The sequence below is a fragment of the Streptomyces sp. sk2.1 genome (assembly GCF_008120935.1).
Classification (GTDB): Bacteria; Actinomycetota; Actinomycetes; order Streptomycetales; family Streptomycetaceae; genus Streptomyces.
Map to the genome: position 1 here is coordinate 1 of NZ_RDBO01000015.1, position 103890 is coordinate 103890.

A 103890-nucleotide genomic window follows, 5' to 3' on the forward strand; every position below is an offset into this window, starting at 1 on the left:
ACCTCGCGGGAACATCGCCCCGGAAGACGTAGTCGCCGTTCTCCATCTTCGGGTCGGCGACCTCCACGAAGGGCTTCGCCTCCAGGTCCGACCACTTCAGCGGCTTCGTCGGGTCGTAGGAGTCCTTCGTGATGTACAGCGCGAAGGAACCCTTGTGCGGGGCGGTTCCCTTGTAGTGGAAGGTGTGGCCGCCCGCGGACATCTTCGTCGACGGCCAGTCCGCCCGGGGCAGATCCAGGCCCCGGTACTTCTCGTTGGCCGCGCTGCACAGCTTGCCGTCCGGAATGATCTGCTTCGACTTACCGGCCGCGTTCGCGATGTTGACCGCGTTCCAGTCGTAGAAGGCCTGCTTCCCGCTCGCCGCGACAGCCGCCTTGCACGCCGCCGACTGCGGCGACTCCACGCCCTCCGCGTAACAGGCGGAGACCCGGCTCACCGGATCCGTCATCGACCCGTGCGCCGCCGCGGGGGCACTCGACAGCGCGGCCAGAACCAGCGATGCGGCACCTGCGGCGGTGCACGCGGCGGCCTTGTGACGAATGGTCATGGGATGAGCTCCTCACCAACGTTGATGTCCGGGGGCAGGGCGGCGAGGTGGCCTTTCGACACGCTTTCCCCCGCGGCCCGGCGATCAGCAACCTAACCCCGAAAGCCGCGCCGACCGCCCTTCCGGAAATCCGGTGGGACGTTCTTATGGATGCCTTAAGGAACACCTCAGGCTGTGCTCACACAAACCCCGGACCGGCCCGGTCCGATCATGCCGTCGACGGGCCGCGCAGTGCTCCTTCCCGCCTTCTTCCCGCGTTCTCGCCCTTGTTGGGCACGGCCGGTAACGATTGTGACTCGCTACCCTTATCCCATCCCTATGACCGGCAATCGGCATGAATCACATACCTAGGATTCCCGTGTACTCGGGTGGCGCGTCAGCTCCGCTCGATTCGGCACGTCTGCCGCAGGCTCCTTTTTCCGTGTGCAACAACCGACGACACGGAGCAGCCTGCCTTCGAGGGGAATTCAATGTTTTCTGTCTTCAGACGCGGCACCGCCCGCCTGGCCGCCGTCTCCCTGGCCACGGGTCTGGTCGCGACGGGGGCGATAGCCCTCGCCGGCCCCGCCGCGGCCGACCAGGGCGACCGGGGCGCGGGTGGCGCCACGGCGAAGCTCGGCGGCCTGACCGACTCCGGCCCGGTCGACATCAAGGAGGCGAACGGGAGCCGGTGGTCCGTCGGACGCGCGGGCCTGTTCGAGATGCGGACCGAGCAGGGCGGCACGCTCTCGACCTACTGCATCGACCTGCGCACCGGGGCGCGGCAGGACTTCCGTTACAAGGAGGTCGGCTGGGACCAGTCCTCCCTGCACGACAACGGCGACGCCGGGAAGATCCTGTGGGTCCTGAAGAACTCCTACCCCGAGGTCGCGGTGAAGGACCTGGCCGAGAAGGTCGGGGCCAAGAACCTCGACCGGAATGACGCCGCCGCGGCGACGCAGGCAGCGATCTGGCACTTCTCGGACAAGGTGACGGCCACCCCGGCCGACGCCGATGCCAAGCTGCTGACCGACTACCTGCTCGACAAGGCGCAGAGCCTCCAGGAGCCGAAGGAGTCCCTCGCCCTCTCCCCCTCGTCCGTCGCGGGCAAGTCCGGTGACCGCGTCGGTCCGGTCACCGTCGCCACGAGCGCGTCGACCGTCACCCTCGCGCTCGCCCCCGGTGCCCCGGCCGGCATCCGGATCGTCGACACGAACGGCACGCCCGTCAAGGCGGCGAAGAACGGCGACCAGGTCTTCCTGGACGTCCCCGCCGGCACCCCCGACGGTTCGGCGGAGCTGACCGCCCGGGCCACCACCGGGGTTCCGCTCGGCCGCGCCTTCGTCAGCACCGACGGCCCCAGCCAGACGCTCATCCTGGCCGGGTCCAGCGATGCCGCCGTCACCGCCGGGGCGTCCGCGTCCTGGGCCAAGAAGGGCGCCGTCCCCGCCGTCACCATCGCCAACAACTGTGTGAAGGGCGGCGTCGACGTCACCGCCACCAACGAGGGCGACGAGGCGTGGACCTTCGACCTCAAGGGCGCTCAGCACACCGTCGCCCCCGGTGGGACCAAGACCGTGACCGTCCCGGTCGCCGAGGACGCGGCGTACGACTTCACCGTCACCGGTCCGAACGGCTTCGAGAAGTCCTTCCGGGGCGTCCTCGACTGCAGGACGGCCGCCCCCGGGACCAAGCCGTCGCAGGCCCCCTCCGCCATGCCCACCCACGCGGCGCCCGATGACAAGGACACCGACGTCTCCGCCGCCTCTCCCACCGACGAGGGCGACCTCGCCGAGACCGGCGGTTCCAGTGCCACCCCGATGATCGCCGGCATCGCCGCCGTACTCGTCGTGCTCGGCGGTGGCGCCGTGTTCTTCCTCCGCCGGAAGAAGGCCACCGGCCGGTGAACCACTCGCACGGTTGACGGCCGCCCCCGAGCGGCGACCCGACACACCGTCCGTACGGCCCCGGAGCACCTCGCCCGGGGCCGTACGCATGCCCGCACACATGGTGCGCGCAGTGTCCGTACGCATGGTGTGCACAGTGCCTGCACACCGGTCGCCCACATTTTGCGCGACCGTCACCTCTGCCCGTCTTCCCTCGTGCGGAGTCCTCTTGAATACTCCCGTTGCCCCTCTTCGTGGACGAACATCACCGAGGCAACAGGAGGACCCCCACTCATGACCGGGATCGATCGGCGTCGCTTCCTCCAGATCGCCGGAGCCGCCACGGGGTTCGCCGCCCTCTCCGGCTCCATCGACCGTGCCGCCGCCATCCCCGCGGCGCGCCGCAGCGGAACCGTCCAGGACATCGAGCACATCGTCGTCCTCATGCAGGAGAACCGCTCCTTCGACCACTACTTCGGGTCGATGAAGGGCGTCCGGGGCTTCGGCGACCCCCGCCCGGTGACGCTCCCCAGTGGCAAACCGGTCTGGCACCAGACGAGCTTCGGCAAGGAGACCCTGCCGTACCGCCCCGATGCCGAGAACCTGGGCATGCAGTTCATCGCGGGTCTCGACCACGACTGGGCCGGCGGCCACAGCGCGTTCAACAACGGCAAGTACGACAACTGGATACCGGCCAAGGGCACCGGCACCATGGCGTACCTGACGCGCGAGGACATCCCGTTCCACTACGCCCTCGCCGACCGGTTCACCGTCTGCGACGACTACCACTGCTCGTTCATCGGCGCGACCGATCCGAACCGCTACTACATGCTCTCCGGCCATGTCGGCAACGACGGCACCGGCGGCGGCCCGGTCCTCGGCAACCAGGAGGCGGGCTACGGCTGGACGACGTACGCCGAACGGCTGGAGAAGGCGGGCGTCTCCTGGAAGGTGTACCAGGACATCGGCGACGGCCTCGACGCGGCCGGCGGCTGGGGCTGGATCAACGACGCGTACCGCGGCAACTACGGCGACAACTCCCTGCTGTACTTCAACAACTACCGCAACGCCAAGCCCGGCGACCCCCTGTACGAGAAGGCCCGCACCGGCACGAACGCCAAGGCGGGAGACGGGTACTTCGACATCCTCGAGGCCGACGTCAGGGCCGGGAAGCTGCCGCAGATCTCCTGGATCGCCGCTCCCGAGGCTTTCTCCGAGCACCCCAACTGGCCGGCGAACTACGGGGCCTGGTACATCTCGCACGTGCTCGACGCGCTCACCTCGAACCCCGACGTGTGGAGCAGGACCGCCCTGTTCATCACCTATGACGAGAACGACGGCTACTTCGACCACGTCGTGCCGCCCTACCCGCCGGCCTCGGCGAACCAGGGCCTGTCCACCGTCGACACCGCACTCGACCACTACAAGGGCAGCATCGGGTACGCCGCCGGTCCCTACGGGCTCGGGCAGCGCGTACCGATGATCGTCGTCTCGCCGTGGTCCACCGGCGGGTACGTCTGCTCGGAGACCTTCGACCACACCTCGATCCTGCGCTTCATGGAGAAGCGGTTCGGGGTGGCGGAGACCAACATCTCGCCGTGGCGGCGCGCCATCTGCGGCGACCTGACGTCCGCCTTCGACTTCTCCCTCCGGGTCACGGACCCGGCGGACCTGCCGGACACCGCGGGCTACGCCCCGCCGGACCGCGACCGCCACAACAGCTACGTCCCGAAGCCGCCCGCCCAGGGCGCCCTGCCCCGGCAGGAGGCCGGGGCGCGGCCGAGCCGCCCGCTCGCGTACGAGCCCTACGTCGACGGGGCCGCGGACCTCTCGACCGGCAAGTACCGGCTGACGTTCGGCGCGGGGGACCGGGCGGGGGCCGCCTTCCAGGTGCGCTCGCAGAAGCGCACGGACGGCCCGTGGACGTACACGGCGGCGGCCGGCAAGCCGGTCTCCGACAGCTGGAACTCGGTCTACTCCGGCGGTGGTTACGACCTCACGGTGCACGGCCCGAACGGTTTCCTGCGTACCTTCCGGGGCAACAACAAGGCCGCCGAGCCGGAGGTGACGGCACGTCATGACGGTGCCACCGGCGGTCTGCGGTTCGTCCTGACGAACCCGTCGGCCGCCGACGCGCACCTCACCGTGACCAACGCCTACGGTGGCAAGCCCCTGAACCTCACGGTCCGCGCCGGTGCCACCGTCGAGCAGAGCGTCGACCTGCGCGCCACCAAACGCTGGTACGACCTGACGGTCGTCGTCGAGGGCAACGCCGGATACCTGCGGCGGCTGGCCGGGCACGTGGAGAACGGGCAGGCCGGCACGAGCGACCCGGGCATCGCGACCGTGTGAGGCCCGCGCCCCGGGGAGCCGCGGTCCGATCCGCCGCATGTCACGGGCCCGACCCGGCTCTCCGGCTCGGGCCCGTGAGTACCTGTTCCCGATCCCCGGTTCTGAACAGCTTCGGGCCCTGGGCCGGCGGGGTGTCCAAGGACGCCGGGGAGGCAGGGGAACGGGTGTGTGAGGGCTGCGGTCGGCGCACCCCGAGATCAGCATCGTCCGGGCCGCGATCACGCTCATGACCAACCGGGGCGGACCTGCGCGAGAATGAGCCCGACATGGACCGGATCCGTGCCGACCTCATCGCCGTGACCGGCATCGCGGCGCTCACCGACTTTGCCGATACGATGCCGTATCACCTGCTGTTCACGTTGCCGCGAGGGGTCGCACGGGCGCACCGAGGGGATCAATATGGCGACGATCACGGTGGACGTGGCAGTTCCCGACGCGCTGCGGCCGGTCGTGGATGTGGCAGCGTTGCCGACGGCCCTCGGCGACGCGGGGCCGGTGTGGCTGGTGCTGTCCGAGGACGGACGGCTGGCGCGGTGGACGCCGACGACCGGCGAGGTGCAGGACGTGGCCCGGTATCGGGAGGAGAGGCCGGCGTCCGAGTACGGTGGCGGCGTTCGACTGCGGCTTCATGTGTCTCGATGTGGCCGTTGGGCGGCGGTGGTCCAGGACCGCGGTCGGTACGGCACCGTCGTAGATCTCACCACCGGTTCGCCGGTGTTGGAGTTGGACGGCGGGGATTACTGCTGTGAAACCGTCCCGTTCGCGTTGGCGTTCGCCGAACACGGTGGCCGGCCGGTTGTCGTCCATCGCACTGACTGGAACCGGTTGGATGTCACCGATCTCGCGTCCGGCGAGGTGCTTACGGCGCGGGACAGCCCGGATGGAGATGAGGAAGACGCGGAGCACGACCTCGATTACTTCCACGGCGCGCTGTCGCTGAGTCCTGACGGGACTCGTGTCCACGACGGCGGTTGGGTGTGGCAGCCGTGGGGGATGCCGGCGGTGTGGAGCCTGACCGCCTGGCTGCACGACAACCCGTACGAGTCCGAGGACGGGCCCAGCCGTGCGGTGTATCCCGAGGTCTCGGAGTGGAACTGGCCGGTGGTGTGGATCGACGACGGGCGGATCGCGGTGTACGACCGGGACGATGCCGGCAGTGGTACCGTCCACGTCCTCGACCCCACCTCGATCGAACCGCGCTCGCCGGGCGTCCGGTGGATCAAGGCGGTCGCGACGTTCCCCTGGCCGGTCGGCGATTTCGGCTTTTTCACCGACGGAGAGCATCTACTGATCGCCGACGAGGCCGGTCTGCAGGGCGTCGACATCACCAGCGGACAGCAGGTGTTCGCGATCGACGGGTTCCGCCCGGCGCGTCAGGATCGGCATACCGGAACGCTGATCCAGGTCGGCAGCGCCAATGCCCGGTTGTGGACGCCGCCGGAGTGGACTGCGCGCGCCGGCTGAGCTGCCGTTTCCCGCAGGGTGCCGGGCGGGGGAACATCCGCGAGTCCGCACCGGAAGGGCTCGACACCGCCTCTCGCAGGGGCGAGCACGGCGGCCGGCCGCCGGTCATCACCGACGACATGCCGCACACCGTGCTGCGACGCCGCGCGAACGGCGGCCGTCGTCGGCACTCGGCCGGATCGGCACCGTCTCCTCACTGGGGAATGCCTTCTCAGCGCCTCGCGGCCAGGCGCCGGATCAGGGCGACGTCCACGTCCAGCAGGCTGTGGACCACGGTCCGGTGCGGGGCCGGCCGGACGGGAGCGAGGGAGGGAACGGCGAGGACCGTGCACCGGGCGGCCTCCGCGGAGGCGATGCCCGTCGGGCTGTCCTCGACGGCCACGCAGGCGGTCGGCGAGGCGCCCAGGGTGGTCAGGGCCGCCCGGTAGGGGTCGGGGAAGGGCTTGGTGCGGGGGGTTTCGCCGGCGGCGACGGTCGTGGTGAAGCGGTGGCGCCCCAGGGCGGCGAGGACGGTGTCCACGACGGGGCGGGGCGAGGCCGAGACCAGGGCCGTGGGTACGTCTGCCGCGTCCAGCGCCGCCAGGAGGTCCATGGCTCCCGGCAGGGGGACCACGTCACCTCGTACGAGGTGGATGAAGCGGCGTTCCAGGGACCCGGCCAGCCGGAGCGGCTCGGCCCGGCCGGCCGTGCGGGAGGCGAGGTGGGCAGCGGTGTCCTCGGTCGCGCGGCCGATGACGTGCGGGAGGTCCGCCTCCGTGAGGGTGAGGCCGAGGTCCAGGCACTCCTCCTCGACCGCCTGTCTCCAGAGGCGCTCGGTGTCGACGAGTGTGCCGTCCATGTCGAAGAGGACGGCCTGGAGTTCTGCGGGCACGAGGTCCCCCCTGGTGGATGGTGGCGGTGTCGTGTGCGTCATCGGTCCCCCCGGAGGCCGATCCGCAGGGTGCGGATCTCGAAGGGCCGGAGCGCGAGGTGGAGCGACCTGTCCTCCTCCGCTCCCGGCCGGATGGGGTCCGCCCCGGCCAGGGGGCGTTCGAGGAGGTCCGTGGCGGTCGCGGTACGCCACGGGGCGGAGAGCGTCAGCGTGGTGCGGGCGCGTACGCCATGGGCCTCGTAGAGGCGCACGACGATGTCGCCGGAACGGTCGTCGGCGAGCTTGACGGCCTCGATGACGACACCGTCGTCGCCGGTGGTGACCAGGGGCGGCACCTCCCGCTCGCCGCCGGTGACCGAGCGCTCCGGCAGGTTGAAGGCGTAGCCCTCGCGCACCGCGTCGGCGATGTCCGCGCCGAGGACCAGGCCGTGGCGCAGGCGGTGTGTTCCCCGGTCGGCGTCCGGGTCGGGGAAGCGGGGGGCGCGCAGCAGGGAGAGGCGTACGGTCGTGGTCGTGCCGCCGTCCGGCCGTACGTCACGGGTGACGTCGTGTCCGTAGGTGGAGTCGTTGACCAGCGCCGCGCCCCGGTCCCGTTCGCCGACGTGGAGGAAGCGGTGGGCGCAGATCTCGAACCTCGCCGCGTCCCAGCTGGTGTTGGTGTGGGTCGGTCGCCGGACGTGGCCGAAGGGGATCTCGGCGGTCGAGTGGTCGGCCCGGACGTCCAGGGGGAAGGCCGCCTTCAGGAGGTGCTCCCGCTCGTGCCAGTCGATGTCGGTGTCGATGTCCAGGCGCCGCGCGCCCTCCCGCAGGGACAACAGCTGCCGGATCCGTGACGAGCCGAAGGTGCGCACGACCTCGACGCCCTCGGCCAGAGCGGTCACGGAGTCGGCGTCGTCCAGGTCGCGCACCGTGTTGCGGTAGAACGCGTCGATGTCCCAGGCGTCGTACTCGTTGGGGAAGTCCTGGTGGAGCTGGAGCAGGTTGGCCGCCTCGCCGGGGGCGACGGCCTCACGGCCGTCCGCCAGGTCGATCGCGGAGACGACCAGGCCCCGGGCGTCGATCCCGATCCGTACGAGGCCGTTGTCGAGGACGAAGCCGTCACCGGACGGCACCGGCCCGACGGTCGGTTCGGTGGCCGTGGTGCGGACGGCCGCGCCGAGGGCGGGGACGTCGCCGCGGGTGTGCGGGGCGGCGTTGAACACGACGGTCAGATCGCCGTCGCCCGCCAGCGCGCGCTGCGCCGAGGCGACGATCTCACGCAGTTCGGCAAGGACCTCGGTGTAGGTCCGCTCGGCCTCGCGGTGCACCCAGGCGATGGAGGAGCCGGGCAGGATGTCGTGGAACTGGTGCAGCAGTACGGTCTTCCAGATCCGGTCGAGCTCCTCGTACGGATAGCGGAAGTCCGTACGGACGGCCGCCGTGGCCGACCAGAGTTCGGCCTCGCGCAGCAGGTGCTCGCTGCGCCGGTTGCCCTGCTTGGTCCGCAGCTGGCTGGTGAGCGTGCCGCGATGGAACTCCAGGTAGAGCTCGCCGAGCCACACCGGGGCGTCGGGGTACTCGGCCTCGGCGCGCGCGAAGAAGTCCGCGGGTCGCTCGACGACCACCCGGGGCGAGCCGTCCAGGTCGCCCAGACGCGCCGCGCGGGCCAGCATCTCGCGGGTGGGGCCTCCGCCGCCGTCGCCGTACCCGAAGGGCAGGAGCGAGCTGTTGGCTGCTCCCTTGTCCTGGAAATTGCTCACCGCGTGGGCGAGTTCGGCTCCGGTGAGCTCGGCGTTGTAGGTGTCGACGGGCGGGAAGTGGCTGAAGATCCGGGTGCCGTCGATGCCCTCCCAGCGGAAGGTGTGGTGGGGGAACTTGTTGGTGGTGTTCCAGGAGATCTTCTGGGTGAGGAACCAGCGCACGCCTGCCAGTTTCATCAGCTGCGGCATGGCCGCGTTGTAGCCGAAGGTGTCGGGCAGCCACATCTCCTCGGTCTCGACGCCGAACTCGTCGAGGTAGAAGCGCTTGCCGTGGATCAGCTGGCGGGCGAACGCCTCGCCTCCGGTGATGTTGGTGTCGGGCTCCACCCAGAGGCTGCCGACCGGCAGGAACTGGCCGGTCCTCGCCTTCTCCTGGACCCGGGCGTAGACCTCGGGACGCCGGTCCTTGAGCCAGGCCAGTTGCTGGGCCTGGGACATGGCGAAGCGGAAGTCCGGGTGGTCGTCCATGAGTTGGGTGACGTTGGAGAGTGTCCGGGCGACCTTGCGGACGGTCTCGCGCAGCGGCCACAGCCAGGCGGTGTCGATGTGGGCGTGTCCGACGGCGGAGACACGGTGGGCGCTGGGTGCGGCCGGGACCGCCAGGGCGGGGCGCAGCACCTCGCGGGCGGCGGGCGCGCAGCCGGAGACGTCCTGGAGGTCGATGGCGTCCAGGGACCGCTCGATCGTCCGCAGGAGCTGCCAGCGGCGGGGGTCCGATTCGGGGAGCGCGTGCATCAGCTCGCCGAGGACGTCCAGGTCCTGGGCGAGTTCCCAGACCTGGGTGTCGAAAACGGCGAGGTCCGCGCGGAGCAGTCGGTACAGGGGGTCACCGGTGTGGCCGCTTCCGGTGATCCAGGCAGGCTGGTTCCCGAGCGGGGTCGGCTCGTGGCTGTCGCAGAGGGCCGGGTTGGCGGCGGCCTCGACGCAGTGGGTGAACTCCTCGCCGCCCCGGGCCGGGTCGGCGACCGGGATCCAGTTGTTACGGGGGTTGAGCGCCTTCAGTACGGTGCCGTCGGGCCGGTACACCAGTCCCTCGGTGGAGAAGCCGGCGCCGGTGACGTCGAAGCCGAGGTCGAGGACGGCTTCGACGCGTTGTCCGGCCCACTCCTCGGGAATCCGGCCGCTGATCCTGAACCAGCTCGTCGACCAGGCCGGTCCCCAGCGGTGCCCGACCCGGACCGGCCGGTACGGCGCCGCCAGGCCGGCGGCGACCGGCACCGGTTCGCCGGGGGCGTCCCACACCTCCACCCGGAGCGGGACCGTCCGGGCGTGCACGGCGGGCCGGATGCGTTCCTTGAGCACCCGCTTCAGGCGTTGCTCGACGAGGCGTTGTCTGCTGTGCACGGGGCGCTCCGGGGCGGGTGTCGGTACGGGCGGTGGTGTCGGTACGGGGAGGTGGTGTCGGCCGCCCGGGAATGCCGGGCTTCCCGGGCGGGTGTCGGTCCTGGGCGGATGTCAGTCCTGGTCGGGTCCCAGGCCGGGCCGGTCCCGCAGTTCGACGGTGCGGGTGGTGGTGGCGTGGAGTTCGAGGACGGTGATCTCGTTGCGGCCGGGGCGCAGGACCGGCGCGGGTACGTACAGGGTGGTCTGGGGGCCCCGGGACCAGTACCGGCCGAGCGGGAAGCCGTTGATCCAGGCATGGCCCTTGGTCCAGCCGTCCAGCGCGAGGTAGCCGTCGGCGGGCCGGCCGAGCTCGAAGGAACCGCGGTGGAAGGCCGGGCCGACGAGGGGTCCGGCGGGGGCGACGGCGAGGTCGTCGAGGCGGTCGAGCGGAAGCGGGCTGCTGCTCCAGCCGGCGGGTTCCTCGTCGTTGACGGTGACCCGGCCGAGCAGGCCCTTGCGGTCGTGGATGCCGGGTCCGTAGTTGACCCGGCCCTGGTTCTCCACCAGGACCGCGAGCCGGGCGCCGCTCCTGGGTGCGACGAACGCGAGGGCGTGCTCGTGGTTCTCCCGTTCCAGTACGCCGACGGGCTGCCCGTCGACGAAGACCTGGGCCCGGTCGCGGACCTCGTCCACCCGCAGCACGGCCGGTCCGGCGGTCGGCAGCTCCGTCTCGTACAGCACGAAGCCGAAGGACTGGCCGAGTTCCTCCATGGTCTGCGGGCGGTCGGCGAGGACCGGCCGCCCGAACAGGTGGGTCCGGTCGAACAGGGCGGCGGACGCGTCGAGTTCGACGACGGTCGGGGCAAGCTTCGGGCCGGGTGCCGGGATCGGCTCGTCCGGGACGGGTGCGTACCGGGCGATGGTCTCGCGGAACGCCTCGTACTTGGGGGTCGGGTCGCCGGCCTCGTCGAGGAGTGCGTCGTAGTCGTAGGAGGTGGCGGTGGGGCGGTAGGTTCCCTTGTCGTTGGCCCCGTTGGTGAGGCCGAAGTTGGTGCCGCCGTGGAACATGTAGATGTTGACGGAGGCGCCGGTGGCGAGCAGGCGGTCCAGGTCGGCCGCCGCGTCCGCGGCGTCGCGGGTGGTGTGGATTCCGCCCCAGCGGTCGAACCAGCCGATCCAGAATTCGGAGCACATCCGCGGCCCGGCCGGCTGGAGCCGGCGCAGCCGGTCGAGGCCCTCCTCGACGCGGCTGCCGAAGTTCACGGTGCGCAGTACGCCGTCCAGGCCGCCGCGGGCGAGGTCGGCCGGCTGGTCGCAGGTGAAGAGCGGGACGTCGACTCCGTGGGCGCGCAGCAGGCCGGCGAGGTCCGCGAGGTAGCCGGTGTCGTTGCCGTAGGCCCCGTACTCGTTCTCCAGTTGTACCGCGATGACCGGCCCGTCGGCGCTGGACAGGTACGGCTTCAGTGGGGGAAGGAGCGCGGCGAGATAGCCGTCGACGGCTTCCAGGAAGCGCGGGTCGCGGCTGCGCAGTTCGATGCCGTCCTGGGCGAGCAGCCACGGGGGCAGGCCGCCGCCCTCCCATTCGGCGCAGATGTAGGGGCCCGGGCGGAGGAGGACGTGCAGGTCCTCCGCGGCGGCGAGGTCGAGGAAGCGGGGCAGGTCGAGACCTCCGTCCAGCCGGAATTCACCGGGCCGGGGGGCGTGGAGGTTCCAGGGGACGTAGGTCTCGACCGTGTTGAGTCCCAGCAGGCGTGCCTTCCGGAGCCGGTCGGCCCATTGTTCCGGGTGGACACGGAAGTAGTGCAGTCCGCCCGAGATGATGCGGAACGGCCGGTCGTCGAGGCGGAATCCGTCCTCGGCGATCTCCAGTCGGGGCATGCCAAGTGCTCCTAGGTGTGGATGGGGAAGTGATCAGACGAGCGGGCGGCAGAGCAGGGAGTCGGGGACTCCGCCGTGGTTCCACTTCCAGGTGAAGGCGACGCCGGCGAGGTACTCGTCGTCGGCGCACTGGCCCTTGTAGTGGCCGGGTGCCCAGTCGCTGGCGTTCGAGCCGCCGGTGGCGGGCCGGTTGTCGCCGCGGTCGAACCAGAGCACGCGGCCGGAGGTGGGCAGGGAGGCTGCCGCGGGGGCGCAGAGGAGGGCGGCCATCGCGTTGCTCCGCACGCTGTAGCCGACGGCGAAGGTGCGGTCGGGGCACTGGAGCTTGTTGTAGCCGCTCGCCCAGTCTCCCCCGGTGACGTACCGTTCGTCGGTGACGACGGTCCAGTCCCCGCTTCCCTTCGCCGGTTGACCGGCGTCGGTGCACAGGCCGCGGCTGTCGCTGCGGCCGAGGCCGACCAGGCGCTGGGTGTCGGGGCAGTTGCCCTTGCGGTTTCCGGGCGACCATTCGGGCTTCGCCAGCATGGTGGTGGAGACGTTGTAGTCGGAGTGGTCCAGGTTGAGCATGTTCCAGCGCGGGGCCGGGGCGATCCTGCCGGTCCTGCCGGGGGTGTTGACGAGCTTGTTCCAGTCGGTGACGCGCCAGTCGCCGGCGTCCATGACACCGAGCCGGGTGCCGTCCGCGCTGTAGTTGACCATGGCCCAGTTGTCCTGCGGTGTGCCGTTCGCGTCGGTCCAGCCGACCAGGGGCCAGATGGCGAAGTCGGTGTCGTTCTTCACCAGGATGTCGGTGAAGTTGGCGAACCAGGCGCGTTCCGCGGCGTCGGTGTCGCCGCGGCCGGCGGCGCCGAACTCACTGATCCACACGGGTGCGGTGAAGTGCTGGCCGGACCGGGTGACGAACAGGGCCTGGTCGTCGATGACCTGGGCGAGCTGTGCGGGGGTGAGTTCCTCGTAACGCGGGTCGTGCGTCTCGCCCGTGCCGGTGGCACCGGTGTGGTTCGGGCCGGTGTAGCCGTAGAAGTGGGCCGCGTAGACGAGTTTGTCGGAGCGGATCAGGGTGTTGGACAGGGTGGCGACCGGGGTGAGTGTCGGGCGGCCGTGGGGGGTCAGGTCGGTCGGTATGCCCTGCCAGTTGATGCCCTCCATGATGACGAGCATGTCCGGGTTGGCCTGCAGGATCTCGTTGCCCGCTTCTTCCAGGGCCTTGTTGAGGTCGTGGTCGTCGCCCCAGCCCCAGTTGGCGTCGTTCCAGGTGTCGCGGCGGACCTCGTTGCGCAGGTCGGCCCCGACGACCCGCTTGTCGGCCCGGTAGCGCTTCGTCAGGAACACCCAGTCGTCGATCCACTGCCGGGTCGACTGGCCGCTGTTCCAGCGCTCGTTGCCGTCCAGGCCGCAGCAGAAGCGGTAGCTGGTGGTGTGGTTGTTGAGGATGACGGCGAAGCCGTCCGCGGTCAGGGCTGCGACGACGGCGTCGAGCACCTGCAACGGGGTCTTGCCCTTGAGCTGCGGGTTGGCGGTGACGGCCGAGTCCGGGACGGTGCTCGTGTCGTGGATGAGCGCGTTGGCGAACGGCAGCCGGATGCTGTTCAGGCCCAGGGCGTGGAAGTCGGCCAGGATCTGGGACATCGGCTTCCGGTCCAGTCCGAGCGGGATGTTGTTCGACATCTGCCTCGCCTGGTGGTTGGCGACGTCGCCGACGTCGCCGCTGCCCTGCCAGGTGCCCTGGGCGCCGGCCCAGTTCCCGGACTTGAGCTTGAAGCGGTCGCCGTCGGCGTCGACGACGTACCGGTCCCGGGTGGACAGCGGGGCGGTCCACGAGTCGGCGAGCTGCGCGCCGGTGAGGGCCGGGGGCGGTGATGCCGTCCCCGGGTCCGCCGCGCTGGCGGTGGGGACGAGGGTGCAGAGGAGGAGCGCGGACGACGTGGCGAGGGCCGCGGTCGCGCGTCGGAGCAGGGTGATGCGAGGGGTCACGGGAAGCTCCTTGCGGGAAGGTGACGTGTGCCTGCCTTGTGCGTGGTGCGGGACAGTGCGGTGGGTCAGCCCTTGAGGCCGCTGGTGGCGATGCCTTCGACGATGTACCGCTGGGCGACGAGGAACATGACCACCAGGGGTGTGATGGTGACGACGGCGCCGGCGAACAGGCCGGGGAGGTTGATGGTCTGGGAGGTGAGGAAGGTGGACAGCGCGATCTGCGCGGTCCAGGCGGACGGGTCCTGGCCGATGACCAGTGGCCACAGGAAGGCGTTCCAGCTGTCGATGAAGGACAGCGCCCCGAGCGAGGCCAGCATCGCTCCGGAACTCGGCAGCGCGATCCGGCGGTACAGGCCGAGCCAGCCGAGTCCGTCGAGCCGTCCGGCGTCCTCGGTCTCGCTCGGGAACTGCAGGTAGAAGTTGCGGAACAGCAGGATCGCGAACGGGTTGAACAGGCCGGGCACGATGATGCCCCACAGCGTGTTGACGCCCCCCATGGAGCCGACGACGACGAAGGTCGGTACGAAGGTGACCGAGCCGGGGATCATCAGCGTGGCCACGATCAGGGCGAGCAGCACACCGCGTCCGGGGACCGGGATCCTCGCGAGGGCGTAACCGGCGGCCGAGGCGAGGAGCGTGGAGACCGGTGCGGTGACGGCGGCGATCAGCAGGGAGTTCCCGAGGGCCGGGCCCATGGAGACGGCCGGGTCGTCGAACAGGGCGGTGAAGTTCTCGAAGTGCATCGTCGAGGGCCACCATGTCCACTCCGGCGCCGTCAGGCCCTGGGAGTCCATGAGGGAGTTGCGGAGCATCAGGTAGAAGGGCGCCAGGAAGGCCGCGGTGAGGAGGCCGACGAGGAGGCCGCGGGCGAGGGTGCGAGCGGCTCGGAACAGTCCGGGCAAGGTGGTGGTCATGCGTTTCTCACTCCCCGCTCCTGCCGAATCCGGTGAGCCGCCCCTGGAGCAGGGTCACCCCGACGATGAGGGCGGTCAGCAGGAAGGCTCCGGCGGAGCCGAGACCGTAGTTCTGGCTCCCCATGGCGGTGTTGTAGAGGTGGACCAGCGGGGTCTGTACGGGGGCGGCGCCGGTGCCGGAGAGTCCGCTGTTGAACAGGTTGTAGAACTCGTCGAAGGCCTGGAAGGCGGCGATGAACAGCAGCAGCAGTACGGCGACGGCGGTGTTGCGCAGCATGGGCAGGGTGATCCCGGTCAGCAGTCGTCGGCCCGCGGCGCCGTCGAGTGCGGCGGCCTCGTAGAGCTCCTTGGGGATGGCCTGGAGTCCGGCGAGGAAGAGCACCATGTAGAAGCCGACCTGGAGCCACAGGCGCAGTGTGACGAGGACGATCCAGTACAGCGGTGGTGAGGTGGACTGGATCCAGGCAGCCGGCTCCGCGCCGAACCAGCCCCCGATCATGTTGGCGATGCCGGTCGGCAGGCCGTTGAACAGGCACATCTTCCACAACAGTGAGGCTGCGACGTACGAGACGGCCGCCGGTATGAGGAAGGTGGTGCGGAACAGGGCCCGGCCGCGCCGGACGCGGTGCACCAGCAGGGCGAGTCCGAAGGACACGGCGAAGGTGACGGGCACGATGAAGGCGGTGAACAGCAGGATCTGGAGCAGTGAGTCGCGGAAGGCCTGGTCGGCCAGGAGTGTTCGGTAGTTGTCGAGCCCGACCCAGTTGCCGAGGGAGATGGTGCCGCGCGCGTCGCTGAGGCTGAGCAGGAAGCTCCAGCCGATCGCGACGTACTTGAAGACGCCGAGTCCGATCAGTGTCGGCGCGGTGAGCAGTATGAACGCGATCCAGCCGGACCGGCCGACGCGGGGCCGGGCGACACGGGGCCGGGCGGCGCCCCGCCGTGGGACTTCGGCGGGGCGCCCGGCGTGCTCGGGCGCGGGTGGGATGTCGGTCGCCGGATTCATCGGCCGAGCTGCTTGTCGATCTCGCCCTGGGCCTTCTTCACCGCGCCGGCGAGCAGGGCGGCCGGGTCGCCCTGGCCGCCGACGATCTTCGCCGCGGCCGCGCTGAACACACTGCTGACCGCCGTGTCCCAGGTGCCCGGGTTGCTCTTCCCGTACTTCGCGGCCAGTTCCACGGTCTCCTTGGCGGGGCCGGTGGACAGCTTCTTCGCGGTCGCCGCGGCGGACTTGCGGGGCGGGACGTGGAGTCCGTAGCTCTCGGCGAAGTCCTTCTGGAGATCGGACTGCTGGATCCACAGCCACTGGACGAACTTCTTCGCCGCGGCCACGTTCCGGCCCTTGGCGTTGACGCAACCGGTCCAGCCGCCGACCCGCACGACGGGGGTGCCGCCGGACTTGAAGGCGGGCCACGGCAGGACGCCGAAGTCGTCGCCGAGCGCGGACTGGACGGCCGGCATCGCCCACAGGCCGCACCACTGCATCGGCACGACCCCCTGGGCGAAGGCGGAGGGGTCCCACCAGTCGGTGGTGAAGCCGAGCAGCAACGACTTGTCGTCGTGCAGGCGCTTCAGGGCGGTGATCGCCTCCAGCGCCCGGTCCGATCCGAACGCCACCTTGCCGTCGGGGGTCACGAGGTCGCCGCCGTTGGACCAGACGGCGTTGCTCGGGGAGTCGCCGATGCCGTCGTTGCCCATGAAGAGGCCCTTGTTCTTCTTCGTGGTCAGTTCCTTCGCCGCGGCGGCGAGTGCGTCGAAGGTGGTGGGCGGGGTGATCCCGGCCTTGGACAGGACGCTCTTGCGGTAGTAGAGCATGATGACGTCGTCGATCATCTTGACGCCGTAGGGCTTGCCCTCGACGGTGACCGAGTCGAGGGCGTTGGTGTTGAAGTCGCTCCTGGCGCTGCCGTAGACGTCGTCGAGGGCGGCGATCTGGCCGCCGCGGGCGAACCGCTCGCTGAAGTCGCCCGTCTCGAAGACGTCGGGGGCCGCGTCGGTCAGGAGGGTGGCGTTGAGCTTGCCCGCGTAGTCGCCGGGGACCCAGGTCACCTTCACGGCGATATCGGGGTTTGCCCTGGTGAACGCCTTGGCGTAGCGGAGCACCGCCTGTTGGGTTCCGGCCTCGCCGTAGGCGTGGTACCAGACGTTGAGGGTGGTGCCGGCGCCGGAGGAGGAGCCGCTGGTGGGGTCGGTGCTGCAGGCGGTCGTGAGGACCGTTCCTGCGGCGACGAGCAGCGATCCGGTGAGGAATCCCCGTCGGCTAAGCTCGGATGTGCGTATGCTCATGTCGCGTGTCCTTCTGCGAGGGTGTGTGCGGGGCAGATGTGTTCCCTGGCCGACGCCCTCGTCATTGCTTGCAGGCGGAGGAGGGCGGCGGTCGGGGAGTCGTGTGCGGCGGCTGCGCGGGGCGGCGAGCCGCCCCGTCGGTCAGCCGGCGCCGATTGCGGAGGTGGCCGCGGGCTGGGGGAAGAGTGCCTGGATGGCCACGGCGGCTCCCCCGCGGGCCCACTCCTCCCAGGGCAGCGGGCGCAGCGACAGCGGGCACCGGGACGCCGCTCCGAAGGCGTGTGTGCTGTAGGCCTCCTGGATGTGGCGGCTGAACAGATCGTATGCGTCGACTCCTTCGCCGCTGACGACGACCCGCTCCGGACCCACGAGGTTGACCAGTGCGGCGATGCCGACGCCGATGGCCCGTCCGGCCCTGGCGAAGGCGTCCCGGGCTTCGGGGTGGCCCTCGCGGGCCATCTCGACGACCTCGTGGAACGTGAGGCGCGGATTCGCGGCGGCCCGGCGGACCGCGGCGAGGATGGCGTCGGTCGAGCCGATCGCCTCGACGCAGCCGCGCGCACCGCAGCGGCAGCGCGGTCCGGCCGGGTCGACACAGATGTGTCCGACCTCGCCCGCGACGCCGTGGGCCCCGCGCAGCAGATGCCCGTTGACGACGAGGGCGGAACCGATGCCCGATCCGATGGTGACCAGGGCGAAGTAGCCGGTTCCGATGCCTTCGCCGAACCAGTGCTCCGCGACGGTCAGGGCCCTGACGTCGTTCTCGACGGTGACCCTCAGGCCGGTGGCGGCGGCGAGCAGTTCGGCCAGTGGCACGTCCTTCCAGCCGAGAAGACCGGAGTGGCGAAGCCGCCCGCTGTCGCGGTCCACGTCGCCGTTCACCGCGACACCGAGGTGGCGCGTGCGGTCCCGGAACGCGGGCTCGACGTCGAGGAGTTCGTCGACGAGCTCCGCGACCAGGACGGCGACGTCCTCCGGCGCGCAGGTGCCGAGGGGCCGGACCGCCGTGGCCCGGATGCCGGCCCGCAGGTCGCAGACGGCGCCGAAGAGCTCGTCGGAACTGATCTTCAGTCCGATGAAGTACTCCCGGTCGGGAGCGACCGAGAGCGGGTAGACCGGCCGGCCCGCACCGGGTGCGGTGCGCTCCGGCGGCAGTTCGTACAGGTAGCCGTCGTCGATGAGAGGTCGGGCCGCCTTGGTGACGGCCGTCGATGAGAGCCCCGTTCGCCGGGCCAGTTCCACTCTGCTGAGCGGCCCTTCCGCAAGGAGCAGCGCGAGGACCGCGGTCTCGGCGGGAGCACTGACCAGAGGCTGGGAGTGATGTCGAAACACGGAGGCAATGTAGAGCAAATAAATAACTTCTTCCAGTATTGATTTAGGAGTTGGGGCTGCCCTACGCTCGGGCCGCTTCCTCGCCCGTCTCCGGCAAAGGATCGCGACGTGGCCGTTCCCGGCCACATCTCCTTGGATGCAGCCCTGTTCCTCTCCGCACGTCATGGGGATCCGTCCGTGCTCACCACGCTTCCACCCGTCACCTTCGTTCCCGACCTCGGCCTCGCGGTCCTGCGCACACCGAACAGCGTGTACGCGCTGCGCGTCGCCCCCGACGGCAGTCCCCGGCACGTGTACTGGGGCCGGCCACTCGGCACCGACGTCCTGGCCGGACTGCCGGAGGCCGCCTCCCCCGCCGCGAGCAGCTTCGAGGCCGATGCCGCCGCCGATGAACTCGCGCCGCAGACCGGGGCGCGCTTCGGGCCGGCCGGCCTACAGGTCCGCTTCGCCGACGGCACCCGCGGTGTCCAGTGGCGCTTCGTCGGCCACACCGCCGACGGCGGCGAACTGCGGCTGCGCCTGGAGGACCGCCGTCGCCCCCTGCGGGCGGAACTGTGCTACCGCGTCCGGCCCGGCACCGACGTCATCGAGCGCTGGACGGAGCTGACCCACCTGGCGGTCGGGGACGGTCCGATCGCTGTCGACCGGCTCGACTCGGCCTCCTGGACCGCTCCCCCGCTGGCCGACTACCGGCTCAGCCATCTGGTGGGCGGCTGGAACAGCGAGTTCCAGCTCCAGCGCGACCGACTGCCCGTGGCCGAGACCGTGTTGACGAGCCGTCGGGGGCTGACCGGTCACCACACGAACCCCTGGCTGGCCGTCGACGACGGCACCGCGGGCGAGGAGCGGGGCGAGGTGTGGAGCACCGCGCTCGCCTGGAGCGGGAGCTGGCGCGTCACGGTCCACCGCGATCCGGTCGGACGCACCACCTGGACCGGCGGCTTCGGGCACGAGGGCATCGGCTGGACCCTGCGGCCCGGCGAGAGCCTTCGGACACCGGTGTACGCGGGCCTCTACACCCCGCACGGGTTCGGCGGGGCCAGTCGCGCCTGGCAGGCCCATGTGCGTCGGCACGTGCTGCCGGAGCCGGAGCGGGACCGGCCGGTCCTCTACAACTCGTGGGAGGCCACCGGCTTCGACGTCGACGAGCCCGGCCAGATCCGCCTCGCGCACCTGGCCGCCGGGCTCGGCGCGGAGCTCTTCGTCCTGGACGACGGCTGGTTCGGCACCCGCCGCGACGACCGGTCCGGGCTCGGCGACTGGACGCCTCGGCCCGAGGCGTTCCCCCGCGGACTGCGCCCGCTCGCCGACGAGGTGCACCGCCTCGGCATGGGGTTCGGACTCTGGGTGGAACCGGAAATGGTGAACCAGGACAGCGAGTTGTACCGCGCCCATCCGGACTGGGTCATCCATTCCCCTCACCTCGACGCCACCGAGCTCCGCAACCAGCTGGTGCTGAACTTCGCCCGGCCCGAGGTCGAGGCATGGGCTTACGAAACCCTCGGCCGCCTGGTCCGTGAGCACGACGTCGACTGGCTCAAGTGGGATGCCAACCGGCCCTTCACCGAGGCCGGTTGGGATGGTCACCCCGACCCGGACCGCCTGTGGATCGGTCACACCCGCGCCGTCCACCGGATCATGGACCGGCTCCGCGCCGACCATCCCGGGCTGCGCATCGAGGCGTGCGCGGGCGGTGGCGGCCGCGTCGACCTCGGCATGCTCGCCCGTACCGACCAGGCCTGGACCTCGGACAACACCGATCCGGTCGACCGGATCGGCATCCAGCACGGCTTCTCCCAGCTCTTCCCCGCCCAGACCATGGCCGCGTGGGTCACCGACAGCCCCAACACCACCACCGGCCGGCGCACCCCGCTGCGCTTCCGCTTCCACGTCGCCATGGCCGGGGCACTGGGGATCGGCGGGGACCTGACGTCCTGGTCCGAGGAGGAACTCGCGGAGGCCGCCGAACTCGTCGCCCACTACAAGCGGGTCCGCCCGCTCGTGCAGCGGGGCGTCCAGCACCGCGTCGTCGTGCCCGGCCCGATGGCCGCCGTCCACTACGCGGCCCCCGACGACAGCGAGCACGTGCTCCTCGTCTGGCGCCCCACCACCCGCTTCGGTCACCGCCCCGCCCCGGTCCGGCTGCCCGCGCTCGACCCCGGGGCGCGCTATCTGGACCCGGACCTGAAGCAGGAGTACAGCGGGGCCGTCCTGGTCGCCCGGGGCATCGACCCGCGCCTCCCGGACGGCGACCACGCCAGCAGTCTGATACGCCTGCGCCGTGTCGGGCCCTGAGTGCCCGCCGAGCGGCCTCCGCGCCCCGGGCCCGGGCCCGGCCTCCGCCGGGCTTGCCTTCCCCCTCCCGCCCACAACACCTCTGGACCCTCCATGGACACCTCCTGCGTACTGGTGATCGGCATCGACGGCGTACGCCTCGATCTGCTCCCCGAGCTCGACACTCCCCACCTGGACGGGATCGCCCGCGCGGGCTTCCTCGCTCCCGTCGAGGTGGACGCCGACACCCCGACGATGTCCGGCCCGTGCTGGACCACCATCGTCACCGGCGTCGGGGTCGCCAAGCACGGGGTGTGGGCCAATCGTCTGGACGGCAACCGCCTCGACGTCTTCCCCGACTTCACGACCCGCCTCGCGGCCGACTGCGGGCGGCGGACCTTCGCCGTCGGTGGCTGGGCGCCGCTCTTCCTCGCCCGGGAGGGCGGTCCGCTCTTCGTCGCCCCCACCCGGCTCGGCCACGTCGCTCCGCGCGCGGACACGCCCGAGGCATGGGAGGAGGTGGACGACCGGGTGGGTGTCGAGGCGGAACACATCCTGGGCCTGGACGAGGAACTCCACGCCGGCTTCGTCTATCTGGGCGCCGTCGACGAGACCGCCCACTTCCTCGGGTGCGGGGAGGAGTACCGCCGCTCGATCGAGGCGGCGGACCGGCGCCTCGGCCGGCTCGTCGCCGCCGTGCGACAGCGCCCGCGGCACGAGCGGTGGACGATCATCGTGGTGACGGATCACGGCCACCGCGACGAAGGAGGTCACGGTGGCCGCAGCCCACTGGAGCGCACGGCCTGGATCGCCGCGTGCGGCCCCGGTCTGTCCCCGGGCAGGACTCCGTCGGCCCTCCACCACGCCGATGTCGCCGCCCACGTCTACACCGCCCTGGGCATCACGCCCGACCCCCACTGGACGCTGGACGGCAACCCGTTCGCCTTCACCGGATGATCCGGTGAAGGGCTTCGGCGCATGCCGGCGTCCCTTCGCGTGAGGGGGCCCGGACGCGGGAGGGGCCTGTCCGGAGGGCCGGTCCGGCAGGCCGTTCCGGATGCTTCGGCACGGCGCACGGGCGTGATCGCGCGGTGTCGCCTCAGCGGCGGGTCACGGCGGGGAGGGTGCGCAAAGCTCGGGACAGTGCCCAGTACAGGGCCGCCGAGCCGAGGACACCGACGGGAACGGCGAGGTTGAGGCCGCCCATCGCACCGGAGACCGGACCGGCCCAGAAGCTGGAGCTCGCGCACACGGCGGCAGAGGCGGCGCCGAGGCACACGGCGAGCACACCGGCCCAGTTGACCCCTCCGCGGTACCAGAACGGGCCGGTGCGGCTCTGGTCGTGCAGGGCGTGCCCGTCGTAGCGGTTCCGCCGCAGGGCGACATCGGTGGCGTAGACGGCCACGACGGGTCCGGTGACGACCACGACCAGTTCCATCATGGCCTTGACCGAGGAGAGGAAGTCGAACACCAGGATCGCGAACAGCGTCATGACCGTACCCACGACACCGACGACGAGCACGGCGGGCACCCGCGGGAGGCGCACCCCGATCGACTGCATCGACAGGCCGGCGCTGTAGGCCGTCATGCCGTTGTTCGCGATGGTGTTCACGACCACCGCGGCGACGAAGGTGGGCACGAACCAGACGGGCATGATGCTCTCCAGCGCGGCCTGCGGATCGCTCATGTCGAGTGTCGTGGCCGCGAGCGCCCCGACCGTTGTGAACACGACGCTCGGCAGGAAGGCCCCGGACGCGGTCCACAGTGCGACGGCCCGCCCGCCGGTGTCCTTCGGGAGGTAGCGCGTCAGGTCCGGGCTGTTGCCGTACGACAACGGGGTCGAGGCGACGATGGTGAAGCCCGCGACCAGCACGACGAGGTGCTCGTACCCGGTCGGCGGCTCCGCGGGCGCGTAGGACCAGTTCACATGGCCGAGCGTCCACACCGACACGGCGAGGAACACGAGGGTGAGCAGGATCGTCAGGGTCATGTACAGGCGCACGATGGTGCCGTGGCCGTAGATCGCGATGAGGACGGTGAGACCGGCGATCAGGCAGATGACCGCGGCGTCGAGCACGGGTGTGTCGGGCAGGCCGAGCTGGCCCGCCATGCCGAGGGCGGCCACGGAGGCCGCCGACCAGTTGAGTGCCAGGTAGAGCGCGGCGAGCAGCCATCCCGTGATCGCGACGACCACCCTGTTGCCGATCACGCCGTACATGGCCCGGGAGATCACCGAGCTCGACGTTCCGGTGACGGGGCCGCTGACGGCCATGAAACCGGTCAGGAGCCAGAGCAGGTTGCCCGCGACGATGACGCCGATCGCCTCGGCCAACGACAGTCCCAGCAGGATGAGCGTGCCCCCGACCACGAAGCTGAGGTAACTCACGTTCGGCGCGGCCCAGATCGCGAAGAGCTCGCGTGGCGACCCGTGCCGTTCGTCGTCGGGCACGCGGTCGATGCCCCGGGTCTCGATGCCACCGGTGCGATCGGGCTCAGCGGCCTGGACGGTCACGACGACGACTGCGGGAGGACGCTTCATGGGTGTTGGTTCCTTCGAGCAGGACGAAAAGGCGAGAGATCCTCGACGCTGCGGTGACCGACGACGCGCAGCCGGGACGACCGGGCTTATTGGTGCTGGCACCAATACCCTGTTGGTGCCGTATCCAATAGCGTGATCCCCATGACGTCAACCCCCCGGAGTCCCCGGGCGCGCAAGACCCCCGCGGAGCGGCGGGCGGAGATCCTCCGGACCGCCGCCCGCCTCGCCCTGGAGCGAGGACTGGAGCGGGTGACCATGCAGCTCGTGGCCGAGGAACTCGGCGTGCGACCGGGGCTGATCAGCCACTACTTCGCCTCGGCCGATCTCCTCCTGTGCGAGGCGTTCGCCCGCGCGGCCACCCGCGAACGCGAGGCGCTCCTGCCGGACGGCGAGGCCGGCCTGCCTCCGGGACAGCGGCTGAGCCGGTTCCTGCGCCGCATCGGCGACGAGGACTTCGCCGACCTCGGCAGGCTCTGGCTGAACGCCCGTCATCTCGCGCGCTACCGCCCGAACCTCCGGCGCGTCGTCGGCGAGCAGGAGGCGGTCATGCGCGATGTGCTGACCTCGGTGATCGAGGAGGGCGTCCGCACCGGCGATTTCACCACCGACGACCCGCTGGGGGCGTGCGTGGTCATCCTGGTGGCGATCGACGGGCTCGATTCGTACGCGAACGAGGACGGATCGTTCGCCCACCCTGTGCTCGACACCCTCGTGGCCGCGACGGCCGAGCGTGAACTCGGCCTTCCCACCGGGAGTCTGCGCGGCGACGACTGACACCGGAGGGGCGGATTCACCGGCGTCGTTAGCCCAGCCTGATCCGATGATTAAGGCAGCCGTAAGAATGCTCCGGGCGGCGTCCGAGCCGCCTTTCCGGGGTGTGCGACGGGGTTAGGTTGTTGCCGTCAGAGCCTGCCGGTCACGTCACCGTTGTGTTGTCCACACCCGTGTCCGCCGGCGCACGAAGGCGTGTCCACAACGGGTGCCGGGCACACGGACCCGGGGAGGAGTATCTGTCGTGAACAGCAGGTCATTCCAAGGCGGCGCCCGCCTCGCCGCCGTGCTCGACGCCCTTCCCGACGGCATCGTGCTCATCGACCGGGACGGGACCGTCGTCGGTGCGAACGACGCCGCCCACGACATGTTCGGAGCGCCCGGAACCCCGCTCGTCGGACACGGGCTGCCCGGTCTGTTGCCGGAGCACGGATCGCGCACGGCCCCGGGAACACCGCACGACACCGACGGCCGCACCGCACGGCGGGGGCGCGACACCCCGCTCCGGATGACGGCCCGCCGGCTGGACGGCGGCGAGTTCCCCGCCGAGGTGGTCACCACGGTCCTCGGGGGCGGACACGAGCCGCACGGTCCCGGCCGGAGCCGCTCCGACGACGGGGCGCTGCTGCTCGTGGTCCGCGATCTCACCGACGCGCACGACGCGGAAGCCGCTCTGGTCCGTTCCCAGCGGCGGACCGAGGTGATCCTCCGTGCGGCGACCGAGGGGCTGATCGGCACCGACACCGAAGGGCGGGTGGTCCTCGTCAATCCGGCGGCCGCGCGCATCCTCGGCTTCCGCGCGAGCGACCTCGACGGCAGGGAGCTGCATCCGCTGGTGCTGCATTCGAGGGCGAACGGTGAGCCGAACCCGTACACGGAGACGCCCCTGGCCGCCACGCTCGTCTCCGGGCTCAAGTGCCGGGCCCACGACCAGGTGTTGTGGACGAAGGACGGTGACCGGGTGTCCGCCGATGTGACCACCGTTCCGGTGTGGGACGGCGATCGGCTCGTGGGCACCATCATGGCGTTCACCGACCGCGGCCCGGTCGAGAAGCTGATCGGTGAGCACGCCGTCGAGATGGCACGGCAGAACGAGAAGTACGACGTCCTCGCCGAGCGGCATCAGCGGCTGGAGTCCGCGTTCGCGGCGCTGCGGGAACAACTGCGCCGGGAACGGGCCGGGAGCGCGGGCGACCAGGCCCTTGCGGGGAGCGCCGGTGCCGGGGTGCCGGCGGGAAGCGTCGGTGACATGGCCCCGGCCCGGAACGCCGCGGTTTCCGGCGCGGTCGTCGGGGCCGGTGCCGAGAAGGCCGTCGGACTCGTCGGCCCCGTCCCGGCCCGGTTCGCCGTCCACGCACCACCGGCCGGTGTCGGGGCCGACGGCGACCGCGGCGCCGCGGCACTCGTCCACCGCCCCGCCTCCGTGCCCGCGCGGGAGGATGCCCCGTCCCGGATCTCCCCGGTGGCGGGCTCGTGGATCATCGGGGCGGCGGTGCGTGCCCGTCGCGAGCAGAGGGCCTCGGAGCAGCAGTCACGTGCCGTACTCCCCGGGCGGCCTCCCGGGAACGCCCTCCTGCGGGCCGCCCCGGTCGACGGGGCGGTTCCGCGGGTCCCGCAGGGCTGCGCGTCCGGGTCCGGCCCAGGTCCCGGACCCGGACGCGCAGTTCGCCCTGCGGCTGCGCGATCTGCTCAACTCCCGTGCGGGTGCCGCGGAGATCCTGGCAGCCGCGGCCCTCCTCGAACCCGACCACCCCGGCCTCGCCGACATCCTCCGCACCTGCGGCGCGGGAAGAACCGACGAGGCCGTGAACCTCGTCCGCCGGCTCGGCGCCGGACACGACGCCGGTGCCCGCCGCACGGGCCCTTGAAGGAGCGCTGCCGACGATCGATGAGCCGGATCACCGGCAGCCCTCAGGGCTCTCCCGCCCCGTCGCACCGGGGACAGCCCTTAGCCTCGGATCATTTGCAGCTTGCCGAGCTCGGCTGAGGGCGCGTCTGGACCGTTCCAGCCGATCCAGCGGGTTCCACTGATGTCGGCGACGAGCGCGGAGTCGACGCTCCAGAAGCTGTGGCTGGGTTCTTCGAAGACGTACCAGCCGTCCAGCCAGAGCGGGATCGACTGGTCGGGCAGGGCCGCCGGCTCGCTGGTGGTGGCGAGGTTGCGGCATCCGAAGACCGTTTCTTGGAGCACGAAGCTCGTGAGGAACTGTTCGAGAGATGGCGTCAGCGGGGTGTACTCGCCTTCCGAGTCGTCATCCCACATCCAGTGGGCGTTGCTCAGCACGACGGGTGCCGCTGGACCGGCGGCTGTAACACGACATGTCCAGCTGTCCTGGTTCTCGCTGAGGAACTCGACCGTTCCATCGTGAAGGCTCAGGGCCTCGGCGCGTACAAGCACATCTTGTTGTTGGAAGATCCCGGGCGAGTCCGGCAAGTGTTCCTCCGGATTCGGGCCGGGCCGACGTCCGGCAAGGCGATACAGGCGTCGGAGCGGCGCTGGGAGGAACTCGGGCAGTTCCGTCTCGGCCAGGCCATGGCTCGGCTGACATGGGCCGTGCCACGCAGTGATGAAGTCCTCAAGCCACTCGACCGAACCATCCGATGCTCGCATGACACCACGATAGACAAATCCGAACGGGGGTGAGACGCGTGAACGGGGCGACGGCGGTCAGCGAGCGCGGGCAGTCTCACAGCCAGGTGGTGATTGCTGCTGACTGATCATTTCAGAATGAGGTTCGGGGTCGTCGCAAGCAGATGATGCTGCAGGCGAGTTGGAGGAGCCCGAGGTGGAGGTCTGCTCGTGTCTCGTAGCGGGTCCGGAAGCGTTTGAGCTGGTGGAGCCGGGCGAAGGTGCGCTCGACGACCCATCTGGTCCTGCCCGGGCCGGATCCGTGGGCGGTGCCCTTGTGGGCGATCTTCGGTGTGATGCCGGGGGCCCGCAGGAGGCGGCGGTACTTGTCGTAGTCGTAGCCGCGGTCGGCGAACAGCCGGCCCGGCCGGTGCCTCGGCCGCCCGCGGTCGACCGGCGAAGGTCCGGTGTGAACCCCCTTTGAGGGCCCGGATGTGAGAGCCGTCGACTGCCGCGTCGTCCATGTCCAGCAGGCCCGCGACCCGCAGCTCGGCCAGCAGTACCTCGTGCAATTGCGGCCGGCCACCGGCCTCGGTCCAGTCCCGCAGTCGGCGCCAGGCCGTCACACCGCTGCAGCCGACCTGACCGGCCGGAACGTCCCGCCGACTCACGCTCTCGCACAGCACGTGGACGTTGCCCCGCAACGCAGCCCGTTCATCCGCCGGCAACCGTCCGGGATACCGATGCCGCCGAGGCGGACGAGCAGGCAACAGCGGGGCCACACGTTCCCACAGGTCATCAGGCACAAGATCAGCAGACACCCAACAGATCCTGCCGACACAGCACTGGACTTCCACGACCCACAACAAACTTCATTCTGAAACAATCAGCAACAGGATCTCGACCGTCTGCTGCTGCTCGCGGTTTTCCCGCCGCAGCCGCTTGAGTTCCTCGCGCTCGGCACTGCTCAGCTCACCGCTCCGCCCCTCGCCCCGGTCCGCTTTCGCCTTGTGGTACCAGCCATGCGGAGACTCCGATCTGATGCCGAGCTCCCGGGCCACCGCGGTGACCGACTTGCCCGAGGAGTTGACGAGCGCGATCGCGTCCCGCTTGAAATCCTCGGTGTACCGCTTCGTGTACTTGCCTCCCACCTGGTGCTACTTCCTCTGGAACCTCATGTCCCAGCCTCCAGGTGTCCACGATCAAGGGGAAGCTTCACATGCCCAGGAGGCTCCCGATCAGACAGTCGAGGCCCATCCGCTCGGGTTGTCAGAAGGGCGTCAATACTCGTCTCCGCAGCAGGGCGGACGCTCGACGGTCGCCTAGATTTCGTATGCCGCTCAAGGTGGCGAATGCCGACGACATCGCCGAGCGCCGGGATCCTTCCCTCCCCGCTCTCGGCGTCGCCGGTGGTGGAACGCGGCGACGTCTCCCCGCACTGCGTTCGCGTACGTCCCTGCCGGTGTTGGAATTCCACACCGGCAGGGACTCGCAGCTCCCCATCGATCGGTCCGTCTCCTCAGAAGGTCTTCCTCGATGCATCCTGCCGCACCTCACCAGAGCCCGCCCCCATCAGCGGTCGGGTGGAGATCTTCACCTTCATCGAGACCTTCTGAAACCACAGACGACTGCGGAAGCATCCGGCCTGGGGATACCGATACCTTGCCCCGCTGGAGATCCGACAACGACATGAGTAAGAACACGCCCTCGCAGGGTAAGCGACGAGTGTCCAGCATCACGGGGAAGGCTCAGCCACCGCGTCATCCTCATGGCCGGGCTCCGGCGCCGCTACCCATGACGGAACATCACCGACGTACAGAGGCACGCCCCCGCTTCGCGAAAATCTTGCCAGGGCCAGAGAAGTCCGTACGCCGAAACGCCCGTTCGTGGTCGTCGTTGCGGACCGTGGTGCGGATCCTCTTCCCGCGCCGGGCGCCCTCGAGGACCGGATCGCGCATCAGTCGGGCGACGGTGCAGCGGGTCACCGGCCTGCCTTCGTGATGCCGTTGCCGCCAGGCTTTTCGTACCCGTAGACGCTGAAGTCGTCCGCGTGGATGCGGCTGATCTGCGCCTCGGGTCCGGTGCTTTGGCCTGTCAGGGCGCTGGGGGCGCGGTTCTCGACGGTGTATCAGGTGTTTGTCGCGGTCTTCGGGCCGTGGCTGGTCAGGACCCGGCAGACCGGCTCGACTCCGAACACCCGGCGGTGTGCGTCGCCGAACGCCACGAGCGTTTCGACGACCGGTCGAGCTCGGCCGCGAAGAAAGCCGGTGCCGCCTTGAGGATCTGGTTCGCCCGTCGCGGTCCGGCGTTCTCGGCACGCAATCGCTTGATCTCCGCGGCCTCCTCGGACGTGACCCCGGGCCGTTGGGCGGCGTCCACCTCGGCCCTGCGGACCCAGGTCCGCATCGCCTTGGCCACGCCGGTCCCCAGTACGGCCGCGACCGCCTTCATCGCGGCTCACCCGGTCGGACAGTTCGGGCCGATCTCCGTGACCATGCGCACCGCACGCCCACGAAGCCCAGCAGGACGGGGAGACGGACGCGCCATGACTCGATCCGCTCAAGGAATCGAGCCTCCATCAGACCCGGAGCGGTTCAGTCCGCAGACAGGTTCATGAGCTGCTCCATCTTGCGTTGGGCTACCAGGTCGAGGCTCTGATCGAGGTCATCGCCGTAGGTACGCAAGGCCACTTCGAGGTGAGCGGCCATGGCGTCCCTCGCGGCCTTCGGGTCGCGAGCCGTGATCGCGTCGAGGATCTCCCGGTGGTACGGCACGCCCTCGCGGGAGACCGAAGGATCGCCCAGGCTGCGGAGCATGAGCTCGAAGGTGAGCGTGGCGATCGAGCCGAACATGGCCTCGATCACCGGGTTGCGCGACGCCGCAGCGACCGCGGCATGGAAAGCGACGTCGGCTCTGGCCCGGGAGACCAGGTCGCGAGCCTCGTCGAAGCGCAGCAGCATCTCCTCGATGAGGTGCAGGTCCTCGGGGGTCGCGTGCTGGGCGGCGAGCGCGGCGGTCTCGCGCTCGAGCATCATCCGGGCGCTGATCACGTCACGCGAGGTCGGCTTGCGTTGCCGGTACAGCGCGTCGAGCGGGCGGACCGCGTCGGTGATCCGCACGTCGCGGACGAAGCTGCCCCGCCCCGGGACGACCTCGATGATGCCCTGCTGCTCCAGCCCTCGGAGCACCTCCCTGATCATCGGGCGGCTCACACCGAACCGCTGGGAGAGCACCCGTTCCGACTCCAGCTTCGATCCGGCCGGGTGTTGTCCGGACAGAAGTTCCAGCTCGAGCCGCCTGGCCACGGCCTCCTTGGTCGGGGGGCGTCTGTCGCGCGCGGAGGCGTCTTCGCTTTCCATCATTCCTGCCACGCTACCTTCAAGATCGAAGGGCCGATGCCCTTCGGTAAAATCGATCATTCCTGGTTGAACAACGAACAGCCACCGTCGGCCAGCAGCGTTGTACCGGTGATGTAGTCGGAGTCCGGCGAACACAGGAAGGCCGCCGCCTTGGCCACCTGCTGCGCGGTCTGCGGTGCCCTGAGAGGGATGGCCGTGCTCGCCCGCGCGGCGTAGGCCGGCTCGTTCTCGAGCTGCCACTTGGCCAGGCCCGCGGCCACGATCCCGGGTGCGAGAGCGTTGACCAGGACGCCGTGCGACGCCAGCTCCTTGGCCATCGAACGGGCCAGCATCGCCACCCCCGCCTTGGACGCGCTGTAGGCCGCGATCTCCGGCCAGGGAACCGTGCCCACCCAGGACCCGGTCAAGACGATGCGGCCCCCGCCGCCCTGGGCGACCATGCGCCGGGCGGCGGCCTGGGCAGTGTGGAAAGTGCCAGTGAGGTTGATGCCCAGGTGGCGATCCCACTGCTCGGCGGTGATCTCCAGGAAGGGGGCGGATTCGACGGTGCCTGCGTTGGCGATCGCGATATCCAGCCTGCCGAGTCGTTCCAGTGCCGCGTCCAGAGCCGGCCGATCCCGTACGTCGGCTCGCACGTAGCTCACCTCGCCGTACGCGGAGGCCGTGGCGATCCACTCCTGTGCCTCGTCCGGGGACTTGACGTCGAGCAGCGTGACTTGGGCGCCCCGGCGGGTCAGCTCGGCGGCCACGGCGGCGCCGATGTCGCCGGCACCACCTGTGACCAGTGCGTTTCTTCCTTCCAGGTCCAGCATGGAGACCTCCTCAAATCTGGTTAGGCCGGTAAGACCAGCAACACCATACCCGCACGACCCCACTGTCGGGGACCGAGAGGCCGTTGCCGATTCGAGATGTGCGGAAGGGTTGACGAACGGCCCTTCGAGGCGGAAATCTCACTTGGCATTACTGGTCTTACCAGTCAAGCCAAATCGGGGGCTCGGAAGGAGAGAGCATGCCACTGTTCGAGGCCGTAGGCGTACGCAAACGCTTCGGCGGGGTCGAGGCCCTTCGCGGCGTCGACTTCAGCGTCGAACCCGGCGAGGTGGTCGGCCTCATGGGCGACAACGGCGCCGGCAAGTCGACGCTGATGAAGGTGATCTGCGGTGCGTACCGGCCCGACGAAGGCGAGATCCGGATGGCCGGCCGCCCACAGGTCTTCCGCAGCCCCCGTGACGCCGCGGCCTGCGGCATCGCGGTCGTCTACCAGAACCTCGGCCTGATCGACCAGCGCAGCGTCGCCGCCAACGTGTTCCTCGGGCAGGAGCCGCGCAGGTTCGGCCTGGTCGACACCCGCAGGATGCGGGCCGAGGCGCGAGAGGTTCTCACCACCCTGCGCATCCGTATCCCGTCCGTACGGATGCCCGTGGCCGGGCTGTCCGGTGGGCAGCGCCAGTGCATCGCCATCGCCAGAGCCGTGCACCAGGGCGGCGAGCTCGTACTGCTGGACGAGCCGACCGCGGCGCTCGGCCCCGAGCAGCAGCAGAACGTGCTCGCGCTCATCCGCGACCTGCGGGAACGGGGCAAGGCCGTGGTCGTCGTCTCGCACAACGTCGACCACGTCCTTGAGGTCGCCGACCGGGTCGTGGTGATGCGCGGCGGTCTGGTGTCGGGCATGCGCGACGTCGCGGCCACCACGGCGGCCGAGGTCGTCGGACTCATCCTCGGCAACGCGCCGGCGGCCGCGCACGACGGCGCCCCTCACATCTCCGGAGAACTCGCATGACCATCCAGCAACAGATCGCCGTCGCCTACCGGGTGGACGATTCAGGTGGAAGCCTGGCAAAGAGGTTGCTCGGCGCCAGGGAGTTCGGCGTGCTGGCCGCGACCGTGGTGATCTTCCTGGTCTGCGCCGTGGGAGCCGACGGCTTTCTCGCCGCCGACAACCTGCTGTCCGTCGCCCAGCAGATCGCCATCCTCGGCATCGTCGCCACCGGCATGACCTTCCTGATCGTCGTCGGCGAGATCGACCTGTCGGTGGGTTCGCTGCACGGACTCCTCGCGGTGGAGCTGGCCTGGCTGGTGACGAAGGTCGGTGTGCCCATCGGGACCGCGGCCCCGCTGGCCATCCTCTCCGGCGTGCTGATCGGTGTGATCAACGGCCTGATCACCACCCGGTTCAAGATTCCCTCGTTCGTGGTCACGCTGGCCGCGTTGGCGGCACTGCGCGGCGCCGCACTGCTGCTGTCCGACGGCGTACCGATCCGTGGCTCGCGCAACGAGACGTTCACCGACCTGTTCGCGGGCAGCCCGCTGCCCAATCTCGCCGCGCAGACGCTGTGGATGGTCGCCGTGGTCGCCATCGGAGCCTTCGCCATGGCCAGGACCAAGTTCGGCTACGACGTCTACAGCGTGGGCGGCAACCAGTCCGCCGCGGCCGGCGCGGGTATCGCCAGTGACCGGGTCAAGATCATGTGCTTCGCCCTCACCGGAGGGCTGACCGGCCTGGCCTCGGTCATCCTGGTCGGCTGGCTGGGCAGCGCCAACCCCCTCACCGGCAACGGCTTCGAGCTCAGCGTCATCGCCGCAGTCGTCGTGGGCGGCGCCGGTCTGGCCGGCGGCACGGGCAGCGTCCTCGGCACCTTCCTCGGCGCGGTGATCACCGGTGTGATCACCAATGCGCTCGTCCTCTTCGGCGTGGACGGCAACTGGCAGCAGGTCGCCACCGGCCTGCTGATCCTGGGGGCGGTCATGCTCAACCAGCTCGTCGCCAGGCGTTCGGCACACGGCCTGAACGCCTGACCCCCACTCAAACAGGAGAGAACATGGCAACGAACAGCTCGATGTCGCGCAGAAGCCTGCTGCGCGGCGGCTCCCTGGCCTCCGCCGGCCTCCTGCTCGCCGCGTGCAGCAGCGAGAAGGAACCGTCCGCCGCCTCCTCCTCCAGAGGCCGCGCCGCCGACGGCCCGCAGAAGGGCAAGAAGGTGATCTTCGTCGTGCACGACAAGAACCCCTTCTTCGCCCCGGTGCAGCGCGGCTTCGAGGACTTCGGCGCGACCATGGGATGGGACACCCAGTTCATCGGCCCGCCCGCGCCGGACACCCAGAAGACCGTCGAACTCCAGGCCAGCGCGCTGAGCGCCAAGCCCGACGGTGTGATCTTCACCCGGATCGACGAGACCTCCTTCGACGCCAACATCAAGCGGGCGACCTCCTCCGGGGTGAAGGTGATCCTGTCCAACGTGGCCAGCGACGGCTACGAGAAGCTCGGCGTCGGCTTCGTCGGCCAGAACTTCGTCAACGCGGGTGACGCCTGTGGTCGCGAGATCGCCAAGTGCGCCAAGAAGCGCACCGGTAAATCCGACGGCGTCATCGTGTGCGGCAACTTCGCGCCCGGCAGCACCGCCCTCGAACAGCGCATCCAGGGGATCAAGCAGGGGGTCGAGGCGCACAACAAGGAGAACGGCACCTCCTTCACCACCGAGGTCCTCATCACCAGCACCGACGAATCCAAGGCCGTCGCCGCCATCGACGCCAAGTACGCCTCGAAGAAGGACAAGATCGTCGGCTGGGCGATGGCGGCCTTCGACCACCAGTACGTGGCCACCTGGGCGAAGAGCAAGAACCTCGTCGGCAAGTTCGCCGTCGGAGGCTTCGACCTGATCCAGCCGGTCCTGGACGGGATCAAGGACAAGGCGATCGATTTCTCCCTGGGACAGAACCCGTACGCGCAGGGCTGGATCGCCGCGGCCCTGCTCGCCGAGGAGTTCGACCCCGGCTACCCGGCCAGGACGTACGACACCGGCGCGGAGGTCGTCAACGCCGCCAATGTCGACGCGGTCGCCACGCGTGAGGCCCGTTTCGCCTGACCCGTACGACCGCGCGCTCCCTGTCCCCTGTCCCCGCAGTTCAGCAACTTTCGGAAGATCTGGATGAAGATCACTGCTCTTGAGACAATCCGTCCGGCCATTCAGCCCAACCTGCTGTTCGTCCGTCTGCACACCGATTCCGGGCCGGTCGGCCTGGGCGAGGCGTTCTTCGGCGCCCGTACGGTGGAGGCCTACCTGCACGAAAGCGTCGCTCCTGTCCTGGTCGGGATGACCGATCCCACGCCGGAGCGGGCCGCGCGAGCGCTGGCCACCTACGTCGGATTCCAGGGGGCGGGGGCCGAGACCCGCGGCAACGGTGCGATCGACATCGCCCTGTGGGATCTGCTGGGGCATGCCTCGGGCCTGCCGCTGGTCGACCTCCTCGGCGGAGCCGTACATGACGGGATCGGCATCTACAACACGTGCGCCGGACCCGGTTACGTCGGCACGTCCACCCGGCAGGAGTCCGGCAACTGGGGGGTGAGCACCGCCGAGCGCTACGAGGACCTCCACGCCTTCCTCAACGAACCCGCGCGGCTGGCCCGTGAGCTGTGGGACGAGGGCATCCGGGGCATGAAGATCTGGCCCTTCGACACCGCCGCCGAGCGGACCGGCGGCACCGACATCTCCCGGGCCGAGCTGGACCGGGCTCTCTCGACGGTCGCCGCGGTCCGCGACGAGGTCGGCCTGGACATGAAACTGATGATCGAGCTGCACGGCCTGTGGAACAGGCCCGCCGCCGAAAAGATCATCTCGGCACTCGCACCGTACCGGCCGTACTGGGTGGAGGACCCGCTGCGCTCCGACGCGGCCGACGCGTTCGGCAAACTGGCCAAGGTCGACGGCGTGCCGATCGCCACGGGAGAGACCTGCGTGGGACGACGCGGCTTCAAGCCGCTGCTCGACTCCGGCGGCGTCGACATCCTGACCCTGGATGTCCAGTGGACCGGCGGACTCACCGAAGCGCGCAAGGTCGCCTCGCTGGCCGACGCCTACGGCGTGCCCGTCGCCCCGCACGACTGCACCGGCCCGGCCACCCTGGCCAGCTGCGTGCACTTTGCGTGCAGCCAGCCGAACGGGCTCATCCAGGAGACGGTCAGGGCGTTCCTGCGTACCTGGTACGACGAGCTGGTCACCGGCCTGCCGGAGATCCAGGACGGTCAGGTGCGGCCGGGCCGGGCTCCCGGGCACGGGGTCACCCTGCGCGACGGGGTCGCCGAACGGGACGACGTGGAAAGGCGGGTGTCCCGGCTGTGAGAGCGGCCCGCTGGCACGCGCGCCGGGACGTGCGCGTGGAGGAGGTGCCCGATCCCGTTCCGGCAGCCGGGGAGGTACTGATCCGCGTCGAGCTGTGCGGAATCTGCGGCACCGACGTGGAGGAGTACCGGGAGGGACCGCTCGCCATCGACGTGGAGAGGCCCCACCCGCTGACCGGCACCAAGGCACCGTTGGCGCTCGGACACGAAGTGGTCGGCGTCATCGCCGGGCACGGCCCGGGAACCGACGCGAGCCGACTGCCCGTCGGCACCCGGGTCATCCCCGACGTCGTGCTCGGCTGCGGCACGTGCTGGTGGTGCCGCAGGCACCAGGAGGGGGTCTGCGCGCGGCAGGCGGTACGCGGCCTCAACCTCGACGGAGGGCTGGCCGAGTACATGGTCGCCGACGCGGCCACCTGTGTCCCCGTTCCCGACCACGTCCCGCCGCGGATGGCGGTGCTCGCCGAGCCCGCCGCCGTCGCGGTACGCGCGCTGCGCAAGGCCGGTGACGTGACCGGCGGCACCTCGCTGGTACTCGGCGCGGGCGCCATCGGGCTGCTGCTGACCCGGGTGGCGGTGGCCGCCGGGATCCAGGTAGTGACGAGCGAGACCGCCGATTTCCGCCGGGAGGCGGCTCGCCGAGCCGGAGCCGTGGCGGTCCGGCCGGAGGAGACGGCCGCCACGCTCGACCGTCTGACCGAGGGCAGGGGGGCGGACGTGGTGTTCGAGTGCACGGGCCTGCCCTCCCTGCTGCCGGAAGCGATCCGGCACTGCCGGGCCCTGGGCACCGTGGTGATCGTCGGGTTCTCCGGCCGGGACGCCGCGGTGCCGCTCGCCGACGTGGTGCTCAAGGAGAAGCACCTGGTCGGTACGGCGGCACACTTGTGGGACGAGGATGTCACCGCCGGAGTACGGCTGCTCGCGTCCGGGGTGATCGACCCGACCCTCGTACCGGTGCGCGTGGCGTCGCTGGACGAGGTGCCCGCGCTGCTCGCCGTACCCGATCAGGGTGTTGTGAAGGTCGCGATCGATCCGCGCGGCCAGGAGGAGGTCTGATGATCGGCGAACTCGACGGCGAACTCGTGCTGCGGAGCAACGCGGACGTGGGGGAGGGGCCGGCCTGGGACGCGGCCCGGCAAAGGCTCGTCTGGGTGGACGTCACCGGGTGCGCGGTCCACACGTTCGACCCCGTCGGCGGCGTGGACCGGGCCGTGGACGTGGGCACGCACGTCGGCGCCGCGGTGCCCGCGGGCGACGACGGCCTGATCCTCGCGGTACGCGACGGGTTGGCGATGCTGTCGCCCGACGGCGACGTCCGCATGGTCGCCGAGGTGGAGGCCGACCTTCCGGGCAACCGGATGAACGACGCCAAGTGCGACCCGTCCGGGCGGCTCTGGGCAGGCACCATGCCGTACGAGGCCGAACCCGGCGCCGCCGCCCTCTACCGCTACGACGGCAGGAGCGTCGCTCGCGTCCTGACCGGGGTCACGCTGTCCAACGGTCTGGGGTGGAGCCCCGACGGGACCGTGATGTATCACATCGACAGCGGAGCCCAGCGGGTCGACGCCTACGACTTCGACCCCGCGACGGGCGAGCCGCGTTCGCATCGTGTGGTCGTGACCATCGACCCCGCCGAGGGGATGCCGGACGGCATGACGGTCGACGACGACGGCTGCCTGTGGGTGGCGTTGTGGGGCGGCGGAACGGTCCGCCGCTACACCCCCGACGGCGTCCTGGACCGGATCGTCCGCCTCCCCGTCACCCAGGTGACCAGCTGCGCCTTCGGCGGCCCCGGCGGTGACGTGCTGTACGTGACCTCCGCCGCCTACCGGCTCACCCCCGGCGAGCTGACCGCCCAGCCGCTGGCCGGGTCGATCTTCGCGGTCGAACCCGGAACCACCGGCCGTCCCGCCACCCCATTCCAAGGAGCTGACCGATGACACATATCCTGCGCTACGCGAGAGACGGCGAGATCCGGGCGGGGGTGCGGGCGGACGACGGTCTGATCCATCCGCTGCCGCTGCCGCTGGCCGAGCTGTTGCGCCTGAACCTGGACGACCTGCGTGAACTCGTCGAGCAGGCCCTGACCGAACCCTCGGACGGCCCGGCCGAGCCGCTCGCGCCGGTCGAGGGCCGGATGGAGGTGTGGGCCGCCGGCGTCACCTACCGTCGTTCCCGCCAGGCGCGGATGGCCGAGAGCTCCGCCGCCGCGGATGTCTACGAGCGGGTGTACGACGCGCCGCGGCCCGAGCTGTTCTTCAAGTCCGTCGCCTGGCGGGTGGTCGGCGACGGAGGCACGGTCGCGGTGCGGGCCGACTCCACAATCGACGTGCCCGAGCCCGAGCTGGCCCTGGTGCTCAACACGCACGGCAAGATCGTCGGGTACACGATCTGCGACGACATGAGCTCACGCACCATCGAGGGCGAGAACCCGCTGTACCTTCCCCAGGCCAAGATCTATCTCGGTGGTTGCGCGGTCGGCCCGGCAATCCGTCCGGTGTGGGAAGTCGCAGACCCCTACGCGCTGCCGATCCGCATGACGATCCGTCGCGACGGCGTCGTCGCCTGGTCCGGTGAGACTGACACCGGGCAGCTGAACCGGCGACTCGACGACCTGGCCGGATACCTGTTCGCCGCCGACGTCTTCCCGGACGGCGCCGTGTTGGCGACCGGAACCTGCCTGGTACCGGACCTTCCCTTCACGCTCGCCGGAGGAGACGTGGTGGAGATCGAGATCGGCGAGATCGGAACCCTGACCAACAGCGTGGTCCGCGGCCTGGCGCCCATGCTGGAGTCCCTGGAAGGACCGCTGCGATGAGTGCTGCGACGAACCACGCCACCCCGGACGTCGTTTCCGTCGACCCCCGCACCGGCGAGGCCGTCGAGGTGGTCGCCGCCGAGTCCACGCCGACCGAGGTGGCGGCGCGTTGCGCGGCCGCCGAGTCGGCCGTATCGGCGCTGGCCGCCTTGGGCGTCGCGGGCAGGGCGGCGCTGCTGCGCGACATGGCCGCCGAGTTGGAGAAGGACGGTGGGACGATCCTCGCACTCGCCGACCGGGAGAGTGCGTTGGGCCTGCCCCGGCTCACCGGGGAACTCGCCCGCACCTGTGCCCAGCTCAGGTTCCTCGCCGACGTTGTCACCGAGGGAAGTCACCTCGGGGTCGTGATCGACCACCCCGACCCGGCGGCCGTACCACCGCGCCCGGACCTGCGGCGGATGATGGTCCCACGCGGCCCGGTCGCCGTTTTCGGGGCCAGCAACTTCCCGCTCGCCTTCAGCGTTCCGGGAGGCGACACCGCCTCCGCGCTGGCGGCCGGCTGCCCCGTCGTGGTGAAGGCGCATCCGGCCCACCCGGCGACCTCGCTGGCGACGTACGGCGCGCTGCGCAGGGCCGCCGTCCGCGCCGGGGTTCCGGACGCAATGAGCCTGGTGCACGGGCAGGCCGCCGGAGTGGCCCTGGTCACCGACCCGTACGTCACGGCCGTCGCCTTCACCGGCTCGGTGCGCGGTGGGCGAGCGCTGTCCGACCTGGCCGCCGCCCGCCCCGAGCCCATTCCGTTCTTCGGGGAGCTCGGCAGCGTCAACCCACTGGTCGTCACCCCGGCCGGGGCTGCAGAACGCGGTGCGTCGATCGCCGAAGGGCTGCTGGGCTCCTTCACCCTGGGGATGGGCCAGTTCTGCACCAAACCGGGACTCGCCTTCGTGCCGGCGGGCGAGCACGGGACGGCGCTGCAGAAGGCGCTCGCCGCATGCGCCGCCGACGCGCCGGCCGGCACGATGCTCACCAGGAGCATCCTGGCAGCCTACGCCGAAGGCGTACGGGAGCTCGCCGCGCAGCCGGGCGTCCAGGTACTGGCCGGAGCCGAGAAGACACACGACCTCGACGGCAGGGCGACGCCCACCGTGCTGAGTGTGCCTGGCGCGATGTTCGGCGAGGCGCTGACCGAGGAGTGCTTCGGCCCGGTGACCGTGCTGGTGGAGTACGCCACGGAGGAGGAGCTCCTCGCCCTGCTCGGCCGCCTCCCCGGCAGCCTCACCGTGACGTTGCAGACGGGAGAGGGGGAGGAGGAACTCCCGCGCCGTGTGATCGACGTCGTATCCCGGCGCACCGGGCGGGTGGTGTGCAATGGTTATCCGACCGGGGTCGCGGTGAGCTGGGCGATGAACCATTCGGGACCGTACCCGGCGGCCACCGACTCCGCGCACACCTCGGTCGGCGCCTGCGCCGTCCAGCGGTTCCTGCGCCCGATCGCCTACCAGGACACCCCGCAACGACTGCTCCCGCCCGAGCTGCGCGACGACAACCCGCTCGGTGTTCCCCGCCGTGTGGATGGAGTCCTCGCCGCGAAGAGGACAGGCGCCGCCGATCACAGCACGGAGTTCGGCCCCGATGGATTCCGGCAGGCATGATCCGCACAACGGGCACGGACACCTCGGCGGTGACGATCCAGGTCCAGCGTTCGCCGGACTCGGGGTGCGGAGTTTCGGGCGGGTCCGGCCGAGGTTCTGCTTCATCAGCCGGAAGGTGTGCTCCGGGTCGAAGCGCCCCAGGAACGCCTGCCAGCGCACATCGACGTCCTCGCTGTCCATGGCGGTGACCGACGACCACAGCCGGACTGGTGTGGGATCTCCGCCACCGGGGAGGCGGTCGCCCTGGAGGCGGATCAGCGTGCCCTCGATGATGGGGAGTTCACCGGTGTGGTCGGTCCGGGGGAGCGGGTGGTCGGACTCGGGTGGATGTGGTCCCAAGCCATCGCGCGGGCGGTGCCGTACCGGTCGGTGATCTGGACGGTGGCCGCGTCCGGCTCGCCCGGGTCTCCTGCTCGGCGAAGCGGAACTCCTTGCCGTGCTTGGGCGGGCGCCCGCCCTGCGGCAGGGAGATCCAGGGCACCGGGACCGGTTTGCACATCACCCGGTCCGTGCGCATCCGTCCGAGGACCTCGACCGGCAGACCGTCCAGGAATTGGCATCAGGACGTGCGGCCCGATTCGAGAGCGGCGACGAACGAGTACGGCCGGCCGGGAATGAACTGGTCCGGGGTCCGTCCGCTGCGGCCGTAGACGTGGCAGAACGAACGCTCCGCGCTGGTCGGAGGCGTCGGGACGGAGCCAGTCGCTGACATCGACCGCGAGGACCAGGCGTCCGTCGGCGGCCTGCGGCATAGGCAGGCCCGCCGGCACCACATCCACGCTCCCGCGGCTCAGGGCGTCGTACAGCGAGCCGTGCCCGCGCCGGTGCCCAGCCACCGGCGTCAGGTCCACCGGCGTCCTCACCGGCCCGTCCGCACACAGCAACGCGTCGGCGAGCTCGAACAGCTCGTCCCTCCCCGGGGGCAGGCCGACACGCTGTCTCGCCTTCGCCGAGTTCTCGGAAACGATGCCGCCGGGTGTGCGTGATCAGTCTCCTTGAGACCAGGCGGCCCTCGGCAGCGACAGGTAGATGCCGAAGTCGACGAGCCCGGTTGCGGCGCGGATGTCCGCGTGCAGCGCATCCACGCGCTCTTGGCGGTTGGCTTCCCTGCTGGTGGACCACTTCGACTTGATCTCAATCACCACCGTCAGGCCGCTACGGTCCAGCGGGCTCAGCGGCCGGAAGCGGATCTCGACATCCCCGGGCCGCAGCTCGCCGTCGTACGGCTCCTCGGGGCACTCCACAGCCAGGGACACCAGGTGCGGCAGCACCGAGCCGAGTTCACGCAGCTGGGGCTCGGGCACCATGGGCGCATAGGTCACTTCGACAAGCGGCATCCTCGACACCCTAGACGGAGACCAGGCAAAACTGACAGACGGAGAAGACCCTGATCACCCAACAAAGGCCGAAAGGTTGAAGAACCTCCCAATGGCGATGTCAAGCAGTAGTTGAGACGTTTGGCAGGGCTCGACAGCACGCTCCGTCGCGGATCATTGCCCACAGAGCATTGGCTCTGCGATGGGCAAGGGAAAGCAGAGCCTGTTTGTTCCCTCTCCCTTCGTTCCGCTTGCGCCAGTAGCAGCTGTGCGATGCGGGGTACGACCTCAGGCCGGCCATCGAGGAGAGGCAGAAGGCCCGAAGCGGCCCGCGGTGGTAGCGGCGGGGCCCGCGCATATTGCCGCTGACGCGGCCGGAGTCACGAGGAACGGGGGCAAGGCCGGCGAAGGAGGTCAGGCGGTCGGGGGTGCCAGAGGCTGCCATGCCTCCGCCGGTGGCGGCAACGAACTCGGCGCCCAGCAGAGCCCCCATGCCGGGCAGACCGCGGATCACTCCAGCACGTGGGTGCTCGTGAAACCGGGCCTCGATGAGTGCGTCGAGCTCGGCGATTTCCGCGTCGAGCGCCATCACCCATTTCGCCAGGCGAGCCACCATCGCCGCTGCCGGCTTCTTGCCGGGCAGCGCGATGTGCTGCGAATGTGCTGCCCCGACAACGGTCTTTGCGAGAGCGCCCGCGTTTTTGACCTTGCGGTTCTTCAGCCAGGTCCCGATCCGGCTCGCACCGCTGCGGCGGATCGCGGCCGGTGTCCGGTAGCCGGCCAGCAGGACGACCGGGCCTTTCTCGATCAAGTTCAGTGCCCGTTCCAACGCCGGGAAGATCTCGATGAGTTGAGCTCGGAGCCGATTGATCTGCCGGGTGCGATCATTGACCAGGTCAGTGCGACGGGCGGTGAGAATGCGCAGGTCGACGGCTATCTCGTCGCTGGGCCGCAGCAGACCGAGATCCTTGCACATGCGGGCCTGGTCGGCGATGACGAAGGCGTCCTTCTCGTTCGTTTTGCCCTGGCCCCGATACGCGGTCGACGCCTGGTGCACGACCAGGCCAGTGATATAGACCATCGGCTGGTCGTGGCCAAGTAGCAGGCCGATCAGCAACGCGGCGCCACCATGGTTGATGCCCACCGCCCACAGCGTCTCGCCGGAGAGCGCCAGCACATCTGAAATCAGCTCCAGCAGAGCCGTCTCATCATTGAGGACTCGGCGTGAAAGCAGACGCTCGCCCTGGGCATCCAGCACCACGCAATGATGGTGTTCCTTGCCGATGTCCACTCCGGCCCGGATCCGGGGCATGGTCACCTCCGCCGGCTCGTCGTCCAACACAGTCCCGCGGACGACCTCGCCGACGTTGTCCTACGAAGCGATCAAGTCGTGTATCCCAATTAACGGTCGAGTCGTCGCGGGGCTCCGGGCGGCCAAGTTCTTTGAGCCGTTCAACGGCGACAAGATCACAGCCATACCCAGAACCCCCGGGCCCGCCGATCTTACGAATGACCAGCTCAGCCCCACGCCTGGAAGGCAGGACAAGCTCAGAAGATCGATCAGGTGGCTGAAACACCTCATCCCAACCATATGATCCGAACACCCGAAAGCCCCTGGAACCTTGCCGTCCACCGACCCAACTGCCAAGCACCTGAAGCAAATTCATTCTGAAATGATCAGCAGGCGACTATCGGATGAGCCAACGAGGGACAACCGCACGATGAAACAACTTACAACTGAGGCCCAGGGCACGCCTCTGCTGGAACTGAACGATGTTGCGCGGACGTACGGCGACCGCGTCGTGCTCGACGGCGTGAGTCTTCGCCTGCACCGGGGCGAATGCGTCTCCCTGGTCGGGGAGAACGGATCCGGGAAGAGCACTCTGCTGCGTATTGCCGCAGGACGCGACACCCCCACCGAGGGATCCGTGCTGTTCGACGGACACCCCATCGACGAGGACTCACCCGAGGTTCGCGGGCGCGTGGCGTCCGCCATGGATACGGGTGCCTTCTACCCGGACCTGACCGTACGCGAGCACCTGCAGTTGGTGGCGCTCTCCCACGGCATGGGGAACGCCGCCGAGGCCGCGGTGGAGCGGGTGCTCACGGCACACCGCCTCGAAGCCCGGGCGAGCCAGGTGCCGTCCGCGCTTTCCTCCGGGCAGACCCAGGCACTGCTGCTGGCGACCGCCTTCGTCAGGCCGCACGACCTGCTCATACTGGATGAGCCGGAACAGCGCCTCGACTCCAGCGCCCGCCGGCAGTTGGCGGAGTTGATCGCCGCCCACCGCGACAGTGGAACGGCGGTCCTGATGGCCACCCACCACCAGGTACTGAACGATGTGGCCGACCACATCGTGGAGCTCGGATCCGGAACCATGACCGAGGTGGACTGCGAGTCGGGCCGATGAGCCGGCCGAGCAGGGCGGCGCCACCGCGACTCGACGCCGTCCCCGCCGCGACGGCCGAGGACTCGGCGCACGAGGCGCTGCGGTTCCTGCACAAGACCCGTTCATCCTCGCGCGAGGAGCAGCGCCGCAGTTTCTGGTTCGTCCTCTACATGATCGTCCTGGTCGGTGGCTTCTGGGTCGTACCGGCCCTGATCGGCTGGTCACAAAAGGTGCAGGCGGACGGTTCCGCGGCCCGGATGTCGGATCTCACCTCAGAGGTGTCGCTGTTCCTGGTGCCCACGGCCCTGTTTCTCGTGCTGCTTCTTTCGGCCCGTGGGGCGATGTGGCGGGGACCGGTGGTCTTGGACGGGCCCACCGTCGATCTGCTGCTGCCCTCAAGGGTCAGTCGCCGCGCCCTGCTGCTGCCCGGGCTGCGGGCCTCTGCCGTCCTGTGGTCCGTTATCGGCGCGGCCGCCGGCGCCCTCGCCGGCTTCCTGCTGCAGGACGTCTCGGCCCGCCCGTGGGCCCTGTTGGCTGCCGCGGGAGCGGTATCAGGCACCTGTGTCGCTCTCGTGTCGTGCGCAGTGGGCGCACTGGTGGAACGGCATGCCGTAGTCCTGGCACGACGAGCCCGCGCCCTCTTCGCAGCCGGCTGGGCCGTGGCCGTGGCTGCGGCCGTCGCCACCGTCTTCTCCTGGCGCGGGTGGGAGATCCACTGGTTCGCGCAGGTGCTGCTGTGGTCCGGCCCGTGGGGGTGGTCCGCCCAGCCCCTGCTGTGGGCGTTGGGAGCCGTTGGTCCGCAAGCGGCCGTCGGATCGGCGCTGTCCTTGTGCGCCGCGGTACTCGGTCTGCTGCTGAGTGTGCGGGAGCTTCCCAGGATTCCGCAGTCCGCACTGCGGCTCCGGGCTACCGTTGCAACGCGGGTGGGAGCCTCGGTACTCATGCTCGACCTGCGGCAGGCCAGGTCGGGAGTACCTGCCCTGCGGGCACGGCGTTCCGTACCGCTGATGAGGCTGCCCCTTCCCCGGCACGCGAGTCTGCTGGTCCCGTGGCGCGATCTCAGCTGCCTGCTGCGCCATCCCTCCAGGCTCGGCTGGGCACTTGTGTGGCTTGTGCTCGCGCTCGGCGGAGCTTCCAGTGCTTCCTCCCTCGTGGCGACGTCGCAACTGCTGACCGTTCTCGGTTCCCTCGTGGCGCTCTACTTGGCAGCCGCTCAGCTGACTGAGCCGGCGCGCCTGGAGAGCGACGATGTCCGCCGCTCGACCAACCTGAGGTGGAGCTTTCGCGCACTGGCACTTCTGCACGCCGTCGTTCCGCTGGCGGTGCTGCTGGTCGGTGCAGCCGCGGGAGCGGCCGTGTGTGTCCTGGCCGGAGCTCCGGTCGGCCTGATGGCGTCTGTGACCGCGTGCGTGCCCGCGCTCGTCACGGCCGCGTTGGTGAGCTCGTACCGCGGGGTCATGCCGATGCATCTGCTCATGGGGGTGGACACACCGATGGGCAACACCGGCCCGTGGCAGGCTGCCTTCTGGTACGGACGCGGTCCGCTCGTGGCGATCTGCTTGCTGCTACCGGTCTGTCTCGCGGTGGCGCGCGGGCAGTCCTGGAGCTTTCCTCAGCTGCTGTGGCAGGTCTTGGTGGCCGTTTTCGGCGCGTGGTGGGCGCGGCGTACGGCGCATCGGCTGATGACGAAGTAGTGCCGTGCGAAGACCACTTCGTCCTCACGGCGCTGGGATCAACCGCCGAAGGGGCCGCTCGTCATGGCCCGGTGCCCTCCACCGGATACGGCATGCGGCTCCGCCGGTCCGGATCGATGGACAGCCGTCCGCCCGCCGGAGGGCGGGCCCGCCGGGCGCAGTCGCGGCGCTCTCGGATCCGGCAGCCGAGCCCGATCGGAGTGGCGGCGAGTCGGCCCTCGGCGGCCTCGGAGGAGGACTTCGTACCGATCCCGAAGACCTCCGCGATCCGCTGCAGCGTGGTCGCGGTTTGCCGCGCACGGGTGGGCCTCTTCACGCCTTCGCCGTGGCCGTGTCGCAGGGCGGGGCCGGGACGCCTGCGGCGTCCCGGCCCACTGGGTTCTTCGGTCAGGAGGCGGGCAGCTCGCTGCGGACGGTGCGGGCCGCGGCGACCAGATTCTCCAGGGAGGCACGGGTCTCGGGCCAGCCGCGGGTCTTCAGGCCGCAGTCGGGGTTGACCCAGAGGCGTTCGGCGGGGATCGCCCTCAGGCCGGTGCGCAGGAGTCCGGCAGCCTCCTCCATGCTCGGGACACGGGGGGAGTGGATGTCGTAGACACCGGGGCCGGCCTCGCGGGGGTAGCCGTGGGAGGCGAGTTCGCGGGCGACCTGCATGTGGGAGCGGGCGGCCTCCAGGCTGATGACGTCGGCGTCGAGGTCGTCGATGGCCCGGACGATGTCGCCGAACTCGGCGTAGCACATGTGGGTGTGGATCTGGGTGTCCGGTCGTACTCCTGCGGTGGTGAGACGGAACGCTTCGGTCGCCCACGTCAGGTACGCCGCACGGTCGGCGGCGCGCAGCGGCAGGGTCTCGCGCAGCGCGGGCTCGTCCACCTGGATCACCGGGGTGCCCGCGGTCTCCAGGTCGCCGACTTCGTCACGCAGTGCGAGGGCGACCTGGCGTGCGGTGTCGCCGAGCGGTTGGTCGTCGCGGACGAAGGACCAGGCGAGCATCGTGACGGGCCCGGTGAGCATGCCCTTGACCGGGCGGTCGCTCAGCGACTGGGCGTAGGACGTCCAGCGCACGGTCATCGGTTCCGGGCGGGAGATGTCCCCGGCGAGGACCGGCGGGCGGACGTAGCGGGTGCCGTAGGACTGGACCCAGCCGTGCCGGGTGGCGAGGTAGCCGGTGAGCTGCTCGGCGAAGTACTGCACCATGTCGTTGCGTTCGGGCTCGCCGTGCACCAGGACGTCGATGCCGGTTTTCTCCTGGAAGGAGACGACCTCCTGGATCTCCGCCTCGATGCGTTCCTCGTAGCCGACGGTGTCGATGCGTCCGGCACGCAGGTCGGCGCGGGCGGTGCGCAGTTCGCCGGTCTGCGGGAAGGAGCCGATGGTCGTCGTGGGCAGCAGTGGCAGGCCGAGGCGGGCACGCTGGGCTGCGGCCCGTTCGGCGTAGGGCTGGGAGCGGCGGGCGTCGGCGTCCGTCACGGCCTCGGCGCGGGCGCGTACGGCCGGGTCACGGGTGATCGGAGAGCCGGAGCGGGAGGCGAGGTCGGCGCGGTTGGCGGCGAGCTCGCCCATGATGGAGGCGGTGCCCTGGGTGAGGCCCTTGGCGAGGGTGACGATCTCGGCGGTCTTCTGCCGGGCGAAAGCGAGCCAGCGCAGGATCTGCGGGTCGATGTCCCGCTCGGCCGCGGCGTCCAGCGGCACGTGGAGCAGGGAGCAGGAGGCGGCGACGTCGACGCGGTCGGCGAGCCCGAGGAGGGTGCCCAGGGCGGACAGGGACTTCTGCAGGTCGTTGATCCAGACGTTGCGGCCGTTGACGACACCGGCGACCAGGCGCTTGCCGGGCAGCCCGCCGGAGGCGGCGAGTGCGTCGAGGTTGGCCGCGGCGGCCTCGGCGAAGTCCAGGGCCAAGCCCTCGACCGGGGCCTTGGCAAGCACGGGCAGGGCGTCGCCGAGACGGTCGAAGTAGGAGGCGATCAGCAGCTTGGGCCGGTCGGCGAGGGCACCGAGGGTGCGGTAGGCGCGCTCGGCGGCGTTCAGTTCGGCCGGTGTGCGGTCCTGCACGAGGGCGGGCTCGTCGACCTGGACCCACTCCGCGCCGGCCGCGCGCAGGTCGGCGAGGACCTCGGCGTACACGGGCAGCAACCGGTCCAGGAGGGTGAGGGGCTCGAAGTCGGCGGGCACGCCGGGGGCGGGCTTGGCGAGCAGGAGATAGGTGACCGGGCCGACGAGGACCGGCCGGGCGGTCAGACCGAGGGCGAGGGCCTCCTTGAGCTCCGCGACCTGCTTGGCCGAGTTCGCACCGAAGACGGTGCCGGGGCCCAGTTCGGGGACCAGGTAGTGGTAGTTGGTGTCGAACCACTTGGTCATCTCCAGCGGTGCCACGTCCTGGGTGCCGCGGGCCATGGCGAAGTAGCCGTCCAGCGCGTCGGCGTCGACGGAGGCGCGGTGCCGTTCGGGGATCGCGCCCACCATGGCGGTGGTGTCCAGAACGTGGTCGTAGTACGAGAAGTCACCGGTCGGCACCTCGTCGATGCCGGCTTCGGCGAGCTGCCGCCAGTTGGAACGGCGCAGTTCGGTGGCGATGGCATGGAGGGCGTCGGCGGCGACGCGGCCCTTCCAGTAGCCCTCGATCGCCTTCTTGAGTTCCCGGTCGGGGCCCTGGCGGGGGTAGCCGTACACGGTGGCCCGTGCTGCGGGGGCTGCGGACTGGTTGGTCACGGAGATCTCCTTCGCGAGACGAATCCCTGAGATCCCGGAGACGGGACAAGGACGCGAAGGGGTGACGAACCGGACGGGAACGACCCCACGCGGCAAGGCACGGTCGTCCGTCCGGATGCACGCCGACCCGCCCTCGAGGTCACCGGGATATCCGCGCGCGGAACGATCCGCACGCGGGCAGTCGGCAGGTCTTCGGACTTGCGGGCACGTCCTCATGGCATGAGGACACCTACTGGCCGTCGCTTCCCAGGCCCTGTTCGTCGGACCCAGTGCGTATGACGGCGGTCGTTCCCGCTCACCGCTGCGGGGCAGTCCCGGATTTTCACCGGGTTCCCTCTTACGACGTCCCGCCTGGCGGACGGGACGAACCAGCTGCTCCGGCCAGCCTAAGGGGTGGCGCCACGAAAGGGAGAGAACCATCCAGTATCCGGAAAGTGACGCAGCCCACGTCGGTAGCACGACGCCGAAGGGGCGGCGAGTGCCGTACCCGCGCTTCTTGCACGGTGCCCATGCGGGGCCCCGGCTCCGGTGTCCGTCGAGGCAGGACAGGGCGAAGGCGACGCACACGGGGGAGCAGGGCCTGCCGGGCGGATCGGCCCTGCTCCCGGAAGGGGTCAGGTGCCCAGGCGCAGGGCGATCGTGTCGCCCACGGCGATGGTGCCGTCGCGGGCGGCCGTGGTGAACGGGGCGCCGTCGACGCTCGCCTTCCAGGTGTTGGAGCCGCTGTTGGCCCTGCCGTTGAGCGCGGGACCCGGCCGATGCCGGAGGACGGGGTGACGCCCGTGACACAGCCGGACGGGGTGGCCGACCCGACCGCCGAGTCCAGCACCGCGCCGAGTGCGGTCGTGCTGCCGGTCGCGGTGAGAGTGATGGAGCACACCTTCAGGTTGCCGGTGCCGTCGTCCACGGTCAGTGCGAACTTGCTCGCGGTGCCGATGGCCGGCGACGGCTGGGCGACCCACCGCGGCGCACCGGCGGTCACGGGCGTGGGCGGCGCGGAGGTGAAGCCGCCGCCGGCCACCGCCCGCAGGCCGTCGATGGAGGCGTACGCCTGCGGTGCGGTGTCGGTGGGCAGGTACTTGAAGCCGCCGCCCGGATTGAACTGCCGGCCGATCAGGAAGTCGACCGGGGTCTTGCCCTTGGACGTGAGGAAGTCGCCGGTCCGGGCGTTGATGCCGCAGGCGTTGAGGCCGGCCGCGGCCCAGCCGTTGGAGTCGGTGTTGACGCCGAACATGGCGTCGAAGGCATCTGTGTTGGTGATGAGCTCGTTCCTGAGGAACGTCTTGGCCTGCGTGATGTCGGGATCGGTGGCAGGGATGCCGGAGACGCACAGGGCGGCCATGGCCGCGCCGGTCATGTCGATGTCGCCGACCGCGGCCCGGCTCGCGCTGCTCGCCGAATCGACCGAGCGCGACCCGCGCGACTTCGGCGGTCGGGACCTGATCGCCGCCCTCGCCGGGGACGTGTGCCCGGCCGCCGCCCCTGGCGAGGGCTGCACCGCGAAGGGCGACATCCGCAACATCACGTACGCCGACGAGCAGGCCCGCGCCGTGCCGGCGCTGCTGCGCGCCGGCGAGACCCGGACACCGCATCGGTCGACCGGCTGACCCAGGTGCAGCGCAAGGACGGCGGCATCACCAGCATTCTCATCCAGCCCGGTGAGCGCTGCGACGGCGACGCGGGGACCACGGGCCTGATCGCGCTGGTTCTGCACCGGGCGGGCAGGGCGCCGTCGTCACCAAGGCCCGCGGCTACCTGGTCAGGACGCAGCTCGACAACGGTTCGTTCCCCGGCCCCACCGCGCACCGCTCCCGGCCATGACCGGCCCGCGCTGCTCACCGCCCGCAGGACGACCGTCGCCCACCACGGGGTGCCGGCCGTCCGCGAGGTGGACCTCACCCTGCACGAAGGCGAGGTGACCGCGCTGATGGGGCGCAACGGCTCCGGCAAGTCCTCCTTGCTGTGGGCCCTGCAGGGCACGGGGCCACGCAGTACCGGCACGGTCACCGTCCGGGACAGCACTGGTGGAACGGACCCGCACACCGTCTCCCCGGCACACGCCCGCCGGCTCGTCGGACTGGTGCCGCAGACCCCCGCCGACCTCCTCCACCCGGAGAGCGTGAGGCAGGAACTCGACCAGGCGGACACCGAATCCGCGACAGGACGGAGCGCCCGTGCCCTCCCGGACCGCCTTGCTCCCGGTATCGACGACGCCACCCATCCCCGTGACCTGTCCGAGGGGCAGAAACTCGCCCCGGTCCTCACCACCCGGCTCACCGCCGCCCCGAAGGCCCTGCTGCTCGACGAACCGACCCGCGGTCTCGACTACCGTGCCAAGAGCCGACTCATCGACATCATCGGCGCGTTGGCAGGCGAAGGGTGTGCGGTGGTCGTCTCCACCCACGATGTCGAGTTCGCCGCGCGCCGCCGACCGGGTCGTCGTCGTGGCCGAGGGCGACATCGTTGCCGACGGCCCCACCGCCGACGTCGTCGTGGCCTCCCCGGTCTTCGCGCCCCAGACGGCGAAGATCCTGGCACCGCTGCTGTTCCTCACCGTCGACCAGGTCACCGCCGCGCTCCACGACCGGCAGGAGGAACGGCCATGACACCGCCGGGCGGACAGAACGCGTCCGCCATCCGCCTCACCCCCCCCGGGCCGGCCTGGTTGTCGCGATGGCGGCCTTCCTCGGCGCCGTCGCGTTCTTCCGGCCGTTCGTCGTGGCCCAGGGAACCTTCGGCTCGAACCACGCACCGCCTCTGATCTTCGGTGTGCTCCTCGTCCTGGTGCTCTGCGTCGTCCTGTCCGAGATCGCCGAGGGCGGCATCGACTCCAGGGCACTGGCCATGCTCGGCGTGCTGTCCGCCGTCAACGCGGCCCTGCGCCCGCTCGGCGCGGGCACCGCAGGCACCGAGACCGTCTTCTTCGTTCTCGTACTGGCCGGCCGGGTCCACGGCCCCGGCTTCACCCTGGGCTGCACCTCCCTGTTCACCTCCGCACTCATCACCGGCGGCGTGGGGCCCTGGATGCCGTACCAGATGTTCGGCTGTGCCTTCGTGGGCATGCTCGCCGGATTCCTGCCGCGCGCGACCGGGCGGCGCGAAGTGCTGCTCCTCGCGGTCTACGGATCACTGTCCGGCTACCTCTTCGGTTTCCTCCTCAACCTCTCCTTCTGGCCCTTCTCCCTCGATCCCGACAGCTCGATCGCCCATCCGCCCGGCCTGCCGTTCACCGAGCAGTGGCACCGCTGCATCGCCTTCGACCTGGCCACCTCGCTCGGCTGGGACACCGGCCGCGCCGTCACCAACTTCGTGTGCGTCCTGCTCGCCGGCCCGGCCGTACTCACCACCTTCCGGCGGGCGGCGCGCAAGGCACGCTTCCGGGCCCCGGTGCGGTTCGTACGACCCGCTTCACTGCCTCCGGAGCGCTGAGTCCATGCGGTCCGTGCGGGTGCCGGAACGCCCCGGCAGGAGGCACGGGAAGAACGGGATGCCGACGACCGGAACGGCACGGCTCGGGCAACGCCCTGGGCCGCCGTGCCGAACGGAACCATGCGGCCCGTGACTGTCGGGTGGCTGGGGGCGCGCCATTGGCGGAACATGAGAGGTATATGGGTGCGCGGCGTTCGTGGGATCATCTTCTGGAGCCGTCATCAGGCAGTGGTCTGGTGGCGATCCCGTTCGTGCTGATCGCGACGATCACCGTGCTGGACATCTACACCGGGCACGATGTCCAGCTGGGCCCGCTGCTGGTCATCGCGCCCGCTCTGACCGCCTCCCTTGCCGGGACACGGCTGACCGCTCTTGCCGGGGCATTGGCAGTGGCGGCCCAAGTGTTCATCGCTGTCTCCCTCGGCGGACTGACCACGCCCAACCGAATGGCGCAGATCATCGCGCTGACCGTGCTCTCCGCCCTGGTGGTCCTCATGCGGTTCGTGCGGGAGCGGCGCGACCGGGCGCTGAGCCTGGCACGCTCTGTGGCCGAGACGGCTCAGCGGGTGCTGCTTCGGCCTCCGCCACGCCGGATCGGACCGTTGCGGGTGGCATGGCTGTACATGTCCGCGCAGGACGAGGCCGAGATCGGCGGTGATCTGTTTGCGTTCGCCCGCGGCGAGCATGCCGCGACCCGGGTGGTCATCGGGGATGTCCGGGGCAACGGGCTGGCCGCCATCGGTGAGGCCTCGCTGGTACTGGGGGCATTCCGTGAGGGGGCTCATCGGTACGCGACCCTCCCCGGGCTGGTGACCGCCCTTGAGGACAGCGTCTCCCGGAACCTGGAGGACGTGGCGGACACCGAACGCGACCCCGGCGAGCACTTCATCACCTGCCTCGTCCTGGAGATCCCCGACAACGCCCCGAAGACCGCCGAGATGATCAACTGCGGGCATCCGCCGCCGCTGCTGGTGCATGACCAGCAGGTCGCGGTCCTGCATGCCCGACAGCCACTGCCTCCGCTGGGCGTGTGCGAGCGACCGATCGAGGACGACCACACAGACCTCTTCGCCTTCGCATGCGGTGACATGCTCGTTCTTTACACCGACGGAGTCATCGAAGCCCGCTCGCCGTCCGGAGCGTTCTACCCGCTCGCCGAACGAATCGCCTCCTTTCCCGCCAACAGTCCCGACAGCCTGCTGCACCACATCCACCGCGATCTGCTCACCCACGTCGGCGGCCACCCCGCCGACGACGCAGCCCTCCTCGTCATCGAACGCACCCCGTCGCATCGGCCGCACCTCACTCCCCATCCCATTGGTCACCATCGGCGCCAGTCCAATGGACAGCCCCCGCCCCCAGGCCGCTGAACCCGAGAACCGGGCGACCCCGGTGCGCTGGGCATGCCGCTGCGGATGCTTCGGCGCGGGCACGGCCCGGACAACTCCGGAACGAAAGCCGAGGAGCGGTCGCCGGTGAAGACAACCGCTCGCCCGGCAGGCGGGTCCAGGCGGAACAGGCGGGCCACGGCCTTCCCGGCGAACGCCATCACCACGAGGAACACCGCGCGGAACAGGACGACGACGGTGACATCGCCCGGGCTGTCGCCGGTCCGGGGACCCGGGAGGCGACCACGACCAGCAGCGTGGCGGCCATCAGCGGCACCATTGCGGTGGTCGTGGCGTCGGAGACACGCCGGCCTGCCGGGCGGCGCGCGGCCCACGCCTGCAGGGCCCGCGCGAGGGCCGCGGGGTGACGATCAGTACGGCGAACGCCTCGGCGAAGGGGCCGACCTGGACGATGCCGGCAAGCTCCGGGCCAATGAACAGGTGGAGGAACCCCGGGAGCGGCAGCATCTGGGCCCCGGCAGGACTGGGGCGGCGGCCAGAAGACGGCGGCCGGTGCCACCGGCCGGTCCGGAGAAGACGATCACGTAGTCCACGCACGGGCACAGCGGTACCAGCAGGACACCGAGCCGCGCCACCTGGTCGGAGGGCAGGAACGAGAACATCGCGGCGACGGTCAGCGGCATGACCACGAAGTTCACCACCATCGCGGTCGACAGGAAGCGGCCGTCGCGCAGGGACCGGACCAGTTCGGCGGCCGGGACCCGGAGGAAGGCAACGAACAACGGCGCACCTGCTCCGCCGAGGCGAGGGCCGGGACCGCGACGGCGAGCTCGGCGCCGGCCCGGAAGGACAGGCGGATACCGTCGGGGATCTCCTCGCGCTGCTCGGCCTTGCCGATCAGGGCCCGCCACTGCTCGGTGCGCTCGTCCATCTCGGTGTCGCCCGGCGTGCGGGCCACCGGGGCATCCCGCCACGACTCCATGACCCGGTCGAGGCGAGTCGGCGACGGCATCATCGGCACGGGCCCGGTTGCCGGAGCGCCAGTCGTGGCACAGCCGCAGCCCGGACCACATGCCCCTGCGGCCGCCGGGCCCGACAGCTCGGCGTGGACAGCGGCCAAGTGGGCGGAGAAAGCCCGCAGCCCGGAGATCCGGCCGTCGGTCTCCATGGTCCGGTCGGTAACCAGCGGCAGCATCCGCGCCCGCACGGACGCGCACACCCCTTCCTCGCGGACGTCAAGCAGCTCGCGGATTTCCTCCAGGGCCGAGCCCAGCATCTTCGCGGAGGAGATGAAGGCCGGACGTTCCACCGCGCCCTCGCCGTACACCCGGTACCCGGACGGCGTGCGGTCGGCGGGCAGCAGACCGGCGTCCTCGTGGAAGCGCAGCGCAGTGGCCGGAACACCGGCTCGCTCGACCGGCTGGGGGATGCGGCAGGCCGTCGCACCGCCGACGGTAAACCTTCGATCCGACCCGAAGGTCAAGTGTCACCCCCGCCCCCTGGGCATGAGGTCCCGCGCAGGAAGAGAAGCGCCGGGGCGCGCCCGCCGGGGCCTCGTCCGCAGCACCCGTTCCCTCCCCGTGGTCTTCGAGCCCACGGCCGTACGGGAGGTGCGGTGAAGCCGTCGACACAGGCCCCGGCACCGCCACCCATCGCGCCCGACTTCTACCGGGAACCGGAGCGCACGTTCGGATGGCTGCAGGAGCACAGCCCGGTCCATCCCTGGGCGTCGGCCAGAGGTAGGCCGATGTACTTGGTCTCCCGATGGGCCGACGTGCGTCAGATGTCGGCATCCCCCGCACAGTTCAGCAGCGGCCGCGGGCACGTGATCGACCAGCCCCGCGCCGTTCAGGGCATCGAGGCCGCGGTGCTGTCCCCCCTATCGCTGACCCTGCTCACTAGCGAGTTCCACGACGCGAAGCTCAGGGCGAGGGTACTTGCGGCCTGGGGTGGGGTGGCCGCAGCGGCGGGCGCGGCCGGTGACTTCGTGGGCGGACTCGTCACGCAGTACCTGAGCTGGCGCTGGACGATGCTCATCAACGTGCCGATCGCGCTTCTCGTCCTCGTGCCGGCCCGGGGCACGGTGGCCGGCCGGGTACGGGGCACGGCGTGGCGCACGCCGGACGTCGTGGGGGCTCTGGCTGTGACGGGGGGCCTGGTCGCCTGTGTCTACGGTGTCGAGCCGGGCCGCCGACCGGTGCTCGGCGCGGGGCCGGCGCTGCTCGCCTTCTTCGCGGTGTGGGAGCCCCGAGGAGCCCGTGAGCTGCTGCCGATCCCCGTGCTCCGCAACCGGTCCGTGTCCGTCGCGAACGTGGGGATGTCCCTCTTCGCGATGTGGTTCTTCCTCTCGCTCCATCTCCAGAACCAGCGCGGATTCGGCCCGCTCGAAACCGGCCTGGCCTTCCTCCCGCAGTACCTGGCCATCGTGGCGGGAGCGCAGCTGGGCCCGCCTGCTGCCGGCGTACGGAGCCAAGCGGATACTGGCGGTCGCGGCGCTGCTCCAGTCGGCCGGCTCCGCCTGGCTGTCCGCGGCGGGTTCGTACAGCCCGTTCCTCGTACACATCCTGCTGCCCGGTCTCCTCGTCACCCTGGCCCTCGGGCCGGTCGGCATCCCTCTGACCATGGCGGCGACCAGTGGGGTGGCGGCGGACCGGGCCGGCACCGCCTCCGGGCTCGTCAACACCTCACGCCATCTGGGCGGTGCCATGGGGGTCGAGGCGCTTGCCGCCGTCGCGGGGCAGCAGCCCGGGGGAGTGGACCGGATCTTCCGGACCGACGCCCTGCTGCTTGCCGCCGTCGCAGTGCTCGCGCTGCTCCTGCCCAAGCCGTCCGAGCCGGGCACCGTGCCGGAGGGGCCCCGCCACCGGCGGACCGGACCGAGAGAAAGTACTCCAGTGAACCAGCCTGATGCCCTCGCACGATTTCGGCTGACCGGACGTACGCTCTGATCACCGGGGCGGGCCGGAACATCGGTGCTGCCATCGCGTCGGGCTACGCCCAGGCCGGCGCCGACCTCCTCCTCGCCGACCATGACAAGGAAGCGGTGGAAGACGTCGCCGAGTCCATCCGCGCCTCGACCGGACGCGCCGTGGGCACCGTGCACCGCGATGTCGGCGCCGCCGACATCGTCGACCAGGTGGCCGGCGCGGCGCAGGCACACTTCGACACGGTGGACATTCTGGTGAACGGCGCGTTGGCCTTCGGGGCCACCGGTACGCACTGCGCCGATGTGTCGCCGGCGCAGTGGCAGGACGCGCTCGACATCGATGTGCTGGCCCCGGCGAGACTCTCGTCGCTGTTCGTCAACACGTTGGTGAAGGGCGGCCCGGGCACCATCATCAACCTCCTCTCGGGAGCCGGGTTCGCACCGGTTCCGCTGGCAGCGCCGTACAGCATGTCGAAGGCGTCCCTGTGGATGCTCACCCGGTGTTTCGCCAGGGACTGCGCCCCGCGCATCAGGGTCAACGGACTGTGCCCCGGCACCATTTCACCGGACGGAGTGGCGCGTACGGAGGAACGTCGCAAGGCGACCCCCATGGGCCGTGGCGGGCGTGCGGACGAGGTCGTCGGTGCGGCGATCCACCTGGCGTCGGAGGCGTCCGGCTACTCGACAGGAGACGTTGTCTATGTGAACGGAGGCTTCACCGGCCTCGCGGGCTGCAGCGACGAGATCATCGGCTCGGACCCCGTGGGCCGTCCGCGTACCGGGAGGCGTACGGCGGGATGACGACAGTCGTGCAAGAGACGATCGGGGAACGGATCGAACTGCTCAGGTGCCGACGAGGGCTCTCCCGGCAGACCCTTGCCTCGGTGGTCGGGCACAGCTCCGAATGGCTGCGGCAGGTCGAGCGCAAGGGGCGGCAGGTGGACCGGCTGTCGACTCTCCTGCGGCTCGCCGACGTCCTTCAGGTGAAGGAGGTCGCGGCCTTCATGGGGGGCGCCGTGCCGGGCCGGCGGGTCGACGAGCCGACGATCGGAGCGGCGCCGGACATACAGGCGGCGCTCCTCGGCCACCGCGCGGCGGTCCGCGCGGGTGGCCACCGGCCGAGCGACATCGACCGGTTGGCCTCCGAGGCGACAGAGGCATGGACGTGCTGGCGGCAGTCCGCGCGGCGCTGGTCCGCCGTGCGAACGAACCTGCCGGGACTGCTGGAACGGGTCTGCGGACCGCACATCGACCGTGCGGACCCCGAAGCACTCCGACTGAGCGCCGAAAACACATCGGCTGGCCGCCACCTATCTGCACAGTTCGGGGGGACCTGTCCCTGGCGCTGCTGGCGACGGACCGGGCGCTGGCCGAAGCCAGGCTGGCCTCGGCGCCACTGACCGAGGCGGCATGCCTTCAAGGCTTCGGCGATGTTCTGCTGCGTCTTCAGGCACCGACCGAGGCCTGCGAGATGTGCGTCACGGCGGCCGACGCCCTGGAGCGGTGCGACGGTTCCCCCGCTTGCGTGACCACCGCGGCTCGCGTACGGCTGTACCTCACCGCGGCCGAGGCGGCGGCGTTCGCCCGGGACCGCCACGGCGCCGAGCGGTTGCTCGACCGGGCCGCCATGCTGGTCCAGGACGCATAGGACATGACGTCGGCGCCGGATCTGGTGCCCTCGGGGACGATGGTGCCCGCCCGGCCGGTGGACGTGGCGGTCCACCGTGTCCGGGGCGAGGTCGTGCTCGGCCGTTCGGGCAAGGCGCTGCGACTGGCCGAACACGTCGACAGTGTGGACGCGTTGGACCGTGAGGGCCGGGCGCGGTGCTCGCACTGATGCCGGCGGTCCGGGCCTCGCCCGAGGAGGTCCGGTTCAACGTCTACGCGCAGCACCTTCTCAAGCAGGCGATCGGCCAGGACAGCATCACTGTTCGCCACGATCTGTACCGTCTGGCCGAACGGGCGGGACTGCTGTGACGTTGTTCGCGCAGCCGTGCCGCAGGCCGTCGCGCACCACGCTCAGTACCCGTTGTGGCACGGCCGCGCCACCGTCGTTGTGGTTCCGGGCCAGTATCAGCCCGGTGATCAGGGCCATCAAGTCGGCGACACTGATGTCGTCGCGGACGGCTCCCGCCTGCTGCGTGTTGAAGAGCAGCTTGCCGATGCCCCGCCGAAGGCGGCGCCTTGTCCGGGGCACGGCGGCAGAAGCATCGACATCCTCCCCGGCGAGGGCGTCCACCATGTCCCTGCGCACGCTGCCTTCCTCGATGGTCAGGGAGAGGAACTGGAAGAACGCTGCAGCGGGGTCGTCCGAGTCCGCCAGCTTCTCTGCCTGGTCCGCGAGTTGTTCGAGACGGCCGAGGACGATCGTTTCGAACAGCGCTTCCTTGCTCGTGAAGTGCCGGTAGATGGTGCCGGAACCCACTCCCGCGCGCCGGGCGATCTCGTCCAGGGGAATGCCGAGACCCTCCGAGGCGAACGCCTCCTGGGCGGCCTCCAGCACCCGGGCGCGGGAACGCAGCGCCGGCCCGAAACGGGGTGATGGTTCAGCTTCTCGTTCCTCGGAGTGGAGGTCTTGCATGTTTATTTCCCTGTTCATCCGTGTTCTCCGTGATGATTCTCGTTGACAAGCGGGGAGTTGGTTCCGTAAGTTCGGCCCGGATTGGATGTCCGGATTCTAGGATGTGCAGAAGGAAAACGGATCCGAGGGTCGGGAAAACAACCACGGGAACCTGAGGGGAGGGCCCTGGATTTGAACTCGTCACTGATTCCGCGGCGTCGGCCGGGAAGCGTCGGCCTTGAAGTCTCCGCACTGGGACTCGGCTGTATGGGAATGAGCCAGACTTATGGAGTTCCGGACGACAAGGAGTCGATCGCGACGATCCATCGGGCACTCGAACGAGGCTGCTTCTTCTTCGACACCGCGGAGTCTTACGGCCCCTTCGTCAATGAAGAACTTCTGGGCCGCGCGCTTCGTGGCCGCCGGGACGAGGCAGCCATCGCGACGAAGTTCGGGTGGGAGTACGAAGGAACACGGCGCGGAGATCTGAACAGCAAGCCTGAGCACATTCGCAAAGTGGTCGACGAATGCCTGGGGCGGCTGGAAACCGACCGGATCGACGTCCTCTATCAGCACCGCGTGGACCTGGAAGTCCCGATTGAGGAGGTGGCCGGCACGGTCGGCGAGCTCATCCAAGAGGGGAAGGTACTCCACTTCGGCCTGTCGGAGGCCGGTGCGGGAACGATCGCCCGCGCCCACGAGGTCTGTCCCGTGGCCCTGCTCCAGACGGAGTACTCGCTCTGGGAGCGTCACATCGAGCGGGAGATTCTGCCGGCGGTCCGGGAGCGAGGAATCGGTCTCGTGGCCTACTCGCCCCTGGGGCGTGGGTTCCTGACCGGCACGGCGCTGCCGGCGAGGGAGTATCCGGAGTCGGACTACCGCCGCTACGACCCCCGGTTCCAGGGGGACAACTTCACCGCCAACTCGGCGGCGGCATCGGTGGTGCGCGAAGTGGCCACGAAGCACGGGGCGACACCGGCCCAGATCGCCCTGGCGTGGCTGCTCCACCGAGGCGAAGACATCGTGCCCATTCCCGGGACCAAGCGCAGGGTCACGCTGGAGGAGAACCTCGCGGCCGTGGACGTGGTGCTCGACGCAGAGGACCACCAGCGGCTGGACGAGGCGCTGCCTCCGGAAGCGGTGGCGGGAACCCGCTACCCAGAAGCTGTCATGCATATGAATGGCCGCTGACGGTCGTTGAGCGAAAAAGAAAGAAGAAACGGTAAATCATGTTCCGCAGGCTGGCCATATTGATGGGAAATTCTTGTGGTTCCTTCCGCTGATGAACAATGATGCAGGTCAGATGTTCACGGGTTGGAATCCAAAGAGTTTCCCATCCATGCTCCGGAGTGGACCCGGCTGAATGTGCCCGCTGTGCAGGCCGGAACATCGAGGTTTTCTTCCGCCACTACGCCAAGTTCCTCGACGACCTGCGAGAGCAGGCGAACCGCCTCATCGAGCAGTTCATGAACGAGGGGCAGCGCGTCAGTCAAGGTGAAGCGCTTGAGGGCTGAAGAGGGGATTTGGTCCGTGACCGGTCCGGAAGTACTGGTCAGGAGGGAGTGGCTGTGGGATGAATTGGGAGTCAGCGTGCAAGCCGGGCTCGGTCGAGAGCGGCTCGGTGAAAGGCGCCTGACGGGTGAAAACCCAGCTCAGGCGCCTTTTTCCGTGCGTCTAGAAGAAGCCCAGCTTCTTCGGCGAGTACGACACGAGAAGATTCTTCGTCTGCTGGTAGTGCTCCAGCATCATCTTGTGGTTCTCCCGGCCGATCCCGGACTGCTTGTACCCGCCGAAGGCCGCGTGCGCCGGGTACGCGTGGTAGCAGTTCGTCCAGACCCGGCCCGCCTGGATGGCGCGGCCCGCCCGGTACGCGGTGTTGATGTCGCGCGTCCACACACCGGCCCCGAGACCGTACAAGGTGTCGTTCGCGGTCCCGATCGCGTCGTCGAAGTCGGAGAAGGGCGCGACCGCCACGACCGGGCCGAAGATCTCCTCCTGGAAGACCCGCATCCGGTTGTTGCCCTCGAAGACGGTGGGCTGGACGTAGTAGCCGCCCGCCAACTCCCCGTCGTACTCGATCCGCTGACCACCGGTGAGTACCTTCGCGCCTTCCTCCCGGCCGATCTCCAGGTACGAGAGGATCTTCTGCAACTGCTCGTCGGAGGCCTGCGCGCCGATCATCGTGTCCGTGTCCAGCGGGTGGCCGGCCACGATCTGCTCGGTGCGGGCGATGCCCGCCTCCAGGAACTCGTCGTACAGTCCGCGCTGGATCAGCGCGCGTGACGGGCAGGTGCAGACCTCGCCCTGGTTGAGGGCGAACATGGTGAAGCCCTCAAGGGCCTTGTCGCGGAAGTCGTCGTCCTCGTTCCACACGTCGTCGAAGAAGATGTTGGGCGACTTGCCGCCGAGTTCCAGGGTCACCGGCCTGAGGTTCTCGGAGGCGTACTGCATGATCAGCCGGCCCGTCGTCGTCTCGCCGGTGAAGGCGATCTTCGCGACGCGCGGACTGGAGGCGAGGGGCTTGCCGGCCTCCGTCCCGAAACCGTTCACGATGTTGACGACGCCCGGCGGCAGCAGGTCGGCGACCAGCTTCAGCCATACGTGGATGGAGGCGGGGGTCTGTTCGGCCGGCTTGAGGACCACCGCGTTGCCCGCCGCGAGCGCCGGGGCCAGCTTCCACGTCGCCATCAGGATCGGGAAGTTCCACGGGATGATCTGCGCGACGACGCCGAGCGGCTCGTGGAAGTGGTACGCGACCGTGTCGTCGTCGATCTCGCCGAGCGAGCCCTCCTGGGCGCGCAACGCACCGGCGAAGTAACGGAAGTGGTCGATGGCCAGCGGGATGTCGGCCGCCAGGGTCTCCCGGACCGGCTTGCCGTTGTCCCAGCTCTCGGCGACCGCGAGCTCCTCCAGATGGGCCTCCATCCGGTCGGCGATCCGGTTGAGGACGTTCGCGCGGTCGCTTGCCGACGTGGCCCCCCAGGCGGGCGCGGCGGCGTGCGCCGCGTCCAGGGCGAGTTCGACGTCCTCGGCCGTGCCGCGGGCGATCTCGGTGAAGGGGCGGCCGTTGACGGGGCTGGGGTTCTCGAAGTACTGACCGCGGGCGGGCGGCACGTACGCGCCACCGATCCAGTGGTCGTAGCGGGACTCGTACGAGACGATGGCGCCCTCGGCACCCGGCGCGGCGTAACGGGTCATCTCTGTGGCCTCCCGGATCCGGTGCCGTCCGCCGTTGGACGGCCCTCGGCGCGAGGGTAGGCAGCGGTACGTTGCAACCCCGTTGCACGCGTCGTGGAGCGGCTACCGCTGCTCGGCGTCCAGCGTCCGGACCCTGGCGAGCAGCGCCGGACGCCGGGAAGCGGGCGCGGCCGAGGCGAGTGCCCGCCAGGCCGGCAGGTCGTCCTCGCCCCAGGGGCTGTACACCCAGTCGGCCAGCAGCCCCGGATCGCCGCGCGCGATGAGCGCCGCCCGCAGCTGTTCCTGGAGCCGGTGCCGCAGCCGGACGACGGACGGGGACCGCGAGGCCGGCAGCAGCGGGCCCGGGTAGGCGCCGAGCGCCGCCGCCACCGCGCCCGACGCCAGCCTGCGGGCCACCGTGTCGAAGTCCGCGTCGACCGGGGCGGAGAGCCGGTAGGGGCGGGAGAGCAGGAGATCCGGGCCGAGCAGCCGCCGCAGCCTGGAGAGTTCGGCGCGCAACGTCACCGGGGTCACCGACTCGTCCTCGTACAGCTCGACGAGGAGTTCGTCGCCGCCGATGCCCTCGGGGCGGCGGGCCAGCGCCACCAGGATCTCGCTGTGCCGTCTGCCGAGCCGGATCCTGCGGCCTTCCGCCACCAGCAGCGCCTCGTCCCGGCCCAGCGCGCTGAGCCGCATGTTCCCGCAGGCCGGTGCGGGGGCGAGCAGCGCGAGGTGCGACTCGGCGGCGCGCGCCACCGCCTGCACGAACGCCAGGCTGTGCGGATGCGCGAGCCGGTCCCCGCCGGTGATGTCCACGGCCCCCAGGACCCGGCCCGTGTGCGGGTCGTGCAGCGGCGCCGCCGCGCAGGTCCATTGCTGCACCGGCCGCAGGAAGTGCTCGGCGGCGAAGACCTGCACCGGGCGGTCCACGGCGATGGCGGTCCCCGGCGCGTTGGTCCCGGCCGCCGTCTCGGCCCAACGGGCGCCCTCCACGAAGTTCATCCGGTCGGCGGCCCGCCGGGTCACCGCGGCCCCCTCGACCCACATCAGCCTGCCGTGCGCGTCGCACACCGCGAGCAGATGTTCCCCGTCCGTCGCGTAGGCGCCCATCAGCTCGCGGATCACCGGCATGGCGGAGGCCAGGGGGTGCCCGTCCCGGTAGGGTCCGAGGTCGTCCGGGCCCAGCTCGACCAGGGCCGCACCGTCCGGGCTGACCCTGGCCCGCGCCGAGCGCCGCCACGACTCGCCGACGACCGGTCTCACCGGCCGTTCCAGTCGGCCCGCCGTGGTGAACACCTCGTGCGCGCGGCGCAACTGGCCGATCCGCTCGCCGGGGTCGGTATCGGCCGCCAGCGCCACCCAGGGGTCCGTCAACTCACCCTCCCGTCCAGGGGCTTCGTGAACACCCCATCGTCGTCGCAGCAGGCCGCCGCGACAACTCCGACGCACGGGACGACCGGCCCGGGCGGCGCGGGCGCGTCAGCCGGCCGAGTACAGATTGACGAGACGGATGTAGCGCACCCAGTCCCAGTTCGGTCCGGGGTCGGTGTGGTCGCTGCCGGGGACCTGGGAGTGGGCGAGGATGTGGGCCCGGTCCTTCGGGATCCCGTACCGGTCGCACACCGAGGCGGTCAGCAGGGCCGACTTCTCGTACATCGCGTTGGTGAAGTACGACGGCCGGTCCACCCAGCCCTCGTGCTCGATGCCGATGCTGCGCGTGTTGTAGTCCCAGTTCCCCGCGTGCCAGGCGATGTTCTTCTCCCGGACGCACTGTGCGACGTAGCCGTCCGACGAGCGCACCACGTAGTGCGCGGAGACCTGCTTCGCCGGGTTCTGGAAGATCCCGAGCGTGTCCGAGTACGTCTCCTGGGTGACGTGGATGATCACGTACTGGACCGGATAGGACGAAGGGCGGTTCGAAGCCGTGTAGTTGGAGGTGGAGGCCGGGTTCCAGTGGGCGAGCGGGTAGTCCGTGTCGCCCGCGGCGGTGGCGGCCGTGGCACGGGCGGAGGCCGGGAGCAGGGCGGCGGCGGCCGTCGCGGCGGCGCCCTGGAGAATCCTTCTGCGGTGCATGAACACTCCTGTGTGGGGGGATGGGGAAATGCGGTCAGGGACGGGACAGCGGGGCCGCGGTCTCCCGCAGATGGCGGTGGAGTCCGCGATGGGGATCACCCGCGGGCAGCCATTCCTTGCGGATCTTCGCCACACAGGTGTAGTTGGTGTCGCACACATTGGCCAGCGGCGCCTCGCCGGCCTGGCTGACCAGTTGGTAGGCGTCGAGTTCGGACAGCCCGTAGTCCCGCGCCAGCCACTGCACGAGATCCAGCTGCGAGATGCGGAAGGCGTCCTCGAGCGGGCGCGCCGAACCGGTCGACATCAGATGGGTGTCGGACTCGATGCGCGGCCACGGCGTGGTGACGCCCTTCAGCAGTTCGACCAGCACCACCGTGTTCATGGCGCACTCCACGGCGACGCCGCAGGTCTCGCCCTCGCCCTGGCGGGCATGACCGTCCCCCAGGCTCAGCAGCGCCCCCTCGACGTTGACCCCCAGGTAACAGGTGACGCCCGCCCTCATCTCCGGCGTGTCCATGTTCCCGCCGTGCGCGTCGGGCACCAGCGCGGACCGTACCTCCAGATTGGCCGGGGCCACCCCGACCGTGCCGTGCATCGGATCCATCGGCAGCTCCACCTGGACGTCGCTGTCCCGGGCGCTGAACAGACAGGTGCGACGCGCCCGGTCCAGCTGCCACATCCACACCACCTCGGGCAGCGGGGGCTGGAGCGAGGCGGTGGTGTGGGTGGAGGTGAGCGCCCCGAAGAGGGGAACGGTCGTCGACGCGGCCCAGTCCCGGGCCGGTTCGATGGACACGAAGTGCACCGCGACGGTGTCGCCGGGCTCCGCGCCCACCACGTGGAACGGGCCGGTCTGCGGGTTGAGGAAGGGGAACTCGCAGACCTCGGAGACCAGGTCCTTCTCGGAGCGGACCCGGCCGGCGAAGCAGTCCTCCGTGTACAGGTCGAGGAAGGTCCCCGGCTCGATGCGGGCGACCGGCGCCGCCCCGCCGAAGGTCCAGGCGTACTCGCCGTCCTTGGGGCGGACGGTCAGGACACGGGGGTCACTCATCGTTGCACTGCTCCTGTCCGGGCTGCCCGGCGGGCGCCGGGTCGTCGTCGAGATGGATCCGTCCGGTCTGCGCCACCCGCTCCGGATGCCTGCGCAGCAGCACCGCCAGCACGACGATCCCGATCAGCATCCAGACGCCGACGACCGGACCGGCGTAGGAGACCGGCGCGCTGAGTCCGGAGACGAAGTCGAAGGCCGGGATGCCCGCGGCCGTCAGCAGCGCGGGCACGAACGCCGCGATGCCCAGCATCGGGAACACGAGATGGAGCACGGGGTTGAACGCGTCGCGCCGCCGGCGCAGGAAGTATCCGGCGCAGGCCAGGTTCACGACGATGTACACCCCGATGATCACCGTGACGATCACGGTGGCCAGCAGCACGAACGCCGTCACCGGGTCGTAGCCGAAGCCCAGTCCGAGCGCCGCGCCGACCGCGATCACGAACTGCACGGCCACTCCGGCGACGGGGGAGCGGCGGCGCGGGTGGAGCCTCGCGAAGGCCCGGGGGAACACCCCGATGCGGCCGAGGGCGAACGCCGTCCTGGTCGACACGTTGGCGGACGCGTTGGCGTTGGCCACCGTCGAGTTGACCACGGCGAGGAAGAGCAGCACCCAGAACAGCCCGAACGAGGCACGGGCCACCCCCTCCCAGGAGGCCGCCCCCGAACCGCCGAATCCTGCGAACCTGTCGGGCCCGAAGTACACGGACATCGCATACGTGGTGAGGACGTACACCAGGCCGATGGAGACCGCCGCGCCGAGCACCGCGCGCCGCATGGTGCGCCGGGGGTTCTTCGTCTCCTCGGCGAGCGGGGCCGCGGCCTCGAAACCGGCGAAGGCCAGCACCGTGTAGACCGATCCGGCGAAGATCCCGCTGATGCCGTCGAAGCCGTCCGCCGTGTGCGAGGTGCCGAACACCGAAAGGGTGTTGTCCGAACCGGCCTGCCCGATCAGCAGTACGGCGAAGACGACGAAGACGAGCACCTCGAAGACACCGAGCACGGTGCCGAACCGGGCGGAGGCCCGCACGCCGAAGTACCCGGCGAGCGCGATGACCGCGGCGCCCAGCAGCGACCACGGCCACCACAGGTCCGCCGGATAGGAGGACCACTCCTGGTGCAGGGTGCCCGCCGTCGTGAAACCGAGCTGGAGCAGCAGCAGCGCGGGCACCAGGGCCTCGACGAAGACATAGCCCCAGCCGACGAGGAAGCCGACGGCCGGGTGCAGCCCCTGGGCGGAGTAGGTGGCGACGGACCCGGCGGCCGGCAGATGGCGGGCCAGCTCCGCGACGCACGACGCGGTGAACAGGCATGCGACCAGGGCCACCACCACGGACAGCGGCAGACTGCCGCCCGCGAACGCGGCACCGGCCGGAATCGACGCGGCGATGGCGGCGGCGGGTGCCATCGCCGTGATGCTCTGGAAAAGGACCTCGCGCAGCCCGATGGCGTCGCGCAACAGCCCGCTGCCCGAATCCCCCGACACTCTGTGGCTCCCTCTGCCCGCTGACCGGAATGCGTTGTCCGAAGTACGGCCGAGCGTCTTGCGCGCCCTACCGTACGGGCGCGGCGAGGGCGGGGGGAAGACGGCAGGGAACGAAATCGGTTCCGCGGACGGGGAGAACGCCGGAATGTACGACGATGTTGCGACGGCGACGGCGACGGCGACGGCAACGGCGACAGCGGCGACGACGCGGCCCGGACCGGCTCTCGGGGGAGTGTGTACCGAGGGCCGGTCCGGGCCGTGTGAACTTCTCGTGTGCGCAATGGAGTTACGGCAAAAAGCGTCCTCGTCGGACCGGTCGTGCCGAACTGCCGCCGTACATGGGGGAGTCGAGGGTCAGCCGCGCAGCGGGCGCGGCAGCTTCAGCAGCGTCACCGACGTCCTGACGCCACTGTCGACCAGTCGGCCGTTCTCGTCGAACGCCTCGGCGCCGTCGGTCATCCCGAAGTCGTTGTCGTTGATGAGTGCGAGCGTGTCCCGGCCCGTCACCGCCACTCCCTCGATCTTCCCGGGCACGCCCGCGACCTTGCCCAGGTCGACCACCAGACGCTTGCGGAGCACCGGCACGCCCGACGCCGACGGGTCGGTGAGCTCCTCGTAGGACGGGGACGTCGTCGGGTCGTCCCAGGCGGAGCCCAGGATGCCGGAGCCGTGCGGCAGCGACACCCGGTGCAGCCTGGCCGCCTTGTCCGTGCGCTCCTCCACCAGCAGGTCGTCGCGGCCGATCGCCACGACCGAGGAGATCTTCAGCTCGGAGGTGTCGTCCTCGCCCGGATCCACCACGTCCACCGGGTCGAACCGGTAGGCGTACTCGGCGGTGACCGCGTGCTTCTTCGTCGAGAAGCGGAGCAGCCGCACATTGCGCGAGGACTCGCCCGCGTCCTGGTCGGGCAGCGACAGCGGGCTCTGCACCGCGAGCACCAGGTCGCCGCCCGGGAGCAGCGCCAGCCCCTCGAAACCACGGTTGACCTTGCGGTGCAGCAGCACGCCCGGCAGCGCCTCCACCACCGGGTAGTCGGCGCCCGTCAGGCCGAGCCCCTGCGGGACGTACCGGGCCAGCACCCGGCCCCGGGCCGAGACGTGCACCAGGGAGGGCCCGTACTCGTCCACGAGCCAGAAGGTGCCGTCGGCCGCGCGGACGATGCCTTCGGTGTCCAGGCCGTTCGGGTCGTACGGGAGGGGCGTCCTCGCGTCGTAGGTGTACGGCGCCTCGTCGCGGGAGCTCTGGTTCGACAGGCCGGTGACGGGGTTGCCGGAGCGGGTGGTGAGGGGGATGGCCCGCACCACCCGGAGGTGCTTCCCGCTGACGCGGACCTTGACGATCGCCGGGTCGAAGCCGGGCACGGGGAAGGTGCGCCGCTTCTTCCCGTCGATCTTGATCTGCCCGTTGGGGCCGCGGTCGGTCACCGTCCAGAACTCGCCCTTGCGGTCCGCGGGGTAGATGTCGCTGCCGATGCCGCCGAGCTTCACCCCGCGGTCGTCGGCGACCGTCCCGGGCAGCAGCCGGTTGCTGAACCCGGCCAGCGGGACGTCGCCGAGCACCGCGCTCCCGGTGACCCGCGCCGTGCGCTCCGGATGCCCGTGCCGGTCCTGCGCCCCGGTGGCCGTCCCGGCGACGCACACCGTGCCGAGCAGGGCGAGTGGCAGCCCGACGGCGAGGGAACGACGGACAACACGAGCGGACATGGGGCCTCCTGTGGCGCGGAACTGCCTGACGGCCGCCAGGTTCCGCCCTCCTCGTCAACGCATGATGACGTCCAGCTGAACGGGAGGGCAGAACGCGGCGACGGGCGGGGGCGGGAGCACACGGCCCCGCCCGCCGCCGGGCGCCGAACCGGCCGGACGAACGGGCAGGTCAGCCCTCCGGGGCGGCCGAGCCGCCGAGCGCGGCCGCCGGGTCGTCGTCCGCCGGACCCGCCGGCATCCAGCGCCCGCCCTCCTTGCGGTACGGCCACCAGCGCCCGTCCGTCCCGTACCGGAGCTGCACTCCCTCGTCCACCGCGGTCCAGCGGTTGCCAGACGACCGCAGCCGGGGCCGCTCGCCCTCCTCCCAGGCTCCGGCGAGCCGCGCCCGCGCCCGCGCCAGGGACTCCGGATCCGGGGTCCACTCCTCGTCGAGCACGGCGAGCGCGGCGGCCCCGCCGTGCTGCCAGGCACGCACCGCCGCGTCGAGTTCGGTCCTCCGCCGCCCCGATCCGGCGGCCAGCCGCGCCATGATCCGGGGCTCCGGCCGGGCCTCCGCGGCCAGCCGCACGGCGTCCTGCTCCGGCGTCAGCGCGGTGGTCGGCGGCTGTTCCCCGTGCCCGGCGCGGAGCGCTTCGGCCAGCATCCGGTGGGCGCGCGCCGCGCCGTCCGTCGCCAGCACCTCCAGGGCCGCCGGGTCGATACCGGGACGCGGCTCGGTCTCCGTGTCCAGCGACGGCGCGGCGCCGGGCTCCGCGGGCAGCGGCGGGGGAGCGGGCAACGGGGGCAGGATGTCCCGCGCCGCGAACGCCTCGTCCGCCCGCACACCCCGGACACCATCCCCGTCGGCCGCGTCCGGAGCGGGCTCCCCGTGCCCCTCGGCGCGGGCCGCGATGCGGATCTGGAGCTCGTCCAGGATCCGCCGCTCACCGCGCCCCCGCATGAGCAGCAGCACGAACGGGTCCTGGTCCAGCAGCCGCGCCACCTGGTAACACAGGGCCGCGGTGTGCGGGCAGTGGTCCCACGCCTCGCACGTGCACTCCGGATCAAGGTCGCCGATCCCCGGCAGCAGCTCGACCCCGGCCGCCGCCGCGTCCTCCACCAGGTGCGGCGGCATCTCCCGGTCCAGGAGCGCCGCGATGTGCCCGGACCGTTCGACGGCCATCGTCAGGAACCGTTCCCAGTCCGCCTCGTCGAGCTCCTGGAGCAGCACGTCGCTGCGGTACGTGGACGAGTCCCCGTCCCGGACCACCGCGGTGATCCGGCCGGGCCGCACGGTGACCGCGCCCACCCGGCCCTCGCGGGCGAACCGGCGGCCCTTCTTGAGGTGTTGGTTGTCGAGCGCGGTGTCCTCCAGCGCCTTCAGCCACGCCTGGCCCCACCAGGAACCGGCGAAGCCCCGGCCGTGCGCGGGCGGCAGCGCGGCGAAGGTGCGTTCCTGCCCCGGCGCACCGCCCTCGTCCCCGTACGCGCCGTCGTCGTACCGGTCCTCGTCGTAACCGTCGCTCATCGCGCGCCCCCTCGCAGCTCCACCAGATCGGCCAGTTCAGCATCGGTCAGTTCGGTCAGCGCGGCCTCGCCGGAGCCGAGCACCGCGTCCGCCAGCCCTTGTTTGCGGGCCAGCATGCCGGCGATCCGGTCCTCGATCGTGCCCTCGGCGATCAGCCGGTGCACCTGCACCGGCTGGGTCTGGCCGATCCGGTACGCACGGTCGGTGGCCTGCGCCTCGACCGCCGGGTTCCACCAGCGGTCGAAGTGCACGACATGGCCCGCCCGGGTGAGGTTGAGGCCGGTTCCGGCCGCCTTCAGCGACAGCAGGAAGACCGGGGCCTCGCCCGCCTGGAAACGGTTCACCATCGCCTCGCGCTCCGCGACCGGGGTGCCGCCGTGCAGGAACTGCGTACGCACCCCGCGCCCGGCCAGATGCCGTTCGAGCAGCCGGGCCATCTGCACGTACTGGGTGAACACCAGCACGCTCGCCCCCTCCGCCAGGATCGTGTCGAGCAACTCGTCGAGCAGCTCCACCTTTCCCGAGCGGTCCGTGATCCGGGGCTCCTCCTCCTTCAGGTACTGCGCCGGGTGGTTGCAGATCTGCTTCAGGGCCGTCAGCAGCTTGACGACGAGACCGCGCCGGGCGAAACCGTCGGCACCGGAGATCGCCTCCAGCGTCTCGCGCACGACCGCTTCGTACAGCCCCGTCTGTTCCGCCGTCAGCGACACCGTGCGGTCCGTCTCGGTCTTCGGCGGCAGCTCCGGAGCGATTCCCGGATCGGACTTGCGCCGCCGCAGCAGGAACGGCCGCACCAGCGCGGCGAGCCGTTCCGCGGCCGCGGGGTCACCGCCCTCCGCGGTGCGCGCGTAGCGGGTGCGAAAGGTCCCGAGCCGTCCCAGCAGACCGGGCGTCGTCCAGTCGAGGATCGCCCACAGCTCGGAGAGGTTGTTCTCCACCGGGGTGCCGGTGAGCGCCACCCGGGCCCGTGCGCCGATCGTCCGCAACTGCTTGGCGGTCGCCGAGTACGGGTTCTTCACGTGCTGCGCCTCGTCGGCGACCACCATGCCCCACCGGACCTCCGCGAGCCGTGCCGCGTCGAGCCGCATCGTGCCGTACGTGGTGAGGACGAACCCGTCGCCCTCCAGGTCGGCGAGGGTGCGCGCCCCGCCGTGGAAGCGCCGTACCGGTGTGCCCGGCGCGAACTTCTCGATCTCCCGCTGCCAGTTCCCCATGAGGGACGTCGGGCAGACCACCAGGGTCGGTCCCGCGGCCTCCTCGATTCCCTGGCGGTGCAGGTGCAGGGAGATCAGCGTGATGGTCTTGCCGAGCCCCATGTCGTCGGCGAGGCATCCGCCCAGCCCGAGCGAGGTCATGGTGTGCAGCCAGTTCAGCCCGCGCAGCTGGTAGTCGCGCAACGTCGCGGCGAGCGCGGCGGGCTGGCCGACCGGCCGCACCCCGTCCTGTTCCCCGGCCGCCTCCGGGTCGGCGACCAGCCGGCGCAGCCGCTCCAGCCAGCCGGTGGCCCGGACCTCCACCCGGCGGCCGTCGACCTCGGTGGAACCGGTCAGCACGGCCCCGAGCGCGTCGATCGGGGCGATCTTGCGGTCCTGGGTCTCGCGGGCGCGCCGCGCCTCCTCGGGGTCGATCAGCACCCACTGGTCCCGTAGCCGCACCACCGGCCTGTTGGCCTCGGCCAGGCGGTCCAGTTCGGCCCGGCTGAGTTTCTGGTCGCCCAGGGCGAACCACCAGTCGAACGCCAGCAGCGCGTCGGCCGACATGAGCGACGGCGCGTCGGAACCGGTGGGCGCGAACCCCGTGCGCTCCTCGTCGTCGACCGGGCCGATCACCGCGCGTGCGGTGAGCTTGCGGGCCAGCTCCCTGGGCCAGTGCACCTGGACCCCGGTCGCCGCGAGCGCCTGCCCGGCGGGGCCGAGGAGGTCGGCGAGTTCGTCGTCCGCGGGTTCGACGGAATCGGGCACGGCGGCGGACAGCAGCGGGGACAGCGGAGGCCAGGCGCGGGCGGCCCGGCGCAGCGCCAGCAGGGTGTCCATCCGGGCCCGCGGGCCGAGTGCCGCAGCGCCCGCGCCGCCCGACCAGACCTCGGCGGCATCGGCGACCAGAGCCGGGTCGCTGACGCTGTGGACCTGCAGGACGGCCCGGAACACGGGCCCGGCGGACCTGTCGTCGTCCTCGTCGGGCGCCGTCAGCCCGGACACCTCGACCCGGAGCGACAGCCGGACGCCCGCGTCGTGCCCGGCCGCGACATCGGTGACCCAGGCACGCCGGTCGGGGAGGCGCTGCGGCTCGTCGGCGGTGAACGCCGGGCCACCGCCCGCGAACACCGCAGCTGGGGAGCGCGGCAGACCGTCCGCCACGGCGTCGAGGAACGCCCGCAGCAGCACCTCGGGTTCGGGCAGGAGAACGGGCCCGGTGTCCCCGTCGAGCGGTACCGCGTGGGCCGTGGGAGGCATCGAGGCCGCGAGGGTGCGGATCCGTGACTGGTCGTCGGCGGTCAGCGGCCCGACCCGCCAGGCGTCGTGTTCCGTGGCGCTGAGCCCCGGCAGCAGCAGCCCCCGGGCCGCGATGTGGAGAGCGAGGAGCGCCGCCGCTCCCCAGAACGCCGCCGCGTCGGAGGCGTGCGCCGCGACCCGCGCCCGCGTCAGCACGGGCAGCGCGTCGTGGACCGGGACCATGCGCGCGGATACGGAGTGCACCCGGGCGTCGGCACCGACGACGTCCAGTTCCTCCACGGAACCGGGGGCGTCCGGCGGAGCGCTGCCGTCCGGATGCCAGAAGGCGAGACGGCCGGCACGGGCGGGATCGCCGGGCAGGAAGACCACGGAGCAGGAGGAGAGAACGGAGATCTCGGAAAGTGTTGCCGCAGGAAGTCTGTGCACAGTGACGCCGAGTTCCTCAAATTTGACTAGTGGGCAGTCGAGTCGCCGAGGGTACTTCATCGACGTCCACCAACGCGCGACGAATCACCGTGATCCGTATCACTCCCGAGATGTCCGGCCGCTCCCTCCCACGAGGCCCGGCCGTCCGGGCGCACACCGTCCAGGGGCGCAACCACCTTTCGGAGGTGGGGCAGGCCCCCCTGTGGCGCCGGGGGTTGTCCCCGGACGGTCCGGGTGCTGGCGCCATGGTCGCCGCACCGCTACGGGCCTACGTTTCTACAGGTCAGCCCAGCTTTTCAGAGACCGGAGACCTCATGTCCCAGGCCGTAGCCGCCGTCGCGGAAGGCACCCGTGACAGCAGAGGAAGCACCGCGGACGCCGACGGCGACGGGGCCGCTGCGGCCCAGGGAAGCGACTTCGCGCCCCTGCTGCGGGCGGTGAAGGGGCAAGGGCTCATGGAACGGCGCACCGGGTGGTACGCGGTGCGCATCGCCACCGATCTGATCGCCCTGGGCGCCGTCATCACCGGAATGCTCCTTCTCGGCGACACCTGGTGGACCCTGCCGCTCGCACTGCCACTGGCGCTCTTCTGGTCGCGCGTCGCGTTCGTCGGACATGACGCCGGGCACGCCCAGATAACCGGCTCCCGCAGGGCGGGGCGGGCCATCGGCCTCTTCCACGCCAACCTGCTGCTCGGCATGAACGAGGCGTGGTGGAACGACAAGCACGTACGCCACCACGCCAACCCCAACCACATCGACAAGGACCCGGACGTCGGCGTCGGTGCCCTGGTCTGGACCCAGGAACAGGCGGCCCGGCGCGAGGGCTTCGCCCGCTGGCTCACCCGAAACCAGGCCCGCCTCTTCTTTCCGATGCTGCTCCTCGAAGGCATCGCGCTGAAGATCTCCGGCTTCCAGTACCTGCGCCGGCAGCCCGCCCGGGAACGCGCGCTCTCCGCGCTGCTCCTGGTCGCCCACCTCGGCCTCTACGCGACGCTGCTGCTCACCGTGTTGTCCCCGGGGAAGGCCGTCGTCTTCGCACTCGTGCACCACGCGCTGTTCGGACTCCACCTGGGCATGGCCTTCGCACCGAACCACAAGGGCATGGAGATGCCCGACCCCGACGGCGAACGCTGGGGCCACCTCCGGCGCCAGGTCCTCACCTCGCGCAACGTACGCGGCGGCCTCCTCACCGACTGGTTCCTCGGCGGGCTCAACTACCAGATCGAACACCACCTCTTCCCGAGCATGCCCCGCCCGCACCTGCGCCTGGCGCAGCCCATGGTGCGCGCCCACTGCGAGGCGCTCGGCATGCCGTACACGGAGACCGGACTGGTCGAGTCCTACCGGCAGGCCCTGCGCCACATGCACGAGGTCGGCGAACCCCTGCGGTGAGACCCCGGTCCGGAAAGGAACGCCTCCGACGGGCCGGAACCGATCGGCGTGCGGAGGCGTTCTCACAGCAGGAGCGGCCCCGGGCCGCGAAGGAGGCGTGGACGATGTCGAACAGTGCGAAGATCGCCATCGGGGGAGTCGTCGTGGCGGTGATCCTGATGCCGTTCATCGGTTTCTGGTTGTCGTTGCTGGTCCTGATCGGCGTTCCGGCCGTCGCGTACCTGCTCCTGGACCCCTCCCAGCGACGCAGGCTCCGCAGGATCACCCGCAAGGAAATAGGGCGCTGACGCGAAGGGGCCCGCGTTGAGCGGGACAGTGACGACGGTGAGCAGGAACGAGACGTACTCGTTCACCGAACCGAACCGAACCGGGAGAGCGTCAGGCTCCTCGCCGGACTCGGGGTGGAGGGAGACGTGCACGCGGGGGTCACGGTCAAGCACCGCTCCCGGGCCGCGCAGGACCCCACCCGGCCGAATCTGCGCCAGGTCCACCTCATCCACGAGGGGCTGTTCGGCGCATTGGGGGAAGCCGGATTCGACGTCTCCCCGGGCGACCTCGGGGAGAACGTCACCACCAGGGGGATCGACCTTCTCGCCCTCCCCGTCGGGACCCTGCTGCGCCTCGGTGACGAGGCGGTCGTCGAGGTCACCGGACTGCGCAATCCCTGCCTGCAGATCGGCCACTTCCGTGACGGGCTCCTCAAGCACGTCGTGGGCCGCGACGAATCGGCCGGATCGTCCGCAAGGCGGGGATCATGGGCGTCGTCACGGCAGGCGGGGTGATCCGGCCGGGCGACCCGATCGAGGTCGAACTGCCCGCAGGCCCGCACCGGGCGCTGGAGCGCGTGCAGGGGCGAAGGGCGCGACCGGCCGGGACGCCCCTCGTCCCCGGCCCCGCGCCCCGGCCCTCCGTTCGGACGCCCGCACCCCTGCTCAGGCCGGACGCACCGCGAGCGCGTCTAGGGCCTTCAGCAGGCCGGGCAGTTCCGTGCCGCGTCCGACCGGCAGGACCTCGCCCGGCTCCTCGTCCAGCAGGATGAACGCGATGTCGTCGGTCCGGGCGACCAGGGACCAGCCGAGGCCGTCGGCGCGCAGCATCCGGGCCTCGCCCGGGGCGAAGGAGGACCGGACGCGGCCGGGCGGCGGCGGGGTGTCGAGGTAGCCACGGGCCTCCGCGAGCGCCCGCCGCACGCCGGGGTGAGCCCCCGAGGGGGGTTCACCGGCCGGTTCCTCGGCGGTGGCGCCGGCCCGGACGTCCGTACCGGCGCCGGACCCGGCATCGGCCCGGGGCTCGGATCCGGCCTCCGCGACAGCCCTGGCATCGGAACCGGCTTCGGCACCGGTGCCGGACCGGGAAACGGAACCTGCTTCCGCCCCGGCCGGGGCGCCGAAGACCGGATCGCCGTCGAGCTGCTCGCGCCAGGCGGCCCACTGGTGCGCTATCTCGTCCGCCCCCATGCGCCGCTGGGCGGGCCCCCACGAATCCGTGTCGGGCGGAGCCAACGGCGTGGGATCGGTGCCCTCGGCCTCCGGATCGGGCAACGGATCGTGCGGAGCCGCCACGCCCGGGGCCGAAACCGCCACCGGAAGGGGCCAGCCGGGCAGCGCGCAGACCACCGAACGATCGTCGGGGGAGAGGTCGTACTCCATGCCGCAGTCCCAGGCCGCGATGGCGACGGCGACCAGGGACACGTCCTCGACGACCACGGTCCACCGCGCACCACCGCCGTCCTGCCCGAGGACGAGCCCGTAGCCCTCGGCGTACGGTTCGAGGGCGAACGCGGCACACGCGGCCGGGTAGTCGTCGCCGAGGAGGCTCGGGAACTGCGCCGGTGTCAGCAGCGCCGCGGTCAGCACATACAGCGCGTCGTCATCGGCGACTGTGTCGTTCGTCCCGGCCACGGCACCCTCCTCGTCCGTCATCCCTGCCCGTCGGCGCACCCTAACCAGTCGGTAACCCACTCGTCGAGGCCCTGACAAAGGAGAAGCGGGCCGCGAAGAGGCTCCTGCGGAACGGACCGCCCCCGGTGGAACCGTGAGTGCACATGACTGGCCGGAACGTATTCGTGGCGCCCCCCGTCAGCGATAAGTTGGGCCTTCGGACCGAGGCGAGGGGGCAGCGCAGTGAAGCGGTACGACCGGCTGAAGGAGATCCAGCGCCTCGATCCGGAAAAGGACTTCCTCCGGATCTACCGGATCATGGCGACGTACGAGTTCCCCTGGGACATCGCCCGTGCTCTCGAACTCGCCCTGTACCGCACGTACGCCGTGCCGGGCATCGGCCGGCTCCTCGCGCAGACCGCCGAGATGACGGACCGCACGCAGAAGCGTTACGACGACACCGCGCTGCTCCTCGACGCCGTCATGGAGCACGGCTTCGACAGCGACCCGGGACGCACGGCCCTGCGCCGGATCAACCAGATGCACCGCAGCTACGACATCGGCAACGACGACATGCGGTACGTCCTGTGCACCTTCGTCGTCACCCCGAAGCGGTGGATCGACGACTACGGCTGGCGCCGGCTGTCCGATCACGAACTGCGGGCGTGCGCCGCCTACTACCGGACTTTGGGTGCCCACATGGGCATCAAGGACCTGCCGCAGTCGTACCAGGACTTCGAGGACACCCTCGACACCTACGAGGCCGAGCACTTCGGCTGGGACGAGGGAGGGCGCCGGGTTTCCGACGCCACGCTCGACCTGATGGCCTCCTGGTATCCCCGCCCCTTCGCCCCCGCAGCGCGGAAGGCAGCCCTGGCGCTCCTGGACGATTCGCTGCTGAGGGCGTTCCGGTACGAGCGTCCGGGGCCCGCGACCCGTGGCCTCGTCCACGGCGCCCTGCGCCTGCGGGCCCGGGCGATGCGCCTCCTGCCGCCGCGCACCGCACCGCACTACGCCCGGCAGAACCCGGAGATCAAGGGATACCCGAACGGCTACGAGCTCTCCGCACTCGGTACGTTCCCGCGCCCGGGAGTCGGCGGTTGTCCGGTGCCGCACGACCGGCGTCCCGCAGCCCCGGCGGAGTGAGTACGGCGGGACGGGACCGGCGCGCCGGTCATGGCAGCCGCACGGCCAGGGCGAGAAAGCGTTCGTCCTCGTCGGCGTAGACGTCGAGCCGCCAGCCCGAACGTGCCAGCAACGGACGGAGATTGTGCTCCGCGCGCAGGTCGCCGTCCGTGAGCCGGCGACCGTGCCGGGCCGCGAGGGCGGCCCGGCCGACGGGGTGGAAGAGCGCCAGCCGCCCGCCGGGCCGTACCACCCGCGCCAGCTCCGCCAGGTCCGGGCCGGGGTGCGAGAGGTGGGAGACCAGTCCGGCCGCGAGCACCGCGTCGAACACCTGCGATCCGAAGGGCGGGCGGGCCACATCGGCGAGGACCAGCGCCCCCTCCCGGTCGCGGCCCGCCCGTACCGCCGCCCCCAGCATGGCCGCCGTCAGATCCACGCCCACGACCGTGCCATGGGGCCCGACGGCCGCACGGAGGGCGGGAAGGGCCCGCCCCGTACCGCACCCGGCGTCGAGCACGGCGTCCCCGGGCCTCAGCCCCAGGGAACGGACGGCCTCGTCGAAGGCGGGGCCGTCATCGGCGAACCGGGCATCCCAGTCCATCGCGCGGGCCGTGAAGAATTCCTGGACATGAGTGTGGTCGTCGGCCATGAGGACATGATCGCGCAGTCGCCGGACCGCGCCCGTACCGGACCGTGCCCGGCTGTTCCTGCGCGAGGTCGTACCGAGTCGCACCGCGCGGCCGATGACGGCGGACCGGCCCTCCCGGCTTCCCGGTACCGGGTGGGAGGGCCCGTGTCCGTCGGCCGCGTTGCCTCCGGATCAGACGTTGACGCCGTAGTCGGACGCGATACCGGCCAGGCCCGAGGCGTACCCCTGACCGACCGCCCGGAACTTCCACTCCGCACCGTGCCGGTACAGCTCGCCGAAGACCATGGCGGTCTCGGTCGAGGCGTCCTCGCTGAGGTCGTAACGGGCCAGCTCGATGCCGTTCGCCCGGTTCACCACACGGATGAACGCGTTGCGGACCTGGCCGAAGCTCTGTCCACGGCTCTGCGCGTCGTGGATCGAGACCGGGAAGACGATCTTGGCCACGTCCGCCGGGACCGTCGACAGCTCCACATTGATGGACTCGTCGTCGCCCTCGCCCTCACCGGTCAGGTTGTCACCGGTGTGCTGGACCGAACCGTCCGGGCTGGTGAGGTTGTTGTAGAAGACGAAGTGCAGGTCGGAGAGGACCTTGCCCGTGCTCGAGCACAGCAGCGCGCTCGCGTCCAGGTCGTGGTCGGCCCCCGTCGTCGTCCGCACGTCCCAGCCCAGGCCGACCGTCACTGCGGTCAGGCCGGGTGCCTCCTTCGACAAGGAGACGTTGCCGCCCTTGGCCAGGGTCACACCCATGAACATCCTCCAACGATCAATTGGTCCAGCGATTCGGTGATGTGGTGAACAGCGCTTCCTTCGGCCGTCACCGGAAGGAACGACGGCGCGACGACCATGGTTCCCACAATTGCGCAAGCCCTGAAGTGAACGGCGGGGCGAGGTGACGTACGTTGGTCAACCGGCGCCCTGGACACGTGAGTCGGTACGGGGCTCCTGCGCATCGGTCTCCTTCATGGCCTTCGCCTCACTCTTCAGGATCCGCATGGATTTGCCCAGGGCCCGGGCCGCATCCGGCAGCTTCTTCGAGCCGAACAGCGCGATCATCACAATCGCCACGATCAACAGGTGCCAGGGTTCGAGGCCATTGCGCAACATGTGCGTGTCGCCCTTCCTTTCGGTGTTTCGGCCGGCGTTTCCGCCCGTCGTCCGCGGACAGTGCTTCAGGGTGACTGCGGACGGATTCGAGGATCCGTCCGGACATCAATGCTTGCTACATTGCGCAACTGTACAACCATGGGGTGACGGAGCACGTCCTACCCCGTGGAAGCCGGACGGATGGGGTGGCCGATGACGGGAAGTCGCACAGCGGGGACGCGCAGGGGAAGGGGCAGCCGCCTGCGGCGGACGGCCATGTTCGGGCTGTCGTTCCTCGTGCTGCTCGTCGCCGGTGTCGGGTGGGGCTACCTCAAGCTCGGCGGCAGCATCGCCACCTTCAGCGCGGACGGGATTTCCGACAACCGGCCGCCCGACTCGTCGAACGGGCAGAACGTCCTGGTCATCGGATCGGACTCACGTTCGGGCGACAACGTCAAACTGGGCGGTGGCACGGGGACGGTGGGGCGCTCGGACACCGCCTTCCTGCTCCATGTGTACGGCGACCGCGAGCACGCGGTCGCCGTGTCCATCCCGCGTGACGCCCTCGTGGACATCCCGGCCTGCAAGAAGCCGGGCGGCGAATGGACGGCGCCGCAGCACGACGTGATGTTCAACGGGGCGTTCTCGGTGGGGGAGACGCCCGAGGGGAACCCCGCCTGCACGCAGAACACGGTCGAGCAGCTCAGCGGCCTGCGCGTCGACCACACAGTGGTCATCGACTTCGCGGGATTCTCCGCGCTGACCTCCGCCGTCGGCGGAGTGCCGGTCTGCCTGCCCAAGGACATCTACCAGCGCGACCTGAGCCCGAAGCGGCCCACCCGGGGCGACCTGATCTTCACGAAGGGGCCGCAGTCCGTCTCCGGGCAGCGGGCGCTCGACTACGTCCGGCTCCGGCACGGCATCGGCGACGGCTCGGACATAGGGCGTATCAAGCGCCAACAGGCGTTCGTCGCCTCCCTCGTCAAGAAGATCAAGTCCCAGGGGCTGAACCCCACGACCCTGCTGCCCCTGGCCAAGTCGGCGACCGACGCGATGACCGTCGACCCCGGGCTCGGTTCGGCCGACCGGCTCCTGGCATTCGCCATGTCGATGAAGAACGTCGACCTGCACAACACCAAGTTCGTCACGGTTCCCTGGCGCTACGAGGGTGCGCGCGTCGCGATCGTCGAACCGGACGCCGACGCGCTGTGGGCCGCGCTGAAGGCCGACCGGACGGTCGACGGCAAGGACGCCAGCGGCAAGGGATCGGGCAAGGACGAAAAGAAGGACAAGGGGCCGACCGCACCCGAGGCCCCGGTTTCCGGCAAGGGCATCGACGTCGCCGTCTACAACGGCACCACGGTCACCGGACTGGCGGCCCGCGCCGCCGAACTCCTGCGCTCCCGGGACTTCACCGTCACCACCACGGCCACGGCGAGCAGGCAGGACCATGCCACGACCGTCGTCGAGTACGGACCGGGACTGCGGGACGAGGCGGAGACCACGGCGCGACTCTTCGCCGGAGCCAGGGCGACGGCCTCCGACGTCCCCGGGATTCAGGTGATCCTCGGCAGTTCCTACGCGGCCAACCCCTCGGCCGCACCGGAGGAACCGGCATCTTCCGGTGTTCCGTCCGCTGTCGCCGACGAGGCGCGGTCGGCCGACGACGACCCGTGCGCGAACCTCTCGTACGGCTGACCTGCCACCGGGTGCGGGAGCGCGGCGCCGGGTGGCGGATGAGGGAGAAGCGGCGGCGGGGGTTGGGGCGGGGTGCGACGACGGGCGTGCCGCGTCCCGGCCGATGCCGTTATCGGGTGCCCGGTTCGCGCAGGCGCACGGACCGCGCCGACATGAGACCGGCGCGTTCGGTGAGCTGGCCCACCATCAGTCGGACGACGGTCACCACATCGGGATCGTCGACCAGGTATACCTGGCGGCGGCCCTCGCGCCGTGAGCGGACCAGGCCCGCCAGTTTCAGTTTCGTCAGATGCTGACTCACCGAGGGGAGCGTGCCGCCCACCCGGTCGGCGAGGCCCGTCACATCGCTCTCGCCCTGGGACAGGGCCCACACGATGTGCAGCCGCGCGGGCGTCGCCAGCAGGCCGAAGGCCGCCGCTGCCTCCGCCAGTACCTCGGCGGGCGGATCCTCGAAACCGCCGTCGGCAGCTGTGGACACTCTTGACTCTCCCTGTCCGCGTGGCCGATTCCTCGCGCCCGAAGGGTTTCAGTGTAGGCGCCGGGCATCTGCTGAGCGCTGTCGACGAGATCCGGCCACCGTGAACGGAGGAACTCCTTGCCGCAGGGAGGGATCCGGCCGACCGCACGGACGAGTCGGCCAAACGGCCGTGATCGCTGCGACCAGGGGTTTCGAGTGCTTCGCCGTACGATTCAACCCCCTGTTCCATCCCTTCGGTACATCTGGGCGGAACCGCTTCCGGTCTCTGTGGGACGAACTCCCCCAAGAGGGCCCGGACCCAGCCACATGGCGAAGGAGTGCTTGCCCCCGAGTGACCGGTGCGCAAGGCTTACGCGCACGGGGCACGGGGAACGCATGAGCGGGGAGGAGCGGGGAAATGGCGCTTGACAGGGGACTCGACTGGCTCCTTGACGACCTCACGAGCCGGGTCGAGTACATACGGCATGCACTGGTGCTGTCGAACGACGGACTGGTGACGGGCGCGAGCACGGACCTGGCGCGCGAGGACGCGGAACACCTTGCCGCGGTCGCGTCGGGGCTCCAGAGCCTCGCCCGCGGATCGGGGCGCCATTTCCGGGCCGGGAAGCCCCGGCAGACGATGGTCGAGTTCGACGAGGCGATGCTGTTCGTGACGGCGGCCGGGGACGGCAGCTGCCTGTGCGTGCTGAGCGAGGCGGAGGTCGACGTCGGCCAGGTCGCGTACGAGATGACACTGCTGGTGAACAGGGTCGGGGAGCATCTCGGTGTTGCCGCGAGGCAGACCGGGAGCGAGGAGGACAACGAGAACTGACCCGGCCGCGAGGTTATCCACAGGCTGGGCGGGTGGTTCCTCTTCCGCGTTACGGTGGTCACGGAGAGTGATCGATCCTCACGGGGGAGAGCGTCATGACTGTTACCGAAGGCGTGCGCACGGGCACCGGCGGCGCGCGGGACATGGGCACGGACACCGGCACCGACGCCGGTACCGCGCACACGATGGCCATGGGCACGGCCGCGCGGGAACTCCTGCTGAAGCGCGGTGAGTTCGCCATCGCGGTGCATCTGGGACTGATCCGGCTGACGGTGCGACAGGGCGGCGGAAGGCCCAGGGTCGACCATGCGGAGGTCCAACGGCTCCGGTCCCAGGACGGGTTCCCGGAAGCTCTGCGGGAAAAGGCGCGCACGGTGGGGACCGCGGAAGGGGCCCAATTACTGGGCATCGGCCCCGACCGCTTCACCCGGCTCGCCCGTGCCGGATGCCTCACCCCGATCGCGCTCTACGTCAACCGGTACCGGGTGGTCGTCTGGCTCTACCTCGCGGAGGAGCTCGCCGGGTTCGCCGCCGGGCAACCCGAACTCCTGACGGGCAGGAGCCCGGCCTGGGTGCGGGACCGGTTGGCGGAAGGAGCCGACCACCGCGCGCGGAACTGGCGTTCACGCCGGGTCGAGCGGCTGCTGCACCTCGCGGAGGACCCCTGGGCACGGGCGGCGGTGGTCGCCGAGACGCTGGATCCGGTGCAGTTGGCGGAGGTGGTCGACGACCCGTACGAACGCGCCTACCTCGCCAGGATCCGGCCGGAACCGGCCTTCGCGCCGACGTCGTCGCCGTCCGCCCGGGAAACCGTGGCGCAGCTGATGCGGGCCGACGAACCGGACGAGATGTTGTGGCGGCGGGTCGGCCTGATCATGGAGCTGGACAACGCCCGGGAGGCCCGCCCGGCTCCGCGCCCGGACGCCGGATGGAGTCCTCGCCCCAGCCCCTTCCCCGCCCCGAGGCAGGAACACCGACCCGAAACCGACGCGGATTTCGAAGCCGGACCCGGCTTCGGCCCGGAGACCGATCCGGATCCCGAACGGGGTCCTGAGCCCGCCGTCGAGGCGGAGCCTGCGGCGGTCATGCCCGATCAGGCACCGATGCCGGACCCTTTTCGCAGCCTTGGCCCGGTACCGGCACCGGATCGAACACCGGTCTCGGACCTGGCCGCGCCGTCCGATCCGACCGCGGTACCCGGCACGCTCCCGGCGTCGGACACGCGCTCGATTCCGGTCCTTGGCCCGGTTGCGGTGCCGGGCCCGGCTTTGGCGTCCGGACCGGAACCGGAACCGGAGCCCGGCCCGGTCGCGGTGTCCGGTCGGCTTTCGGTGCATGGCTCGGTGCCCGGACCGGATCCGGTGTCCGGGCGCGCGACGACACCTGCTCCGGGGGCGGCTCCGGTGGGCGTGGTGGGGCCCGCGTCCGGCCTGCTCGCCAGGTTCCGCCTGCGCAGGCGCGCGTCCGGGGCCGGGCGCGGCCGGCGACCCGGCCCGGGCCGTGCGCCGCACGGCGCGTGATGGGGCGAAAGGGGATGAAATCGTTGCTCACGCAGGCAGATGGCTCGCGGCGGGTGGGAAAACAGGTCGCGGACGAAGATCGGTACGGGCATTCTGGCTGCCATGCTGATCAGGGAAGCCACCACCGAGGACTGGCCCGCCATCTGGCCGTTCTTCCACGAAATCGTCGCCGCGGGCGAGACCTTCACCTACCCTCTCGACCTCGGCGAGGAGGAGGCCGAATCCTGGTGGCTCCTCAAGTCCCCCAACCGCACGGTTGTCGCGGTCGACGACGACGGGACGATCCTCGGCACGGCCAAGATGAACAACAACCACATGGGCAACGGCTCGCACATCGGAAGCGCCAGCTACATGGTCGACCCCGAGCACTCGGGGCGGGGGGTGGGCCGGGCCCTGTGCGAGTACACCCTGGAGTGGGCCCGCGAGGCGGGGTTCCGGGCCATGCAGTTCAACGCGGTCGTGGAGACGAACACTCACGCCGTCCGGCTCTACCAGTCGCTGGGCTTCGAGATCCTGGGAACCCTGCCGGAGGGGTTCAACCACCCGGAGCGCGGGCTGGTCGGGCTGCACATCATGCACCGGCGCCTCTGAACGCACCGCCGTCTCCGACGCGACCGCAGCCCCGTCCTCCGGCCCGCCCGGGTCGGATCGGGGCGAACGGTGCGTCACACGGGTTCCGCCGCGGGCCGAGTGGTGGACACGGGCGGTACCGGGGGACCGATCTCGCACCAGACCGCCTTGCCCTCCCCGCGGGGCTCGATCCCCCAGCGGGTGGCGACGGCATCCAGGAGCAGCAGCCCCCGTCCCGACGTCGCGGTCTCGCCGGGGCTGCGACGCCTCGGCCAGGCGCTGGAGCGGTCCTGCACGGACAGCCGGACCCGGCGGACGGGCTCCGGCAGCACCTCCAGAGTGAGCACCGCCCCGCCCTCCGTGTGCAGCAGGACGTTCACCAGCAACTCGCCGGTGACCAGCTCCGCGTCGTCGGCGAGCTCGGCCATGTCCCAGTCGGTCAGGGCCTGGCGCACGATGGTACGGGCGTCGGAGAGCCCTTCCGGGTCGGCCTGGTGGATGTACTGGTGCAGCCGCGGCGCCCGCGGCGATCCGGGATCCGGGCTGCGCCGGAGCACCAGGAGGGCCACGTCGTCCCCCGAACCCCAGCGTTCCCAGAGTCGCTCCGACAGATGGTCGGCCAGTGCCTGGGCGCCCGCCGGCCCCGCGCTCACCTCATTGATCAACGTACGGACGCCCGAGTCGATGTCGGCCCCCGGCTCCTCCACCAGACCGTCGGTGTACAGGACGAGGGTCTCGCCCGGCACCAGGTCGAGCCGGGTCTCGGGGAACTCCTCGTCCCCGAAGTCGGTCGAGATGCCCAGCGGCAGACCGCCCCGTACCTGAGGGCTGCCGACCCGGCCGTCCGTGTGCCGGATCAGCGGCCCGAAATGCCCGGCGCGGACCACCCGCACGGTCCCCGACGCCAGATCGACCTGGGCGTACGTGCAGGTCGCGAAGCGGTCCGTGTCCAGCTCGGAGAGGAAGCGCGAGGCCCGCGCCAGCACCGTCGACGGCGAGTGCCCCTCGGCGGCGTACGCGCGCAGGGCGATGCGCAGCTGCCCCATGGTGGCGGCGGCATGCGTGTCATGGCCCTGCACGTCACCGACCACGATCCCGAACCGGTTCTTGGGCAGTGCGATCACGTCGTACCAGTCGCCGCCGACCTGCCGGCCGCTCCAGGCCGAGTGGTAGCGCACGGCGATCTCGCCGCCCTCGATCTCCTGGATCCGCCTCGGCAGCATCGCGGACTGGAGGCCGGTGGCGAACTCGCGCTCCTCGTCGAAGAGCTTCGCGCGCTGCAGGGACTGGGCGACGATGGCGGCCAGCCCCAGGCACAGATTGCGCTCGTCCGCGTTGAAGGTCGTTCTTTCGCGGTAGAAGAGCGCCAGGGTGCCCAGGGAGCGCGCCTGGGCCACGAGCGGCAGATAGGCGGCGGCACGGAACTCCATCCGGCCGGCATGGGGTGCCAGTACCGGGTAGCGGTGGACGAGCGCGGAGACCGAGGTCAGGAACCTGGGCCGACCACTCAGGGTCGCGTCGGCCAGCGGAAAATCACGGTCCAGGCCCGCGGACCGGACCGCGTCGATCGCCTCCGCCGAATCGCCGCTCAGCGCGATGACGTTCATCGAGGTGTTCTCGACCAGCCCGAGCGAGAGCCCGTCCGCGCCGAGCCGGGCGAGCCCGCCCGGCCCGGTGAGCGACGCGGTCACGTCGTCCACGGTCACCGCCCGCGACAAGGCACTCGTTGTGCGTTCAACGATACTGGTCTGGCGTTGCCTACGCTTCTCCAGATCCAGCACGAAGGCCGAATGGGTGACCTCGGCGGTGGCGTCCTGCACCACCCCGATGATCCGCTCCACCTGACCGTCCTCGGCGCGCAGTATTCGGGCCTGGATGTGGGTCCACTGGTCCTTGCCGTTGTCCAGCGGCACCCGGAAGTGCACGCTGTACGAACTGCGCCCGCTCTTGATCGCCTCGTCGATCGCCACTTCGAGGCGGGTCCGCTCCGACTGTTCGAGCCGCTCCATCACGGTCTCGGGCCGCGAGTCGAAGGTCTGGGGGTCCAGACCGAACACCAGCAGCCCGGCCTCGTCGATGTCGAGCGCATCGGCCCCCACGTTCCACTCGAAACTGCCCGTCCGGTTCATGGCAAGCCGCTGAGCCGTTGCGGTCTCGCCGTTGTGCGTCCGGTCGATCAGCAGGCGGGGCGGGACGGATCTGCTCGGTTGCTGGTCGTGATCGGTCATTCCTGCTCCGAGGTCGCCGGACTGGGCCGCCGGGCGGCGCGGCCCGTGCCAGGTGTCTCAATTGTCGAACCGGTTCCGGCAGGCTGCCACAGCGGATGCCCGGCGGAATCCGGCCCGGGCACCGCACCCGGCGCCTCCGGCACCCCTGCCGTCCCGGGCCGGAGCCCACCCCCGCAGAATGGCAGCGGAAGATCGTCCGCGATCTGCGGTCGATACGGCACAGGGGCTGACCGGAGCGCATTCATGAACCACGAGGATCCCGTTCTGCTGCACACCGAGGGACGCGTCCGGCACATCACGCTCAACCGTCCACGCGCCCTCAACGCGCTGAACCACGTCATGGTGGCACGCATCGACGAAGCGCTCGCCGAGGCCGAACACGACGACTCCGTCACCGCCGTCCTGATCACCGGAGCGGGCGAACGCGGCCTCTGCGCGGGCGGCGACATCCGGTCCATCTACGAGGACGCCCGCGCCGGGAACGACGCGTCGACGGGCTTCTGGCGCGACGAGTACCGGCTCAACGCCCGCATCGCCCGCTTCCCCAAGCCGTACGTCGCGATCATGGACGGCATCGTGATGGGTGGCGGCGTCGGCGTCTCGGCCCACGGGGACGTCCGCGTCGTCACCGAACGCTCACGCGTCGCCATGCCCGAGACCGGAATCGGATTCGTCCCCGACGTGGGCGGAACGCACCTCCTCGCCGCGGCACCCGGTGGACTGGGCACCCACCTGGCCCTCACCGCGGAGGCGGCCGGTCCCGGCGACGCGCTGCTGTGCGGGCTCGCCGACCACTTCGTCCCGTCGCACCACCTCACCGCACTCGTCACGGACCTCGCCGGCTGCGGCACGGCCACGGAGATCGAGAAGACGGTGCTGCGGTACGCCTCGCCCGCACCGGTCGGTGAGCTGGCCGAACACCGGGAGTGGATCGATTCCTGCTACCGGGCCGACACGGTCGAGGAGATCGTCGACCGGCTCCTCAGCAGCGGCGTCCCCGCCGCCGAACAGGCCGTCGGGACGATCCTGGCCAAGTCGCCCACCGCACTCAAGGTGACCCTCGCCGCGCTGCGCCGGGCCCGCGGGCTCGGCAACCTGGAAGCCGTGCTGGACCAGGAATACCGCACCTCGTGCACCGCCTTCACCAGGCCCGATCTGGTGGAGGGCGTGCGGGCCCAGATCATCGACAAGGACCGTTCCCCGCGGTGGAGCCCGGCGGCCCTCGCCGACGTCACCGACGCCGACGTGGCGCTCTTCTTCGCCCCGCTGGGCGACCAGGAACTCGGCCTGGCCCCCGGCCGGCAGGCGGACCCGACCGCCGGTTCCCCGACGGAGCACTGAGCCGGTACGGACCGCCCGCAGCCGGGGCGGGGCCGCCGCGACATGACGGACCCACCCCGGAGCACCTACGGATTCAGAGTTCCCCCGGGCCGTCCACCACACGGAAGGGCACGCCGAGGAGCCCGGCCGCCGCCCTGAGGTCCTTGGCGCGGTGGCCGGTGCACAGCGTCCAGTGATGGCCGACCCCCGTCGCGGACCAGGCATCCGTCCACTCGCCGGGATCGAAGCCGAAGTCGACCCGGGACGTGGTGTTGCCGATCTCCAGCAGCGGCCCCGGCACGACCTCCCCCTCGGACGCGATGAAGGTGAGGGTGCCGTCGGCCTCCTGACCGATGCCGAACGTGGTGACCGGACCGTGCTCGACATCGAACTCCACACTGACGCCCCAGCCGCGCTTGCCGTGGTAGACACCGAGCCCGCGCAGCAGCGGGTCCCCGGAACTGATCGCGAGATGGGCGGGACCGTCATGGCCCATCTCGACGACCCGGTCCCGGAAATTGAGGGCCTGGAACTCGGTGAAGGAGCCACCCGCCCCCAGGGTGTCGGCGACCAGCATGGCCAGGCTGGTGCGCAGCTCGTACTCCCCGGCCATCGGGACGCCGCGCGCGGTCAGCAGTGAAGCGCCCAGGATCATCCCGGCGCCGAGCCGCTCGTGGATCTCGCCCTCCAGACCGCGGTGGTAGTAGGCGAGGCTGTCCAGCCCGAAATCCTCCACCAGCCGGTCCAGCCCGACCGAGACCCGGGCCGCCCACGCCAGATCGCCCTCGTCGACGGAACCGTCGAGCGTGAAGACCGTACGCGCCAGCGCGACGCGTTCGGCGGCGACCGCGTCCGTCACGGCGGCGACCCGGACCCGCAGATCGTCGAACTCGAGAACTTCGACGTGCCCGCCGAATCGGGTGGAGACCAGCGTCATGTCGGTGGACACGTCGAGCATGCCGGGGTAGAGGTGGCCCATCAGACCGTGCCGTCCGTGGCGCAGCACCCCGCGCACCCGGGCGGCACGGATCCAGCGGCGGATCCTGTTCCAGGCGTTCTCGTCGCGCAGATGGCCCGATACGGACCGGAAGGGGATTCCCCCGCGCCGGAACACATTGGCGATCTCCGGCAGCGGGCACTGACCGCAGTAGGCCAGCCACGCCCCCGTGTCCGTGTTCGCGTGGTCCATCGCCTCGGTCGGCTGGAGATCGATGACCAGCACCGGAGCATGGGCGCGCTGGGCGATGGGCAGGACCATCGAGGCCGTGAGATACGTCGTCAGGAACGTCACGACGATGTCGCAGTCGGCCGCGCGCAGCTTCCCGGCCGCCCCGGCGGCCTCCTGCGGATCGGAGACGAAGCCGGCGTCGACGACCTCGCAGTCCATCTCCTCGAACCGTTCGGTCACGAAGCGCGCGGACTCCCGCAACCGTTCCAGGAGGTCCGGGAACTGCGGCCAGTACGCGCCGAGTCCGCCGGAGACCAGACCCACACGGGTAGGACGGCGCGTGACGCGGGTGAGTGCGGAGCCCGGCACAGCGGGCGGGACGTCAGCCATGGGTTTCCTTCCTCCGTCTTCCGTACCGGGTCCGGTCCGCCCCCGTGGGCGCCCGGACCGCTGTCGAGGGCGGGACACCGGGCGCTCGGACCGGCTCCAGCCGTGCGGCCGCCCGGTCCCACGCCCGTTGATCGCCCCGCGGGGTGTAGTGGCGCAATTCCTGGGTCCGGGCCACGAGCCGCCTCATGTCGTCGAGGCCCCCCACCAGCCCGTGGGCACGGGCCTGCAACAGGATGTTGCCGAGCGCGGTCGCCTCGGCGGGACCGGCAGTGACGGGGAGTCCGGTGGCGTCCGCGGTCCACTGGCACAGCAGCGCGTTGCGCGAACCCCCGCCGACGAGATGGATCCGGACCGGCTCCCGCCCCGCGAGGGCGGCGGCCAGGCGCAGCGTTCTGCGATGGGCCAGCGCCAGACTCTCCAGCACGCAGCGCACGTACCCGCCGGGACCGTCCGGCGGCGCCTGCCCGGTCCGCACGAGGTGGGCGTCGATGCGCGCCGGCATGTCGCCCGGGGCGAGGAACGCCTCGTCGTCCGGATCGATCACCGCGGCGAACGGCCGGGCCCGGGCCGCCTCCGCGAGCAGCCGGTCCAGCCCCGGGGAGACGCCCTGCCGGTCCCACGTCCGACGGCACTCCTCCAGCAGCCACAGCCCCATGACGTTGCGGAGGTAGCGGATGGTGCCGTCCACCCCGCGCTCATTGGTGAAGTTCGCCGCCCGGGACTCCTCGGTCAGGACCGGGGCCGTCAGTTCGAGCCCCGCCAACGACCACGTGCCGCAGGAGAGGTACGCGAACCCCGGCTCCGTCGCGGGCACCGCGGCGACCGCCGAAGCGGTGTCGTGCGAGGCGACGGCCGTCACCGGCGTCCCGGCGGGCAGACCAGTGTACTCGGCGACGTGAGGCAGCAGCGTCCCGGCAGGATCACCGGGCTCGCGCAGCGGCGGGAACCACGAACGGTCCAGCCCCAGCCGGCCGATCAGCGCATCGGACCAGGTCCCGGCGGACGCGTCGAACAGACCGGTCGTCGACGCGTTGGTGATCTCCGCACCCACCGATCCCGTCAACCAGTGCGTCAGCAGATCGGGGATCAGCAACACCGTCCGCGCCGCTTCCCACTGGGCGCTCGTACGGTGAGCGGCCAACTGGAACACCGTGTTGAACGGCAGCTGCTGCAACCCGCCGACGGCGTACAGTTCCCGCCCGTCGCACTCGGCCAGCACCCGGCGGGCGGCCTCGGCGTTACGGCCGTCGCGATAGTGGAACGGCAGCCCCAGCAGCGCCCCGTCGGAGTCGAGGAGGCCGTAGTCGACCGCCCAGGTGTCGATGCCGACCGAGGCGACCGGACCCGTGCGGGCGACGGCCCGCAACCCGTCCAGCATCCCCTGGTACAGGGCGAGCACGTCCCACCGCAGCCCGTCCGGCAGACGGACCGGCGTATTGGGGAAACGGTGCGCCTCGGCCGACACGAGCTCTCCGGGCCCCACCCGGCCGGTGATCACCCGGCCACTGGTCGCACCGAGGTCCACGGCGGCGAAGACCGCCCCGCTCCCTGACATCACGGACACGGCGACCTCCTTCCGGTTGGGGCGGCGGCGCGGGTCATCGCAGGAACGCCGCGGCCACACCGGCATCGACGGGAATGTGCAGCCCCGTCGTGTGCGTGAGGTCGCCGCCCGTCAGCGCGAAGACGGCGTTGGCCACGTGTTCCGGGAGCACCTCGCGCTTGAGGAGCGTGCGCCGGGCGTAGAACTCCCCGAGCTTCTCCTCCTCGATGCCGTACGTGGCCGCGCGCTGGGCGCCCCAGCCCGAGGCGAAGATTCCCGAACCGCGCACCACACCGTCGGGGTTGACACCGTTGACCCGGATCCCGTGCTCGCCCAGCTCGGCCGCCAGCAGTCGCACCTGATGGGCCTGGTCGGCCTTGGTGGCCGAGTAGGCGATGTTGTTCGGGCCCGCGAACACCGCGTTCTTCGACGTGACGTAGACGATGTCGCCGCCGAGGTCCTGGACCCGCATCATCCGGGCGGCCTCCCGCGACACCAGGAACGAGCCGCGCGCCATGATGTCGTGCTGGAGGTCCCAGTCCTGCGCGGTGGTGTCCAGCAGCGGCTTCGAGACGGAGATCCCGGCATTGTTCACGACGAGGTCCACACCGCCGAACGCGAGCGCGGCGGCCCCGAAGGCGGCGACGATCTGCTGCTCGTCGGTCACGTCGACCGTCACCGCGACGGCCGCGTCGGGCCCGCCGAGCTCCTGCACCACCGAGGCGGCGTTCTCGGCGTCGCGGTCCGCGACGACGACACACGCCCCCTCCGAGACCAGCCGGTGCGCGATGGCCCTGCCGATGCCGGACCCCGCGCCCGTGACCAGCGCCACCCGGGTTGCCAGGGGCATGGGCCCCGGCATCCGGCGCAGCTTGGCCTCCTCCAGTTCCCAGTACTCGATCCGGAACTTCTCGGATTCCTCGATCGGGGCGTACGAGGAGACGGCCTCGGCGCCACGCATGACCTGGATGGCGTTGAGGTAGAACTCCCCGGCGACCCGGGCCGTCTGCTTGTCCTTGCCGAAGGAGAACATGCCGACCCCGGGCACCAGCACGATCGCCGGGTCCGCACCGCGCATCGCCGGGGAGCCGGGGGAGGCGTGCCGCTCGTAGTAGGCGCGATACTCCTCCCGGTACTCCGCGTGCAGTTCCCGCAGCCGCGCCTCGGCCTCGTCCGGCGAGGCGTCCGCGGGCAGGTCGAGAACCAGCGGCCGGACCTTCGTACGGAGGAAATGGTCCGGGCACGAGGTGCCGAGCGCGGCGAGCCGCGGATGCCCGGTGCGGGCGAGGAAGTCCAACACCGGTTCCGCATCCGTGAAGTGACCCACCTGCGGACGGTCGGTGGAGACCAGCCCGCGGATCAACGGGGCGAGCGCCGCCGCACGCTCCCGGCGCCGCTCCTCGGCCAGCGGCTCCCGGCCCGCCCACACGGGACCGAACGGCTCGTCCCTGCCGCGCTCCTCCAGGAACGCCTCGGCGGTGCGGATCATCCAGAGGGCGTTGCGCTCGCACTCCTGGGACGTCTCGCCCCAGGCCGTGATGCCGTGCCCGCCCAGGATCACGCCGACGGCCCGCGGGTTCGCCTCCTTGACCGCGGCGATGTCCAGGCCGAGCTGGAAACCGGGCCTGCGCCAGCCCACCCAGGCCACCTTGTCGCCGAAGCACTCCGCCGTGAGCTTCTCGCCGTCGGCGGCGCACGCCAGCGCGATGCCCGAGTCCGGATGCAGATGGTCGACGTGCGCGGCCCCGACCAGGGCGTGCATCGCCGTGTCGATGGACGGAGCGGCTCCGCCCCTGCCGTGCAGGCAGTAGTCGAACGCCGCCACCATCTCGTCCTCGCGCTCCACCCCCGGATACACGTCCTCGAGCGCACGCACCCGGTCCAGGCGCAGGACGGCGAGACCCGCCTCGGTCAGGGTGCCGAGATCGCCCCCGGACCCCTTCACCCACAGCAGTTCGGTCTCGCGACCGGTGACCGGATCGATCGCGGTGGCCTTGGCCGAGGCGTTGCCGCCGGCGTAGTTGGTGTTGCGGGGATCGGAGCCGATGCGGTGGGCGCGCTCCAGCAGCGCGGCGACTTCGGGATGCGTCGCGGAGGTCATGGAATTCCTTTGCGGTCCGGAGGAGGGAGAAGCACGGAACGGGTCGGACGTACGGGGGAGGGGTCAGGCGCCCCAGCCGGCCTGCTCGCCGCCGACCCGGGCGGCGGCGATCCGCTCCTGGTTGCCGGAGGCCAGATACGCGGCGAACGGGTCCCCGGCCAGGCCGAGTTCCTCACGCACCTCGGCGAGCAGCGGACGGACGTCGGTGTTGTAGGCGTCCATCAGGACGCCGTTCGCCGCCAGCACGTCACCGGACCGCTGTGCCGCCTCCAGCGCCGTCGAGTCGACCAGCAACGCCTTGGCGGTCGCCTCCTGCACATTGGCGACCGACCGGATCACGGCCGGGATCTTTGCCTCGATGTTGTGGCACTGGTCGAGCATGAAGTTGACGTTCGTCTCGGGCCTCAGACCGCCGTTCCTGACCACCTCGTGCATGATCCGGAACAACTGGAACGGGTCGGCGGCCCCGACCATCAGGTCGTCGTCGGCATAGAACCGGGAGTTGAAGTCGAACGCGCCGAGCTTCCCGGCACGCAGCAGGAACGCCACGATGAACTCGATGTTGGTGCCCGGTGCGTGGTGCCCGGTGTCCACGACCACCTGGGCCTTCGGCCCGAGGTTCAGGCAGTGCGCGTACGCCGTGCCCCAGTCCGGCACGTCCATCGTGTAGAACGCGGGCTCGAAGAGCTTGTACTCCAGCAGCATCCGCTGGTCGTCGCCGAGGCGCTCGTAGACCTCGGCCAGCGCCTCGGCGAGCCGGTCCTGCCGGGCCACGATGTCGTCCTGCCCCGGATAGTTGGTGCCGTCGGAGAACCAGAGCTTGAGATCGGGGGACCCGGTCTCGTCCATGATGTCGACGCACTCCAGCAGGTGGTCGGTGGCCTTCCGGCGCACCGCGGGGTCGGGGTGGGTGACCGAACCGAGCTTGAAGTCGTCGTCCTGGAAGACGTTGGAGTTGATCGCGCCGATCCGCACGCCGAGACTCCCGGCGTGCCGGTTCAGCGCGGCGTAGTCCTCGACCTTGTCCCACGGGATGTGCAGGGACACCTTCGGCGCCACGCCCGTGAACGCGTGCACCTGCGCCGCGTCCTCCAGCTTCTCGAACGGATCGCGCGGAACCCCCGGTTGCGCGAACACCTTGAAACGCGTCCCGGAGTTCCCGTAGCCCCATGAGGGCGTCTCGATCACTTGGGACTTCAGGGCTTCCTTGACGGTCGACACATCGGACATGAGTACCTCGCAAGGGGTATCCGGCGACCGGGAGGCGGTCGGACCGAAGAGCATATGAATCGTTTCAGTTCGGTCGTACGGTAGGTTCTCCCATGGTTCTGGTCAATCGGCTGGTCGGGTTGTTCTTCTGTCCTGAATCAATTCACCGTGCACGCGGAAGCGTGCGCATCGGGGAGGCGCTGATCGTCCCGACGGGTGGGGCCGGCGCGGGGCGGCAGGTCGTGAGCATCCTCGGAGCAGCGCCCGGGAGTGCTCGGTCCGCCGACTCGCCCACAGCATGGTGACGCATCGGGGCGGCCGGGTGAAGAGGGCCTCGCGACGCCCGAGGACGACGGCGCCCACCGGTCGCCGGACGCGACGACAGGTCGGTGATCGCCGGGAGCGGCGTACCGGGGATGACGCGGGCGCGGTGTCGCCTGCCGGAAGGGCCGACCGGCGGGCCCGGTACGGGTTGGCGGAGGGACTGACCTACGGGCCCGGTCAGTGACCGCCGGGCATGCTCGGGCGGAGCGCACGCACCAGGTCGAAGAAACGGGACTCGTTGCCGCACAGACCCGCCCGCCGCAGTGCGCCGTCGGCCTCCGCGATCGGCGAGGCGAGCAACGGCACGTACAGAGGACCGTCGTCCGGATCCGCGAGCGCGGCCCGAGTGGCCTCCAGTAGTCGGACGTAGGCCTGGGCCGCGGCGAGTTCGGCATCGCGCATCTCAGCATCTCCCGGTCAGAGGTGTCGGACGCACCAGCATCCCCCATGGGTCCGACAACGCCCGCCGCGGCGACGCGCGGATGCCCACTAGCGGCCGTTCGGCCGCCGGGCGCCGGGCGGCGGTTCCACCTCCAGGAATCTTCGGCGGCGGGCTCCCCGGTACAGCAGTACCGTCCAGCCCAACTCCCGCAGCACCGCCGCACACCGGTTCAGCCCGTCTACCTCCGAATGGGCCGCCCCGCTGCCGGGCGGACCGAGCCATTCGACACGGACACCGCCCGGCGCCTCGCCCCGCTCCAGGCGGTACCCGGTCGCGGTACGGCTGCCCGATCCGTCGACGGCCGAGGGGGTCAGGCCCGACGCCTCCAGGGCGATGGCCACGGCCCGCACCGGTCGGTGCGTCTCCCAGGACGCGGGTACGCCCTCCGGGGCGACGTGCCCGGTGTTCGTCAGCCGGCGGATCTGCAGCATCCCCTCGAACGCCGTCCGCACCGAAGCCGCGCGCCCCGGGTCCGGTGCGGGAGCCGCCGGACCGTCCCCGGTGGCCGGTTCGAACCCGGTCTCGTGCTCGGTGCCCATCAGTGCCCCCTTCGCCCGTGCGGTACTGCCGACAGTGTGCGCCGCCCCACTGACAACGACCCGGGCACCGCGTCCCGGCCGCCGTGGCAACGGCTCGCCCTGACGGGACGGGGGACCGCGCACGCCATGTGACGCACCGTCCCGGAACCGGCCCACGACGGCCCGACGCATGCAGCCGATCATGAAATCGGTGTGCGCGGGTGACATGGCCCGATAGGCTCGAACGCCCGACAGCTCCGTACCCCAGAGGATTCACGCACTGTGCCCGACAACGTCCAAGGCCCCGGCGCCGCCCCCATCGACCGTGCCGGGCTGCGCGCCGACTGCGCGAACTGTTTCGGGCTGTGCTGCGTCGCGCTGACCCTGACCCGGTCCGCGGACTTCGCGATCGACAAGGACGCGGGGGAGCCCTGCCGCAACCTCCAGGAGGACTTCCGCTGCGGGATCCACACCCGGCTGCGGACGCAGGGCTTTCCCGGCTGCACCGTGTACGACTGCTTCGGGGCCGGTCAGAAGGTCTCCGGAGAGACCTTCGGCGGACTGGACTGGCGCTCCGCGCCGCAGACCGCCCGGCGGATGTTCCAGGTGTTCCCGGTGATGCGGCAACTCCACGAACTCCTCTGGTACCTCACGGAGGCGCTGTCCCTGGAGCCGGCGCGGTCCCTGAGGGGTGACCTCCGGCGCACCCTCGACGCCACGGAACGCCTCACCCGCCTTCCCGCGGACGATCTCGCGGGCCTCGACGTGTCCGGTCACCGCGACGAGGCGGCCCGGCTCCTGCTCCGCACCAGCGAACTCGTACGGGCGACGGCACCGCGCGGGAAGAAGCGACACCGCCGAGGCGCCGACCTGATCGGGGCCAGGCTGCGCGGCGCCGACCTGAGGGGCGCCGACCTGAGGGGCGCGTACCTGATCGCGGCGGACCTCACCGGTGCCGACCTCCGTCTGGCCGACCTGATCGGCGCCGACTTCCGGGACGCCGACCTGTCCGGTGCGGACCTCACCGGGAGCCTCTTCCTCACCCAGTCCCAGCTCAACGCGGCCAGGGGCGACGCGGCGACGAAGCTCCCGCGATCCCTCGACCGCCCCGCCCACTGGACCGGGTGAGCATCGCGGCGGGTACCGTCGACGGCGGGCGATCCGGACCGCGAGCCGGTGACCGGGCATCACGCCCGCGTCACCGGAACGAATCGACCGGCACGGCGGGGCACTGCCGACGTGCCTGATTCGTTGCACTGTGTGGCGTACCCGGAGCGCCGTCGCCGACCGGACCGAGGAGTCCCGCACATGCCCAGCAGTACCGACCGCAGCCGCACCGAGACGAGCCACCGGGACGGGAGCCGCACCCGCCTGGTGGAGCGGCTCATGGAGCAGTTCCCGCACGTTCCCCGGGAAGCCGTCATCAAGGAAGACCTCCTGCGCGGCGGCGTGGCGTTCGACGAATCCGCGCTCAGCGACAACGAGGACGGCGACGTCAAGCCGAAGTCGTACTTCATCTTCTCGTTCGACCACGGCACGCTCCCCGAGCTCGGCGCGGCCGCGCTCCGCCGTCCGCCGGAGGAGATCGTGCTCACCGGCGGTCCGTACGACCTGCGCAGGACCGTGGTGTCGGTACGGGTCAACCCCGCGTCTCCCTACCGGGTCGCGGCCGACGAGGACGGCGTGCTCGGGCTGTACCTCGACGGCCGGCGGATCTCCGACGTGGGCCTGCCGCCCATGCCGGACTACTACCGCCACACCCTGGAGAACGGCAAGTCCGTGATGGAGGTGGCACCCACCATCCAGTGGGGCTACCTCGTGTACCTGACGGTCTTCCGGGTCTGCCAGTACTTCGGGGCGAAGGAGGAGTGCCAGTACTGCGACATCAACCACAACTGGCGCCAGCACAAGGCGGCGGGCCGTCCGTACACCGGGGTGAAGCCGGTCGAGGAGGTCCTGGAGGCGCTGGCCATCATCGACAAGTACGACACCGCGAAGACCTCCACGGCCTACACGCTCACCGGCGGCGCCATCACCTCCCACATCGGCGGCCGTGACGAGGCCGACTTCTACGGTCAGTACGCCAAGGCCATCGAGGAGCGCTTCCCCGGCCGCTGGATCGGCAAGGTCGTCGCCCAGGCCCTGCCCAAGGCCGACGTGCAGCGCTTCCACGACTACGGCGTGCAGATCTACCACCCCAACTACGAGGTGTGGGACCGCAGGCTGTTCGAGCTCTACTGCCCGGGCAAGGAGCGTTACGTGGGCCGCGACGAGTGGCACCGCCGCATCCTGGACTCCGCCGAGGTCTTCGGCGCCCGGAACGTCATTCCCAACTTCGTCGCCGGTGTGGAGATGGCTGCGCCCTTCGGCTTCACCACCGTGGACGAGGCCATCGCCTCGACGACCGAGGGCCTGCGCTTCTTCATGTCGCACGGCATCACCCCGCGGTTCACCACCTGGTGCCCGGAACCCACCACCCCGCTCGGGAAGACCAACCCGGACGGAGCGCCGCTGGAGTACCACATCCGCCTGCTGGACGCCTACCGCGCGACGATGGAGGAGTACGGGCTCAGCTCGCCCCCCGGCTACGGCCCGCCCGGACCCGGGCGCGCGGTCTTCTCCGTCAGCTCCTTCATGGACAGCCTCCCGGCAGCTATGGACGACGAGCGGTAACGCCGAACGGACCGTCCGCCGGGCCCGGTCCGATCGGGCCCGGCGGTGGACGGCAGTGGACGGCGATGGACAGCAGCGATGGCAAAACGATTCGCCTGTTCACCCGGAGGATGGGAACGAGCGGCGGCGGGCACCTACAGGAAGAGAACCGGAACCACCAGGGTCAGTGGAAGGCGGTGCCCATGCTGCATGGCGTCGACGTCAGTTCCCATCAGCCGTCCTTCAATACGGACGGGCTGGACTTCGTCCTCATCAAGGCCACCGAGGGCCGTTCGTACATCAATCCACGCCTCGCGGAACAGGTGAAGCGTGCCCGGGACGCGGAATGCGTGGTCGGCTTCTACCACTTTCTCTGGCCGGGGAACATCAAGGCCCAGGCGGAGTACTTCGTGAGCAAGGCTCCGGAGAAGGCGGGCGATCTGCTCGCGGTGGACTGGGAGGAGAACGGCGAGGGCACGAGGGCGAGCAACGCGGAGAAGGACAGCTTCATCCGCGAGGTCAAACGCCTGAGGCCCCATCACAAGGTCCTGCTGTACTGCAACCGCCACTTCTGGCTGAACCACGACACCACCTCGTACGCGGGGGACGGTCTCTGGATCGCCGACTACGTGACCGCCGGGAAGCCGAGGATCGAGGCGTCCTGGCGCATCCACCAGTACACCGACCAGCCGCTCGACAAGGACGTCGCCGCCTTCGCCTCGCGGAGCGCCATGCGCGACTGGGCCCGGGGATAGCCGCCGGACAGGACGCGCGGGCGTGTGGTCCGGGGCCGTTCAGTAGGACTGCAACTCGATGAGGTGGCCCTCGGGGTCGCGTACGTGCGCGGTACGGAGCCCCGGACCCCAGTCCGGCCGGTCGCACGCCCCGGCGACCGGTGTGGCCCCGTGCTCCATGCACAGGGCCAGCCCGGCGTCGACATCGGGCACCCGGCAGACGAACATCGACCGGTCCTGGGCGGGCGGCACCGCAGCCGGCAGCCCGGCGGTACCGGTGACGGCGGCCATCGCGCCGCGGTCGAAGAGTGCCAGTACCCCCTGGCCATCGACGTCCCAGTGCGCGTACGGACCGGACTCGCCGCCACTGGTCCGGCCCGCTCCGATCAGGGCCGGCAGCAGACCGTCGTAGAAACGGAAGCAGGCGGCGAACGCGCTCACCAGCAGACGAGGGTGAAGGGCATCCATGAACCACTCCAGAATAGTAGGTGCGAACCCATCATTGGTGTATGCCTAAGATGGTGTCAATGAGTGAGACCCCGCCCAGCCTCCTGGGACTTACGACCTATCTGATGTCCAAGACCGGAAAGGCGGCGCGCGGTCGGCTGGCGGCGCGGCTGGCCGAGCGCGGGCTGCGGCTCTGGCACATGGCCGTCCTGTCGGCGCTGGCCGATTTCGGCCCCCATGTGCAGCGGGAGCTGGCGTCCCGACTCGGGATCGACCGGAGCGACATCGTCAAGATCGTGGATGACCTCGCGGTGGCCGGATTCGTCGACCGGGCCCGGGACGTCGACGACCGCCGCCGGGTGACCGTCACCCTCGCCCCGGCCGGCCGTGAGGTGCTCTCCGAACTCCAGGCCGAGGCGCTGGCCGTGCAGAAGGAACTGCTCGCCCCCTTGAACCGGCGTGAACAGGACCAGCTGGCGGCGCTGTTGAGGCGGGTTCACACCCACGCCTGCACGTGAATCGGCGGGCCGCGGTCGGCACACCGACCGCGGCCCGCGTTCGACGAGGTGGGGGAATCCTCCGGGCGGTCGTGTCGGGCCGGGTTCCGTATCGCCGCGGCCGGGGTTCCGGAACCTGTCCATTGGCATGGACCTGATGAGCGAGCTGCGTTACAGTCCGTTGCGGCATCTCCTGAGAGCGCTCTCAGTCGAGGCCTCTCACATGCCCCTGTTCCTCCCCCACCATGCCGGAACAACAGAAGGGCCACTCCCTTGAGACACATGACCGCGCTGCGTGCGAGTCTGGCCGCCACGCTCGTCGTCGGAGCCTGGGCGACCGTGGGACTCGCCACGGCATCGGCCTCGCCCGTCGCCGTGGACCAGACCTCCAATACCTCCGATTCCTCCAACGCCTCTCGTGCCGAGGCCATGGACGAACCGGCGTCCACCGGCCTGCTCTCCGCCATGCGGAGGGACCTCGGCCTGACGGAAAGCCAGGCCAGGGCGCGACTGTCCGCGGAGAAGACCGCGACCGCCGTGCAGGGCAAGGCGCAACGGGTGGCAGGATCGTCGTACGCCGGCTCCTGGTTCGATCCGGCCACGGGCAAGCTCAACGTGGCCGTCACCGACGGCCGGAGGGTCGGGGCCGTGGAAGCGGCGGGCACGTCCGCCCGGGTGGTGCGCAACAGCGCCCGACAGCTCGACGCGACCAAGGCCCGGATCGACGCGATGTCCGCACCGACCGGTGTCAGCAGCTGGCACGTCGATCCGAAAGCGAACCGGGTCGTCGTCGGCATCGTCGCCTCGGCGCAGGATGACAACGATGTCCGCGCGTTCGTCGCCAAGGCTCGGGAGGCCGGCCCCGTCCTGGTGAAGCGGACGCCCGAGGCACCCAGGACCTTCGCCGCCGGGACGGTGGGCGGCGACCCCTACTACACGGGCAACGTCCGGTGCTCCATCGGCTTCTCCGTGCACGGCGGATTCGTCACGGCGGGACACTGCGGCCAGGCGGGCGCGGCGGTCAGCGGATGGGACCGGTCGGCCATCGGCAACTTCCAGGGGTCGTCCTTCCCCGACAACGACTACGCCTGGGTCGGCGTGGGCAACGGCTGGTGGACCGTTCCTGTCGTCCTGGGCTGGGGCACCGTCTCGGACCAGCTGGTACGGGGCTCCGCGGAGGCACCCGTCGGCGCCTCGATATGCCGTTCCGGGTCCACGACCCACTGGCACTGCGGCAACGTGCTGGCCAAGAACGAAACCGTGAACTACAGCCAGGGCGCCGTCCACCAGATGACCAAGACGAGCGTCTGCGCCGAGCCGGGTGACTCCGGCGGTTCCTTCATCAGCGGGGACCAGGCCCAAGGGGTCACCTCGGGCGGTTGGGGCAACTGCTCCGGCGGCGGGGAGACCTGGCACCAGCCGATCAACGAGATCCTGAACCGGTACGGGCTGACACTGCACACGGCCTGACGACGGTACGCGTGGGCCCGCCCGGCCGGGCAGGCCCACGCGTGGGCCCGGTGGCCCGCGACGGCACGGGTTTTACCGCCCCTGCGGCAGGCCCCTGCCGCAGGCGGAGGGTGTGACGCCCGAGAGGTCGGGCAAGGGCTTCGGCCACCGGTCGGGAACCGGAGAGTGCCGCCGCCGTGGACGTAACTGCCGCGCACCGTCCCGGACAGGAACCGAGCGATGCCGCCCCGGACAGGAACATTCGGCTCCGGCCCGGGGCGGGAACGGGCGAGCGCCGTCTCACTACCGGTCGCCCGGCATGACATCACTCACGGAAGTCGTTCAGCCAGTCGCCCGGGATCAGGTCACGGATGCCGTCGAGGGCTTCCTCGATCCGGCCCCGGGCGTAAAGGGCCGCCCCGTCGTCGTCGCGGAGCAGGGCGTCCGGGCCGAGGAACCAGCGGATGCCGGGCTCTTTCTCGCAGGCCGGGTAGGCGGGAAAGGGGAGCCGGACACACCTCTGCTCCAGCAGCTCGACGCCGTGTTCGTCGAAGTCCGTCAGGAAGTCGCAGAGTTCGTCATCCGCCTGTACGGACTCCGAGAGAATGGTCTCGACGAGCGCCAGGGAGAGCCGGTCCAGCCAGGGTTCCCACTGCTCGGCGCTCTTGTCGGCCAGATTCGCCCGGACGAACACGGCAGGGTCCTCCTCTCCCAGCGTTTCGAGGAGGACACCCCAGGAGACGGCTCCCTGATTCTCGTGCCGGAAGACCAGGGCCTCCTGGCCGCTGTCCACGTACAGTTCGGACGGGCCGAGCAGGGTGTCGTGGTTCCTGGTGAGATCCGTGCGGCGGCCGAACAGCAGGTACGCCTCCCGCAGCGCCGGAGGCAGTCGGAGGCCCAACCTCTCCTCGGCCGCCACGAGATCGGCCTCGGGCAGGCCGTCCTCGTCACCGAGCGGCTTTGTCCAGTGCGCCGCGAAACCGCGGACGAACTCCCGGATGCCGCCCGCCCCGTCGCCGTGAACAACGGAAGCGAGCGACTGAACCATGTCGAACTGGTATTCCATGCGGTGACTGTACATCGACCTGATAAGGGCATTCCGCCGTGCATTGGGCGGCATGCCGGTGGCGTCCGGTCACCGACCACGAGCAGGGGTCGGTGCCGATGGCCGACGGTGTTCTGCGGTGGCGGTGAGGAAGAATGGGGCCATGCCTGCCCCGAGGATCCGCGTCGCCGCGTACGTGACCAGGGAGCGTACGGTTCCCGAAGTGCTGGTGTTCGACCACGTCGGGATGCCGGCGGCCGGGACCCGGGTTCCCCCGGAGGGGTCGGTCCCGACGAAGAATTGGAACAGGCCGTTCTGCGAGAAGTCACCGAGGAAACCGGCCTGTCGGCCGCCGAGGTGATCCGGCGGATCGCCGTGGAGGACAAACCGCACCCCGAGACCGGGCAGCCGCGGAGGACCACGTTTTTCCTCCTCCGAGCGCCGGTGAAGACCGCCGACGCATGGGACCACCGTGTCGGGGGAGACGGAGCGGACGCGGGCTTCACGTTCGCCTGCCACCTTCTCCCGCTTCCCCTGGAGCGCCCGCTCGCCGACGGGCAGGACGCCTGGCTGGGCCATGTCGACCCCCGCTGGGGCACTCCGGCCAACGGCGGTGCGTGAACAGCCGCCGGACGCCCGCGGCCGAAGCCGTACCGGGCCTGCTGGACCCGTCAGCCCGTCAGCCCGTCAGCCCGTCAGCCCGTCAGCCCGTCAGCTTCGGGGAAGGCCCGGGAACCCCGACCGCCGCCCGGTACGCACCCTCCAACACCCTTGCTGAACAATCGTGTTGGAGCCGGACGAACGACGGCATGCCTGCCTGTATCGTCGGCGCTCCGAGAGGAAGAAGCATGGGCGTCCCACGAGCCCGGACGCTTCCGTACGATCGGTGGTCCGACGACATGCCGGACCGATGCGCCGGAGCACATGAGGAGCGGTGATGAGCCCGGAGTCGGTACTCCGTCAGACGGACGTCGAGAACATGAGGAGCATCCCCGCCGGAGAGATCGTCCTGCGTGACGAGGGCACGAGAACGGAATGGAGAGCTGAGGTCGGTGCCTTCCGACTGGCGGCGTACCCCGTGACCCGCGAGCTGTATCACGCCGTTCGGGACAGGACGCCCGGTGATTCGGCCGGGCCGCGCACACCGATGACCGACATCTCCTGGAAGGAAGCCGTCGAGTTCTGCAACGTCCTCTCGCGGAAGGCGGGGCTCCGGCCCTGCTACACGACGGACGAGGACCGCGACGGGCTGGACGTGATCTGCGACTGGCAGGCCGATGGCTACCGGCTCCCGTCCGAGGCGGAGTGGGAGTACGCGTGCAGAGCCGGAACCTCCGGTGTCCGTTACGGGGAACTGGACGAGATCGCCTGGTACCGCGGGAACTCCGGCGGCGAGGTGCATGACATCGGGACCCGGGCGCCCAACGCGTGGGGCCTGCACGACATGATCGGCAACGTGTGGGAGTGGTGCTGGGAACTCTACGATCCCCGGGTCTACGGTCCGTACCGAGTGTTCCGCGGCGGTGGCGCGTACGACCCGCCCCGGGGCTGCCGGGCATCGTGCCGCCGCAAGAGCCACCCCACCTTCCGCATCGACGACCTCGGATTCCGCCTCGCCCGGACAGGCGGCTGAATCCGGGACGCGGGACACCAGGTCCGAGCGTCCCGCCCGGTCGGCCCCGCACCGAACGAAAGACCAGAGCCATGGCCAAACAGCGCGTCACCGTCTGCGTCCCGCCCTGCGCCCCCGAGGACCTCCACCGGTTCATCGGACGGGCCATGGCCCCGTTCGACTACAACCGCACGGATCACCCCGACCCGGACTGGGTGGGGGAGTGGGACTACTGGTTCGTGTCCGGTGCCGGGTGCCTCTTCGCCGTACTCCCCGGGCATGAGCAGGACCCGAGGCTCGTCCGCCGCGACGAGTGGACGGAGCCGCCGGTCGATCCGCCGCCCTCCAGGTGCCATGGCGGGCCGCGAGGTCTGCTCGACCTCGCGGTGGACCGCGACGAGGCCGCCGCGCGGGCCCGCGTCCTGTGGAAGGAGTACCAGGAGTTCGCGACCTGCTACCCACCGGCCCTGCCGTACGGGTTCTTCGCAACCAGGGCCCACACCGACCCGGTGACCTATCCGCGCGAGCGGGTCGTCGAGGAGTTCACCGATCAGCCGCTCATCCGAGCCCTCGTCGAGAACCCGGCCCTCGGGGACCAGTTCGCCAACGACCCGGTCGCTTATTTCGGCGAGGACCTTGAGACGTTCGTTGCCGAGCGGGTGGCCGAGGTGCTGCCCACGCCCACGCTGCTCACCCTGGACGGACGCTGGATCGAGAGCGGCGGCCCCGAGTACCTCCGGATGTTCAATGAGTACCTGGAGTCCCTGCCGGCCGACACCATGGTCGTCCGGTTGCTCTACCACTCCTGAGGCATGCCCGGCCCCTTTCTGTTTCCGGTGGCATCGACCGATGATCCGCGCGCGGGGCAATACAGCTAGTAGTGCTTGGTCAGGTTCACTCGCCGGTGGCGTGTCCGTTTGATCGGGTGTGTCGTTGACTGGCTGTGCTGGGTGAGGAGTTGGCTGCGGTCCGGTGTGATCTGGAGGACTTCGCGGCGGAGATGTTCGAGCCGTTCGCGCGGGCGGATCAACGCCGGTGGGGCGCCGTCTATCTGCGAGGACTGCTGCTGGACGGGCGGCGCAAGTCGGTGGAGCCGATGGCCGCCCGTCTGGGTGAGGACGGCAACCGGCAGGCCCTGGCCCACTTCATCACCACCAGCCCGTGGGACGCGGC

Annotated in this window: 85 protein-coding genes, 8 pseudogenes and 1 riboswitch; of the genes and pseudogenes, 45 read left to right on the forward strand and 48 right to left on the reverse strand. The window is 70.6% G+C overall.

Annotation, left to right across the window (positions count from 1 at the left end):
• A partial coding sequence (locus tag EAO76_RS02405; protein ID WP_148832821.1) for a lytic polysaccharide monooxygenase occupies positions 1-547 on the reverse strand: 547 nt, incomplete at its 3' end.
• 470 nt (positions 548-1017) lie between these two features.
• Between EAO76_RS02405 and EAO76_RS02410 the strand changes: the two genes are divergently transcribed.
• The 3 genes from EAO76_RS02410 (at position 1018) to EAO76_RS02420 (ending at position 6228) form a co-directional block, all read left to right on the forward strand.
• Complete coding sequence (locus tag EAO76_RS02410; protein ID WP_148832823.1) at positions 1018-2433, forward strand: LAETG motif-containing sortase-dependent surface protein; 1416 nt, start codon at positions 1018-1020, stop codon at positions 2431-2433.
• Positions 2434-2706: 273 nt separating this feature from the next.
• Entirely contained in the window at positions 2707-4764 is a 2058-nt protein-coding gene (locus EAO76_RS02415; RefSeq protein ID WP_148832825.1) for a phosphocholine-specific phospholipase C, read from the forward strand.
• A gap of 399 nt (positions 4765-5163) precedes the next feature.
• The gene (locus tag EAO76_RS02420; protein WP_148832826.1) at positions 5164-6228 is read left to right on the forward strand and encodes a hypothetical protein; all 1065 of its coding nucleotides are present in this window, start codon (positions 5164-5166) and stop codon (positions 6226-6228) included.
• Between the two features lie 211 nt (positions 6229-6439).
• Here EAO76_RS02420 and EAO76_RS02430 read toward each other — a convergent pair whose 3' ends face one another.
• From EAO76_RS02430 to EAO76_RS02465, 8 genes are all read right to left on the reverse strand, one after another.
• Positions 6440-7099, reverse strand: a complete 660-nt coding sequence (locus EAO76_RS02430) for an HAD family phosphatase (protein WP_262375238.1) — start codon at positions 7097-7099, stop codon at positions 6440-6442.
• A 38-nt stretch (positions 7100-7137) separates the two neighbouring features.
• Positions 7138-10182, reverse strand: a complete 3045-nt coding sequence (locus tag EAO76_RS02435) for a glycoside hydrolase family 38 C-terminal domain-containing protein (RefSeq protein ID WP_148832831.1) — start codon at positions 10180-10182, stop codon at positions 7138-7140.
• Positions 10183-10293: 111 nt separating this feature from the next.
• The gene (locus EAO76_RS02440; RefSeq protein ID WP_148832832.1) at positions 10294-12039 is read right to left on the reverse strand and encodes a beta-galactosidase; all 1746 of its coding nucleotides are present in this window, start codon (positions 12037-12039) and stop codon (positions 10294-10296) included.
• Between the two features lie 33 nt (positions 12040-12072).
• Entirely contained in the window at positions 12073-14013 is a 1941-nt protein-coding gene (locus tag EAO76_RS02445; protein WP_262375239.1) for a glycoside hydrolase family 5 protein, read from the reverse strand.
• A gap of 65 nt (positions 14014-14078) precedes the next feature.
• Positions 14079-14927 (reverse strand): carbohydrate ABC transporter permease, encoded by an 849-nt coding sequence (locus EAO76_RS02450; protein WP_148832834.1) that lies wholly within the window; start codon positions 14925-14927, stop codon positions 14079-14081.
• Positions 14928-14934: 7 nt separating this feature from the next.
• Entirely contained in the window at positions 14935-15933 is a 999-nt protein-coding gene (locus EAO76_RS02455) for a carbohydrate ABC transporter permease (RefSeq protein WP_148832835.1), read from the reverse strand.
• Positions 15930-17213: an ABC transporter substrate-binding protein gene (locus EAO76_RS02460; RefSeq protein WP_148832837.1), complete on the reverse strand. Its 1284-nt coding sequence runs from the start codon at positions 17211-17213 to the stop codon at positions 15930-15932. Before EAO76_RS02460 ends, EAO76_RS02455 begins: the two co-directional genes overlap by 4 nt.
• A 141-nt stretch (positions 17214-17354) precedes the next feature.
• On the reverse strand, positions 17355-18545 hold the full coding sequence (locus EAO76_RS02465) for an ROK family transcriptional regulator (protein ID WP_262375240.1): 1191 nt from the start codon (positions 18543-18545) through the stop codon (positions 17355-17357).
• A 177-nt stretch (positions 18546-18722) separates the two neighbouring features.
• On the opposite strand from EAO76_RS02465, the gene EAO76_RS02470 reads away from it, so the two are divergent.
• On the forward strand, positions 18723-20840 hold the full coding sequence (locus EAO76_RS02470; protein ID WP_148832841.1) for an alpha-galactosidase: 2118 nt from the start codon (positions 18723-18725) through the stop codon (positions 20838-20840).
• 93 nt (positions 20841-20933) lie between these two features.
• Complete coding sequence (locus tag EAO76_RS02475; RefSeq protein ID WP_148832843.1) at positions 20934-21776, forward strand: alkaline phosphatase family protein; 843 nt, start codon at positions 20934-20936, stop codon at positions 21774-21776.
• 142 nt (positions 21777-21918) lie between these two features.
• Here EAO76_RS02475 and EAO76_RS02480 read toward each other — a convergent pair whose 3' ends face one another.
• Positions 21919-23358 (reverse strand): cytosine permease, encoded by a 1440-nt coding sequence (locus EAO76_RS02480; protein WP_148832844.1) that lies wholly within the window; start codon positions 23356-23358, stop codon positions 21919-21921.
• A gap of 141 nt (positions 23359-23499) precedes the next feature.
• Here EAO76_RS02480 and EAO76_RS02485 point away from each other — a divergent pair, with 141 nt between their 5' ends.
• A complete protein-coding gene (locus tag EAO76_RS02485) occupies positions 23500-24132 on the forward strand; it encodes a TetR/AcrR family transcriptional regulator (protein WP_148832846.1) in 633 nt (210 codons plus the stop codon).
• Positions 24133-24373: 241 nt separating this feature from the next.
• Positions 24374-26116 (forward strand): PAS domain-containing protein, encoded by a 1743-nt coding sequence (locus tag EAO76_RS02490; protein WP_187438437.1) that lies wholly within the window; start codon positions 24374-24376, stop codon positions 26114-26116.
• Here the strand turns inward: EAO76_RS02490 and EAO76_RS02495 are convergent.
• From EAO76_RS02495 to EAO76_RS02520, 6 genes and pseudogenes are all read right to left on the reverse strand, one after another.
• On the reverse strand, positions 26078-26740 hold the full coding sequence (locus tag EAO76_RS02495; RefSeq protein ID WP_148832850.1) for a hypothetical protein: 663 nt from the start codon (positions 26738-26740) through the stop codon (positions 26078-26080). The genes EAO76_RS02490 and EAO76_RS02495 overlap by 39 nt on opposite strands.
• A gap of 112 nt (positions 26741-26852) precedes the next feature.
• Positions 26853-27519, reverse strand: a pseudogene (locus EAO76_RS02500) (transposase).
• A gap of 51 nt (positions 27520-27570) precedes the next feature.
• The gene (locus tag EAO76_RS02505; RefSeq protein ID WP_148832852.1) at positions 27571-27849 is read right to left on the reverse strand and encodes a transposase; all 279 of its coding nucleotides are present in this window, start codon (positions 27847-27849) and stop codon (positions 27571-27573) included.
• 1012 nt (positions 27850-28861) lie between these two features.
• Positions 28862-29149 carry a hypothetical protein gene (locus EAO76_RS02510; protein WP_148832853.1) on the reverse strand — a complete coding sequence of 96 codons (288 nt, stop codon included), beginning with the start codon at positions 29147-29149 and terminating at the stop codon, positions 28862-28864.
• Positions 29150-29292: 143 nt separating this feature from the next.
• On the reverse strand, positions 29293-30060 hold the full coding sequence (locus EAO76_RS02515; RefSeq protein ID WP_262375246.1) for an FCD domain-containing protein: 768 nt from the start codon (positions 30058-30060) through the stop codon (positions 29293-29295).
• A gap of 53 nt (positions 30061-30113) precedes the next feature.
• A complete protein-coding gene (locus EAO76_RS02520; RefSeq protein WP_148832856.1) occupies positions 30114-30869 on the reverse strand; it encodes an SDR family NAD(P)-dependent oxidoreductase in 756 nt (251 codons plus the stop codon).
• Between the two features lie 197 nt (positions 30870-31066).
• Here EAO76_RS02520 and EAO76_RS02525 point away from each other — a divergent pair, with 197 nt between their 5' ends.
• The 8 genes from EAO76_RS02525 (at position 31067) to EAO76_RS02560 (ending at position 39586) form a co-directional block, all read left to right on the forward strand.
• Positions 31067-31837 carry an ATP-binding cassette domain-containing protein gene (locus EAO76_RS02525; RefSeq protein WP_148832858.1) on the forward strand — a complete coding sequence of 257 codons (771 nt, stop codon included), beginning with the start codon at positions 31067-31069 and terminating at the stop codon, positions 31835-31837.
• On the forward strand, positions 31834-32853 hold the full coding sequence (locus tag EAO76_RS02530; RefSeq protein ID WP_148832859.1) for an ABC transporter permease: 1020 nt from the start codon (positions 31834-31836) through the stop codon (positions 32851-32853). The genes EAO76_RS02525 and EAO76_RS02530 overlap by 4 nt, the downstream gene beginning before the upstream one ends.
• Positions 32854-32876: 23 nt before the next feature.
• Complete coding sequence (locus tag EAO76_RS02535; RefSeq protein WP_148832861.1) at positions 32877-33920, forward strand: substrate-binding domain-containing protein; 1044 nt, start codon at positions 32877-32879, stop codon at positions 33918-33920.
• Positions 33921-33983: 63 nt separating this feature from the next.
• Entirely contained in the window at positions 33984-35177 is a 1194-nt protein-coding gene (locus tag EAO76_RS02540; RefSeq protein ID WP_148832863.1) for a mandelate racemase/muconate lactonizing enzyme family protein, read from the forward strand.
• Positions 35174-36232: an alcohol dehydrogenase catalytic domain-containing protein gene (locus tag EAO76_RS02545; RefSeq protein ID WP_148832865.1), complete on the forward strand. Its 1059-nt coding sequence runs from the start codon at positions 35174-35176 to the stop codon at positions 36230-36232. Before EAO76_RS02540 ends, EAO76_RS02545 begins: the two co-directional genes overlap by 4 nt.
• Positions 36232-37116: an SMP-30/gluconolactonase/LRE family protein gene (locus EAO76_RS02550; RefSeq protein ID WP_148832867.1), complete on the forward strand. Its 885-nt coding sequence runs from the start codon at positions 36232-36234 to the stop codon at positions 37114-37116. The genes EAO76_RS02545 and EAO76_RS02550 overlap by 1 nt, the downstream gene beginning before the upstream one ends.
• The gene (locus EAO76_RS02555; RefSeq protein WP_148832869.1) at positions 37113-37994 is read left to right on the forward strand and encodes a fumarylacetoacetate hydrolase family protein; all 882 of its coding nucleotides are present in this window, start codon (positions 37113-37115) and stop codon (positions 37992-37994) included. The genes EAO76_RS02550 and EAO76_RS02555 overlap by 4 nt, the downstream gene beginning before the upstream one ends.
• Positions 37991-39586 carry an aldehyde dehydrogenase (NADP(+)) gene (locus EAO76_RS02560; protein ID WP_148832871.1) on the forward strand — a complete coding sequence of 532 codons (1596 nt, stop codon included), beginning with the start codon at positions 37991-37993 and terminating at the stop codon, positions 39584-39586. The genes EAO76_RS02555 and EAO76_RS02560 overlap by 4 nt, the downstream gene beginning before the upstream one ends.
• On the opposite strand, the pseudogene EAO76_RS45780 reads toward EAO76_RS02560, so the two are convergent.
• The 3 genes and pseudogenes from EAO76_RS45780 to EAO76_RS02570 form a co-directional block, all read right to left on the reverse strand.
• Positions 39501-40520 (reverse strand): annotated as a pseudogene (locus EAO76_RS45780) (transposase); the annotation flags it as partial. The gene EAO76_RS02560 and the pseudogene EAO76_RS45780 sit on opposite strands and share 86 nt — an antisense overlap.
• Positions 40521-40572: 52 nt before the next feature.
• Positions 40573-40923 (reverse strand): hypothetical protein, encoded by a 351-nt coding sequence (locus EAO76_RS02565; protein ID WP_148832873.1) that lies wholly within the window; start codon positions 40921-40923, stop codon positions 40573-40575.
• Between the two features lie 100 nt (positions 40924-41023).
• The gene (locus EAO76_RS02570; protein WP_148832983.1) at positions 41024-42214 is read right to left on the reverse strand and encodes an IS110 family transposase; all 1191 of its coding nucleotides are present in this window, start codon (positions 42212-42214) and stop codon (positions 41024-41026) included.
• Positions 42215-42623: 409 nt separating this feature from the next.
• On the opposite strand from EAO76_RS02570, the gene EAO76_RS02575 reads away from it, so the two are divergent.
• Positions 42624-43313, forward strand: a complete 690-nt coding sequence (locus tag EAO76_RS02575; RefSeq protein ID WP_148832875.1) for an ABC transporter ATP-binding protein — start codon at positions 42624-42626, stop codon at positions 43311-43313.
• Entirely contained in the window at positions 43310-44986 is a 1677-nt protein-coding gene (locus tag EAO76_RS02580; RefSeq protein ID WP_148832876.1) for a hypothetical protein, read from the forward strand. The genes EAO76_RS02575 and EAO76_RS02580 overlap by 4 nt, the downstream gene beginning before the upstream one ends.
• A 61-nt stretch (positions 44987-45047) precedes the next feature.
• On the opposite strand, the pseudogene EAO76_RS02585 reads toward EAO76_RS02580, so the two are convergent.
• The 3 genes and pseudogenes from EAO76_RS02585 to EAO76_RS45785 form a co-directional block, all read right to left on the reverse strand.
• A pseudogene (locus EAO76_RS02585) lies at positions 45048-45194 on the reverse strand (short-chain fatty acyl-CoA regulator family protein); the annotation flags it as partial.
• Positions 45195-45373: 179 nt separating this feature from the next.
• Positions 45374-47692, reverse strand: a complete 2319-nt coding sequence (gene metE / locus EAO76_RS02590; protein WP_148832878.1) for a 5-methyltetrahydropteroyltriglutamate--homocysteine S-methyltransferase — start codon at positions 47690-47692, stop codon at positions 45374-45376.
• A 165-nt stretch (positions 47693-47857) separates the two neighbouring features.
• Positions 47858-48080, reverse strand: a riboswitch (cobalamin riboswitch).
• 226 nt (positions 48081-48306) lie between these two features.
• Positions 48307-49070 (reverse strand): annotated as a pseudogene (locus EAO76_RS45785) (hypothetical protein); the annotation flags it as partial.
• Positions 49071-49481: 411 nt separating this feature from the next.
• On the opposite strand from EAO76_RS45785, the pseudogene EAO76_RS45790 reads away from it, so the two are divergent.
• The 3 genes and pseudogenes from EAO76_RS45790 to EAO76_RS02610 all read left to right on the forward strand — a co-directional run.
• A pseudogene (locus EAO76_RS45790) lies at positions 49482-50298 on the forward strand (ATP-binding cassette domain-containing protein); the annotation flags it as partial.
• 67 nt (positions 50299-50365) lie between these two features.
• Positions 50366-51121: an ECF transporter S component gene (locus tag EAO76_RS02605; RefSeq protein WP_148832883.1), complete on the forward strand. Its 756-nt coding sequence runs from the start codon at positions 50366-50368 to the stop codon at positions 51119-51121.
• A 236-nt stretch (positions 51122-51357) separates the two neighbouring features.
• Positions 51358-52491 carry a PP2C family protein-serine/threonine phosphatase gene (locus EAO76_RS02610; protein ID WP_316248315.1) on the forward strand — a complete coding sequence of 378 codons (1134 nt, stop codon included), beginning with the start codon at positions 51358-51360 and terminating at the stop codon, positions 52489-52491.
• A 50-nt stretch (positions 52492-52541) separates the two neighbouring features.
• Here EAO76_RS02610 and EAO76_RS02615 read toward each other — a convergent pair.
• Both EAO76_RS02615 and EAO76_RS02620 read right to left on the reverse strand, forming a co-directional pair.
• A pseudogene (locus tag EAO76_RS02615) lies at positions 52542-53261 on the reverse strand (bile acid:sodium symporter); the annotation flags it as partial.
• Positions 53165-53953, reverse strand: a complete 789-nt coding sequence (locus EAO76_RS02620) for a MerR family transcriptional regulator (RefSeq protein ID WP_148832887.1) — start codon at positions 53951-53953, stop codon at positions 53165-53167. The gene EAO76_RS02620 and the pseudogene EAO76_RS02615, both read right to left, overlap by 97 nt.
• A 300-nt stretch (positions 53954-54253) precedes the next feature.
• Between EAO76_RS02620 and EAO76_RS47470 the strand changes: the two are divergent.
• From EAO76_RS47470 to EAO76_RS02640, 6 genes and pseudogenes are all read left to right on the forward strand, one after another.
• Positions 54254-54892: pseudogene (locus tag EAO76_RS47470) on the forward strand (MFS transporter); the annotation flags it as partial.
• A 199-nt stretch (positions 54893-55091) separates the two neighbouring features.
• Positions 55092-55418, forward strand: a complete 327-nt coding sequence (locus EAO76_RS45795) for a hypothetical protein (protein WP_262375242.1) — start codon at positions 55092-55094, stop codon at positions 55416-55418.
• Positions 55418-56197 carry an SDR family oxidoreductase gene (locus tag EAO76_RS02630; RefSeq protein WP_262375247.1) on the forward strand — a complete coding sequence of 260 codons (780 nt, stop codon included), beginning with the start codon at positions 55418-55420 and terminating at the stop codon, positions 56195-56197. Before EAO76_RS45795 ends, EAO76_RS02630 begins: the two co-directional genes overlap by 1 nt.
• Positions 56198-56205: 8 nt before the next feature.
• Positions 56206-56796, forward strand: coding sequence for a helix-turn-helix transcriptional regulator (locus EAO76_RS02635; RefSeq protein ID WP_222872134.1), 591 nt, complete (start codon positions 56206-56208; stop codon positions 56794-56796).
• A gap of 125 nt (positions 56797-56921) precedes the next feature.
• Positions 56922-57044, forward strand: coding sequence for a hypothetical protein (locus EAO76_RS45800; protein ID WP_262375243.1), 123 nt, complete (start codon positions 56922-56924; stop codon positions 57042-57044).
• Positions 57045-57047: 3 nt separating this feature from the next.
• Entirely contained in the window at positions 57048-57233 is a 186-nt protein-coding gene (locus EAO76_RS02640; RefSeq protein ID WP_148832897.1) for a hypothetical protein, read from the forward strand.
• Positions 57234-57320: 87 nt separating this feature from the next.
• Here EAO76_RS02640 and EAO76_RS02645 read toward each other — a convergent pair whose 3' ends face one another.
• On the reverse strand, positions 57321-57899 hold the full coding sequence (locus tag EAO76_RS02645; protein WP_187438438.1) for a TetR/AcrR family transcriptional regulator: 579 nt from the start codon (positions 57897-57899) through the stop codon (positions 57321-57323).
• 264 nt (positions 57900-58163) lie between these two features.
• Between EAO76_RS02645 and EAO76_RS02650 the strand changes: the two genes are divergently transcribed.
• On the forward strand, positions 58164-59147 hold the full coding sequence (locus tag EAO76_RS02650) for an aldo/keto reductase (RefSeq protein WP_399461377.1): 984 nt from the start codon (positions 58164-58166) through the stop codon (positions 59145-59147).
• A gap of 116 nt (positions 59148-59263) precedes the next feature.
• On the opposite strand, the gene EAO76_RS44315 is transcribed toward EAO76_RS02650, so the two are convergent.
• The 9 genes from EAO76_RS44315 to EAO76_RS02695 all read right to left on the reverse strand — a co-directional run bounded on the left by EAO76_RS44315 (position 59264) and on the right by EAO76_RS02695 (position 71830).
• Positions 59264-59449 carry a hypothetical protein gene (locus EAO76_RS44315; protein WP_187438439.1) on the reverse strand — a complete coding sequence of 62 codons (186 nt, stop codon included), beginning with the start codon at positions 59447-59449 and terminating at the stop codon, positions 59264-59266.
• A 181-nt stretch (positions 59450-59630) separates the two neighbouring features.
• Positions 59631-61154 carry an aldehyde dehydrogenase family protein gene (locus EAO76_RS02660; protein ID WP_148832905.1) on the reverse strand — a complete coding sequence of 508 codons (1524 nt, stop codon included), beginning with the start codon at positions 61152-61154 and terminating at the stop codon, positions 59631-59633.
• 102 nt (positions 61155-61256) lie between these two features.
• Complete coding sequence (locus EAO76_RS02665) at positions 61257-62507, reverse strand: GAF domain-containing protein (protein ID WP_148832909.1); 1251 nt, start codon at positions 62505-62507, stop codon at positions 61257-61259.
• 105 nt (positions 62508-62612) lie between these two features.
• Positions 62613-63206, reverse strand: coding sequence for an N-acetylmuramoyl-L-alanine amidase (locus EAO76_RS02670; protein WP_148832912.1), 594 nt, complete (start codon positions 63204-63206; stop codon positions 62613-62615).
• A gap of 34 nt (positions 63207-63240) precedes the next feature.
• Positions 63241-64257, reverse strand: a complete 1017-nt coding sequence (locus EAO76_RS02675; protein WP_148832915.1) for an acetamidase/formamidase family protein — start codon at positions 64255-64257, stop codon at positions 63241-63243.
• Positions 64250-65740 carry an APC family permease gene (locus EAO76_RS02680; protein WP_148832917.1) on the reverse strand — a complete coding sequence of 497 codons (1491 nt, stop codon included), beginning with the start codon at positions 65738-65740 and terminating at the stop codon, positions 64250-64252. The genes EAO76_RS02675 and EAO76_RS02680 overlap by 8 nt, the downstream gene beginning before the upstream one ends.
• Before the next feature lie 354 nt (positions 65741-66094).
• Complete coding sequence (locus EAO76_RS02685; RefSeq protein ID WP_148832919.1) at positions 66095-67444, reverse strand: esterase-like activity of phytase family protein; 1350 nt, start codon at positions 67442-67444, stop codon at positions 66095-66097.
• Between the two features lie 169 nt (positions 67445-67613).
• A complete protein-coding gene (locus tag EAO76_RS02690) occupies positions 67614-68951 on the reverse strand; it encodes an SWF or SNF family helicase (protein WP_148832921.1) in 1338 nt (445 codons plus the stop codon).
• Positions 68948-71830 carry a DEAD/DEAH box helicase gene (locus EAO76_RS02695; protein WP_148832923.1) on the reverse strand — a complete coding sequence of 961 codons (2883 nt, stop codon included), beginning with the start codon at positions 71828-71830 and terminating at the stop codon, positions 68948-68950. The genes EAO76_RS02690 and EAO76_RS02695 overlap by 4 nt, the downstream gene beginning before the upstream one ends.
• Before the next feature lie 314 nt (positions 71831-72144).
• Here EAO76_RS02695 and EAO76_RS02700 point away from each other — a divergent pair, with 314 nt between their 5' ends.
• The 3 genes and pseudogenes from EAO76_RS02700 to EAO76_RS02710 form a co-directional block, all read left to right on the forward strand.
• Positions 72145-73224, forward strand: coding sequence for an acyl-CoA desaturase (locus EAO76_RS02700; RefSeq protein ID WP_148832925.1), 1080 nt, complete (start codon positions 72145-72147; stop codon positions 73222-73224).
• 104 nt (positions 73225-73328) lie between these two features.
• Positions 73329-73511 (forward strand): hypothetical protein, encoded by a 183-nt coding sequence (locus EAO76_RS02705; protein ID WP_148832927.1) that lies wholly within the window; start codon positions 73329-73331, stop codon positions 73509-73511.
• A 28-nt stretch (positions 73512-73539) separates the two neighbouring features.
• A pseudogene (locus EAO76_RS02710) lies at positions 73540-74071 on the forward strand (MOSC domain-containing protein); the annotation flags it as partial.
• A gap of 85 nt (positions 74072-74156) precedes the next feature.
• Here the strand turns inward: EAO76_RS02710 and EAO76_RS02715 are convergent.
• Positions 74157-75125 carry a hypothetical protein gene (locus EAO76_RS02715; RefSeq protein ID WP_148832929.1) on the reverse strand — a complete coding sequence of 323 codons (969 nt, stop codon included), beginning with the start codon at positions 75123-75125 and terminating at the stop codon, positions 74157-74159.
• A gap of 222 nt (positions 75126-75347) precedes the next feature.
• Between EAO76_RS02715 and EAO76_RS02720 the strand changes: the two genes are divergently transcribed.
• The gene (locus EAO76_RS02720; protein WP_148832931.1) at positions 75348-76250 is read left to right on the forward strand and encodes an oxygenase MpaB family protein; all 903 of its coding nucleotides are present in this window, start codon (positions 75348-75350) and stop codon (positions 76248-76250) included.
• 28 nt (positions 76251-76278) lie between these two features.
• Here the strand turns inward: EAO76_RS02720 and EAO76_RS02725 are convergent, their stop codons facing one another.
• The 3 genes from EAO76_RS02725 to tatA form a co-directional block, all read right to left on the reverse strand.
• Complete coding sequence (locus EAO76_RS02725; protein WP_148832933.1) at positions 76279-76878, reverse strand: class I SAM-dependent methyltransferase; 600 nt, start codon at positions 76876-76878, stop codon at positions 76279-76281.
• A 171-nt stretch (positions 76879-77049) separates the two neighbouring features.
• Positions 77050-77625, reverse strand: a complete 576-nt coding sequence (locus EAO76_RS02730) for a TerD family protein (RefSeq protein WP_148832935.1) — start codon at positions 77623-77625, stop codon at positions 77050-77052.
• Positions 77626-77781: 156 nt separating this feature from the next.
• Entirely contained in the window at positions 77782-77982 is a 201-nt protein-coding gene (gene tatA / locus EAO76_RS02735; RefSeq protein ID WP_148832937.1) for a Sec-independent protein translocase subunit TatA, read from the reverse strand.
• Between the two features lie 255 nt (positions 77983-78237).
• Here tatA and EAO76_RS02740 point away from each other — a divergent pair, with 255 nt between their 5' ends.
• Positions 78238-79659, forward strand: coding sequence for an LCP family protein (locus tag EAO76_RS02740; protein ID WP_148832939.1), 1422 nt, complete (start codon positions 78238-78240; stop codon positions 79657-79659).
• A 109-nt stretch (positions 79660-79768) separates the two neighbouring features.
• On the opposite strand, the gene EAO76_RS02745 is transcribed toward EAO76_RS02740, so the two are convergent.
• Positions 79769-80137 (reverse strand): metalloregulator ArsR/SmtB family transcription factor, encoded by a 369-nt coding sequence (locus EAO76_RS02745; RefSeq protein WP_148832940.1) that lies wholly within the window; start codon positions 80135-80137, stop codon positions 79769-79771.
• A 397-nt stretch (positions 80138-80534) separates the two neighbouring features.
• On the opposite strand from EAO76_RS02745, the gene EAO76_RS02750 reads away from it, so the two are divergent.
• The 3 genes from EAO76_RS02750 (at position 80535) to EAO76_RS02760 (ending at position 83059) form a co-directional block, all read left to right on the forward strand.
• Positions 80535-80948 (forward strand): roadblock/LC7 domain-containing protein, encoded by a 414-nt coding sequence (locus EAO76_RS02750; protein ID WP_148832942.1) that lies wholly within the window; start codon positions 80535-80537, stop codon positions 80946-80948.
• A 95-nt stretch (positions 80949-81043) separates the two neighbouring features.
• Positions 81044-82468 (forward strand): DUF6397 family protein, encoded by a 1425-nt coding sequence (locus EAO76_RS47250; RefSeq protein ID WP_187438441.1) that lies wholly within the window; start codon positions 81044-81046, stop codon positions 82466-82468.
• Between the two features lie 102 nt (positions 82469-82570).
• Positions 82571-83059, forward strand: coding sequence for a GNAT family N-acetyltransferase (locus EAO76_RS02760; RefSeq protein ID WP_148832944.1), 489 nt, complete (start codon positions 82571-82573; stop codon positions 83057-83059).
• Positions 83060-83133: 74 nt separating this feature from the next.
• Here EAO76_RS02760 and EAO76_RS02765 read toward each other — a convergent pair whose 3' ends face one another.
• The gene (locus EAO76_RS02765; protein ID WP_148832946.1) at positions 83134-85266 is read right to left on the reverse strand and encodes a SpoIIE family protein phosphatase; all 2133 of its coding nucleotides are present in this window, start codon (positions 85264-85266) and stop codon (positions 83134-83136) included.
• 243 nt (positions 85267-85509) lie between these two features.
• Here EAO76_RS02765 and EAO76_RS02770 point away from each other — a divergent pair, with 243 nt between their 5' ends.
• Entirely contained in the window at positions 85510-86607 is a 1098-nt protein-coding gene (locus EAO76_RS02770; RefSeq protein ID WP_148832948.1) for an enoyl-CoA hydratase/isomerase family protein, read from the forward strand.
• Positions 86608-86680: 73 nt separating this feature from the next.
• Here the strand turns inward: EAO76_RS02770 and EAO76_RS02775 are convergent, their stop codons facing one another.
• The 6 genes from EAO76_RS02775 to EAO76_RS02800 form a co-directional block, all read right to left on the reverse strand.
• Positions 86681-88144 carry an L-fucose/L-arabinose isomerase family protein gene (locus EAO76_RS02775; protein ID WP_148832951.1) on the reverse strand — a complete coding sequence of 488 codons (1464 nt, stop codon included), beginning with the start codon at positions 88142-88144 and terminating at the stop codon, positions 86681-86683.
• Complete coding sequence (locus EAO76_RS02780; protein ID WP_148832987.1) at positions 88137-89699, reverse strand: rhamnulokinase family protein; 1563 nt, start codon at positions 89697-89699, stop codon at positions 88137-88139. The genes EAO76_RS02775 and EAO76_RS02780 overlap by 8 nt, the downstream gene beginning before the upstream one ends.
• A 43-nt stretch (positions 89700-89742) precedes the next feature.
• On the reverse strand, positions 89743-91788 hold the full coding sequence (locus tag EAO76_RS02785; protein WP_148832953.1) for a bifunctional aldolase/short-chain dehydrogenase: 2046 nt from the start codon (positions 91786-91788) through the stop codon (positions 89743-89745).
• Positions 91789-91851: 63 nt separating this feature from the next.
• Positions 91852-93018 (reverse strand): L-rhamnose isomerase, encoded by a 1167-nt coding sequence (rhaI, locus tag EAO76_RS02790; protein WP_148832955.1) that lies wholly within the window; start codon positions 93016-93018, stop codon positions 91852-91854.
• Between the two features lie 480 nt (positions 93019-93498).
• A complete protein-coding gene (locus EAO76_RS02795; protein WP_148832957.1) occupies positions 93499-93723 on the reverse strand; it encodes a hypothetical protein in 225 nt (74 codons plus the stop codon).
• An 87-nt stretch (positions 93724-93810) separates the two neighbouring features.
• Entirely contained in the window at positions 93811-94302 is a 492-nt protein-coding gene (locus tag EAO76_RS02800) for a hypothetical protein (RefSeq protein WP_148832960.1), read from the reverse strand.
• A 261-nt stretch (positions 94303-94563) separates the two neighbouring features.
• Between EAO76_RS02800 and EAO76_RS02805 the strand changes: the two genes are divergently transcribed.
• The 3 genes from EAO76_RS02805 to EAO76_RS02815 all read left to right on the forward strand — a co-directional run bounded on the left by EAO76_RS02805 (position 94564) and on the right by EAO76_RS02815 (position 97688).
• A complete protein-coding gene (locus EAO76_RS02805) occupies positions 94564-95409 on the forward strand; it encodes a pentapeptide repeat-containing protein (RefSeq protein ID WP_148832962.1) in 846 nt (281 codons plus the stop codon).
• A gap of 180 nt (positions 95410-95589) precedes the next feature.
• On the forward strand, positions 95590-96954 hold the full coding sequence (locus tag EAO76_RS02810) for a radical SAM protein (protein ID WP_148832964.1): 1365 nt from the start codon (positions 95590-95592) through the stop codon (positions 96952-96954).
• A 182-nt stretch (positions 96955-97136) separates the two neighbouring features.
• Entirely contained in the window at positions 97137-97688 is a 552-nt protein-coding gene (locus EAO76_RS02815) for a glycoside hydrolase family 25 protein (RefSeq protein WP_148832966.1), read from the forward strand.
• A gap of 39 nt (positions 97689-97727) precedes the next feature.
• Here EAO76_RS02815 and EAO76_RS02820 read toward each other — a convergent pair whose 3' ends face one another.
• A complete protein-coding gene (locus tag EAO76_RS02820; RefSeq protein WP_148832967.1) occupies positions 97728-98135 on the reverse strand; it encodes a VOC family protein in 408 nt (135 codons plus the stop codon).
• A gap of 59 nt (positions 98136-98194) precedes the next feature.
• Between EAO76_RS02820 and EAO76_RS02825 the strand changes: the two genes are divergently transcribed.
• Positions 98195-98632, forward strand: coding sequence for a MarR family winged helix-turn-helix transcriptional regulator (locus tag EAO76_RS02825; protein ID WP_148832970.1), 438 nt, complete (start codon positions 98195-98197; stop codon positions 98630-98632).
• 261 nt (positions 98633-98893) lie between these two features.
• Complete coding sequence (locus tag EAO76_RS02830; RefSeq protein ID WP_148832972.1) at positions 98894-100081, forward strand: S1 family peptidase; 1188 nt, start codon at positions 98894-98896, stop codon at positions 100079-100081.
• 304 nt (positions 100082-100385) lie between these two features.
• Here EAO76_RS02830 and EAO76_RS02835 read toward each other — a convergent pair whose 3' ends face one another.
• The gene (locus tag EAO76_RS02835; protein ID WP_148832973.1) at positions 100386-101126 is read right to left on the reverse strand and encodes an SMI1/KNR4 family protein; all 741 of its coding nucleotides are present in this window, start codon (positions 101124-101126) and stop codon (positions 100386-100388) included.
• A 279-nt stretch (positions 101127-101405) separates the two neighbouring features.
• On the opposite strand from EAO76_RS02835, the gene EAO76_RS02840 reads away from it, so the two are divergent.
• The 4 genes from EAO76_RS02840 to EAO76_RS02855 form a co-directional block, all read left to right on the forward strand.
• Positions 101406-101726: an NUDIX domain-containing protein gene (locus EAO76_RS02840; protein WP_399461373.1), complete on the forward strand. Its 321-nt coding sequence runs from the start codon at positions 101406-101408 to the stop codon at positions 101724-101726.
• Between the two features lie 316 nt (positions 101727-102042).
• Positions 102043-102738 carry a formylglycine-generating enzyme family protein gene (locus EAO76_RS02845; RefSeq protein WP_262375245.1) on the forward strand — a complete coding sequence of 232 codons (696 nt, stop codon included), beginning with the start codon at positions 102043-102045 and terminating at the stop codon, positions 102736-102738.
• A 71-nt stretch (positions 102739-102809) separates the two neighbouring features.
• Positions 102810-103526 carry a hypothetical protein gene (locus tag EAO76_RS02850; RefSeq protein ID WP_148832975.1) on the forward strand — a complete coding sequence of 239 codons (717 nt, stop codon included), beginning with the start codon at positions 102810-102812 and terminating at the stop codon, positions 103524-103526.
• Between the two features lie 191 nt (positions 103527-103717).
• Positions 103718-103890, forward strand: a 173-nt coding sequence (locus EAO76_RS02855; RefSeq protein ID WP_262375248.1) for a transposase, incomplete at its 3' end; no start/stop codon positions are given.

Coding starts and splice junctions, on each gene's coding strand:
- EAO76_RS02835 (WP_148832973.1), bottom strand. CDS start 101,126: ATGGAATACCAGTTCGACATGGTTCAGTCGCTCGCTTCCGTTGTTCAC.
- EAO76_RS02670 (WP_148832912.1), bottom strand. CDS start 63,206: ATGCACCGCAGAAGGATTCTCCAGGGCGCCGCCGCGACGGCCGCCGCC.
- EAO76_RS02750 (WP_148832942.1), top strand. CDS start 80,535: ATGGCGCTTGACAGGGGACTCGACTGGCTCCTTGACGACCTCACGAGC.
- EAO76_RS02825 (WP_148832970.1), top strand. CDS start 98,195: ATGAGTGAGACCCCGCCCAGCCTCCTGGGACTTACGACCTATCTGATG.
- EAO76_RS02675 (WP_148832915.1), bottom strand. CDS start 64,257: ATGAGTGACCCCCGTGTCCTGACCGTCCGCCCCAAGGACGGCGAGTAC.
- EAO76_RS02730 (WP_148832935.1), bottom strand. CDS start 77,625: ATGGGTGTGACCCTGGCCAAGGGCGGCAACGTCTCCTTGTCGAAGGAG.
- EAO76_RS02540 (WP_148832863.1), top strand. CDS start 33,984: ATGAAGATCACTGCTCTTGAGACAATCCGTCCGGCCATTCAGCCCAAC.
- EAO76_RS02560 (WP_148832871.1), top strand. CDS start 37,991: ATGAGTGCTGCGACGAACCACGCCACCCCGGACGTCGTTTCCGTCGAC.
- EAO76_RS02535 (WP_148832861.1), top strand. CDS start 32,877: ATGGCAACGAACAGCTCGATGTCGCGCAGAAGCCTGCTGCGCGGCGGC.
- EAO76_RS02830 (WP_148832972.1), top strand. CDS start 98,894: ATGACCGCGCTGCGTGCGAGTCTGGCCGCCACGCTCGTCGTCGGAGCC.
- EAO76_RS45795 (WP_262375242.1), top strand. CDS start 55,092: ATGGCGGCGACCAGTGGGGTGGCGGCGGACCGGGCCGGCACCGCCTCC.
- EAO76_RS02510 (WP_148832853.1), bottom strand. CDS start 29,149: ATGAAGGCGGTCGCGGCCGTACTGGGGACCGGCGTGGCCAAGGCGATG.
- EAO76_RS02770 (WP_148832948.1), top strand. CDS start 85,510: ATGAACCACGAGGATCCCGTTCTGCTGCACACCGAGGGACGCGTCCGG.
- EAO76_RS02570 (WP_148832983.1), bottom strand. CDS start 42,214: ATGCCCCGGATCCGGGCCGGAGTGGACATCGGCAAGGAACACCATCAT.
- EAO76_RS02555 (WP_148832869.1), top strand. CDS start 37,113: ATGACACATATCCTGCGCTACGCGAGAGACGGCGAGATCCGGGCGGGG.
- EAO76_RS02820 (WP_148832967.1), bottom strand. CDS start 98,135: ATGGATGCCCTTCACCCTCGTCTGCTGGTGAGCGCGTTCGCCGCCTGC.
- EAO76_RS02450 (WP_148832834.1), bottom strand. CDS start 14,927: ATGACCACCACCTTGCCCGGACTGTTCCGAGCCGCTCGCACCCTCGCC.
- EAO76_RS02480 (WP_148832844.1), bottom strand. CDS start 23,358: ATGAAGCGTCCTCCCGCAGTCGTCGTCGTGACCGTCCAGGCCGCTGAG.
- EAO76_RS02530 (WP_148832859.1), top strand. CDS start 31,834: ATGACCATCCAGCAACAGATCGCCGTCGCCTACCGGGTGGACGATTCA.
- EAO76_RS02725 (WP_148832933.1), bottom strand. CDS start 76,878: ATGGCCGACGACCACACTCATGTCCAGGAATTCTTCACGGCCCGCGCG.
- EAO76_RS02685 (WP_148832919.1), bottom strand. CDS start 67,444: ATGTCCGCTCGTGTTGTCCGTCGTTCCCTCGCCGTCGGGCTGCCACTC.
- EAO76_RS02605 (WP_148832883.1), top strand. CDS start 50,366: ATGGCGGCCTTCCTCGGCGCCGTCGCGTTCTTCCGGCCGTTCGTCGTG.
- EAO76_RS02815 (WP_148832966.1), top strand. CDS start 97,137: ATGCTGCATGGCGTCGACGTCAGTTCCCATCAGCCGTCCTTCAATACG.
- EAO76_RS02850 (WP_148832975.1), top strand. CDS start 102,810: ATGGCCAAACAGCGCGTCACCGTCTGCGTCCCGCCCTGCGCCCCCGAG.
- EAO76_RS02765 (WP_148832946.1), bottom strand. CDS start 85,266: ATGACCGATCACGACCAGCAACCGAGCAGATCCGTCCCGCCCCGCCTG.
- EAO76_RS02525 (WP_148832858.1), top strand. CDS start 31,067: ATGCCACTGTTCGAGGCCGTAGGCGTACGCAAACGCTTCGGCGGGGTC.
- EAO76_RS02800 (WP_148832960.1), bottom strand. CDS start 94,302: ATGGGCACCGAGCACGAGACCGGGTTCGAACCGGCCACCGGGGACGGT.
- EAO76_RS02410 (WP_148832823.1), top strand. CDS start 1,018: ATGTTTTCTGTCTTCAGACGCGGCACCGCCCGCCTGGCCGCCGTCTCC.
- EAO76_RS02550 (WP_148832867.1), top strand. CDS start 36,232: ATGATCGGCGAACTCGACGGCGAACTCGTGCTGCGGAGCAACGCGGAC.
- EAO76_RS47250 (WP_187438441.1), top strand. CDS start 81,044: ATGACTGTTACCGAAGGCGTGCGCACGGGCACCGGCGGCGCGCGGGAC.
- EAO76_RS02580 (WP_148832876.1), top strand. CDS start 43,310: ATGAGCCGGCCGAGCAGGGCGGCGCCACCGCGACTCGACGCCGTCCCC.
- EAO76_RS02780 (WP_148832987.1), bottom strand. CDS start 89,699: ATGTCAGGGAGCGGGGCGGTCTTCGCCGCCGTGGACCTCGGTGCGACC.
- EAO76_RS02515 (WP_262375246.1), bottom strand. CDS start 30,060: ATGATGGAAAGCGAAGACGCCTCCGCGCGCGACAGACGCCCCCCGACC.
- rhaI (WP_148832955.1), bottom strand. CDS start 93,018: ATGTCCGATGTGTCGACCGTCAAGGAAGCCCTGAAGTCCCAAGTGATC.
- EAO76_RS02415 (WP_148832825.1), top strand. CDS start 2,707: ATGACCGGGATCGATCGGCGTCGCTTCCTCCAGATCGCCGGAGCCGCC.
- EAO76_RS02700 (WP_148832925.1), top strand. CDS start 72,145: ATGTCCCAGGCCGTAGCCGCCGTCGCGGAAGGCACCCGTGACAGCAGA.
- EAO76_RS02575 (WP_148832875.1), top strand. CDS start 42,624: ATGAAACAACTTACAACTGAGGCCCAGGGCACGCCTCTGCTGGAACTG.
- EAO76_RS02705 (WP_148832927.1), top strand. CDS start 73,329: ATGTCGAACAGTGCGAAGATCGCCATCGGGGGAGTCGTCGTGGCGGTG.
- EAO76_RS02740 (WP_148832939.1), top strand. CDS start 78,238: ATGTTCGGGCTGTCGTTCCTCGTGCTGCTCGTCGCCGGTGTCGGGTGG.
- EAO76_RS02640 (WP_148832897.1), top strand. CDS start 57,048: ATGACGTCGGCGCCGGATCTGGTGCCCTCGGGGACGATGGTGCCCGCC.
- EAO76_RS02495 (WP_148832850.1), bottom strand. CDS start 26,740: ATGCGAGCATCGGATGGTTCGGTCGAGTGGCTTGAGGACTTCATCACT.
- EAO76_RS02690 (WP_148832921.1), bottom strand. CDS start 68,951: ATGAGCGACGGTTACGACGAGGACCGGTACGACGACGGCGCGTACGGG.
- tatA (WP_148832937.1), bottom strand. CDS start 77,982: ATGTTGCGCAATGGCCTCGAACCCTGGCACCTGTTGATCGTGGCGATT.
- EAO76_RS02485 (WP_148832846.1), top strand. CDS start 23,500: ATGACGTCAACCCCCCGGAGTCCCCGGGCGCGCAAGACCCCCGCGGAG.
- EAO76_RS02760 (WP_148832944.1), top strand. CDS start 82,571: ATGCTGATCAGGGAAGCCACCACCGAGGACTGGCCCGCCATCTGGCCG.
- EAO76_RS02775 (WP_148832951.1), bottom strand. CDS start 88,144: ATGGCTGACGTCCCGCCCGCTGTGCCGGGCTCCGCACTCACCCGCGTC.
- EAO76_RS02795 (WP_148832957.1), bottom strand. CDS start 93,723: ATGCGCGATGCCGAACTCGCCGCGGCCCAGGCCTACGTCCGACTACTG.
- EAO76_RS02810 (WP_148832964.1), top strand. CDS start 95,590: ATGCCCAGCAGTACCGACCGCAGCCGCACCGAGACGAGCCACCGGGAC.
- EAO76_RS02455 (WP_148832835.1), bottom strand. CDS start 15,933: ATGAATCCGGCGACCGACATCCCACCCGCGCCCGAGCACGCCGGGCGC.
- EAO76_RS02440 (WP_148832832.1), bottom strand. CDS start 12,039: ATGCCCCGACTGGAGATCGCCGAGGACGGATTCCGCCTCGACGACCGG.
- EAO76_RS02475 (WP_148832843.1), top strand. CDS start 20,934: ATGGACACCTCCTGCGTACTGGTGATCGGCATCGACGGCGTACGCCTC.
- EAO76_RS02460 (WP_148832837.1), bottom strand. CDS start 17,213: ATGAGCATACGCACATCCGAGCTTAGCCGACGGGGATTCCTCACCGGA.
- EAO76_RS02565 (WP_148832873.1), bottom strand. CDS start 40,923: ATGCCGCTTGTCGAAGTGACCTATGCGCCCATGGTGCCCGAGCCCCAG.
- EAO76_RS02420 (WP_148832826.1), top strand. CDS start 5,164: ATGGCGACGATCACGGTGGACGTGGCAGTTCCCGACGCGCTGCGGCCG.
- EAO76_RS02520 (WP_148832856.1), bottom strand. CDS start 30,869: ATGCTGGACCTGGAAGGAAGAAACGCACTGGTCACAGGTGGTGCCGGC.
- EAO76_RS02785 (WP_148832953.1), bottom strand. CDS start 91,788: ATGACCTCCGCGACGCATCCCGAAGTCGCCGCGCTGCTGGAGCGCGCC.
- EAO76_RS02845 (WP_262375245.1), top strand. CDS start 102,043: ATGAGCCCGGAGTCGGTACTCCGTCAGACGGACGTCGAGAACATGAGG.
- EAO76_RS02660 (WP_148832905.1), bottom strand. CDS start 61,154: ATGACCCGTTACGCCGCGCCGGGTGCCGAGGGCGCCATCGTCTCGTAC.